General features: G+C 43.8%; 108 protein-coding genes and 1 pseudogene (2 of these 109 only partly in view). 53 read left to right on the top strand and 56 right to left on the bottom strand.

Translation table 11 applies throughout. The annotated features are described in order from the left end of the window. A protein-coding gene (trxB, locus tag LEP1GSC058_RS02880; RefSeq protein ID WP_016548042.1) for a thioredoxin-disulfide reductase crosses the window boundary here: on the bottom strand, window positions 1-270 show its start. It extends 678 nt beyond the left edge of the window; 270 of the gene's 948 nt are visible here — the first part of the coding sequence; its start codon is at window positions 268-270; its stop codon lies off the left edge, out of view. A 170-nt stretch (window positions 271-440) separates the two neighbouring features. Here trxB and LEP1GSC058_RS02875 point away from each other — a divergent pair, with 170 nt between their 5' ends. Next, window positions 441-1718: an LA_2490 family SGNH/GDSL-type esterase gene (locus tag LEP1GSC058_RS02875; RefSeq protein WP_016548214.1), complete on the top strand. Its 1278-nt coding sequence runs from the start codon at window positions 441-443 to the stop codon at window positions 1716-1718. Beyond that, window positions 1708-3138 carry an MBOAT family O-acyltransferase gene (locus LEP1GSC058_RS02870; RefSeq protein WP_016548258.1) on the top strand — a complete coding sequence of 477 codons (1431 nt, stop codon included), beginning with the start codon at window positions 1708-1710 and terminating at the stop codon, window positions 3136-3138. Before LEP1GSC058_RS02875 ends, LEP1GSC058_RS02870 begins: the two co-directional genes overlap by 11 nt. Here LEP1GSC058_RS02870 and LEP1GSC058_RS02865 read toward each other — a convergent pair. Both LEP1GSC058_RS02865 and LEP1GSC058_RS02860 read right to left on the bottom strand, forming a co-directional pair. Then, window positions 3135-4142, bottom strand: a complete 1008-nt coding sequence (locus LEP1GSC058_RS02865) for an LA_2486 family SGNH/GDSL-type esterase (RefSeq protein WP_016548211.1) — start codon at window positions 4140-4142, stop codon at window positions 3135-3137. The genes LEP1GSC058_RS02870 and LEP1GSC058_RS02865 overlap by 4 nt on opposite strands. A 12-nt stretch (window positions 4143-4154) precedes the next feature. Beyond that, window positions 4155-4751 (bottom strand): tetratricopeptide repeat protein, encoded by a 597-nt coding sequence (locus LEP1GSC058_RS02860; RefSeq protein ID WP_016547798.1) that lies wholly within the window; start codon window positions 4749-4751, stop codon window positions 4155-4157. A gap of 126 nt (window positions 4752-4877) precedes the next feature. Between LEP1GSC058_RS02860 and xerD the strand changes: the two genes are divergently transcribed. The 3 genes from xerD (at window position 4878) to LEP1GSC058_RS02845 (ending at window position 6708) form a co-directional block, all read left to right on the top strand. Beyond that, the gene (gene xerD / locus LEP1GSC058_RS02855; RefSeq protein ID WP_039935053.1) at window positions 4878-5774 is read left to right on the top strand and encodes a site-specific tyrosine recombinase XerD; all 897 of its coding nucleotides are present in this window, start codon (window positions 4878-4880) and stop codon (window positions 5772-5774) included. A gap of 37 nt (window positions 5775-5811) precedes the next feature. After that, window positions 5812-6237 (top strand): ATP-binding protein, encoded by a 426-nt coding sequence (locus LEP1GSC058_RS02850; RefSeq protein ID WP_016547960.1) that lies wholly within the window; start codon window positions 5812-5814, stop codon window positions 6235-6237. Between the two features lie 75 nt (window positions 6238-6312). Then, window positions 6313-6708: an LA_2478/LA_2722/LA_4182 family protein gene (locus LEP1GSC058_RS02845; RefSeq protein WP_039947983.1), complete on the top strand. Its 396-nt coding sequence runs from the start codon at window positions 6313-6315 to the stop codon at window positions 6706-6708. 62 nt (window positions 6709-6770) lie between these two features. Here LEP1GSC058_RS02845 and LEP1GSC058_RS02840 read toward each other — a convergent pair whose 3' ends face one another. The 10 genes from LEP1GSC058_RS02840 to ccoN form a co-directional block, all read right to left on the bottom strand. Continuing rightward, window positions 6771-8486: a DUF342 domain-containing protein gene (locus LEP1GSC058_RS02840; protein ID WP_016548007.1), complete on the bottom strand. Its 1716-nt coding sequence runs from the start codon at window positions 8484-8486 to the stop codon at window positions 6771-6773. A 183-nt stretch (window positions 8487-8669) separates the two neighbouring features. Continuing rightward, window positions 8670-9422, bottom strand: coding sequence for a sulfite exporter TauE/SafE family protein (locus LEP1GSC058_RS02835; RefSeq protein WP_016548232.1), 753 nt, complete (start codon window positions 9420-9422; stop codon window positions 8670-8672). Then, window positions 9419-9601 carry a cbb3-type cytochrome oxidase assembly protein CcoS gene (gene ccoS, locus LEP1GSC058_RS02830; protein ID WP_016547799.1) on the bottom strand — a complete coding sequence of 61 codons (183 nt, stop codon included), beginning with the start codon at window positions 9599-9601 and terminating at the stop codon, window positions 9419-9421. The genes LEP1GSC058_RS02835 and ccoS overlap by 4 nt, the downstream gene beginning before the upstream one ends. Then, window positions 9598-12030 (bottom strand): heavy metal translocating P-type ATPase, encoded by a 2433-nt coding sequence (locus LEP1GSC058_RS02825; RefSeq protein WP_016548048.1) that lies wholly within the window; start codon window positions 12028-12030, stop codon window positions 9598-9600. The genes ccoS and LEP1GSC058_RS02825 overlap by 4 nt, the downstream gene beginning before the upstream one ends. Beyond that, window positions 12027-12512: a FixH family protein gene (locus LEP1GSC058_RS02820; protein WP_016548179.1), complete on the bottom strand. Its 486-nt coding sequence runs from the start codon at window positions 12510-12512 to the stop codon at window positions 12027-12029. The genes LEP1GSC058_RS02825 and LEP1GSC058_RS02820 overlap by 4 nt, the downstream gene beginning before the upstream one ends. Continuing rightward, the gene (ccoG, locus tag LEP1GSC058_RS02815) at window positions 12496-13869 is read right to left on the bottom strand and encodes a cytochrome c oxidase accessory protein CcoG (RefSeq protein ID WP_016547920.1); all 1374 of its coding nucleotides are present in this window, start codon (window positions 13867-13869) and stop codon (window positions 12496-12498) included. Before ccoG ends, LEP1GSC058_RS02820 begins: the two co-directional genes overlap by 17 nt. Window positions 13870-13922: 53 nt before the next feature. Then, entirely contained in the window at window positions 13923-14456 is a 534-nt protein-coding gene (locus LEP1GSC058_RS02810; RefSeq protein ID WP_016547965.1) for a cbb3-type cytochrome c oxidase N-terminal domain-containing protein, read from the bottom strand. A 3-nt stretch (window positions 14457-14459) separates the two neighbouring features. Then, a complete protein-coding gene (locus tag LEP1GSC058_RS02805; RefSeq protein WP_016547786.1) occupies window positions 14460-14606 on the bottom strand; it encodes a hypothetical protein in 147 nt (48 codons plus the stop codon). A 9-nt stretch (window positions 14607-14615) separates the two neighbouring features. Further along, on the bottom strand, window positions 14616-15305 hold the full coding sequence (locus tag LEP1GSC058_RS02800; protein ID WP_016548246.1) for a cbb3-type cytochrome c oxidase subunit II: 690 nt from the start codon (window positions 15303-15305) through the stop codon (window positions 14616-14618). Next, the gene (gene ccoN, locus LEP1GSC058_RS02795; protein WP_039947982.1) at window positions 15302-16732 is read right to left on the bottom strand and encodes a cytochrome-c oxidase, cbb3-type subunit I; all 1431 of its coding nucleotides are present in this window, start codon (window positions 16730-16732) and stop codon (window positions 15302-15304) included. The genes LEP1GSC058_RS02800 and ccoN overlap by 4 nt, the downstream gene beginning before the upstream one ends. Window positions 16733-17198: 466 nt before the next feature. Between ccoN and LEP1GSC058_RS02790 the strand changes: the two genes are divergently transcribed. Next, window positions 17199-17807, top strand: a complete 609-nt coding sequence (locus tag LEP1GSC058_RS02790) for an LIC_11485 family protein (RefSeq protein ID WP_016548040.1) — start codon at window positions 17199-17201, stop codon at window positions 17805-17807. Further along, window positions 17804-18802 (top strand): tetratricopeptide repeat protein, encoded by a 999-nt coding sequence (locus LEP1GSC058_RS02785; RefSeq protein WP_016547966.1) that lies wholly within the window; start codon window positions 17804-17806, stop codon window positions 18800-18802. The genes LEP1GSC058_RS02790 and LEP1GSC058_RS02785 overlap by 4 nt, the downstream gene beginning before the upstream one ends. Window positions 18803-18882: 80 nt before the next feature. On the opposite strand, the gene LEP1GSC058_RS02780 is transcribed toward LEP1GSC058_RS02785, so the two are convergent. Together LEP1GSC058_RS02780 and LEP1GSC058_RS02775 are read right to left on the bottom strand one after the other, a co-directional pair. After that, entirely contained in the window at window positions 18883-19347 is a 465-nt protein-coding gene (locus LEP1GSC058_RS02780; protein WP_016548142.1) for a chemotaxis protein CheX, read from the bottom strand. After that, entirely contained in the window at window positions 19347-20561 is a 1215-nt protein-coding gene (locus LEP1GSC058_RS02775) for a hypothetical protein (RefSeq protein ID WP_016547806.1), read from the bottom strand. Before LEP1GSC058_RS02775 ends, LEP1GSC058_RS02780 begins: the two co-directional genes overlap by 1 nt. A 106-nt stretch (window positions 20562-20667) precedes the next feature. Here LEP1GSC058_RS02775 and LEP1GSC058_RS02770 point away from each other — a divergent pair, with 106 nt between their 5' ends. Then, window positions 20668-21390 (top strand): LIC_11490 family protein, encoded by a 723-nt coding sequence (locus LEP1GSC058_RS02770; protein ID WP_016548025.1) that lies wholly within the window; start codon window positions 20668-20670, stop codon window positions 21388-21390. Between the two features lie 70 nt (window positions 21391-21460). Here the strand turns inward: LEP1GSC058_RS02770 and lmtA are convergent, their stop codons facing one another. The 7 genes from lmtA to LEP1GSC058_RS02735 form a co-directional block, all read right to left on the bottom strand. Further along, the gene (gene lmtA, locus LEP1GSC058_RS02765) at window positions 21461-22219 is read right to left on the bottom strand and encodes a lipid A Kdo2 1-phosphate O-methyltransferase (RefSeq protein WP_016547833.1); all 759 of its coding nucleotides are present in this window, start codon (window positions 22217-22219) and stop codon (window positions 21461-21463) included. A gap of 80 nt (window positions 22220-22299) precedes the next feature. Then, window positions 22300-23325: a DUF4340 domain-containing protein gene (locus LEP1GSC058_RS02760; protein ID WP_016548116.1), complete on the bottom strand. Its 1026-nt coding sequence runs from the start codon at window positions 23323-23325 to the stop codon at window positions 22300-22302. Then, window positions 23322-25016 (bottom strand): GldG family protein, encoded by a 1695-nt coding sequence (locus tag LEP1GSC058_RS02755; protein WP_016548175.1) that lies wholly within the window; start codon window positions 25014-25016, stop codon window positions 23322-23324. The genes LEP1GSC058_RS02760 and LEP1GSC058_RS02755 overlap by 4 nt, the downstream gene beginning before the upstream one ends. Then, complete coding sequence (locus LEP1GSC058_RS02750; RefSeq protein ID WP_016548299.1) at window positions 25013-25771, bottom strand: ABC transporter permease; 759 nt, start codon at window positions 25769-25771, stop codon at window positions 25013-25015. The genes LEP1GSC058_RS02755 and LEP1GSC058_RS02750 overlap by 4 nt, the downstream gene beginning before the upstream one ends. Next, window positions 25768-26682, bottom strand: a complete 915-nt coding sequence (locus tag LEP1GSC058_RS02745; RefSeq protein ID WP_016548167.1) for an ATP-binding cassette domain-containing protein — start codon at window positions 26680-26682, stop codon at window positions 25768-25770. The genes LEP1GSC058_RS02750 and LEP1GSC058_RS02745 overlap by 4 nt, the downstream gene beginning before the upstream one ends. A 51-nt stretch (window positions 26683-26733) precedes the next feature. Continuing rightward, window positions 26734-27036: an STAS domain-containing protein gene (locus tag LEP1GSC058_RS02740; protein ID WP_016547894.1), complete on the bottom strand. Its 303-nt coding sequence runs from the start codon at window positions 27034-27036 to the stop codon at window positions 26734-26736. A 70-nt stretch (window positions 27037-27106) separates the two neighbouring features. Continuing rightward, window positions 27107-27892, bottom strand: a complete 786-nt coding sequence (locus LEP1GSC058_RS02735) for a class I SAM-dependent DNA methyltransferase (RefSeq protein ID WP_016547813.1) — start codon at window positions 27890-27892, stop codon at window positions 27107-27109. A gap of 62 nt (window positions 27893-27954) precedes the next feature. On the opposite strand from LEP1GSC058_RS02735, the pseudogene LEP1GSC058_RS20610 reads away from it, so the two are divergent. From LEP1GSC058_RS20610 to LEP1GSC058_RS02715, 5 genes and pseudogenes are all read left to right on the top strand, one after another. Continuing rightward, window positions 27955-29289: pseudogene (locus LEP1GSC058_RS20610) on the top strand (SpiroCoCo family coiled-coil protein); the annotation flags it as partial. 231 nt (window positions 29290-29520) lie between these two features. Further along, window positions 29521-31536: a SpiroCoCo family coiled-coil protein gene (locus LEP1GSC058_RS20605; RefSeq protein ID WP_408605689.1), complete on the top strand. Its 2016-nt coding sequence runs from the start codon at window positions 29521-29523 to the stop codon at window positions 31534-31536. 233 nt (window positions 31537-31769) lie between these two features. Further along, window positions 31770-32003: a hypothetical protein gene (locus LEP1GSC058_RS02725; RefSeq protein WP_010419029.1), complete on the top strand. Its 234-nt coding sequence runs from the start codon at window positions 31770-31772 to the stop codon at window positions 32001-32003. A 6-nt stretch (window positions 32004-32009) separates the two neighbouring features. Further along, entirely contained in the window at window positions 32010-32765 is a 756-nt protein-coding gene (gene map / locus LEP1GSC058_RS02720; RefSeq protein ID WP_016548107.1) for a type I methionyl aminopeptidase, read from the top strand. A gap of 13 nt (window positions 32766-32778) precedes the next feature. Further along, the gene (locus tag LEP1GSC058_RS02715; protein ID WP_016548298.1) at window positions 32779-33702 is read left to right on the top strand and encodes a DUF350 domain-containing protein; all 924 of its coding nucleotides are present in this window, start codon (window positions 32779-32781) and stop codon (window positions 33700-33702) included. Window positions 33703-33710: 8 nt separating this feature from the next. On the opposite strand, the gene LEP1GSC058_RS02710 is transcribed toward LEP1GSC058_RS02715, so the two are convergent. Continuing rightward, window positions 33711-34085, bottom strand: a complete 375-nt coding sequence (locus tag LEP1GSC058_RS02710; protein WP_016548161.1) for an LIC_11502 family protein — start codon at window positions 34083-34085, stop codon at window positions 33711-33713. Window positions 34086-34102: 17 nt separating this feature from the next. On the opposite strand from LEP1GSC058_RS02710, the gene queG reads away from it, so the two are divergent. Then, the gene (gene queG / locus LEP1GSC058_RS02705; RefSeq protein ID WP_016548236.1) at window positions 34103-35041 is read left to right on the top strand and encodes a tRNA epoxyqueuosine(34) reductase QueG; all 939 of its coding nucleotides are present in this window, start codon (window positions 34103-34105) and stop codon (window positions 35039-35041) included. Between the two features lie 36 nt (window positions 35042-35077). On the opposite strand, the gene LEP1GSC058_RS02700 is transcribed toward queG, so the two are convergent. Continuing rightward, complete coding sequence (locus tag LEP1GSC058_RS02700; protein ID WP_016547904.1) at window positions 35078-36790, bottom strand: methyl-accepting chemotaxis protein; 1713 nt, start codon at window positions 36788-36790, stop codon at window positions 35078-35080. A 155-nt stretch (window positions 36791-36945) separates the two neighbouring features. On the opposite strand from LEP1GSC058_RS02700, the gene mutY reads away from it, so the two are divergent. The 3 genes from mutY to rfaD are packed head-to-tail and all read left to right on the top strand — an operon-like array spanning window position 36946 to window position 40851. After that, window positions 36946-38115 (top strand): A/G-specific adenine glycosylase, encoded by a 1170-nt coding sequence (gene mutY, locus LEP1GSC058_RS02695; protein ID WP_016548189.1) that lies wholly within the window; start codon window positions 36946-36948, stop codon window positions 38113-38115. Continuing rightward, window positions 38112-39869, top strand: a complete 1758-nt coding sequence (locus tag LEP1GSC058_RS02690) for a UbiD family decarboxylase (protein ID WP_016548123.1) — start codon at window positions 38112-38114, stop codon at window positions 39867-39869. The genes mutY and LEP1GSC058_RS02690 overlap by 4 nt, the downstream gene beginning before the upstream one ends. A 13-nt stretch (window positions 39870-39882) precedes the next feature. Further along, window positions 39883-40851 (top strand): ADP-glyceromanno-heptose 6-epimerase, encoded by a 969-nt coding sequence (gene rfaD, locus LEP1GSC058_RS02685; protein ID WP_016548020.1) that lies wholly within the window; start codon window positions 39883-39885, stop codon window positions 40849-40851. 33 nt (window positions 40852-40884) lie between these two features. Here the strand turns inward: rfaD and LEP1GSC058_RS02680 are convergent, their stop codons facing one another. The 3 genes from LEP1GSC058_RS02680 to LEP1GSC058_RS02670 form a co-directional block, all read right to left on the bottom strand. Beyond that, entirely contained in the window at window positions 40885-41187 is a 303-nt protein-coding gene (locus tag LEP1GSC058_RS02680) for an ArsR/SmtB family transcription factor (RefSeq protein WP_010419051.1), read from the bottom strand. Between the two features lie 369 nt (window positions 41188-41556). After that, a complete protein-coding gene (locus LEP1GSC058_RS02675; RefSeq protein WP_016547847.1) occupies window positions 41557-42327 on the bottom strand; it encodes an SDR family NAD(P)-dependent oxidoreductase in 771 nt (256 codons plus the stop codon). Beyond that, a complete protein-coding gene (locus LEP1GSC058_RS02670; RefSeq protein ID WP_016547787.1) occupies window positions 42311-43015 on the bottom strand; it encodes a hypothetical protein in 705 nt (234 codons plus the stop codon). The genes LEP1GSC058_RS02675 and LEP1GSC058_RS02670 overlap by 17 nt, the downstream gene beginning before the upstream one ends. A 439-nt stretch (window positions 43016-43454) precedes the next feature. On the opposite strand from LEP1GSC058_RS02670, the gene recN reads away from it, so the two are divergent. The 8 genes from recN (at window position 43455) to LEP1GSC058_RS02625 (ending at window position 54137) form a co-directional block, all read left to right on the top strand. Next, the gene (gene recN, locus LEP1GSC058_RS02660; protein WP_016548265.1) at window positions 43455-45161 is read left to right on the top strand and encodes a DNA repair protein RecN; all 1707 of its coding nucleotides are present in this window, start codon (window positions 43455-43457) and stop codon (window positions 45159-45161) included. A 128-nt stretch (window positions 45162-45289) separates the two neighbouring features. Then, window positions 45290-45895: a MotA/TolQ/ExbB proton channel family protein gene (locus LEP1GSC058_RS02655; RefSeq protein ID WP_016548196.1), complete on the top strand. Its 606-nt coding sequence runs from the start codon at window positions 45290-45292 to the stop codon at window positions 45893-45895. 2 nt (window positions 45896-45897) lie between these two features. Continuing rightward, complete coding sequence (locus tag LEP1GSC058_RS02650) at window positions 45898-46353, top strand: ExbD/TolR family protein (protein WP_016547890.1); 456 nt, start codon at window positions 45898-45900, stop codon at window positions 46351-46353. Window positions 46354-46447: 94 nt separating this feature from the next. Then, on the top strand, window positions 46448-49339 hold the full coding sequence (locus LEP1GSC058_RS02645; RefSeq protein ID WP_016547855.1) for a BamA/OMP85 family outer membrane protein: 2892 nt from the start codon (window positions 46448-46450) through the stop codon (window positions 49337-49339). A 17-nt stretch (window positions 49340-49356) separates the two neighbouring features. Continuing rightward, the gene (locus LEP1GSC058_RS02640; protein ID WP_016548221.1) at window positions 49357-51564 is read left to right on the top strand and encodes an ATP-dependent helicase; all 2208 of its coding nucleotides are present in this window, start codon (window positions 49357-49359) and stop codon (window positions 51562-51564) included. A gap of 61 nt (window positions 51565-51625) precedes the next feature. Beyond that, window positions 51626-52072: an LIC11625 family surface-exposed protein gene (locus LEP1GSC058_RS02635; protein WP_016548125.1), complete on the top strand. Its 447-nt coding sequence runs from the start codon at window positions 51626-51628 to the stop codon at window positions 52070-52072. Window positions 52073-52081: 9 nt separating this feature from the next. Further along, window positions 52082-52939, top strand: a complete 858-nt coding sequence (locus LEP1GSC058_RS02630) for a 3'(2'),5'-bisphosphate nucleotidase CysQ (protein ID WP_016548004.1) — start codon at window positions 52082-52084, stop codon at window positions 52937-52939. Window positions 52940-52967: 28 nt separating this feature from the next. After that, window positions 52968-54137 (top strand): glycosyltransferase family 4 protein, encoded by a 1170-nt coding sequence (locus LEP1GSC058_RS02625; RefSeq protein WP_016548213.1) that lies wholly within the window; start codon window positions 52968-52970, stop codon window positions 54135-54137. On the opposite strand, the gene LEP1GSC058_RS02620 is transcribed toward LEP1GSC058_RS02625, so the two are convergent. After that, window positions 54134-54544, bottom strand: coding sequence for a hypothetical protein (locus LEP1GSC058_RS02620; protein ID WP_016548081.1), 411 nt, complete (start codon window positions 54542-54544; stop codon window positions 54134-54136). The two genes, LEP1GSC058_RS02625 and LEP1GSC058_RS02620, sit on opposite strands and share 4 nt — an antisense overlap. Before the next feature lie 121 nt (window positions 54545-54665). Here LEP1GSC058_RS02620 and LEP1GSC058_RS02615 point away from each other — a divergent pair, with 121 nt between their 5' ends. From LEP1GSC058_RS02615 to LEP1GSC058_RS02605, 3 genes are all read left to right on the top strand, one after another. Further along, window positions 54666-55172, top strand: a complete 507-nt coding sequence (locus LEP1GSC058_RS02615; RefSeq protein WP_039947934.1) for a TlpA family protein disulfide reductase — start codon at window positions 54666-54668, stop codon at window positions 55170-55172. 170 nt (window positions 55173-55342) lie between these two features. Then, window positions 55343-57382: an AMP-dependent synthetase/ligase gene (locus LEP1GSC058_RS02610; RefSeq protein ID WP_016548164.1), complete on the top strand. Its 2040-nt coding sequence runs from the start codon at window positions 55343-55345 to the stop codon at window positions 57380-57382. Between the two features lie 96 nt (window positions 57383-57478). Beyond that, the gene (locus tag LEP1GSC058_RS02605) at window positions 57479-58156 is read left to right on the top strand and encodes an LIC11631 family protein (protein WP_039947933.1); all 678 of its coding nucleotides are present in this window, start codon (window positions 57479-57481) and stop codon (window positions 58154-58156) included. 45 nt (window positions 58157-58201) lie between these two features. On the opposite strand, the gene ptsP is transcribed toward LEP1GSC058_RS02605, so the two are convergent. The 3 genes from ptsP to LEP1GSC058_RS02585 form a co-directional block, all read right to left on the bottom strand. Next, on the bottom strand, window positions 58202-59947 hold the full coding sequence (ptsP, locus tag LEP1GSC058_RS02600) for a phosphoenolpyruvate--protein phosphotransferase (RefSeq protein WP_016547969.1): 1746 nt from the start codon (window positions 59945-59947) through the stop codon (window positions 58202-58204). A gap of 199 nt (window positions 59948-60146) precedes the next feature. Next, window positions 60147-61052: a UDP-3-O-acyl-N-acetylglucosamine deacetylase gene (lpxC, locus tag LEP1GSC058_RS02595; protein WP_016548053.1), complete on the bottom strand. Its 906-nt coding sequence runs from the start codon at window positions 61050-61052 to the stop codon at window positions 60147-60149. Between the two features lie 386 nt (window positions 61053-61438). After that, the gene (locus tag LEP1GSC058_RS02585; RefSeq protein WP_039947977.1) at window positions 61439-62098 is read right to left on the bottom strand and encodes an SDR family oxidoreductase; all 660 of its coding nucleotides are present in this window, start codon (window positions 62096-62098) and stop codon (window positions 61439-61441) included. Between the two features lie 103 nt (window positions 62099-62201). Here LEP1GSC058_RS02585 and LEP1GSC058_RS02580 point away from each other — a divergent pair, with 103 nt between their 5' ends. From LEP1GSC058_RS02580 to LEP1GSC058_RS02570, 3 genes are read left to right on the top strand one after another with little or no spacing between them, the layout of a single operon-like run. After that, on the top strand, window positions 62202-62867 hold the full coding sequence (locus tag LEP1GSC058_RS02580) for a TIGR00266 family protein (RefSeq protein ID WP_039947931.1): 666 nt from the start codon (window positions 62202-62204) through the stop codon (window positions 62865-62867). Between the two features lie 28 nt (window positions 62868-62895). Next, window positions 62896-63567, top strand: a complete 672-nt coding sequence (locus LEP1GSC058_RS02575; RefSeq protein ID WP_016547836.1) for a TIGR00266 family protein — start codon at window positions 62896-62898, stop codon at window positions 63565-63567. Between the two features lie 16 nt (window positions 63568-63583). Further along, on the top strand, window positions 63584-64267 hold the full coding sequence (locus LEP1GSC058_RS02570) for a TIGR00266 family protein (protein WP_016547931.1): 684 nt from the start codon (window positions 63584-63586) through the stop codon (window positions 64265-64267). 275 nt (window positions 64268-64542) lie between these two features. Here LEP1GSC058_RS02570 and LEP1GSC058_RS02565 read toward each other — a convergent pair whose 3' ends face one another. Beyond that, complete coding sequence (locus tag LEP1GSC058_RS02565) at window positions 64543-65877, bottom strand: radical SAM protein (protein ID WP_039947930.1); 1335 nt, start codon at window positions 65875-65877, stop codon at window positions 64543-64545. Window positions 65878-65970: 93 nt separating this feature from the next. On the opposite strand from LEP1GSC058_RS02565, the gene LEP1GSC058_RS02560 reads away from it, so the two are divergent. From LEP1GSC058_RS02560 to ompL47, 3 genes are all read left to right on the top strand, one after another. Further along, window positions 65971-67170 (top strand): PQQ-dependent sugar dehydrogenase, encoded by a 1200-nt coding sequence (locus LEP1GSC058_RS02560; RefSeq protein ID WP_016547930.1) that lies wholly within the window; start codon window positions 65971-65973, stop codon window positions 67168-67170. Window positions 67171-67264: 94 nt separating this feature from the next. Further along, the gene (locus LEP1GSC058_RS02555) at window positions 67265-68440 is read left to right on the top strand and encodes a lipoprotein LipL45 (protein ID WP_016548068.1); all 1176 of its coding nucleotides are present in this window, start codon (window positions 67265-67267) and stop codon (window positions 68438-68440) included. 319 nt (window positions 68441-68759) lie between these two features. Further along, window positions 68760-69845: a multi-beta-barrel domain surface protein OmpL47 gene (gene ompL47 / locus LEP1GSC058_RS02550; RefSeq protein ID WP_016548282.1), complete on the top strand. Its 1086-nt coding sequence runs from the start codon at window positions 68760-68762 to the stop codon at window positions 69843-69845. 93 nt (window positions 69846-69938) lie between these two features. Here ompL47 and LEP1GSC058_RS02545 read toward each other — a convergent pair whose 3' ends face one another. Both LEP1GSC058_RS02545 and lipA read right to left on the bottom strand, forming a co-directional pair. After that, window positions 69939-70274: a hypothetical protein gene (locus tag LEP1GSC058_RS02545; RefSeq protein ID WP_016548195.1), complete on the bottom strand. Its 336-nt coding sequence runs from the start codon at window positions 70272-70274 to the stop codon at window positions 69939-69941. Beyond that, window positions 70259-71164 carry a lipoyl synthase gene (lipA, locus tag LEP1GSC058_RS02540; protein WP_016547885.1) on the bottom strand — a complete coding sequence of 302 codons (906 nt, stop codon included), beginning with the start codon at window positions 71162-71164 and terminating at the stop codon, window positions 70259-70261. The genes LEP1GSC058_RS02545 and lipA overlap by 16 nt, the downstream gene beginning before the upstream one ends. A 117-nt stretch (window positions 71165-71281) precedes the next feature. Between lipA and LEP1GSC058_RS02535 the strand changes: the two genes are divergently transcribed. Genes LEP1GSC058_RS02535 through LEP1GSC058_RS02525 form a run of 3 tightly spaced genes read left to right on the top strand, consistent with a single transcriptional unit; the run spans window position 71282 to window position 74493 of the window. Continuing rightward, window positions 71282-72040 (top strand): pseudouridine synthase, encoded by a 759-nt coding sequence (locus LEP1GSC058_RS02535; protein ID WP_016547794.1) that lies wholly within the window; start codon window positions 71282-71284, stop codon window positions 72038-72040. Then, window positions 72037-73446: an MBOAT family O-acyltransferase gene (locus tag LEP1GSC058_RS02530; RefSeq protein WP_016548052.1), complete on the top strand. Its 1410-nt coding sequence runs from the start codon at window positions 72037-72039 to the stop codon at window positions 73444-73446. The genes LEP1GSC058_RS02535 and LEP1GSC058_RS02530 overlap by 4 nt, the downstream gene beginning before the upstream one ends. A gap of 9 nt (window positions 73447-73455) precedes the next feature. Beyond that, complete coding sequence (locus tag LEP1GSC058_RS02525) at window positions 73456-74493, top strand: DUF1574 domain-containing protein (protein ID WP_016547939.1); 1038 nt, start codon at window positions 73456-73458, stop codon at window positions 74491-74493. Window positions 74494-74602: 109 nt separating this feature from the next. Here the strand turns inward: LEP1GSC058_RS02525 and fsa are convergent, their stop codons facing one another. From fsa to purN, 5 genes are all read right to left on the bottom strand, one after another. Continuing rightward, the gene (gene fsa, locus LEP1GSC058_RS02520) at window positions 74603-75247 is read right to left on the bottom strand and encodes a fructose-6-phosphate aldolase (protein WP_016547927.1); all 645 of its coding nucleotides are present in this window, start codon (window positions 75245-75247) and stop codon (window positions 74603-74605) included. 138 nt (window positions 75248-75385) lie between these two features. Next, a complete protein-coding gene (locus tag LEP1GSC058_RS02515) occupies window positions 75386-76105 on the bottom strand; it encodes a hypothetical protein (RefSeq protein ID WP_016547867.1) in 720 nt (239 codons plus the stop codon). A 32-nt stretch (window positions 76106-76137) separates the two neighbouring features. Further along, window positions 76138-76767, bottom strand: a complete 630-nt coding sequence (locus tag LEP1GSC058_RS02510) for a hypothetical protein (protein ID WP_016548263.1) — start codon at window positions 76765-76767, stop codon at window positions 76138-76140. A gap of 1 nt (window position 76768) precedes the next feature. Continuing rightward, on the bottom strand, window positions 76769-78310 hold the full coding sequence (gene purH / locus LEP1GSC058_RS02505; protein WP_016548225.1) for a bifunctional phosphoribosylaminoimidazolecarboxamide formyltransferase/IMP cyclohydrolase: 1542 nt from the start codon (window positions 78308-78310) through the stop codon (window positions 76769-76771). 1 nt (window position 78311) lies between these two features. Continuing rightward, window positions 78312-78938, bottom strand: a complete 627-nt coding sequence (gene purN / locus LEP1GSC058_RS02500) for a phosphoribosylglycinamide formyltransferase (protein ID WP_016548222.1) — start codon at window positions 78936-78938, stop codon at window positions 78312-78314. Between the two features lie 87 nt (window positions 78939-79025). On the opposite strand from purN, the gene fliS reads away from it, so the two are divergent. Genes fliS through LEP1GSC058_RS02485 form a run of 3 tightly spaced genes read left to right on the top strand, consistent with a single transcriptional unit; the run spans window position 79026 to window position 80426 of the window. After that, complete coding sequence (gene fliS / locus LEP1GSC058_RS02495) at window positions 79026-79475, top strand: flagellar export chaperone FliS (RefSeq protein ID WP_016548144.1); 450 nt, start codon at window positions 79026-79028, stop codon at window positions 79473-79475. 40 nt (window positions 79476-79515) lie between these two features. Beyond that, on the top strand, window positions 79516-79953 hold the full coding sequence (locus LEP1GSC058_RS02490) for a hypothetical protein (protein WP_016548093.1): 438 nt from the start codon (window positions 79516-79518) through the stop codon (window positions 79951-79953). Beyond that, entirely contained in the window at window positions 79932-80426 is a 495-nt protein-coding gene (locus LEP1GSC058_RS02485) for a DnaJ domain protein (protein WP_016547908.1), read from the top strand. The genes LEP1GSC058_RS02490 and LEP1GSC058_RS02485 overlap by 22 nt, the downstream gene beginning before the upstream one ends. A gap of 5 nt (window positions 80427-80431) precedes the next feature. Here LEP1GSC058_RS02485 and LEP1GSC058_RS02480 read toward each other — a convergent pair whose 3' ends face one another. From LEP1GSC058_RS02480 to LEP1GSC058_RS02470, 3 genes are read right to left on the bottom strand one after another with little or no spacing between them, the layout of a single operon-like run. Further along, window positions 80432-80956: an LIC11661 family lipoprotein gene (locus LEP1GSC058_RS02480; protein ID WP_016548105.1), complete on the bottom strand. Its 525-nt coding sequence runs from the start codon at window positions 80954-80956 to the stop codon at window positions 80432-80434. Further along, window positions 80956-81507, bottom strand: coding sequence for an HNH endonuclease (locus tag LEP1GSC058_RS02475; RefSeq protein WP_016548286.1), 552 nt, complete (start codon window positions 81505-81507; stop codon window positions 80956-80958). Before LEP1GSC058_RS02475 ends, LEP1GSC058_RS02480 begins: the two co-directional genes overlap by 1 nt. 44 nt (window positions 81508-81551) lie before the next feature. Next, on the bottom strand, window positions 81552-82178 hold the full coding sequence (locus tag LEP1GSC058_RS02470; RefSeq protein WP_016548156.1) for a DedA family protein: 627 nt from the start codon (window positions 82176-82178) through the stop codon (window positions 81552-81554). A gap of 187 nt (window positions 82179-82365) precedes the next feature. Here LEP1GSC058_RS02470 and LEP1GSC058_RS02465 point away from each other — a divergent pair, with 187 nt between their 5' ends. After that, window positions 82366-83490, top strand: a complete 1125-nt coding sequence (locus LEP1GSC058_RS02465) for a deoxyguanosinetriphosphate triphosphohydrolase (RefSeq protein ID WP_039947974.1) — start codon at window positions 82366-82368, stop codon at window positions 83488-83490. Between the two features lie 69 nt (window positions 83491-83559). Here the strand turns inward: LEP1GSC058_RS02465 and LEP1GSC058_RS02460 are convergent, their stop codons facing one another. The 4 genes from LEP1GSC058_RS02460 to LEP1GSC058_RS02440 form a co-directional block, all read right to left on the bottom strand. Beyond that, a complete protein-coding gene (locus tag LEP1GSC058_RS02460; RefSeq protein WP_016548050.1) occupies window positions 83560-84795 on the bottom strand; it encodes an acetyl-CoA C-acetyltransferase in 1236 nt (411 codons plus the stop codon). Window positions 84796-84847: 52 nt separating this feature from the next. After that, complete coding sequence (locus LEP1GSC058_RS02455) at window positions 84848-85423, bottom strand: TetR/AcrR family transcriptional regulator (RefSeq protein WP_016547990.1); 576 nt, start codon at window positions 85421-85423, stop codon at window positions 84848-84850. Window positions 85424-85654: 231 nt separating this feature from the next. After that, entirely contained in the window at window positions 85655-86764 is a 1110-nt protein-coding gene (locus LEP1GSC058_RS02445) for a cysteine desulfurase family protein (protein ID WP_016547937.1), read from the bottom strand. Continuing rightward, window positions 86751-88193, bottom strand: coding sequence for a hypothetical protein (locus tag LEP1GSC058_RS02440; protein ID WP_016547906.1), 1443 nt, complete (start codon window positions 88191-88193; stop codon window positions 86751-86753). The genes LEP1GSC058_RS02445 and LEP1GSC058_RS02440 overlap by 14 nt, the downstream gene beginning before the upstream one ends. Window positions 88194-88306: 113 nt before the next feature. On the opposite strand from LEP1GSC058_RS02440, the gene LEP1GSC058_RS02435 reads away from it, so the two are divergent. From LEP1GSC058_RS02435 to LEP1GSC058_RS02425, 3 genes are read left to right on the top strand one after another with little or no spacing between them, the layout of a single operon-like run. Further along, window positions 88307-90322, top strand: coding sequence for a tetratricopeptide repeat protein (locus LEP1GSC058_RS02435; RefSeq protein WP_039947973.1), 2016 nt, complete (start codon window positions 88307-88309; stop codon window positions 90320-90322). Between the two features lie 47 nt (window positions 90323-90369). After that, window positions 90370-91161, top strand: a complete 792-nt coding sequence (locus LEP1GSC058_RS02430) for a hypothetical protein (RefSeq protein ID WP_039947972.1) — start codon at window positions 90370-90372, stop codon at window positions 91159-91161. Between the two features lie 20 nt (window positions 91162-91181). Beyond that, window positions 91182-91946, top strand: coding sequence for an enoyl-CoA hydratase/isomerase family protein (locus tag LEP1GSC058_RS02425; protein ID WP_039947929.1), 765 nt, complete (start codon window positions 91182-91184; stop codon window positions 91944-91946). Window positions 91947-92022: 76 nt separating this feature from the next. On the opposite strand, the gene LEP1GSC058_RS02420 is transcribed toward LEP1GSC058_RS02425, so the two are convergent. Together LEP1GSC058_RS02420 and LEP1GSC058_RS02415 are read right to left on the bottom strand one after the other, a co-directional pair. After that, complete coding sequence (locus LEP1GSC058_RS02420; protein ID WP_016548115.1) at window positions 92023-93717, bottom strand: FAD-binding oxidoreductase; 1695 nt, start codon at window positions 93715-93717, stop codon at window positions 92023-92025. Between the two features lie 158 nt (window positions 93718-93875). Then, window positions 93876-95903 (bottom strand): SpoIIE family protein phosphatase, encoded by a 2028-nt coding sequence (locus LEP1GSC058_RS02415; protein ID WP_016548174.1) that lies wholly within the window; start codon window positions 95901-95903, stop codon window positions 93876-93878. A 164-nt stretch (window positions 95904-96067) separates the two neighbouring features. Here LEP1GSC058_RS02415 and LEP1GSC058_RS02410 point away from each other — a divergent pair, with 164 nt between their 5' ends. Beyond that, window positions 96068-97711: a glycerol-3-phosphate dehydrogenase/oxidase gene (locus LEP1GSC058_RS02410; protein WP_016548028.1), complete on the top strand. Its 1644-nt coding sequence runs from the start codon at window positions 96068-96070 to the stop codon at window positions 97709-97711. Between the two features lie 101 nt (window positions 97712-97812). Here the strand turns inward: LEP1GSC058_RS02410 and LEP1GSC058_RS02405 are convergent, their stop codons facing one another. The 3 genes from LEP1GSC058_RS02405 to LEP1GSC058_RS02395 form a co-directional block, all read right to left on the bottom strand. Then, window positions 97813-98391 (bottom strand): TetR/AcrR family transcriptional regulator, encoded by a 579-nt coding sequence (locus LEP1GSC058_RS02405; RefSeq protein ID WP_010569624.1) that lies wholly within the window; start codon window positions 98389-98391, stop codon window positions 97813-97815. Between the two features lie 122 nt (window positions 98392-98513). Next, window positions 98514-98984 (bottom strand): Mpo1 family 2-hydroxy fatty acid dioxygenase, encoded by a 471-nt coding sequence (locus tag LEP1GSC058_RS02400; RefSeq protein WP_016548240.1) that lies wholly within the window; start codon window positions 98982-98984, stop codon window positions 98514-98516. A 23-nt stretch (window positions 98985-99007) separates the two neighbouring features. Then, complete coding sequence (locus LEP1GSC058_RS02395) at window positions 99008-100009, bottom strand: patatin-like phospholipase family protein (protein WP_016548170.1); 1002 nt, start codon at window positions 100007-100009, stop codon at window positions 99008-99010. Between the two features lie 157 nt (window positions 100010-100166). Here LEP1GSC058_RS02395 and LEP1GSC058_RS02390 point away from each other — a divergent pair, with 157 nt between their 5' ends. Next, a complete protein-coding gene (locus tag LEP1GSC058_RS02390) occupies window positions 100167-100634 on the top strand; it encodes a PaaI family thioesterase (RefSeq protein WP_016547848.1) in 468 nt (155 codons plus the stop codon). Between the two features lie 21 nt (window positions 100635-100655). Here LEP1GSC058_RS02390 and LEP1GSC058_RS02385 read toward each other — a convergent pair whose 3' ends face one another. After that, a complete protein-coding gene (locus LEP1GSC058_RS02385) occupies window positions 100656-101498 on the bottom strand; it encodes a hypothetical protein (protein WP_016547816.1) in 843 nt (280 codons plus the stop codon). Between the two features lie 74 nt (window positions 101499-101572). On the opposite strand from LEP1GSC058_RS02385, the gene LEP1GSC058_RS02380 reads away from it, so the two are divergent. From LEP1GSC058_RS02380 to LEP1GSC058_RS02370, 3 genes are read left to right on the top strand one after another with little or no spacing between them, the layout of a single operon-like run. Further along, window positions 101573-102064 carry an NYN domain-containing protein gene (locus LEP1GSC058_RS02380; protein ID WP_039947970.1) on the top strand — a complete coding sequence of 164 codons (492 nt, stop codon included), beginning with the start codon at window positions 101573-101575 and terminating at the stop codon, window positions 102062-102064. A 3-nt stretch (window positions 102065-102067) separates the two neighbouring features. Next, window positions 102068-103567 carry an MBOAT family O-acyltransferase gene (locus tag LEP1GSC058_RS02375; RefSeq protein WP_016547782.1) on the top strand — a complete coding sequence of 500 codons (1500 nt, stop codon included), beginning with the start codon at window positions 102068-102070 and terminating at the stop codon, window positions 103565-103567. A gap of 18 nt (window positions 103568-103585) precedes the next feature. Continuing rightward, complete coding sequence (locus tag LEP1GSC058_RS02370) at window positions 103586-104671, top strand: DUF1574 domain-containing protein (protein WP_016547861.1); 1086 nt, start codon at window positions 103586-103588, stop codon at window positions 104669-104671. A gap of 151 nt (window positions 104672-104822) precedes the next feature. Here LEP1GSC058_RS02370 and LEP1GSC058_RS02365 read toward each other — a convergent pair whose 3' ends face one another. From LEP1GSC058_RS02365 to LEP1GSC058_RS02355, 3 genes are all read right to left on the bottom strand, one after another. After that, window positions 104823-105368, bottom strand: coding sequence for a DJ-1 family glyoxalase III (locus LEP1GSC058_RS02365; protein ID WP_016548181.1), 546 nt, complete (start codon window positions 105366-105368; stop codon window positions 104823-104825). A 56-nt stretch (window positions 105369-105424) separates the two neighbouring features. Beyond that, the gene (locus LEP1GSC058_RS02360) at window positions 105425-106579 is read right to left on the bottom strand and encodes a glycosyltransferase family 2 protein (protein WP_016548245.1); all 1155 of its coding nucleotides are present in this window, start codon (window positions 106577-106579) and stop codon (window positions 105425-105427) included. Between the two features lie 333 nt (window positions 106580-106912). Then, on the bottom strand, window positions 106913-108814 hold the full coding sequence (locus LEP1GSC058_RS02355) for a glycoside hydrolase family 5 protein (RefSeq protein WP_016548089.1): 1902 nt from the start codon (window positions 108812-108814) through the stop codon (window positions 106913-106915). A 426-nt stretch (window positions 108815-109240) separates the two neighbouring features. On the opposite strand from LEP1GSC058_RS02355, the gene LEP1GSC058_RS02350 reads away from it, so the two are divergent. Next, a complete protein-coding gene (locus LEP1GSC058_RS02350) occupies window positions 109241-109720 on the top strand; it encodes a DoxX family protein (RefSeq protein WP_016547866.1) in 480 nt (159 codons plus the stop codon). A 610-nt stretch (window positions 109721-110330) separates the two neighbouring features. Here LEP1GSC058_RS02350 and LEP1GSC058_RS19860 read toward each other — a convergent pair. After that, window positions 110331-110567 carry a hypothetical protein gene (locus tag LEP1GSC058_RS19860; RefSeq protein ID WP_016547796.1) on the bottom strand — a complete coding sequence of 79 codons (237 nt, stop codon included), beginning with the start codon at window positions 110565-110567 and terminating at the stop codon, window positions 110331-110333. A 288-nt stretch (window positions 110568-110855) separates the two neighbouring features. Here LEP1GSC058_RS19860 and LEP1GSC058_RS02335 point away from each other — a divergent pair, with 288 nt between their 5' ends. The 3 genes from LEP1GSC058_RS02335 to LEP1GSC058_RS02325 form a co-directional block, all read left to right on the top strand. Then, a complete protein-coding gene (locus LEP1GSC058_RS02335) occupies window positions 110856-111797 on the top strand; it encodes a LysM peptidoglycan-binding domain-containing protein (RefSeq protein WP_016548066.1) in 942 nt (313 codons plus the stop codon). A 30-nt stretch (window positions 111798-111827) separates the two neighbouring features. Further along, window positions 111828-113153 (top strand): hypothetical protein, encoded by a 1326-nt coding sequence (locus LEP1GSC058_RS02330; protein WP_016547802.1) that lies wholly within the window; start codon window positions 111828-111830, stop codon window positions 113151-113153. Window positions 113154-113363: 210 nt separating this feature from the next. After that, window positions 113364-113878 carry the 5' end (the start) of an IS481 family transposase gene (locus LEP1GSC058_RS02325; RefSeq protein WP_016547907.1) on the top strand. The gene runs 637 nt beyond the window's last position, so only the first 515 of its 1152 coding nucleotides appear in the window; its start codon is at window positions 113364-113366; the stop codon falls past the right edge of the window.

Raw genomic sequence — 113878 nt, 5'->3', positions numbered from 1 at the left:
ATCCACCTTCGTAATATTTTGAGTGTGAATAGTGGTACCGTATTTTTCCGATTGGGCGCGAAAAAGCTGGGTTAGGTGAGTTCCATCGATTCCTTCCGGAAAGCCGGGAAAATTTTCAACTTCGGTCGTCGTCGTTAATTGACCTCCGGCCGCAATTCCTCCAGCCATGAAACCTTCATACATTACTGGGCGAAGATTGGCTCTCGCTGTATAGATTGCTGCCGTATGCCCGGCAGGACCGGAACCAATAATTACGACTTTATGAGACATATCTGAAAACCTCTATCAATTTAGAACGATTCTAAATTGATTGTATTGTTTAGACTGGTTTCTTGTAAAGTAGATCTTTTTTTTGAGAACCGAATCCTTCCATTGAAACTGACCTATCGGAATCGAATTGGCTTGCCAGTCTGACCCCTTCGCCGATGCTTCCCGTATCCATGAATTTTGCGAAAAAGGCAGGATGGATCCTCTTTTTAGTAGGAATTGCATTCCTGGGGACGGAAGTCGGACTTCGCTTCCTCAGATCCCCTTCTCTCCAATACTATAGAGATCTAAAAGTTCTTCACCAGTACCACCCGGATTACTACGTGGGCTTAGAGCCTAATCAGTCTCTCTTTGTACGGCATTTTGCCGGGAAATGGGAGGGTCAAATTTCCACCAATTCCTTAGGTTTGCGTGGAACAAAAGATCCGATTTCCGAGAAACCGAAACTTTTATGTCTGGGCGATAGCCTTGTGATGGGTTTCGGAGTGGGGGATCCTGATACCTTCTGCGCTTTGCTGGATGGTCTGGAGCTAAAGGGAGGCGCCCGGCAATCTCTGAATTTGGGAGTGGATGCCTATGGTTCTTCGGGTTCGTATTTGAGGCTGAAAGATATCGCAGCCCGACTGGATCATGTTTCCGAAGTTCTTTTTTTCATTTCACCGAATGATTTTGATATGCCCGAGGCGCTGGCCGCTAAAGGAATCTTGCCTGACGATCAGACGGATGCGGTAAGGGAAACGGATCCGAACTATAAAAGAAATTTTAGAATCCAATTCGAACTTACGAAATGGTCTTACGCTTTGCAGGCTATGAAATTGGCCTGGGAGCAATTATCCGTCACCGCGGCAGTGACCAAAATGAATGTCGCGAACGAAATAAAATCCGCCGGAATGTCCAAGAATTCGCAACCGGGGGAAAACTTGGGATCTTATATTAAGAATTCCTTCTATCGTCCTCCGACGCGGCCGGATTGCTCTCCCTTAGCGCCGGTAATAAAGGACGCCGTATTAGGACCGGTCTGTCCGGAACCGATTCCTGCCGACGTTCATTGTACGGATACTGTTCCGAATATTACCGAGTTGGAATCTTTACCGGAGTTAACGCAACGCAGCTATGATGGAATGATCGCTCTTGCAAAAGAGAAGGGGTTTCGATTGATTCCCGTGATTGTTCCCATTCAAGTGGAAGAGATATACTGCTATAATAACGGGAAATATCATAAGCTGGAAAATTACGCGATTCGGTCGGCCTCCTATTTCGAAAAGAAAGGAATCCCGGTCATGAAACTGAAAAAAGATACGGTAAGCATGTGCAAGATCGGAACGGATGGTCGGCGCATCGGTATACTAGATCATTTTATTCCGGAAGACGGACATTTTACGAAAATCGGAAACCAATGGTTGGCGGAAGCGATTGCCAAACATTTAAAGGAGAGCCCATTTGCTCTTTAATTCGGTTCAATATTTAATTTTTGCGCCCGTCGTCATCGCGGTTTATTTTCTACTTCCCGCTAGGTTTCAGAAGTGGTGGCTACTTTTAACGAGCCTTTACTTTTATGCGGTTTTCAGGGTTCCGTTCGTAGCGCTATTAATTTATTCGATAGTCCTGACTTACTATTGCGTAGTGTGGATGGATAAGGCAGTCACTAAATCCGGAAAATTATTTTTTTTGAATTTAGTCGTATGGGGAAATTTACTTCTTCTCTATTTTTTCAAATATCTGGATTTTTCCTTTATCGCTTGGAATACGATTCTTGGATTGCAGCCGTGCGAATCTTGCTACGCTTATCCCTCGGGGGTTCTCCTTCCGATGGGAATCTCTTTCTTTACTTTGCAAGCGATCGCTTATGCGGTGGACGTATATCGCGGCCATGTGGGGCGAGCCAAGAATCTTTTTCAGTTCGGTCTGTTTTTGAGTTTCTTCCCGCAATTAGTGGCTGGGCCGATCATTCGGGCTCAGGATATGCTCCATCAGTTTTTGGAAGAGTATCGGTTCCGGAACGAGAATCTGCTTCCGGGTATTCGTCAAATCGCGTGGGGATTATTTAAGAAAACCTTTGTCGCGGATCCCATTGCCTTAATCATCGATCCCGTCTACGGAAATCCTTCGGTTTTCGGGTGGGAGGCATTGTCAATTTCTGCCGTCTTATTCTCCTTTCAAGTTTACTGTGATTTTTCCGGGTATTCGGATGTCGCGATCGGAACAGGGCGGATTATGGGATACCATATCCCGGCGAATTTTCGAGAACCGTTTTTATCCCAGTCGATTACCGAATTGTGGAGGCGTTGGCATATCTCGTTCAGTTCTTGGCTGAGAGAATACGTGTATATTCCTCTCGGTGGTAACAAGAAAGGCATTCCTAGAATGTATCTAAACCTGTTTCTTACTACGTTTGTGAGCGGGATTTGGCACGGCGCCGATTGGAATTTTATCATTTGGGGAGCGATTCACGCTTTCTTAATGGTAATAGAACGTTTTATTCTATCGTTTAACAGGATCTCTCAAGCTTGGGAAAAGGTTCCGCAGATTATTAAAATTGCATATACTTTCTTTTTCTTTGCAGTATCGATGTTTTTCTTCCGGGCAAAAGCGGCACCCGGGTATGAAGGCAGCATCGACGTCGCATGGACCATGACTGTGCGAGCTTTTACGGCGGCGAAAGGATTACCCTTGGACGTTCCTCTTCCGTTATTCGTTGCGGTTATTGCTCTCATGGCGGGAGATTATATCGTGGATAGAAAGATTCCGATATTGGAGAAACTTACGGATAAACCCATCTGGGTTTATTCGATTTCGGCGGTTTTGCTTTCCATTTGTTTTATTCTTTATAGTGTTACAGTGAGCCAACCGTTTCTCTATTTCCAGTTCTAACGACGAGCTAAATCTTCGCTAAGGCGATCGGCAATGAGTCCGTAGGCGTACGGATTCGGATGTCCGTCTCGGGCCAGAAAAAACGGTTCATGCTTTTCTTTCCAAATCGTTTGCAATGTAGGTCTTAAATCCAAGACCGACATTCGATTTTCAAGCGCAAGAGATCCGGCCTTGTTTAAGATAGTCGATTGAAAGATCGGTTGATTTGCAGGATTCGGTTCGGGAAGAAATACGATTACCAAGGGAATCTCCCTCTCCTTGCAAAAAACAAATAGGCTTTTCAACGCTTTTAAATGCGGATGGTCTTGCGCCAACGATTCTCTTGCGATTTCTTCCTGCGAAGAAATTTGATTTTCAGCAAGTTCGGGACGATATTGTTCGCGCAGTGTCTTCCATCCGTTAAAGACGGCGCTATACCGGGATAAATAAAAGGAGATTCTGGTCAAGAGTCGTTTCACTTTCGATTTGGAAAGAGCTTCTTCTCTAAAAGAATCTGCGACATCCGATATATGATAAATCCAATAAGCGACCTTCGGAGGATCGGACCGGTTCAATACTTCCCGAAGTATTTCTTGAATTCCTAAAGTCCCGACGGCATCCACACCTAGATTCCGGACTCGACCGGCAAAACCTATCCTTTCGGCCAATTGCCAGGAAATCGATTCGCGATCTTCCACTAAATACCCCATTGCTACGGAATCTCCCAAGATCCAGATTTCCTTTCGAGCGTGAAGCGGTTCAGTTCCGGGTTCGTAACTGATTCGTTCCCCGTTTTGATCCGTACGAATATTATACGTGTATTGCTTTGCAGGCTGAAAAAGGGTCAATTGCCGATTCGGGCAAAGGCGTATCCAAGGCAAAGGACCATCGGAGAGACAATGCAGTTTTTTATCGGATAATCTGAATCGAACGGACTGGAAGTACGGAAGTCTAAGCGATAATTCTAATATAATAAAAATAAATGATAGGGAAATTACGATTTTAAGATAAACTAACGACTTCAACGGATTCGGTTTTTACGATTTTGTCGGATTTTCCGGATATAATTTTTCTCCGCATTCCCGAAACATTCTCTTGGAAGCGGGATTTGCTTCCGGAATTCGATTTTCCAGAAAGCGTTTTCTTTCATTTGGATTTTTTTTCTCATCCAATAAACATTCTTTCAGAAACTTAGCCAAGCTTTCCCTATCCTTATCCCATCCATCGGCGAAAGATTTTAAAACCCGATCCGATTCGCTTTTCGAGCCCGCTTTTAAATAAATCTCCAATAAGTAGAGAAGAATATCCGGATTCTTCGGATCCTTTATATGCGCTTTTTCTAAATAAAATGCCGCCGATCCCGGGGCCTCATGACTTTCCGCTAAAAGAATTCCTAAATTTCTATTCGCAACGACGTTGTCAGGATTTTTTCTAAGCGCTAAATCATAATAGTAAAGCGCTTCCGCAATATTACCTTGGGAGTGTTTTTCACGAGCGAGGTTTACCCATTCCTGCGAGGAATCGCAGGAAACGAGGATTAGGGACATAAGAATCGAAAATGCGTATCGGAACTTCTGTCTCATTTCCGTAGGTTTTTTCCGGTGGGGGGATAAAATTTGACTAAAAAAAGTCATTTTCTTCCGTCGAATTTGTACAATTTACGGGCCTTCCCATACCGCAATCTTAAAAAAGTTTCAATCTAGTGGGAGAATTTGTCCGAAGGAATTAGTACTGTAATACGTAGAAGCGGGACTAAGAAAGTGACATCTTCTCATAAGAATTTACTCCAAAATTTCCAGGAATACCTTTCGGTAGAGAAGGGTCTGAGCGACAATTCGATTTACTCGTACGGGTACGATTTAAACAAGTTTAAGAACTTCCTGGAAAAGGAACATATCGACTTCTTAGAAGTTCAGGCAAACGATATAGTTCGTTTCCTGAACGAGGAAAGAAATCGAAAAATCTCCGCTAAGACGATCGCGCGTGAAGTCGTCGCAATTCGGCAGTTTTATAAGTTTCTTAAAGACGAGAAGAAATTGGATTCGAATCCGACGGAGAAAATCGAAACTCCGGAAGTGATGCGCTCCATTCCCGACTATCTGACTCAGGAAGAAATCGAAGAGCTTTTCAGTGCGATTCGCGAGGATCATCTTTACGAACTAAGAGATAAGTGCATTTTCGAACTTCTGTATTCTTCCGGTCTTCGAATTTCAGAGGCATGCAATCTTCGTTTAACGGATATGGATATGGCCGGGATGACTTTGACGGTGGAAGGGAAAGGCGGACGCCAAAGACTGGTTCCGTTCGGGGAGAAATCCTTGGACATTCTCAATAGATATCTTAAACAAAGCAGACCTTATATTCTAAAGAACCGTAATTGCGATTATTTGTTCGTGTCCAAGAAAGGGTCGTTTATCAATCGTAAGTCGGTCTGGAGACTTTTGAATCATTATATCAAAAGAACGAGTATCAAAAAGAAAGTCACACCGCATACGTTGAGACATTCGTTTGCGACTCATCTTTTGGAAAATCACGCGGACCTCAAATCGGTTCAGGAACTATTGGGACATATCGACATATCCACGACTCAGATATATACCCACATGGCTAATAAAACCCTGAAGGAAGTTCATAAGAAATTCCATCCGAGAGGATAATTTCAGGAAATGATCCGAAGCCATTGAGGAGTTTAGGTTGACAGATCCTAAACAGACGAACTATTCAAACCAGTTTCGAATCCAGATCCCGTCTCATCCGCGCTACGTATCCGTGGCGCGGAATTTCGTTTATAATTTAGCAAGAGAATCCGGCTTCACGTTATACGATTCCGCAGATTTGAAATTGGCAGTCGGTGAATGTCTTCTCAACGTGATCAAACACGCTTATTTGGGTAAACACGGATATCCGATTTTTCTGGAAGTCCTGGTCTTTGATAATCGAATGGAAGTAAGGATTCGCGACTTCGGAGTACAGAAAAATTTATCGGAAATGCGAGGATACGATCTCGGCGATTATCGAGAGGAAGGAATCGGACTATTTCTAGTACGTAAGCTCACCGATCACTTTTATGTGGATCAATCCGGGAAGGGGAATCGTCTCATTCTCACCAAAATGAAATAGCGGTTTTTGCCTAGATTTTTAGGCAAAATCTTGTTTCCTAATACTCGCAATCGTTTCAAAAAGGTCATCGAGCCGATGAATTCCAAGATTATCGTATTCTTTCTAATTTTTCCGTTATGTGTTTTATCCTGTCGCAAAGGGCCGTCCCTTTCTCGAGAAGAGGTTAAGAATTTAAGTTCTTCTTATATTCGAGAATTATGCCGTAAAAATTTGGAATGCTCCGCAATGTATTTGGAATCATTATCCGTATCGGAACAGGAAGAAGCGAGGTCCGAATTCTATTCTTTAGAGCAATGCATGGAGAACCAGAAGGACCAAAGCATTCTCCCGGACGAGTATGAAAAAGTAACCGACGATCAAATAGCGAAAGTTCGGCGTTGTATGGATGATTTATTGAAGACACCTTGCGCTTCGATGGAGGAATCCGGAGGGATTCCTTCCTGTCAGGATCTGTTCCGTTCAGTCGAATGAAAGCATCGCGGGCTAAGACCTTTAGAATTAAAATCAGGCTCTGTCGATGCGATTAGGTCGAATTAGGGACCGGATTCGGAACTCTGAGAATCTTCCTGTAGAATTCCTAATCGTTTCGGACGCACTTTGGAATGAACTACTTGTCCGTCCGCTCCGAGAAATAAAAATGAGGGTCCAGGAATTTCCTTCAACTTAACCTTGAAGCTCCGATTTCGGCCTAAGTTCGCATCGACGCCCGGAAAAATTTCCCGTTCAACTTCGATATAAGCGTTTTTGTCCGGATCGAAGGAAAGTATTACGGATTGCTCTTGAGCCAATAAGTTTTCGAGAATGGATTGGTATTTTTGCTTAATCGCCTGGAGCTTAGGTAGACTTTCCTTCTCATCATCTGAAAGTGCTCTTCGTTGCGAATCGTCGTTTAATTTTACGATGCTCGCTTCCACTTTCTTTAAAACGTCGTGATTTTTTCGAACTTCCGCTTTTAAATCTTCGAGTTCGGATAACAATTCGGGCGGCATTCCGCAACTCAATACGGTTTTAGTTTCCACGATAGCACCGAGTTTAGAACAGGTGATATTCTTTCCTGCGACGCATTGTCCGCCTATCAACTCACCTCGTCCCCCGCGAACCAGGATCGATTCGCCTGCGATCAATTCGGAATGCATCGAAGCTTCTTCGATAAAGATGGAATTTTTTGCGATCATTTTGCCTTGCTCGACGAACTTGGCATAGATGTCGGCGCCGGATTCTATTAAGCCTCCGTTTCGACCCATGAAGCCGCCTGAAAGTACGATATCGCCGCCCGCTTTTAAAAAGACTTTTCCCACCGACTTTTTCACGACGATGGAACCTTCCGTCTCGAGAACAAACCCGTCGGCGATCGATTCTTCTACGATGATCGTGCCGGGAAAGTTGATATTGCCGGTCGAAAAATCCACGTGATCGAGATGACAAACTTCGTCTACGCGAATGACTCCGTAACGATCTACGATCGGCCGTCCGTCTATAAGCGCAAAAATCTGATTTTTATCTTCCGAGATTTTTACGTTGGAGCCTAATTTCCATTCGGCAGGTTTTCCTTCTTCAAACGGAAGGAGGTCCCCCATAACGTTCTTGCCCGGTTTGCCCGGAGAAGGAGAGATTTTCTCGGCTAATTTCTGATTTTTTTTCACGCTCTGGATGATTTGAATGTTTTTGAAATCGACTCTACCGAATTCGTCTTCTTCCAATTTTGGAATACTAGGATGTTGGAATAAAATCCGTAAATCTCCGTCGCTTCCGGGAACGGGAGCCTCGCCGACCGCGATTAAAACCCTCTTGCCGTATTCTTCCGCTTTCGCAAGGCGAGCGATCTCTTCGGCTTTAACTCCGAATTCGATCCCTTCTTTTTTTAGTTCGAAAAGGATTTCTCCTTCCGAAAGAACTTTCCCGCCGTATTTGGGAGGTTGCAATATCGCGTGTGCGGTCATTTTATCTTCGGAGATTTTTAATTCTATATGACTGGCTTCCGGTTTCCCGGGCCATTTCCCGATAAAATGCGGTTCGCCGTCTCTATCTTTTACGACTCGCTTAACCTCCTCTTCTGAGCTCTCGGAAATTTTAAAGACATCTAGACGCTTAAAAACTTCCCTGAGTTCTACGCTTTTGCCTTTCTTTCCGGATGGAAAAACCGTTAAATAAGCTAACCCATCCAGATTCTCGATCTTAAAAAAACCTCCCTCGTTTTCCTCCAAATCTCGGAGAAGGGAATCTGTATAATTGCGAATCGAGTCAGTCATTCGATAGTTCCGATATTGGAAAGTAACGCCCATCTTATATTTTACAATCGAAATCCTATGAAAAGACTTTATATCGAACATGGAAAAACGGAAGAGATGGATGGGAAATAATGGAAAAGAAAATTCTTCTTAGAGCGAAAAAGGCGATTTTTTTACGATCTTATCCCGTCTGTCGGGAGTCTATCAATGCTCGTGGTGTTGATGCGATTCGGATTGAGTCGGTTTGTGTCCGATATGGTTGGAATGATCATGACCGAAGCGAAAGAAGATCCATCCGATTCCGATCAATACGACCAATGTTCCTGCAAATCTTGCGGTATTCCCTTTTAATCTTAAGGCAAGAGACCGGAAGCCGTAACCGAAGGCAAAAAGCAGCGGAAAAGTACCTATAAAGAAACTAGCCATTACCGCGCCTCCAGTCCAGGGGGAACCGGTGGCGAATGCAAGTGCAAAGGCAGGGTAGAGTACGCCGCAGGGTAGAAGACCGGTCACTAAACCGAAATTAAATCCGATAAGACCGAGTCGAAACGGCTTGTCGCTATTCTTTCGTAATGATTCCAAGATCGGTCCTGCAACCTTTCCCAGAATTCTGACGGCAAAAGCGGAAGTAAGCGATATTCCTCCTCCTAGTAAGAGAGAGAGTCCGAATACGATTACAAAAACTCCTGAAATCCATGCAGCGATTTCTCGAATGAACCCGAGTTCGGTTGAAACTAAATTCGCTCCCTGGCCTAGGAACCCAAGCAATATACCGATCAAAGAATAAGAGCCGAATCGTCCGAGATTATAGCAAAGTTGCAAAAACGCATTTTCCTTTCCGGAACGTTTTCCGGAAGCGAGAGATAATGTTCCGGCAAACGGTCCGCACATTCCCACGCAGTGAAGAGAACTCGTTAATCCATGCAAGAACGCCGCGCCTAAAATCGGAAGGATCATTTTTTCGGCGCCTTCTTTTCCGCCTGATCGGGTACGGTCGGTTCGTCGTCGAAGAGCATTCGATATTTCGGTCCTTCTATATCTTCGTATTGACCCGATTTGTAGCTCCAAAGAAAGACAAAGAAGGAACCGAATGCGATTATTAGCGCGAGTGGAATCGTCATGTATAGAGCGTTCAAAGCGACACTCTCCTTCTCAATGATATCGAATTTAATACGACCGTTATCGAACTTAGCGTCATAAATCCCGCGCAGATAACGGGTAGCATATACCCGAATGCGGCTATCGGAATCATAATAGAATTATAAGTTAATGATAGCATAATATTCTGAAGAATGATTCTTCGAGTGGATTTGGAAATGGAAACGGCCTTCGGGAGCGCAGCAAGCCGATTTTGGACTAAAATCAAGTCGGAACGATCTAGACTTAAATCGGATCCGATTCCCATTGATATTCCGAGATTCGCTTGGGCGATACAGGCGGAATCGTTGATTCCGTCGCCGACCATCACTACCGTTTCTCCGTTTTGCTGCGCCTCGATAATTCGTTGTCTTTTATCGCTTGGTGAAAGGTTTCCGGTGTATTCCAGGATTCCTAATTCGGCGGCAAGGGCCTGGACTTTTTCGGGTGAATCGCCGGATAAAAGTTCGAGATTCGGAACTGTCGATTTCAATAATGAAATGCTTGCTCTCGCATCGGGTCTGGGCGTATCTCCGAATTTCCAGGCCGCCATCGGATGTCGGTCCTTACTCAAATAGATCCATCCGTCGTTGACTGCACCTATTTCAGAAGTAAATCCTTTGCTTCCAATCCGGTAAACAGTTCCGTTTTCGCCGGCTCGTTTTGCTTCGATTCCGCCACCCGATACTTCCTTTAAATCCTTCCAGAAATATTCGTTTTGTAACGAAGTTTCTTTCGTCTTTATGGAAGTTTCGGTTCCTAAAGCGCGCACAAGCGATCGAGCTAATGGGTGAGAGGAGTTCTCCTCCAATGCATAAGCCAAATTCCTATATTCGAGAGGTTTTTCGTTACCGAGAATTTTTTCTTCTACCAACTCCAACTTTCCCGTAGTTAGAGTCCCTGTCTTATCAAAGAAAATCCTATCGGCTTTCGCTAACGTTTCCACGGATTCCGGATTTTTGACTAAAATTCCGGCCTGGGATTGAAGCAAATGACTTACAACCAAGGCAGCGGGAACGCTTAAACCCAAAGCGCAGGGGCAAGCCACAATTAAAACGCTGATCGTATTTAAGATAGCGGTCTCTAACGAAACGGCATACCACCAATAAGCAAAGGTGATCATTGCAACGCATAAGACTATCTTTACGAATATGGACGCTAAGGTATCGGTCGTTCGCTGTAGTTTCGGCTTAGTCAAAAGGGATTCTTCTAAAAGCCTACCGATCTGAGCTAACGTGCTTTGTGAAGCTGTCCCGGTTGCGTAGAAAAAGATTCCGCTCGAAAGACAAAGTGAACCCGCGCGAATCGAATCCCCTTTAGTTTTGTGAACCGGTTGACTTTCGCCCGTGATTACGGATTCGTCGAAGTAAGCATCCGTCGAATCTAATTTTCCGTCCACCGGAACTTTGCTGCCGGATACCAATTTGACTTTATCTCCGGTATCGATAACCGAAGTCGGAACTTTCTTCCATGTAGAGTTTCTCTCCACCTCGTATTCTTCGGGCAAAAGGGAAAGCAGCTCTCCCACTTTCGCGCCGGCTCTATATCGAATATGCGCTTCTAGATACTTTCCTAGCAGTATAAAAAAGTAGATCGTACACACGGAATCGAAATAGACCTCTCCTCTATCGGCGATCGTTACATATACGCTATAAAAGTAAGCCAGACTTACCCCTAAAAAAAGAAGAGTGTCCATGGACAAAAATCTTCTTTTCCACGATTCCAACGCGCCTTTCCAAAACGGATAACCGGAAAAAACGTATACCGGCGTGGCTAATATCCAAGAAACATAATGAAATAGTTTTTTGATTCCTAAATCCATTCCTTCGAAATATCCGGCGTATAATCCGGCGGAGAAGAGCATAATGTTTCCCCAACAGAAACCGGCGACGGCCATTCGGAGGGCTAAGTCCTTAAACGGCTTTTCGACTTTTGCTTCCGATTTGTAGGGAGAATATAAGTTAGGAGTATATCCTAGTTTTCTAATGGATAAGAATAAATTCGTAAGATTGAGTTGGCTGCGATCGAATTCCACACTCAGCCTGGAGGTGGCAAAATTCATTCTCGCGGAAAATACGCCCTGGATTTTAGAAAGCGCCGTTTCGATCAGCCAAACACAGGCGCTACAATGAATTCCTCCTACGCTGATCCTAACGACCGATTTGCCCGGTTCCGGAGTTTCTACATATTCTTTATAGACTGATTCGGTTTCTAACCGAGTATCACCCGCTATTTCGGGAGTTTCACGCACCGGATCGAGTTTCTGCCCGCCTCGAATATCATAAAACTGCCCGAGCTCGCTTTCCAGCAATAGGGAAGAAAGTTCGGCGCATCCGTTGCAGCAGTAATTTCTATCGATTCCTAGGATTTTCTTTTCTATCAGGTCCTTCCCGATCGGGGAATTGCAATGATAGCAAAGTTTCGTCACCGTACGACACTCAACTGTTTAGTTCGTTCAAACGCTCCTTCGTCCGTTTTTGCAAAAACCGTAGCGGACCAAGGACCGGACATCGGAATCTCCAATTCCGCTTCGTATAGTCCGGGTTTCAGCTCTTTGAATTCCGCTTGTCTATTATAAGCGTCAGTAGCGCTTTTTTCGAACCGAATTTTCAGCCTAGCGCCGACGATCGGAGAGTCGTGCTTCAGGAGGTTTAACTCTAATTTTTGTTTTCCGACCGTTAAAGGAACTTTTCCCTCAAGCCAAGCTCCTTGGAGTTCGTATCCTTTCGAAATCATACTTCGCTGCTCGGCAATCGCTGCTTCGTATTTCAGCCCCTTCTCATAGTAATCTTTTTCAACGGGCTGAGTATGGCTCGATGTCGCAACATTTACCGTCCAAACGGTCGCGGAAATCAGTCCTGCAAAACAAAGACCGATTAGAATGAATGCACGTTTAAGGCTGGGATGCAAGATTAGTTCCTCCTATTTGCTTGGACGCGATTCCCACTGGTAGTAGGAAAGGAATTGTATTAGTTTTGGCAAAGACAGGTTTATCAAGATCGAATACTTTCAGAACAATTTCGTGACTCCTTTTAGAAGCATCTTGCCCTTGAAGATTCTTTAACTCTAAGATCAATCGATAATGCATATTTGAATTAGAAGGAAGATTTACGACTGCTTCTTCTGTTCCCCCCACCAAAATATGCAATTCTCCGTCAATATCCGTTTTTTCGATTTGGAATCGAAGCTTCCTTTCTTCAAAGGTTAAATTTTGTATTTGAACTTCGTAGAAATTGCGGATCGTTCCACCCGGAAGAGCCATCGGTTGTATATTTCTATCGGGCAGAACCGAAAGATACATAGGGACTCGATTCCAAAGAAGCAGACTGGCGACGGCAAGGACTAAGGTCAGCAATCCTCCGTAAACTAAAGTTCTAGAACGGATCCATTTAATCTTAGGATCGCGCGAAGCGATTTCGTTTTCCGACCAATATCCGATGAGAGTTTTCTTTCCTTCTTTTGCCATCTGATGAGTGCACGCGTCGGAACATTTTCCGCAGGCGATGCAACCGACATTGGTTCCTTCACGGATATCGATCCCGGTAGGGCATACGACGAGACACATATTACACGCGGTGCAATCTCCGATTTTAACGGTACCTTTTCGACGAGGTTCTCCTCTTTTATAATCGTATGTTATATTAACAGAATCTCCATCCATCATAACGGTCTGGAAGCGAGCATAAGGGCACGCATATTTGCAGAACTGTTCGCGAATGAAGGCCATATCGGCATACATAGCAATCGTGAAGAATCCCGCGAAGTACGCCCAGGTCGGAATTAAATGAGTTTCGGAAATCAAACGAATATCCGCGATCATCAAATAAGGATCTGAAAAATAGGAAATCCATGCTAATGATGCCAGTAAACTTACAAGAATCCAGACCAGATGGGTGCCGATTTTTCCGGCGATAGGAGCATCCTTCTTACCGTATTTCGATCCTAGTATGAATCTTCCCACGACATCGAATAAATCCGTGTAGATCGTTTGAGGACAAGCCCACCCGCACCAAACCCTCCCGATCAATGAAGTGAAAAGGAAGAGGGAAAGTCCCATTCCCAACAGAAATAAATGTAAAAAATAACCTTCTTGGGGAGTGAAGATACTGCCTAAGAGAAAGAATTTTCTCTCAGGGATGTCCAACCGAATGAGAGGGAGTTGACCCCAACGCAGCCAAGGCGTTCCGAAGAATAATAGGATTAGAAAAGATTGAACTACGGTTCTGGCACTTCTGATCCTTCCTGACATCGGGCGAGAAATAACCATTTAGATTCCTCCGAATCGGCCCGCCGCGAAGCGGCGGGCTCGAGTATCAAATTTCACTTGGAGGCTTTTAAACTCGGATTCCTGGAAGCTAACCAAGCGATGACTTGGTAGACTTTTTCGGAACCTAAGGAATTTTCATGCGGAGGCATCGGCCCCCGACCCAACTTAGCCTTGTCCGGGCCAATTCCTTTCATAATCTCTTCATAAAGTTCTGCGTCGGTATTTCCGTGCAGCCATTCTTTATCCATTAAATTCGGTCCGACTAAGCCTTCGCCGGTCGGTCCGTGACAAGCGACGCAGTACGTCTGAAAGGTTATTTGGCCGGCGGCGATAGCTTTTGCATCGCCGCGAAACGGGTCCGCACCTCCGCTTGATACTATCACCTTATTTTTATCCGGAAATTCTTTTTCGTAATCACGTACCTGCGTTTCGTACTGTTCTTTCGTTTCCCAGGACGAGAAACCGTGAAAGTATATTGCGTAGGCGATTGCAAATATGATCGATCCGAACCAAACCCAAACCCACCATGCAGGAAGAGGATTGTTGGATTGTTTGATTCCGTCGAATTCCTTATTTGGATCACTCATAGATCAATCCTCCTCTAACATGCGGTACTTCGGTTTTTCCATGCGATCTTTGCGTTTCCGACCATAAACGTACGCAAAGATGATCGCGATTGCTATAACTAAGACCGGAAGTCTTAGCGCTTTGTAGATTTGTAACGTATCTAAATCCATCTATGCTTCCTATTTTAAACTTTTAGCAAGTTCGGCGCTGTCCCGACCCATTTTTAATAGGTAAGCGATTAGCGCATCGCCTTCCGTTTTACCGGAAAGTTCTGTGATTCCGGCTTGAATTTCCTCATCAGTGTAAGGAACACCTACGCTGCGTAATCCTCGCAAATGGGCTGCGATCTTCTCCGGATCGAGTTTAGCGCTGTCTTCGAATAGCCACGGGTATCCGGGCATGATCGATCCTTTTGCGGTGTCTCTCGGGTTGATGAGATGCGTTTTGTGCCATTCTGCCGAAGGCTGTATTTGAGATTCGTGAGCTAGGTCCGGTCCTGTCCGTTTCGATCCCCATAGAAACGGATGATCGTAAACGAATTCACCCGCTTTGGAATATCCGTCTCGACCGAATGCCTTTTGAGGATCGAATCGATCGACTTCCCACTTGAACGGACGGATCATTTGGGTATGGCAATTATTGCAGCCTTCCTTCTGGTAAACGTCTCGCCCCGCCAATTCTAAGGCGGTATAGGGTTTTACGTTCGCTATCGGTTCTGCAGTCTTCGAAAGAAAGAACGGAGGAATTAATTCGAAGATACCGCCGCATAAAACTGCGATCGTCGTATAGATCGTGAATTTAACTCCGTTCTGCTCCCATTTTTCGGTGAGATTCGAAAAGCGATCTAAAAGTTTATCAAACCAACTCATGCTTTTGCCTCCTTGAGGCCCACGCGTAGATCAATTTCTGTCCATCCGCTTCCGGCAGTACCGATCGTTTTAATCACGTTGTAGATCATAATGAATAATCCGCTAACGTAAAGAACCCCCGCAATGCCTCTAAAAAGACGGAACGGTTTTAGGACTTCGGTGATTTGTACCCAATTAGGATATTTTAATGCTCCAGTTTCGTCTACGGCTCTCCACATCGAACCTTCCGTAACTCCCGACACCCACATCGAAACGATATAGAGTAAAATTCCGAGAGTGGCGACCCAGAAATGAATATTGGCCAACCTTTCCGAATACAGATTCGTGTTCCAAAGTCTAGGAACCAGATAGTAAATAGCTGCGAAGGAAAGCATTCCTACCCAGCCTAGCGTTCCTCCATGTACGTGACCGATAATCCAATCAGTATTATGCCCTAATGCGCTCACGGATCGAATCGATAATAAAGGGCCTTCGAATGTGGACATCCCGTAGAAAGTAATTCCTACTAACAACATTTTAAGGGTGGCATCCGTTTTGATCTTTTCTTTGGCTTGAGTCAGCGTTAAGAATCCGTTTAGCATACCTCCCCAGGACGGCATCCATAGCATGATACTGAATACCATGCCCGTGGTTTGTAACCAATCGGGCAGGGGAGTATAAAGCAGGTGATGTGGACCGGCCCAAATATAAATGAAGATTAGGGACCAGAAATGAATGATCGATAGTCTATGACTATAGATAGGCTGCTTAATATGCTTAGGAAGATAATAATACATCAATCCTAAGAATGGAGTAGTCAATACGAATGCGACCGCATTATGCCCGTACCACCACTGGATGTTGGCGTCGTAAACTCCCGAAAATAAGGAGTATGATTTGGTTAATCCGACCGGAACTACTAGATTATTTACGATGAATAGGGTCGGAATCGTAACGAACGAGGCTATGTAGAACCAAATGGCCGCATAGAGCTGTTTTTCTTCCCGAGTGAAAATCGTTCCGAAGAAATTCACAATGAAGATCACAAACCAGACCACGATTAACAGATCTAATGGCCATTCAAGTTCCGCATATTCTTTGGATTGATTTAGTCCTAAAGGAAGAGTCACAGCCGCTAATGCAATCGTCAAATTGTATAATACAAAATGAATATTCGCTAACTGATCGCTCCAAATTCTAACTCGGCACAATCTTTGGACGGTGTGGTAAGCCGTCGCAAAAATAATACTGAGCGCAAAACCAAATATGGCTGCGTTCGTATGAAGCGGGCGCAATCGTCCAAAAGTGAAGTACGGACCGAAATTTAATTCGGGAAATACCATCTGGAAAGCGATCCAGGTTCCGATTAGCATCGAAGCCACGCCCCATACCAATGCAGAGATAATAAATCCTTTTACGATTTGATCGTTGTATTTTTGGGAATTCATCTTTTCTCCGTTCCCATGGAAAGGGATACTTCCAACGATTCGATACTCGAATAAAAAGCCAAGCAAGGAAGTGAATCCGAGCGGATATAATTCGGTGATAATTGTCAACGCTATGGACACATTCTGATTATTGAATTTACTGGAATAATTCTAAAATGTAATGATCTAAATTGCGTTAGTCGTTTTGCTTTTGAGAATCTTTCTTAATAGAAAAACGGAAGGGAGCAGGAAGTTGGATTTGTCCTTTGGAAATAAATTATTAATCAGTTTGTTGGAACCGCAATTTTGGGACGACTTTTTTCGAAACGTTTTTGGATGAAACCGAACGTTTGGGATCGTCGTCGGCTTAGTTTAAGATTTAGGACGGTAAATTACCGAATCTCGATGCATAAATAGGGTCGTTTTCCGGTAATTATGTCCTTGAAAAAAACCGCAAAAAAACCGATGATTCTTATAGGAATTCTCAATGGCCTTTAATCCGTTTTCATTTCTTACAAGTATTCGGGAATCTATCGATGGAATTCTAGGTGGATTACCGCCGCAAACCGTTAAGATGATCGGAAAGGCCGGTTTGGCCCTCGCAGTGCTGATTGCATTAGCATTGGGCTGGCTGAGCTTTCAAAAAGGTCTGGAGATGGCAGGAGAAGAAGATAGGGCCAAGGTTTTGGACCGAAAGGCGCTCTTTTTAGAAGATATCGAGCGGGAATACAATCGTAAGAGAAAAGAGATCCATTGGAGTGATCCGGGCCTCGGCGATTCGAAAACGAGTTCACTGGATATTGAAAGATATTCCCAGGATCGACCTAAGACAGATCCTTCTACACCGAAAGCCACCCTAGAAGAGGGAAATACATTATCGAATTCTAGGAGGAACGAGGGGGATTCCCGAGTATTTTTTCCGAACGAAAATGAACGACCTCCCCGCGAAGATTCGGCTCCAAGTAATAGTTCCGACAACGCTCCAAAGTTAGAACCGAAATCCCAATCCGGCCAAAACTCTCCCTCAAAGACGGACGGTTCGTCCAGGTTAGAAAAACCGCCTAAGAAGATTAACGGACCTCAATTGAGAGAATGAATTTGAAATCGTCTTATTTTGCCGTTCTTATTCTATATATAGCTTTACCGACTTGGCTCCGGGCGGATTTACCTTTACCTTTTCCCGAAGATCGATCCGGCATGGAAGAATCGGAATCTCCGCTAACTTCTACCGGTGAACCTTTAAAATCCCTTGAAGGAGTTACGGGGGAAGCGTCGGTTTCCGCGCCGGAAGTAAATACCGAAACAAGCAAATCCGCCGAGACCGTCATCGGAAACGATTCGAATCTTAAATCTGCGGAAGAAGATTCCGTTGCGCTTCAAACTTCTCCTGCCAAACCGAAGTCGACTCAATTGCCTAATCTAAATGGGAAAAAAACTCGGAAAGCGAAAAAGAAGGACGATCAAGATCCGAGTCAGGCCGCCTACGAAAGAGGATTATTAAGACTTCGTAATGGAGAAAAGAATGCGGCTCAAGAGGAATTTACGAAGGCTGCGGGAAGCCAAGGAGAAGCTTCCGGGAAGGCAAAACTGGAATTATCCAAACTTGCCGACACTCAAACGAATTCAACCTCGCCGGAGAGCCAAGACGAGGAAATGAAATGGAAAACTCTACTCGAATCGGCGCGCTCATTACGCTCCCAGGGAAAAAATTCGGAGGCTCAGACCGCACTTTTGCAAGTCGCTACCGAAGCTCCTCCAGAATACCGCGCACAAGCTTTATTACAATTAGGTGATTCTCTTTTTCGGCAGGGACGATTTGCGGATTCCCGCGCTTATCTGATCGATTTCTGGAACCGTTTCGGCCGCAAATACCCGATTTCCGCCGACCCGAATTCGGCTGAATTTAGGAGACAACTGGAAGAACGAGATTTAGGCGCTTATCTTCTATTTAAGTCCAGCTACAAGGCAGGTGAAGCAGAGTGGGCCAGAAAATTTCTAATAAAGTATCTTGAAAAAAGTTCTGACGATTCTAAGGGAAGGTTTGCCCCATTACGCGCCGAATTGGAAAATCTTTCAAAGCGAGATCTATAATCGTTGATTTAAACGGTTCCGAAGATCGGTCTTTCATCGATTTTTAATCGAACGTCGAACGCTTACCTTCTAAAGTTCCCCTACGAAAGAGAAACGTTGACTTCTAACTTTCCGAATTTGGAAAATAGGTTAATGGCAAGTGCTTGTTTTTTCGGAATCTTAATCGTCTCGTTTTTGGCGTCCACGATATTCGGAGCCGTGATCTCGATAGATTGACCGGCCGTCGCAAAAATATTCATGGCATTTCCGGTGGTCATGTTTGCAATTTCGCCCAAGATATCCTTGTACTCGTTTTTGATATCCTGTTCGCTCATTCCCGGCATCAGCTTATTCGCGATCTTGTATGCGGCGTCGTAATTCAATCCGTAAACGACTTCCCCGTTAAAAGTTCCCAATACGCCTATGATGATTGCGAGTTCCAATGTCGTTTCAGGAGTATCTTTAACTCCGATTTTTCCACGAATCAAATCGGTTTGTAGTACGTCTCGGAAGACGATAGTCGCCGCTTCCAGGAATGGATTTACGAGTTCGGCACGGATTTGCATTATTCCTCCGCTGATTTAGCTAACCTTTCTACGCTCATTTCTTCCGCGACACTTTGAGGGATTTCTGCCAGAAATCCGTTTAAGATTACGGATGAGTCTCTAATTCTAAGTACCGTGGAAGTTTCCGGTTTTCCGAAACGAACGGCTACAAATTCAACGAGCGCATATTTATCCGCATCCTTGTAGGGGCCGGCGCTCTTCTTTTGGCCGAAGGCTTGTGAAGTTAGATCCTGGAAAAATCGCTTATCCGACAGGAGAGAAAAATTTCCTTTCGAAGAAGCGACGGATTTTAGATCCGCAAAGGCCTTGTCTTTAATCGTTACTGTTCCGGTTCCGAACAGAGCCGCCACTTTATGAAGTCCATCCGGTTCGCTTTGTAAGGTTTTAATTTTTGCTTTTAGGTTTTCGACAGCGGATTTACGGGCTTCGATGAGGAATTTCCCGCGCAGAATGGACTTTCTTTCTTCGAAAGCGGCGATTTTCCCGTCTTTGCCTTTCGGAGCATTGGACTCGGTAATTTCTTTCTGATAGAGTTCCCGGAGTTGCAGATCTGTCGGCTCTACATTTTGATTGGCCAGTTTTGTCAGATCTTCTTCCGTATAAACGAGCGCGTTTAAATCGACTCTTGCCGTGGATGCTTCGGATTGTACCAGTAGTTCGTCGTCGGTTTTTCGTAGATCCGATTGGAGTAGATTTGCCTGAACAGAACCTTGCACTGCAGCCTCGATACGGAAACGCATCGGCGCTTCCTTTAAGAACTGACGATATACTTGGTCCGGTTTCTCTACTTCGTCGTCGGAATATCCGGCGCCTCGATAAGAAAGTTTCACCCTTTTTTGAGCTTCTTCCCAGAGATTTTGCCGAATTAATTCTTCGGAAACGGTATAGCCTAACGAATTTGCGATCGTATTCGCGACAAACATTCCTTTCAGAATCATAAATGCGCATTCGCCAAGCTGGTTATCAGGAATTTGACCTTGATAGATTTGGTAGCAGTACCGACGGCCCGCATTAAAGGAATCCATAGGCACATCTTTTCCGCCGATTTTTCCGGCTTTGATGTTTGCTTTGCCGGTCAACATATCCATTCCGGCTTGTTCCACGTCGGAACGGAGAAGAGTAAAAATCAGCATTAAAACCAGGACTCCCAGAAAAAGGGCAGACCCGACTTTGAAAAAAATGTCTTTAAAGGATGTTCCTTCAGTATTTGTCATAAAAATCCGTATGATAGGAAGGGTGAGAGGCGGGTAGAATCTGTAAAGGAGAAAAACCGACGAAAAACGCTTCAGAAAGGCGATCGGATGGTAGATACATATACTGATGCTTTATATTGCACTCGCACTCATTTTGGTCGGACTCCTTTGTTTCATTTACGTATCCTTCCAGCCTAGTTTGAAGAATCGTACGGTTCAGTCCGGTTCGGCAAGAATGCCGACTTCAATCTCAAGGGACAGAAAAATTGTCACCGAAGCGATGGCAGCGGCCAAGAGGCCTCCTCGCACCGAGTCATATTCTCATTTAGACAGGGTATTTGCGGAAGAGCGAAAGATTCGACCTTCGAGACCTGCCTCTGAACATAGAGAAGAAGCGAACATGATTCCGGAAGAAGAAGTTTGGGAAGAAGAAATTAGGACGGAGCCGATTCCCCATGAGGAACCGTTTCGACAAAGAGAGCAACCTCCGGAGGAAACAGTGGAAATTGGCACAGAATCTCGCGAGGAAGAATGGTCTATGGAAGGAATTTTATTTCTGGATCTTTCCGGAAAATTGCCGTACGAAGGATTGAAGCAAAAAATTAGGCCGGAACAACTCAAAGGATTCAGAAGAATCGGCAAAGGCAGAGTCCGGGAAATTCCGGGCGGATTTGCATTTCACGCGTTAAATTCCGAGTTCAGTTATAAACTGGACGAGGTGGAAAAAGTAATCTTTTACGATGAAGGCTTTGCACTCTTACCGGCTAAACGAGAGTTTCCGACTCCGATTTTTTTGACGAAAGAAACCGAGCGGTTCAAAGCCTATTTGGAACATACCTCAAAAGCGTAGTACCTGCTCGGAGAGAATTCATCCCCGTAATTCTTATCGAGTAAAAACAACGGGGAAAAAATCCTTAAATTTATCTTCCTTCTACTTGCAGCCAGCGAGTCGTTTTTACGACTAATCTGGTAATGATATAAAAACCGGCTCCGATTCCAAAAACCCAAATTTGGGGTTCGGTGATGGCTTCCCATGGCGCAGTCCATAAGATGAAATTATTCACGAAACTTGCTCCGAAATCGAACAAAACAAAAATAACGACGATTCCAAAAAGGCTAGGATACTCTCTCTTTAAGACATTTTTAATGGAAAAGGAAAGCTGAGGTTTTACGTAACCCTTCAATTTCGGTATGAAAGCGGGAACATTGTCCGCCCAATCAAGATATTCGCGGCCGAATTTCTCCCTTAGGAATTTTTCCTCCGTGAACATAATTCTTTCGTAATAGAATCCGAAAAAGAGAGCAAATACAAGGAGTAGCGGGAGATCCCGTAAGTAAAGCACCGGTCCGAGATATAGTAGGAAGTTTCCCAAATACAATGGATGGCGAACCAAAGAATAGATTCCCTCCCGATTTACCATATCTGCAATCTGCTCTTTCGTATTTCGACCGGAGGTACGTGCGGGAGCGTATCCGATCACAAAGCAGCGAACGAATAAACCCGATAAGCTTACAAAAAAGCATGCCGCTGCATAAAACAAATTGGTCTCATAGGATCCGTTTAGAAATTGATAATCTTTTAGAGAGTACAAACTAAGGAGGAGGATAAAGCCGGGAATATAGGATCTCCAGCGAAATAGGAAAATCCCTTGTTTATCTAGTTCTTCGATCAGAGCCATTTAGTTTCCTTCGTACTGGAGGTTTTTTGGAAGGAAACCTAGGTTCTCGATAGTTGTCAATCAATGATTCCTCGATGCCGCTACTGGAAGGAATGCGCTCCCTTATAGGAAGTAAAGTCCGCCAAGTCTTTTCGTAAGATAGGCTCGAGAGTCCAGGGATCTAAAATCAACTTATAGTTCAGGTCTTTACGTCGGAATATCCAGCTACCTTGCTTTGTTTTGCCGATCGGGGAAAGAAGTTCGGTTTCGGATGCGGATTTCAGTTCTATTTGAAAGTTTTCATCGCTTCGTACCGGAACAATTTCCTCTTTGTTCTCGAATAGAATTTCATCCGCTTTCAGTCGGAATAGAGCTTCAATAAAAACATTTACTTCTTCCACAGCGGCAGGTTTGGAGAATTCCGCAGCGGATAAATTCCATTCACCCGCCGAATTGACCAAGGAAAAATTCTTTTCAGGATGTCCCGAGAATGTTAAGCGAACCGACTGAATCGGAGTCCCGGATATGGCTTCCGAAATCAAACTTCTGGAGAAAAAATAATCCGGTTTACTATTACCCGATAATAGTTTCAGATTTTCCCGCACGAGCCAGATTTTCCCAGACTTCGGTTCGAGCACGTACATACCTGCATGTCGAGTCGCTAACGAGCCTAAATACAGAATTCCCAGACTAGATTCGGAAGCATCGAATACTTCCACGCTAGGTTCGTCGCCGTCCAATCCGAACTCCGGCGCAAAAGATCGGGGCGCATTTCCTTGAGACAAAAGAGTATATTTTCGTAATGCAAGAATTCCTTTTAAGAAAGTTTCTATTCTTTCATTATCCCCTTGGCCTTCCGTGCCGTTCGGGAGAGAGACTTCCCATGAATCGATGGTTCGGGCTAGAACGACCGCTTCTCCTTTTCTTCCAATTATGACTTTCGCTATATCCGATTCCGTCACGGGAAAAAACGGATCGGCGTGTGCGTACGTATCTTTAAATGCCTCCCAGGGGTCCCTCGCCAATAATAGGATTAAGGCTAAAAATAGGTTGGTTAGAAAAAGGGAGATTCCCGGATTCGACTTGAGGTATCCCCAAGTCTTAAAAAAGAATTCGGGTAATTTCATCTTGGCCTGTTCCTTCTTCTTCTGCGAAGGCGCAAGAATGCGTAAAGACTTACAAACAAGGGAATCCCCAATACGTTCATTAAACTTGCGAAGATTTCCATTTTAGGAGAAACCGGGCTCATTTTGAGGATCAAGGATTGTTTGCTTCTGGCCGCCAGTAGATCGGTTTCTCCGCTTAGTATATCGATAGAATTTAAAAGAAACGGAATATTCGTATCTCGGAATATCTCTCGGTAGTCCGGAAATGCCAAAATATCGGAGACAAGATACGGTGTGCCTATTACGAGAATTCTTCCGATTCTATCGTTCGGAGATTTGGAAAGAAATCCGTTTTTGCCGACTCCTTTCGGGAGAGGTTTATCCGCAAAATAGGATTCGATAGGGCCTTCAACAATCGCACCGAGCAGAAAAGGACCTCCGTTAGGCCGGATCGGCGTCTGCTGAAGCTGCTTCTCGCCCAACATGACCCGGTCCGAACGAATTTCCGCGTCAGGACCGCTGAAAATCAACGGAGTCCCCGGGGCACTTTTCTGTTTTCCCGGAATCAGTTCTATGCTAGAACTCCAAGGGAGAAGTAAATTTTCCTGATCCTTAGTAAATGGACTTTCGTTGTTAAGAGTATTATTTTTGTGACTGGCGACAATCCAAGGAGGATAGGGATATTTACCGAGAACACCGGGTTCGACTTCTATAAGTTGACCCATCGGCAGGGAATTATCGGGATCTAAGACGATATTCGATAGAATTCGAATTCCATAATGTTCTAAGAATGAACTTAAATCTTGGGCAAACGAATCCGTTTGAGCCATTCCGGCCCCTGTTTCTCCCGTTAAGATTCCCATTCTATTGCCGGACGATTCCATTCGGAAGTCCATAGTTTTTGAAAGGAGGATCAAGCTTCCACCGCTCACTAAAAATTGATCGATCTTATATCTCTCCAATTGCGATAGCGAGCCGGACCCGATCCAGAGTAGAGCGCTAGTTCCTTCCGGAATTTCGTCCGATTCCAAATTCAATTCGGGAATCATTCCGATTTCGGTTTCTAAAACCTGGTGTACAAAAACCCCGACAGTGTCTTTACCGGAACCCGGACCGGGATTTTGCGGGTTTAAACTTCCATTCGTTTTTAGAAGAACTAATCCGCTGTCTTGGTTTTTTCTCCGTATTTTTCGAATTCCGGATAAGATTTGGTATTCGATCTGCTCGGCGAAAAATGCCACAGGTAGAATTTCGGTTTCGGAACCTATAGTGAGCGTCAGCCCCAAATACGCTTGCTTAACCGAAGCTGAATCACGGTCGGATTTTTGCAGAATTTGGGGTTCGACTCCCGATTCGGAAGCTTTCTGAGCTTCTTCTTGAGAGGAATCGGGATCAAAAAAACGGAGCACGACTTTCTTTCCTCCGACCGCCGCGATTTCGCTTAACATTTCCTTTGTCAGATCCAATCTAGCCTTATATTCTCCCGGCACCTTGGAGGAATAGAATGCGTCGATGTACAGGGTTGATTCCAAATTCTCCAACAGCTTTCGGGTGCTGACGGTAAGTTCGAAACGCTCGGATCTTGATAGATCTTTACGACAACTTCCGGAAGAAACGATTCCATTCATTAAAAGGAAAAAAAGAAAAAGATTCCCAAGAAGAAACCATCGATGTTTGGAGATTTCCAGGAAAGGCTTCAGCAAATCCGTCATCTTTTCTTTCCTAACAGTACGATTACGTTAGCGACCAATGCCGTTATCGTGAAGCTTACGGTATAAAAGATTTCTTTGCCGTCTAAAATTCCCAATCGAAACGGCTCGAAATGTCTGGATAAAGAAATAAAGGATGCGAGGGAAGCTGCGGCTCCGCCTAAAAAGCGTAGGACGGGCTGATATCCGAGTAAAAAGAAAAACAAACAGGCCAACATCGTTAATAAGTATGCGCTGATCTGATCTTTCGTCAGAGCCGAAATCAATAGACCTATCGATATATAACAACTTCCTAATAAATAACAGCCGAAATATCCTGCAAAAGTAGCGCCCAAATCCAAGTCGCCCAAGGCCCAAACGGTAAACGGAATCGAAAAAGTCGTTAAGAGAACTAACCCTAGGAAAAGCCAAGCCGCTAAAAATTTAGCGAACACGATTTCATATTCTCTTAAAGGAAGCGTAAACAATATCTCCCTCGTTCCGGTTCGTTCCTCTTCGGACCAAAGCCGCATCGTGATTGCCGGAATAAATACGATATAAAGGAGAGGGATCCAGAGAAAAAATTGCTCCATGCTTGCGACGTTTCTATCCCAGAACGAGTCTTCTCCTAATCCGAAGAAAAATAAAAAAGATGCGAGTAGAAGAAATAGAATCGCGAAGATATATCCGATCGGAGTGTTTAAATAGCCGATCCATTCCTTGGAAAAAACGGCCTTTACATTGGCATGGAATTCGAAAATTCGCGGAGAACGGTTCATGAAATCGCCGTCAATTCCTGAAAGACCGATTCGAGGGTACGTCTAACGGGACGAAATTCCAAAACGGGGAAGGTAGCCGAGCGAATTCTTTCGAATAGAAACTCGGAAGAATGCGTGTTTGATCGAAGATGAAACTCCGTGGCTTCTCCGATATTTTTCGATTCCAAAATCTCGATATCGGTATTTTTAAAACAATGTCCCAGAGTTTCTAAGTCCGTTTTAGCGATGAGCAAAATCGAATCGCCTCGATTGATGTCTTTCACGCTCACATCCGCTATTAATCTCCCTTTGTGGAGAATCAAAACGTGATCGCAAATCTCCTCCACTTCTTGGAGTATGTGAGTGGAAAGTACGAGAACTTTTTCTTTTCCAAAGGAACGAATGATCGATCGGATTTGACCGATTTGTATCGGATCCAAGCCGGAACTCGGTTCGTCCAAAATTATATATTCCGGATCGTGGATTAACGTGCCCGCTAATGCGACGCGCTGTTTAAATCCTTTAGAAAGGGTTCCTATCTCCGAAAAAAAATGATCTCCTAAATCGCATAATTCTCTCATTTCCCGGATTCGATGCTGTAGAATTCCGCCTTGTAACCCTCTTGCTCTCCCTATGAATTCGAGATATTCTTGTGCCGTTAAGTCCTGATAGATGGGCGCCCATTCGGGTAAATAACCAAGGTTCCGTTTTATTTGAATCGGATCTTCGGATAGTGAGATATCTCCATAAGAGACGGTTCCGGTATCGGGTTCCAGGAATCCGGTAAGTAGGCGCATCGTGGTGGTTTTTCCGGCTCCATTCGGACCTAAGAGACCGGTTATTCGCCCTTTAGGGATAGAAAAACCTACCTCGATAAGGGCCGACTGATTGGAGAATGATTTTGTGAGTCGATTCGCCTTAAGGGAACCCATTCGAGTACGGTCTATTCATGTCCCGTCGCTCGCAACCGTTTTTCCCGATGTTTAGGAACGGATCTTTAACATTAAGTCGACTTTGAATTTCTTGAGAACGTCGAGTAGGGGTGGGTGTAGGTTTACGACTTCCAACTTAATTCCGAAATGATCCATAAGATTTTTAAGAGTGAGAAGTTTTGCAACTCCACTCGAGGTAATCTTTCTAGTGGAAGTTAAATCCAAAATCAAACTCTGAAATTGAGCTCGCGATGCATGGTCTGAAATTTCATCGAAAACTTTTTCATACCCGTCCAAAAGCTGGTTATCAAACCGAACCGTGCCCTGCTTTCCTTGGAGTTCTAGTTTTGCCATAATTGAGTCGTTTGTTCAAATAGACTGAGAAACCTTAAATATTCTACAAGAATTTCTGAAGAAATTACATTTATGCAGTTCTACATACGAAATTTAGATATTCAGCCTTGGGGGAGATTTTCCAAGAACGATAATCGGAGCCGATTTTCAAAATCTCCAATCCTGAAGATTCCAATAAAAATTTCCAGACATCGGTCGGATATGCTTTATGAAGGTGTACTTCTTCGATTTCCGTTCCCTTTTCCTTAAATTTTAGCCTTGTAGTCAGAATCATGTCTTTCTTAGAATACTCGTTTTCCCAAAGGAGGCGAATATCGTCATGAGTTTCTTCTAAAATCGCGCCGTCGAAATTCTTTTCGAAGTTTCTTTCGGTGCTCACATCGAAGAAAAAGATTCCCTTTTCTCCTAAAAGACCGGAAATTTCCCGAAAGATTTTGCGTAACTGCCCCTCATCCAGGAAGTAATTGAACGTATCATGCACTGACAGGATTAAATCAAAGGGAGCCGGCAAGGGAGGAAGAGATAGTAAATTTGCTTGCAGTCGATTCCCGGGAATTTGACGCTTTTCGGCTACGGAAAGCATTTCTCGGGAGGCATCGATCCCCCAAATTTCCGATCGAGATGGGAGTTCCTTCCAGAGCGCGCAGGTTCCGCAGCCTAAATCCAGGATTTTTAATGGAATTGAATTTCCGGTTGCAGTGGAGTAGGCGCCCAAAGCTACTTGAGCCCAGAGTCGATACGCGGCTCCCCTCATGACCTGGTCATAAACGCCGGAAAAAGCGGTATAAGGCTTTTTTTGCGCGGTATGAGAAATAATTCTTGATCTTTTAGCTTGGTTACCAGTATTTCTATCCATTTGATGCGACATAATTCTCAGGAAGCGCTTTTTCGAAGCTTTACCCGGAAGCTCTAAAAACTATGGGCCTAGAACTCCTTTTTCCCTTTTTAGCTAGCGTTGGCATAACTATCCTACTTCGTAGGATGGACAAGTCGAATTATAAGCTGAGCCAAATCAAACGTTATACAGGAAAGCTGCAGGAAGAATTGCAAGAAATCGCAATGGAGAAAATCCAGTCCGTTAAAGATTCGGGCATAGAATTGGAGATTTCTCTTAAACAGACTCGCAAGCTGGCCGAAGAAGTTCGCACTTTAAACGACGAATCGCGGCAATTATTGGAAACCATTCGTTCCAATAGGGAATTTTTAAGCGCAGTAACATTGGATTTAAAGGAAGTAGTCCATCTTTCCGGAGATATTCGAAAAGAATCCGAATCCATCCAAGACGGCCTCGGCCGTTTAGAAAGCGGTAAAAAGGATTTAAACGGAGTCACGATCAGAATTCAGGAACTTCGCTCCGAGGCGGAATCTCTATTAGGCGCGTTCCAGGAAAAAATTAATCTTAGATCGGATGATATCCTGCAATCATTAGCCTCTAAAATCGTAGAGCTGGAAGGGTTGTTAGAAGCGAAGGCCGATCGAGTCGAAATCGGATTAGATTCATTAAGCGAATCCTATCGTCAGAAATTGGAAGCTCAGACTAAAGCTATCATGGGCGATACCGTCGGCAAAGTGGAATTAGCTCGGGAAGAAGTGTCGAATCTTTTGGATTCCATGAAAGCGAAAGAAGAGGATTTGGACGCTCAAACGGATCGAATTCAAACCGCTTTCTTAACCGTAACCGAAAAAATCGATCGAATGGATTCGAGAGTGGATGAGAAAGGAGAGCTTGCGGCTCGAAAGCTGGAAGATCTGTTTGTAAAATCCGAATCCGTCCTTCGGCAAAAATTCGATCAAATTTTAGAGCAGGTCATACATTCTAAAGAAGCGTATCTTAACGGAGTTAAGATCGAAATCGATGCGATTCGTAGAGAAATCGAAGGTATGAGTCTGGAAACTCTGACTCGACGGGATGAAATTTTAAATGAGACCCGCAGGCAAGCAGAAGGCATTAACGATTCCATTAATATCTTCCAAGAAAAATATTTGGAAGCTGAGAATAAGCTGCTAAAGCAAGCCGATTCGCGTAAATCGGATCTGACGCGGCAAATCGATTCCTTTGAAGAGGAATTTAATCGAATCAGTTCCTCGCTTCGAAGCGAGGCAGACGATTTACGGAAGGAAATTCTTTTCGGTTTGAAAGAGTTTCATTCCTCCTTGGAAGTCGCTCGCGGAGACGAGGAAAAGAAGGCACGTACGCGTATCGAAGACGTTCGAGATTCCTTGGAGGAAGAGCTGGGCTCTCTTCGAGAGGAATCGGAAGAACTTCGCAAGAAAGTCTTTGCTTCGGCCCAAGAATTTCATTCCACATTGGAAATCGTTAGAAACGAAGAGGAAAGAAAATCCCGTTCCAAAATAGAAGAGATCCGCGGCACCTTGGAAGATGAAGTTCATGCCTTGCATGCTTCTCATTCCGAAAGATTCCGCTTAGAATGGGATCAAATTCGCGAAAACCTAAAATCCTTCGATGTCCAGGTTTCCACCCGCATGAGGGAAATGGACGCTTACGTAAAAGATATTCGTTCCGCTATGGAAAGTAGTGCCGGCGACATTCTTGGAGATGCTGAGGAAAAAATTTCCCAACTTAACGGAACCATAGATGAAGAATTCCGCAAAATGGATCGTAGATTGGAGCATTTCGGTCGTTCTTGGGAAGACGAAGTAGTTTCGCTCAAGAACCATACTCAAGAAGCCATCCAAGGATTGGAAGAAAGGCTAGGCCAAATCCATCTTCGCGGCACGGAACTTCTGGAAGAGTTCGGTAAGGTCTACGCTTCCCAAAGGGATAAGATCGAGGAATTTGTTTCCAAATATAAAACCAATTTCCGCAAGGAAGGGGAAGACGTTCGCGAAGAGCTGACTCAAAGATTTAGGGAAATCAAAACGGAAGGACAAAATCTCGTTTCTTCCTTAAAAGAAGATTATTCCGAAATCGGAGATAAATTCGAAAATTTAATCAAAAAGAATGAAAAGCTCCTGGAAGCACAGGCCGAAAGAATTCGGACTTCGACCGAAGCGGAATTGGATCACGCCGCCGAAGAGGCCGCATTCGTTTTGGATCGGCTACGCGAATCTGCCGAAGAATTCTTCGAAAGACAAGAAGAAAAAATCGGTCGTTTGAACGGAACCATAGACTCAAAAATTAATAAGCAATTGTCCGCTCTTCTTGATAAGGGGCATGTTCAATTAGGCCAACTGGAAGAACGGATCTCCAAACATTTACAGGATGTAAAACGGAATTTAGAAGAAGCATTGAAAGCCGGCAAACGGGAAAGCGAAGACCAGATGAAGGGCTTCCAGGGCCAAGTTCGCAATTTGCTGCGGGAGACCGAAGCATCCTCCGAAGAATTTCTACGTTCCGGCCGGGAAGAATTTCGAGTCGCACAGGAAGAATATCGCAGGCTGCAGATAGAATTAAAATCCGATCTTCATGAAATCCAAGAGGCCAAAAATTCCCTTTTCAGCGAACTCGAGGTCGAAGCCGAGGCGCTTCGAAGCTCCGTTCAAGAAATTTCCGATAAGATGCAAGAGGCGGAGTCCAAATCGGTCTTATTCATAGATGTAAAAGAAATGATCGATCGTTCCGAGGAGTTCGTAGAACGGATGAGGGCGGCTGTAGAGGAAGCGAATCATTCGGAAGCCTTAACTATCGAACTAGATAAGAATCTTCATAGACTCAAGCAATACCAGGAAGAACTGGAAGCTCGCCTGGAGAAAGCCGAAGAGCGCGAAAGTGAAATTTTGGACGTTGCCGGAAAGGCGGAGAGTCTGAAAGAGGAATTTTCTAAAATGCTTCAGGAATCTTCTCATTGGGAAGAAACGATCCAAAAGTTGGAAGAGGCCGGGAGTCGTGCGTCCGACATGGAGTCGAAATTCGTGGATCTTGAAAGTAGATTGGGTCATTTGGACGAGGTTCGAGAAGAATTGCATAGTCTAACGGATGAAACTAGAGAACAGAAAGATTCTTCCTCCAAGGTTGCTCAAAGAATTCGCGAGCTGGAAAAAGAAATTTCCGTGATGGAAGCGAGAGAGAAAGAAGTAGCCAATACGCTGCGTAAAACCGATGAGCGATTGGAATTTTTGGCCGGTAGAAAGGAAGAGATTCTTTCCGTCGAAGCAAAGTTCGATAAGGTCGAAGATCTGATGGCCGAGCTATCGGAGCGGCATAAACAAACTAGCACGCTGCTACAACGGGTCGAGGATCTTCGCGAAGGTGCAAGCTCGGTTAAAGACGAGTTGGAAAGTCTCCTTGCCGAAGCGGATGACACGTTCGAAAAATTATCATCATTTTTAGATGTAGTTCAGACGACCGCTCAAAAGCCGGTCACAGGCAAAACAGGAAAGTCCTCGGAGCAGAATCCGATGGTAAGTAGAAAAAAAGCCACAGTCTTGAATTTATTTCATAACTTTCATTGGGAGCCGGAAACCATCGCCGAAAAACTCGGTTTGGAAACTTCCTTAGTTCAAACAATTATTCAGAGCGAGGCGGCAAAAAGGGGATGATTTTGTTCTTGACCCTAATCTTTCGGCCTAATATGTCTCGTTCCTACTTGTATCATATTATGCGTTTACGATCAAAGGAGACTGCTTTTTTAAATAAAGGTAACTTTAAATAATCAAGGAGCTTTAGCGAAAGTAGTTCCTTTTTTGAAGGCTTTTGGAAACGTATCTAAGTATAACCGATACGTTCCGGAAAATCCGGATGAGAAAGGAGAAAGCTCTCAAAGCACGTTGATATGGTACAAAAAAAGAAAACTACAGTTAAGAGGAAGAATTCCATGGCTCAAAGCGCTGAAAAGGATACCCTCATCGTCGCAAGCAAGGTGAAAGCCTATATCAAATCGAAAGGTTTCATGACCTCCGGTGATGCTGTCGACGGTTTGAATGAGAAGCTATACGCTCTGATCGACGATGCTCTGAAACGGACCGAGGCGAACAAACGTACGACGGTTCGACCCACCGACTTCTAAGCTTTCTTGATCTACATCAAGAACAAGACCGAAATCGAGAAAATGAGGGCGGCAGGGAAACTAGCCGCCAGACTTTTGGACTATATTTCCGGGTATATCAAACCCGGAGTTAGTACATTAGAACTCAATGATCTTTGCGAAGAGTTCACTAAAAAGAACGGAGGCAAGTCGGCTCCCTTGGGATACAAGGGATTTCCGAAATCGGTCTGTACATCCATCAACGAGGTTGTCTGTCATGGGATTCCCAAGGCAACCGACGTTTTAAAATCCGGAGATATCGTTAATATCGATGTCACTCCGATCGTGGATGGATATCACGGCGATTCCTCTCGAACATTTATCGTCGGCGGTAAAAGTACTCCCGAAGTGGAGCATTTAGTTCAGGATGCGGAAAAGGCGATGTGGGTGGGAATCGAGCAGGTCAAACCCGGCAATCGTATTAGTGATATTGCGAATGCAATCGATGATTATCTGACACCAAAAGGTTATGGGATCGTTAGAGATCTTATGGGCCACGGTATCGGTCGCGGATTTCATGAAGAACCACAGGTCCCTCATTTCCGATCCAACCGGAAATTGACTAAACTCGAACCCGGAATGACTTTTACTATCGAACCCATGGTGAATTTGGGTACTTGGGAAGTTATTTTTTCCAAGAAAGACGGTTGGACGGTCACGACAAAAGACGGAAAATGGTCCGCTCAGTTCGAGCATACGATACTTGTCACCGAAAAAGGCTATGAAATTTTAACCCTCCCGTAGTATCTTGGAGGGCATGGATTTTGTCTGGAAATATCTTTCCTTATTAGGAAAGGACTTAGTTTTCTTTTTACTCGGCTTTCTTGTCTTTTATATCGGAAAAAAAGTCAAAGATTGGCTTGAACCTAGAAAATTGGATGAAGAACTTGTCCGTTCAGATAATGGCGCTTTGGCTTTAAGTCTTTCCGGATATTATCTCGGAATCATCATACTATTCATCACGATTGTATCCCATCCTGGCGATGGGACGGGGCTGATAGGCGACGTAATTCAAGTTTCGGCATATTCACTTTTAGGCGTAGTCCTGCTCCTCGTGTCCCAATGGTTAAACGACGCATTCATCCTTCGGGGAATCGACGCTCAAGAAGAAGTTTACGAAAACAAAAATTTGGCCGTAGGCACGGTACTGTTCGGGGGAACGATCGCTAGTTCCTTTTTTATCGCCGCCGCTTTAAACGGAGACATAGGATCGAAAGTTTTTCCCGGGGGATTAGGGTTGTCGATTTCCCCTATCTGGGAACGAACCTTAATCGGTGCCATATTATCCGTAGTTTTCTTTTTGATCGGTCAATTGGGGATGATTCTTTTTACGTTCTACTATCAACTCTGGATTCCGTATAAGTTAAAGGACGAGTTAGAATCCAAACAAAATTTAGCCGCTGGAATTGCATTTGCAGGAGCGCTTCTCGCGATCGGAATTCTTTTGACGAGAGCCTTATTTCGAGAATTCGATTCAATTATGCAAACTGGCATTCTGCTTCTGCTAGATTTATGCTTTGCGTTTTTGGTCATCCCTGTCCTCCATTTTTTTGCGGGAAGAGTTATCTTATCCGGATCGACCTTAAAGCATGAGATAGCCGAAGATCAGAATTTCGGGGCAGGTTTATTGGAAGCGGTCGTACTAGTTTCGTTTTCCGCGATTATCTTCTTTGCGGTTTAGAAATTAGGTTAAAATAATTCTTGGGAGGAATACAATTTCCACTCGAGATGATAGACTTTTTTGGTTCCGTATTCGAAGGATTCCCGTAACCAGCTTGGTCCGTCCGATTCATCGATAGCAAGGCTGGAAAAAATTTCGGTAAGTTCATTCTTAATTTCGGGAAAAATGATTTTATGCGTCGGAAGGAACGGAGAAAGTTCGCGTTCCGAGAATCCTTTCAAGGCGCCGACTAATCCTGCCAATAAGCAACGGTTCAAGAGGGAGCTGTTGTTCATTTGCGCGGGAATTCCCGCTTCCTTTGCTGCGGTAAGGAGATCCTGTATCGGGATCCCGCCGCTTAAAACGGAGAGAGGAAGATCTAATTCGTTTTCTCCGGTATCCATATTGGTTTTATAAAGCTATGTTCATGGAAAGTAAAGAACTTCTACCCGAATTGGAATCAATCGCTCATAAAAACGGCTTTCAATTATTCGGAGCCGCAAAAGCGATCGTGCCGGATGTGGATAAACGAAATATTCTAGAATGGGTTCAGGACGGCAGACACGGGAAGATGGACTGGTTTCCGCGGAATATGAAACTCAGATTAGAATTGGAAGGGTTAGGATTTCAGGCCGAGACCGTATTCGTTTTAGGGGCACTTTATTCGGATCCGGACTACGAAGAGATTACTTCCAAGCTGCCGTTTCGTTTTTCCAGATATGCGACCGGTACCGACTATCATACCGTACTAAAAAAATCCGCTCGGGATGTGATGGATATTCTCAGAAACAGGTTTCCGAATAACGTTTTTAGACAGGGAGTGGATTCTTTGCCGGTTCCTGAAAAAATTTTAGCGAGAGAAGCCGGCCTGGGGTGGATCGGAAAAAATACAAATTTGTTAAACGAACAGATCGGTTCCTACTTTTTTTTAACGGTAATCTTTACGGACCTTCCTCTCCGAATTGCCTCCCTCTCTGCCAAGGATCGATGTGGAACCTGCGATGAATGCATTCGGGCTTGTCCAACCGGAGCGCTCGCACCGTACCAAATAGACGCACGTAAATGTATTTCTTATAAGACGATCGAAGATCGTTCTCCCACCGTTGAAGGGTTACACGGGTGGGTATACGGCTGCGATATCTGCCAAGAAGTATGCCCCTGGAATCGGGTAAAAGCGAAGAGAAGAGGGGCGGCTACTGAAATCGAAGAGTTCAGAGTTCGCGATTTCTTTAGGTCACCCGGACCGATCATACTTGCTCTTACCGAGGAGGAATTTCAGCGGCAATTCTCGGATGCCGCTGTCAATCGCATCTCTTACGCGCAATTTCGTCGTAATCTCATCTCTGCGAGTTCAGAATAAACGTATGCGGAGATAAATTTAGGAGTAGCTCGGCGCTTAAATTTGAAACCGGGATAAATTAGAATCCAGTTGCTCGGTTCTCGCTTTTAAACCCTGAGCCTGGCTTGCTAATTTCTGTGAAATGGAAGCTAATCTTTGCGCCTCCGCCGTGGAATTCTGCATAGATTCGCTGATTTCCGCAACGGCAGCTTTTTGTTCCTTAGTGGCCTCTGCAACCTCGGACGAAAGTTCGGAAACTTCGCGAATCGTAGCGGAGATGCCTTCCGCAGAACGAAGTTGTTCGCCCAATGCAGTGATTACCGATTCGGAAGCGGCATGGATACTCCGAATGTCTTCGGATACGGATTCGATCGAAAGTATCACTTCTCCTACGTTTTGCGTCCCCAGCTCGACGATTCCATCAGTGCTGGAAATCAAATCTTGGATACCCTTAACGCTTTCATTCGTCCTTGTCGATAACTTCGAGATTTCGGAAGCAACGACTGCGAATCCTTTTCCGGCTTCTCCCGCTCGCGCCGCTTCGATAGACGCATTCAGAGAAAGTAAATTAGTTTGTTCTGAAATTTCAGTGATTATATCGACAATGCCTCGAATTTGCTGGGAAATTCCACGTATATCTTCCATGGCTTTCGTCGCTTTTAAGACCGTTGCCTTTCCTTTTTCGGCGGAGATTTCGGCGGCTTGCGAGGTTTTTACCAAATCGGATAGAGAGATTTCCACTTCGCGCAATTGCTTTACGAAATTTTGCGACCTTGAGTCGATTTGTCCTGCGAGCTTCGCTTCACGTTCGACTGCCGAGGCTACGTTTTGAAAAGAAGACGATAACTCTTCTAACGACGCCGAAGATTCTTCCGAACCGGCTGCAATCTGTTGAGACGTATTATTTACGCTTTCAACTTGAGCTTCTATTTCGAACGAGCTTTCTTTCGCAATTTGCGAGGTATCTCTTACGACGGTAATCAGAGATTTCAAATTACCTACCATAATATCCATCGAAGAGAGCAATTTTCCCGTTTCATCTTTTCGATTCGTATCTAAGATTATATTTAAATTTCCGGAGGCGACGGTTTCCGAGGCAGATAAGGCGTGGTTTAACGGTAACGTAATACTTCGAACGATGACCCAGGACAATCCCATTGCACCGATTAGGGCAAAAGCGGATAGGATTAGATCCGACCAAAAACTGATTTTCTGAATTCTTTGCAGCTCGTTCGTCTCTAATTCCAATATTTCCGCCTGAAAGGAATAAATTTCATCCAGCAAATGAGTAAGTTTTTTTTGAGAGGGGTCCACTTCCGAATGAAAGAATGATGTGACTTCGGTCAGCCCGGCTTTCGAGCTTTGTAAAACCAAAATTTTTTCTAGAATGCTTAGATAATGTTCTCGTTCTTTTTTGAATTCTTTTAATAATTTAATACCTTTGGGCCTTTTTATAAGCGGCTCCAGAGTTCGAAGATCGCGATCGGTTTTTTCTCGGAATTCGGTTAGAAACTTTCCCGGGCTTTCCTGAATTTCATTCGCTTTATCGAGCCTGAAAGCTTTGACTTGCCTAAATTCCATTTCGATCGTACTTCTAAGGAGTTTAGAGGCCAAATCTTTTTTGAGAATCGCCTCACGCATCGGCCCATTGATCGCTTCGAAGACTCGATCCAAGGAAACAATTCCCACGCTGGCAATAACCAGTAAAATTAGAACGATTAGGAAAAAGGATCCGCGCAACCGGTTGGCTATACTCATATTTGCAAACATTTTACCAGTAGTTCTCCTAAATTAAGTCGGTGTGTTCCCTTTAACAGGCCCGCAATCATCGATCTTCTCCACGAATTCTCCCGAACAAAATCAATTCCGGAAGGAACGAAAACTCCTTTCCCTAGTCGAACAAGATCATCAAATGGAAAGAAGCGATGGTGTTTTCCAGTTCTCTTAATTCTCTGCACAAATTCGACGAAGAAAATTTTCTAAATTCGGCTCGGACTAAATTACGCACTTGGTTTTTGAGGGAAAAAAGAGATCTTCCGTTTCGAAAGAACCGAACGCCGTATTCGACCTGGGTAAGCGAAGTAATGCTTCAGCAAACCAGAGTTACTACGATGATTCCGCTTTACGAATCTTTTTTGCGACGATTTCCCGAACCGAATGATTTGGCGGAGGCGGACGAAGAGGAGGTCCTTCGGCATTGGAAAGGATTAGGTTATTACTCAAGGGCGAAGAATCTGCACAAAGGAGTTCGAAAGTTAGTTTCCGAATTTTCCGGGATCTTCCCGCGGACTCTTGAGGAAGCGCTTTCTTTACCGGGAGTCGGACAGTATACTGCAAGTGCGATTCTTTCGATTTCTTATAATGTTCCTTTGGCAGTTTTGGATGGAAACGCTAAAAGAGTCCTCTCGCGCCTTTTTTTATTTAGGGGAAGTTCTACAAAATCAAATTCGATTTTACAGGAGTTAGCGGATCAATTTCTGGATAGGGAATATCCCGGAGATCATAATGAATCCGTTATGGAATTGGGAGCTAGGATTTGCCTACCGACGAATCCTCTTTGCAAAGAATGTCCTGTGCAAAAAGAATGTAAAGCCTACCAAGAAGGGGTTCAGCAGGAAATTCCGATCGCTGAGAAGAAATACAAAGAAATTGAGCTGGGCATTCGATTTCTGATCATCAGAGCGCCGGCGGGTATTCTTTTACTTCGATATTCTAAAAGAAGATTTTTCAAGACTATTTTCACATTACCTTTTTCATGGGAGGGAAAATCTCCCTATATTGCGGATCCGGTTACGAACCTTGATCTTACCTTTCAGGATACCGGAATGAAATTTAGACATACGATCACGCATCATAAAATTATAGGCTCGATATGGGAAGCTTCGATTTCTACCAAACAATCCGATGATCTCGTCGATTCGATTCGAAAAATACATGATGAAGTGGATTTTAAATGGTGTAATTGGGATGATCTGGAAACCGAGTTTCCTTCGTCGATCGCGGGAAAAATTAAATCCGCTTTTTCCGGGAAAACGCCGACTTTGCCCGGAATTCATGCCCTAACAAAGAAATCAAAAGGCGATAAACGCATATGAATATTAGATCAACGGGAGACTTTCTTCGGGAGCTTTCCAGACATAAGGAATTGTTGGAAATCACGGATCCGATTGATCCAATTTTAGAGCTTGCCGAATTGCAGAGAAGAGTCGTCGCTAAACGGGGACCTGCATTACTTTTCCGGAATGTAATTGGATCTAAAATACCGGTGGCTACGAATTTGTACGGATCCGAAAAAAGGATTCATATCGCTTTCGGTGAGGACCCGGAACGTTTCGTCCGACGGATTGCGTATTCTGCAAAACATCTTCTGCCGCCTACGTTCGGAAAAATTTGGGAGGCCCGATCCTTGGCATGGTCGGCTCTTAAAATCGGTCTCCGCAGAATTTCTTCTCCAGCCGTTTTAGAAACCGAAGAGGATAATTTGGATGTACTTCCTGCAATCAAATCCTGGCCAAAGGATGCCGGACGATTTATCACCCTGCCTCTGGTTTATACTGAGAGTCCTTCGACCGGAAAGGGAAATTTAGGGATGTATCGAATCCAGTTTCACGGACCGAAACAAACCGGAATGCATATTCAAATTCATCGCGGCGGGGGATTTCACTATCATGAGGCGGAAAAAAACGGTCAAGCGTTGCCTGCTCATATTTACGTAGGAGGTCCTCCGGCCCTTACCATTGCCGCGGTAGCGCCTCTTCCTGAAGAAATCAGTGAATTTCTTTTGGCGTCCCTATTATTAGGAGAGAGATTGAGAATTTCCCGCAAACCGGAATTAAGTCCTCTACCCATCGTTGCGGATGCCGATTTTGCCTTAATCGGAAAAATCCCTCCGAATATCAGAAAACCCGAAGGGCCGTTCGGTGATCATTACGGATACTATGCACTTAAGCACGATTATCCGGTATTCGAAGTGGATCGTATCTTTCGAAGAAAGGATGCAGTCTGGCCCGCCACCGTAGTTGGACGTCCTCCTCAGGAAGATCATTGGATTGCGGAATACTTACAAGATTTATTATCTCCTTTATTTCCTTTAGTTATGCCGCAAGTGAAAGGGGTTTGGGCATACGAAGAATCCGGCGTTCATTCCCTTGCTGCGGCGATCGTAAAGGAACGATATAGGAAAGAAGCATTCATGGGCGCCTTGCGGATATTAGGGGAAGGCCAGCTCTCCCTTACGAAAGTTCTGATGGTAACGGATCAGGAAGTCGAACTTAAGGATTTCAAAAAAGTATTTTCGACGATTCTTGAAAGGTTCGATCCGGAAACAGACCTACATATTTTCTCGAATATCGCACAGGATACGTTGGACTATACCGGACCGAAGGTGAACGAAGGGAGTAAGGCGATCTTTTTAGGAGTAGGAAGTAAACTTCGAAAATTAAAATCCAAAATCGATACCTCCTTTAAAAATTCTAAATTTAAAAAGCCGAAGGTCTATTGCCCGGGGGCACTCGTCGTTTCCGGAACTCCTTACAAACGCGGAGATAAGCTTGCGGAACTTCTGCTAAAGGAATCGGCAATTCGGGGGTTTACATTCGTATTTTTGGTGGATGATTCGGAAGGAGCAACCGCATCGGATCACGATTTCATCTGGAATGTATTTACTCGATTTGAACCTGCTGCGGACATCCATGGAAATTTCCAAGTTCGAAGGAATCATCTATCTTTTTCTTCGCCGGTAGTCATCGACGCTCGTCTTAAAGATTGGTATCCTGCCGTTCTCGAACCGGATCCTAAGATAGCAAAACGAGTCGAAGATAGATTTGGTAGACTTTTAAATTCCCTTTGATCGTATGGAACGTATGTCTAAGATTCGAGTTATTATTACCGGCGGAGCGGGTTTAATCGGAAGCAACCTGGTGCGTCTTTTGAACGAGCGAGGCGTAGAAGATATTTTAATCGTGGATCACTTGGGAATCTTATCCAAATGGAAAAATTTACGAGACCTATGTTATACCGATTACCTTGAGAAGGAAGACTTTCTATCGAGAGTGCTTTCCGGGCAATTACCGAAAGGCTATACTCATGTTTTACATATGGGTGCCTGTTCTTCTACGACGGAATCGGATGCATCCTATCTGATCAAAAACAATTTCGAATACACGAAAGTATTAGCGGAAGCTTGCTTAGACAAGCGCGTTCATTTTCTTTATGCTTCGTCGGCCGCTACTTACGGAGACGGAATTTTCGGATATGACGATAAAGCCCCGATTACCGATTTGCGCCCGCTGAACATGTACGGTTATTCCAAGCATATGTTCGATTTATATGCCCAAAAGAAGGGGTATCTCTCGAAGATCATCGGAGTAAAATTCTTCAACGTATTCGGCCTCGGAGAATCGCATAAGGGCGATATGCGGTCAGTCGTCTTGAAAGGATACGAGCAAATTCTTTCGGAAGGAAAGATCAAATTATTTAAATCTTATAAGCCTGAATATAAAGACGGGGAACAGAAGCGCGACTTTTTATACGTGAAAGATGCCGCTAAAATTGCAATCCATCTATTCTCCGGAAATCATTTCGGCCTATTCAACGTAGGGCGGGGCGCGGCTGAGACTTGGATGGATTTAGCGAACGGCTTATTCAACGCTCTGAATCGGAAGAGTCAGATAGAATTCGTGGATATGCCCGAGAGTCTCCGTGCAAAGTATCAATATTATACGAAGGCCTCTACCGACAAATTACTGTCAACGGGATATGTCGAGGGCTTTACGGATCTTAAAACTGCGATTGCAGATTATGTAAAACTTCTGCAAACCCAATCAGATTAAGGGGGCCGGAAGGCCCCCGGGAGTGGTAAGTTCTTACTTCGAGAAAATTTGAAGTAAAGACTTGGCGAAACTTTTGAATTTCTGGTCTTTAATGGAGTAGAAAACTTGATTGGACACTTTCTTGCTTCCAAGATATCCGGCTTCCTTCATCTTGCTCAGATGTTGGGAAGCAGCAGATTGGCTAATTCCTAACGCGTCGACTAACTCGCCTACGCTGTGTTCTTTTTTAGATAAATACAGTAGAATTTTTAATCTGTCAGGATGAGCTACTGCTTTTAATCCGCGGATGGTCGAGTCCAGGTGGGCTTTCTTGATTTCTAACTTTTGGGCTGCCATTTTTTTCCTTCAATAGAGTTTGAATCCATAATATAGGAGAGTCGCATTTTTTCAAGGATTTACGCTTTAATTAAGGGTTTTTTATCGTTATGTCTAATTGTGTAAATTATGATATTTTTATGATATTATAAAGGTAAAAGATTACATTAATATTCTATTTGAATGTACGGCTTGGAAAAATTCGAATATTATGTAATTCTACAGGTCCTTCGGGTTTGAGCCGAAGAGGGGATACGTAGGATTGCATACTTCGGTATAAAATTAGTATATTCTGAAGAATTAAGAGAGAAATTTTAAAATGGACATTGTTGTAGAAGTAAAAAGCGGATTCATTGAAGTTCCTCCGCTCGGAGTTAGTTAGGCGAAGGCTTAAATTTTCACTCCGCCGGAAATTTCAAGGACGACTCCGTCGACAAGCTCGTTCGTCGCTATAAAGGCTGCAGTCTCAGCTATTTCAGTCGGGTGGCCGAGTCTCCCTATCGGAATTTGAGTTTCCCACTTTTTTAATGCTTCAGGATTCATATCCTTCATGACCATCTCAGTGGCGATAAAGCCCGGAGCGATTCCCGCTACGCGAATTCCGTAACGGCTTAGTTCTTTCGCCCAAAGCCTAGTCATTGCGGCAACTCCGGCTTTTGCGGCCGAGTAATTAGTCTGGCCTGGATTTCCATGCATTGCAACAGACGCTATTGGAATGATGATTCCTTTAGAGCCGGTATTGATCATCTGTACGGCTGCTTCTCTTCCAGTTAAAAAAACTCCAGTTAAATTGACGTCTATTACGGATTGCCAATTGGATAAGGAAAGTTTGGATGCAACTTTGCCGGTCTGTTTATCGGTTTTTACTAGTAATCCGTCTCGCAGAATTCCTGCATTCAATACTGCGATATCCAGGCTTCCGAATTTTGAAACGGCCTTTTCCATGAGCGCTTCTGCATCCGCTTCCTTGGAAACGTCCGTTTTAACTGCGATCGCCTTCACGCCTATCGCCTCTATATCCCGTAAAGCTTCCGCCAATTTTTCTTCCGAGATATCGGAGAGAACGATGTTAGCGCCTAGTTTTGCAAAATGTTCGGCCATCGCTTTGCCTAGGCCTCCGGCCGAACCGGTAATTACTGCGGTTTTACCTGTGATTTCCAACTTGGTTGATTTCCTTACTTCTTATTGTTATGTATTTGTCGGTGAAGGGAATTTCGACACGAGCAACCGTTTCGGAAGCCTGCGTCTGGATCCGGAAAAGGTTCGGGTCTATATTTTCGCTTTTTAATAAAATCATAATTAAAGCGATTCCGAGTCCCGCTCCTTCCGTATTATCCATATTATCCATATAGAACTCGGCGATATCGTTATATTCCATCGCCTTTTTCATTTTCTCCCGCATCCGAACTTCTTCGATCTCGATGACAGGAGTATTATTGGCTACCTCAACGACCAAACCGTCCGGGCTATAAACTACGTTGATTTTTACGTAAACTCCACGAGCTAGACATCGTTTCCCAAACTCATCCGCCATTTTTTCCGAGAAATTTTCCTTAAATTTAGAAAGGGCTTGGTCATAATGTTCAGGATTTTGAATATCCACGCCTAAGTCCTCGAAAAAGACCCGCTTTTGGTTTGCTTTGACTCCATTGATTGCCATTTCCTTAGTAATGGTATAAAGCATTTCAATGTATCTAGATTGTCCGACCTTCTCTAAAACTTCAGTAAGGATACGTAAAACGTACTTTTCTAGTTTAGAATTCATTCGGGAGGATTGAACGGAAATACGGGAACGGCTTTTGATATAGTCAGTGAGCTGGGCGTCTAAATGTTTAAAGTTTTTTGCCATGCTCGTCCTTCGAGGAGTGAGGATCGAGGTCCAGTCTTTCGATTTCCCGGATTCATGCAATCAAAAATCCGAACTGTCCAGCCTTTGGAATTCTTACAAAAAGGTAATTTATTCTAAAGTAATCGGGAACCTTCTCAGGATTGAAATTGATTTTTGTCTTATATTCGATTTTTGCTAAAAAGGGTAAATTAGTCGAAACTTAGTCGAATTCCATCCTTTTGTAAATTCTTCACCTTACAAATTCGGAATACTTTTGTATTTTTGGGAAAAATAATCCTTTCGGGGGATTCATTTTCAACCTCCCTAGGTTCGTTCCGTCAGTTTGGGTCTATTTTCAGGTTCAAGAACGGAGACTTTTTAGAAATACTATACAAAAAAATAGTTGTCAAAAATCTATAGCTATACTAATAAATAGTAATTAATTGAGTAGGTTATTGATATGCTTCAGATGTTATTGGTCCGGGATTTCGCCTTACTTGAATCGGCTCAGATTGAATTTAGGACCGGGTTAACTGCAATTACCGGCGAAACTGGCTCGGGAAAGTCACTATTATTAGATGCGGTTTCGTCATTGTTAGGAGGAAAAAGCAGTGCGATTGACATTCGAACCGGAGCCGACAAATATATTTTAGAGGCTGTTTGGGATATCAGCGCAAATGTGCCTGCTAAAGAGTGGCTGCAGGAAAAAGGAATCCCTTTTGAAGGAAAGGAACTTATTTTGCGAAAGGAATTTTCAAGAGATGGAAAATCCAAGATTCAAATTAATCATACCTTATCATCGGCCCAAGTATTACGCGGCCTAGGAGAATTGCTTGCCGAGGTTCATAACCAAAACGACCAGATTCTCCTTTTAGACAAAACGCAGCAGATCGATATCTTAGACACCTATGCAGGTTTATATCCCCTTCGCTCGGAAGTGAAAGAATCATTTTTAACCTATAGGAGTTTGCGGAAGCGTTTGGAGGAGATTGAGGCGAATTACGGCGATAAGAATCGGAAAAAGGAGATTCTTCAGTACCAAATCGATGAAATTCAAGCAGCAGGTTTAAAGGAAGGAGAGGAAGACGATTTATTGAAAGAAGAAAAGCTTCTTTCTCATGGAGAGCGTCTATCCGAGAACTTAGAGATAATCGCCGGACTACTGTCGGAAAGTGAAAATGCGGTTTTGAGCGTTTTTCCTCGCATTTTGGTGGCAGCGGAGAAGATGAAGGCGATTCATTCAGATTACTCCGAATTGGAATCTTCTATTCGAGAAGCATACGTTACTCTCCGTGAAATTAACACAACAGCGCAAGACCAGAAGGATGAAGTCTTTTTTTCGCCGGACAGATTGGCACATGTACAGAGTCGATTGGATTTGATACAAAAGTTGAAGAAGAAGTATGGAGCGAGTATTCAAGAAATTTTACTTTCGAAAAAAAATGCGGAAAACGAGCTCGAAGCGTTAGCGCAAAATATGGATTCGAAGCAATCCCTTGAGAGAGAGAAGAAAAAGGCAACGGAGAAGCTGGCTCAATTATGTATGCAATTGTCCAAGGCAAGGCGGGAATCCTTGAACCGTTTCGAAACTAGACTTAAATCCGAATTGGATGTCCTCGGTATGTCTGGGGCAGGGATTCAGGTCGTATTGCGTTGGGAATCCAGTGCGGAAGGGGAAGTCGAGGCCCAAGGAAAATCGTACGTAGTCAACGAATACGGACTCGACCAAGCGGAATTTTATTTCAGTCCGAATCCCGGAGAAAAGCCGCGACCTCTACGCAAAATCGCTTCAGGAGGAGAAATTTCCAGAGTAATGCTAGCCATTAAAAGTGTATTAGGCTCGAATCATGATGGAAAAGTCTTGGTGCTGGATGAAATCGATTCCGGTCTAGGCGGGGAGATTGCGATGGATGTTGCAAAGAAATTACGAACTTTAGCGAAGACTCATCAGATTCTTCTTGTCACTCACTTGCAACAAATTGCCGCCGCAGCCGATCATCATCTCAAAGTGAGTAAGCAGGTGAAAGAAGGTAGAACTCTATCTGACACTGAATTTTTAGGGATGGAAGAGAGAACCTTGGAACTTGCTAGAATGATCTCGGGTCAGAATGTTTCGCGGGGTGCTCTTGACCACGCGAAAGAGTTGCTGAAAAAAAAGGCGGTATGATTAGACACTCTTCCAATGAATTATACTGGGGACGATAGTCTCCGGTAAAAAGGAAGCATTCTTTCTAAAAATCGTTTGGCAGCTACAGCCGAGTCAGAAACTCTACTCCTTGGAGAACCTCGACCGACATGATTCTTGCCAAAACAGATTCTTTGGTTTCCATCATTCCTCCGGAAACGATCCCGATTTTAATTCTTCTAGTTTCGATTATTGGGTTCACAATCATAATTGAAAGACTGATATTTTTTTCGCGTTGGAAAGCTCTTTCGCCCGACGAATGGAGACGAGTAAAAGACCTATTGAACGAGAAGAATTTTGATTCCGCTTCGGATCTCCTTCGTAGCTTAAGTCAAGGGCCTACATCCCAAGTTATTCAGGCCGGTATTGCTCAGTTTAAGAGAAAGACTTCGGCAGTGGAAGATGAAATTTTAAGCCAAGGTTTAAGCCAGATCCAACGGATGGATAAATTTCTTTCCGCTTTGGCTACCATCGCGACAATTGCACCTCTGCTTGGAGTATTGGGAACCGTCGTCGGAATTATCCGTTCGTTTGCGGAAGGTTCCGGAACAAAAGGCGCGGAAGTCGGAATTAGTGAAGCCTTGATTACTACCGCAATGGGGTTGGCCGTTGCCATTCCAGCATATATTTTTAATAACTTTTTTCAAAAGAAGAAAGATGACGCGATTTCCGAAATGGAAACCCTTTCCGAGCAAGCCTTAAGGTATTTGAAATAACGATGAGATTCAAGAAGTGGAGAAGTCAAAGCAACGGATATCGAGCCGGACAGATCGAGCTTGCGCCTATGATCGACGTTATCTGCTTTATCGTTATTTATTTCTTGATGAACGCGACCTTGGAAAAATCGACCGTAATTAAAATTGAATTACCGCGTTCTTCCAGCACCGCACAGGAAAAGAAGAAAGATGAGTTAGTTATTACCATCAATAAGGATGGAAAGATTTTCTTGGATAAAGATACGGATCCTGTCGCTCTGGAAAAATTGACGGATAAAATCAAGGTTTTCATGGGTCCTGAAGACAAGGACAAAAAGGAAGCCAGTAAAAATAGAGTTATCATCAGAGGTGACGGCGGGGCGAATTACCAAACCATCGTTAAAGTCATAGATAAAGTAAATGAGGCGGGCGTTACTAGATTCAATTTATCGATGGTACGTCAGCCCGGCGGTAAATGAACGAACTATAGATGGGGAGACGATGGATCTTCCAAAGAAGTTTTTCCTGTATTTTGGAGGAATTTAGAACCTACTAAAAAGGTTGATAAGCGACTTGAAACGAAAGCCTCCAGTAAATAAATTTATAGTCGTCTTTTTCTTGACGAGCTTCCTTTTCTATTCGGCCGATATAACCGAGTTACTTTCGAAGAGGAGCGATTATTTCGGTAAAACGATTAAGGAAGTCGTGTTCAAAGGAAACCGGAATACTTCGGATTCCGATATCGACTCGATGCTCGAATTGAAGCGCGGAAGGCAATTGACAAAAGGTATGGTCGATCGAGACCTGAAAACCTTATTCGCTTCCGGTTTCTTCTATTTTATAGATATACAGGCCGAAGATGTAGACGGCGGCGTTAAGATTATCGTCGAACTAAAAGAACGTCCTCGCGTTAAGGAAATCGAATTTGTGGGTGCGGACGAAGTCTTTCCCGCCGACCTGCGTGAAAAAATGCCGTTGAAGGATAACGAGGTAATTACGCCTCAGAAGGTTTCCAAATCGAGGGACGTCATTCTTCAGAAATATAGGGATGAGGGTTTCTTTTTAGCCTATGTAAAGGCGGAGTTAGGCAAACCGGATCCCAAGACGAATCTAGTTAAAGTAAGATTCGTGATCGACGAAGGCGAGGAGATCCCTGTTGCTAAGATCAACGTTTACGGAAATGAAACCATCGAAACATCCGAGCTTCTGGGGTTAATGGATCTAAAAGAAGAGGGTCTTTTCGAAGGCGGGTCTTTTAAGGAAAGCTCCTTTGAAAAAGACAAGGAAGTCCTTCAGGCTTATATGCGGAGTAAAGGGTATCTGGACTCCGAATTGCTTCGAGAAGGTACGAATTGGGAAATCCACTGGGAAAATCCCGAAAAGAAAGACAGGCGAGTCATTATCGTTAATATAAAACTGTACGAAGGGCAGGTTTATTATTTTAACGGATACTCGGTCGCTCACGACATGACCTTGGATAACGAAGGTCGCCCCGTCTTCCTGAATAAGGAAAAAAATCCACCCGATACGCCGAGAGATAAGTTAAGCCCGCTTTTTACGTTAGATGAAATAGAGAAAGTGATGGATTATAGCGTAAAGGACGTGGGTGAAATATTCGACGAGACCGTATTCATGCGCGATAGATCCTCCGTAAACGAACTCTACGGAGCAAAGGGCCATATCTTCGCTCAAGTCATCCCTCGAAGGAAGATTATTTCGTTGGATGAGGAGAGTCTTCAGTATTATGAGAACTGCTATTCAAGGAAAACCGATTTAGAACGCAAAATTTGTGAAGACGAATATAAACAATTAAACGTGCGCAAACTGCGGGAATTGTTCGCAAGAAAACCTGCGCTGCGCGGTAGAAAATTCGTACATGTAGACTTTACCGTTCGAGAAAATAATCTAGCTAAAATAGAGAACGTAATCATCAAGGGGAACAAAAAGACTCAAGATAAGGTAATCCGACGGGAATTGTTATTTAAGCCGGGCGATCTTTTCGATTCCACTAAGGTTAATCGTTCCAGAGAGCGCATTCATAATTTAGGATATTTCAAAGAAGTAAACTTTAATATGCGACCCGGCTCCGACGATTCCAAAATGAATATCGTGATCGAAGTATTGGAGCAGCCGACGGGAACCGTGTCGATGGGCGGTGGATACGGAACGATTACTGGATTTACGATTTTTACGGAAGTCGGCGAAAATAACCTGAATGGAACCGGACAAAAGATATCCGGAAGAATTGAATTCGGTCCTTATAGACGATCCTTTCAGATTTCGTGGACGGAACCTTGGCTAAACGATACTCCTTGGTCGCTTTCTCTTTCCTTATTTTATTTTTCGCGAACGATCTTCTTAGGATCCACTTCCACGATTTCAATCTCGGATAGTACGACCGCTCCTGTTACCGAAAACGCAACTTACGATAACAACGGATTAGGCGTTACAATGGGGATTGCACATAGGGTATTCACGAACTGGACGCATTTTCATAGATATACGCCTGCGTTCTATTCTTACTCTAACCCGACAGCGTTGGTATCGGATGCGGTTTTGGCAAACGTTCGGCAGGGCTGGCAATTTCGTTCCCAGATATCGAACGGTATTTCCTTCGATATTCGAGATAACGTATTCGCCCCTACGCGTGGTTACGATATACTTTTACAAGTGGACAATGTCGGTCAGTATCTGGGCGGATCTTCGCACTTCGATCAGTATAGGATAACCGCCGAATACTATCACACTTGGTTCGATTTTACTTTCGGCGGTTTGATTCGAAATAACGCACTTCGTCGTTGGCGGGTGGTGCAGGAGTTTCGTACATCGGATATGTTCACTTTGCAGAGATCCCCTAAATACGGTCATCAGGATCCGGTTCAAGACCCGTATATCCGTCCCCAGGATTTATTGATCATAGGAGGATACGAGTCCTTACGAGGATGGTACTATAACGATCCGAAATTCCCGACAGACTGGAGAAGCGGGGCGCAGCATCGTATCTTATTCGATTCGGAGATCCGTATTCCGATAGAACCGAGTCTTCTTTGGTTGGTTGTGTTCCTGGATGGTGGAGCATTATACGAACAAGTGAATCGATTTACCGGAGTTAAAAAGGATTACGTTACAAATTACGATAAGAATAAAGAGGCAAGGATTGTCGCCGACCCCGTGGGCTGGTATCTCCAAAATAATTTTAACTTAACGAACGGCAAGAAAGCCGACGTTACATATGATGATTTGAATAATCCGGCCAGATTGGTATTATCTTCCCAAAACGTCGCGATGGATCGTATGAGATATTCCTGGGGAATCGGTTTACGGATTCAGATTCCGGTCCTTCCTCTCCGTATCTATTTCGCCCAGAAAATTCGTCCTACGGGAAACTTTTGGGCGCCTTTTGAAAGATACGAGGATGATCGCGCATTCCAATTCGTATTCGGAATCGGGGATTACCGTTTCTAAAAGGACGGGGATTTTGCGTGATCGATTTACTTACCGGCTTAAATGATCCGCAGAAAGCGGCCGTAGAACGATTGGACGGTCCCGTTTTGATTCTTGCCGGAGCCGGATCCGGCAAGACGAGAGTCATTACTCATCGAATTGCCAACTTAATCCTGAATCGAAAAACTGATTCTATATGCGCTTTAACGTTCACAAATAAGGCTGCGTCGGAAATGGCGGAACGAGTGCGCAATTTGGTACCGGATCTGCCGTTCAATGTGCAAATTAAAACCTTCCATTCACTTTGCCTATTTATACTGCGGAGAGAAGCAACTGCGCTCGGAATTGATTCCGGTTTTACCGTCTACGATACAACGCTTCAGGAATCTCTAATTAAGCAAGTAGTAAAGGATTTGCACGAAGATCCTAAGCAATACAAGCCGTCCACACTGACGGGCATCTTCTCATCCTTAAAGGATTCGATGCTCGACCCCGATCAATACGTTAGAAAAGAGGATTTTTCCCATCGATCACAAGTCGTCGCGAAGATCTATGCGGAATACGAATTTAGAAAACAAAAAAACCAGGCCTTCGATTTCGGAGATTTGATATTGAGAGTCGTTCGATTGTTCGAAGAGCAGCCTTCGATATTATCGAAGTATCAGGAACGTTGGAGATACGTCATGGTGGACGAATATCAGGATACGAATAAGGTTCAATACCGTCTGGTTCGATTGCTCGCCGGAGATCGCGGCAATTTATGCGTGGTGGGTGACGACGATCAATCCATATATTCCTGGAGAGGCGCTGATATTTCGAATATTCTAAATTTCGAACATGATTATCCGAATTCGTTCGTGGTTAAATTGGAAGAGAATTATCGTTCCTCCGGGCGAATTATAAGAGCTGCCTCGAAGGTGATTTCCAATAATCCTGATCGTAAAGAGAAAGAGCTCTTTACCAACAATCCGGAAGGCGAGCCGGTAACTCTTTCCGAGTTCGAAAACGAAAACGAAGAGGCGTATGACGCGGTAAAAAAAATTCGCTCGGAAGCGGCCAGAGGAGCCGATTATAAGGATTTTGCCATATTTTATAGAACGAACGCCCAGTCGAGATATTACGAGGAAAGTCTCAGATCCGCTGGTATACCGTACAAGATCTTCGGAGGATTTCGATTTTTCGATCGGGCTGAGATCAAAGATATGGTAGCGTATTTGAATGTGGTTGCCAATCCTCTGGATTCGACATCTCTCCTGAGAATCGTGAATAATCCGCCAAGGGGAATCGGGGACGCCTCTATCGAGAAAATGAGGGAGTTTTCCATAGATCGAGGATTTTCCTTTTTAGAGGCGCTGGGACATCCGGATCTACCGTTAAAAAAAGCCGGCATCGCGAAAGCGAAAGAACTTTATCATCTATTCGAAGACCTGATTGAAATGAAAGAGAAAGGAGAGCTTCCTTCTAAGATTGCGTTACAGGTCATTGAACGATCGGGTTGGGTGGAATACACTGAGCGAAACTCTCAAGATGAAGAGGCCGTTTCTAGAGTCGAAAACGTTCGAGAATTCGTGAACTCCATTGCCGAATATGAAGAGCGTGAAGATTCTCCGAATTTAGAGGAATACCTTAATCAGATTAGCCTTCTTACGTCCGAGGAGGACACTGCTCAACTTACCGATTACGTTCATCTGATGACGGTACATAATGCAAAAGGATTGGAGTTCCCGACGGTCTTTCTGACCGGCTTAGAAGAAGGGACCTTTCCGCATTCGATGAGTCTTGACGAACCGAAAGGCGAGCAGGAAGAGCGTAGGCTGTTCTACGTAGCCCTGACTCGAGCTAGAAAAAAACTATATCTAAGTTATTGTAGATATTCTCGAAAGTTCGGAAAAGTAGAACCGCGAATTCCCTCTCGCTTTTTACCGGAAATTCCTCAGGAATGTTTCGGGCAAGACGCCGTATTTACAAGAAGGGGGGTCAGGATGCCGGAAGGCCCCCCTGTGGCTTGGGAGGGCGCGGGAGATTCTTCGTTAAAAAAGGGTCGGAACTCGGAAGATTCGGGTACAGCCAGTCCCTTAGGTGAAGAAGCCGAAATCGGAGAGGGAGATCGTGTTAGGCATGCGCAGTTTGGCGTGGGAATCGTTGCCGGAGTCTCCGGGAACGGGAAGAACCGAAAAGTCAAAATCAGGTTTGGGGGGGTGGAAAAGAACTTTTTCCTTGCCTATACCCCCTTAGAGAAATTATAACGGAAGGAAAAGTTCCTCCTTCTAAAAACCGATAATTATCCTAAGGAACACAGGAAAACCAATGAAACGGATCTTAGTAGCAGCTCTTGCCTTAGGCTTGGCAAGCCCCCTCCTAGCAGGAAAAGTAACCGGTCTAGTGGAAGAATTCAACAAGGTAGAAGAATTTAATAAGAACCGAAAAATCTCGGAGGCAGCTAAAAAGGCCACTCTGGAAAAGAATCTTCTTTCGGCTCTTAAATACAGTCTTCACCGAAAGTATCTGGATTACAAAGAATATACGAAAGGTCTAACGGCCGATTCGCTCCAGTACGAGCAGCAAAAAGGTACGTTTTCAGTATACGTTAAGTATAAAACTTATATCGTATTTTATACGTATCTAATGGATCCGGAATTATATCTTCAGACACCTACGAACGAAGTCTTCTACGTTCGTCCTGATAATTTAGAAGAAGAGACACACAAGGAAGACAAACAGCAACCTGCGTCTCCTTCGAGCCAGGCAAAATAATCTTCAGGAATGCGATTTCCGGAAGAAGCTCATATCGTATCAAGACTCGTGCTCGAGGCTGCGGATGAGATTCTCCGGATATATCGTAGTGAATTCTCGGTTCGAGAAAAAACCAAGGGAGATCCCGTAACCGAAGCCGATCTGGCTGCAAACAGAATTTTAGTCGAAGGAATTCGTCAAAAATTCGGAGACCCCGTTTTTTCGGAGGAAGAGATTCTTCCCTTTGATCAAGAGACTCATCGTTTCGGACGAGTTTGGATTTTAGATCCGATTGACGGCACCCGCGAATTTGTCGCAAAGAATCCGGAATTCGCATTGAGTTTAGGTTTAGTTCGGGAAGGAAGACCGATTTTCGGCATCATCATGAACCCTGCTAGCGGCGAGTTTTTTTGGGGAAGGGAAAACCTCGGAGCGGGATACCAAGTTTTGGAACCTCCTTTTTCGAGCCGAGAGATCGACTGGAATCTTTCTCATAGGTTTTTAGAAGAAGCCGAAATTCCGCCTTTGAAAGAAATTCTAGTCTCGGTTTCAGAATCTAGAGCCGGACTGTTCGACAAGACGAGTTTCGGGACCCAATATAAAACTAAGTCCACGGGTTCTATCGCTTATAAATTAGCGTTAGTCGCCGTCGCCAAAACGCCATTGACTCTTTCTTTGCGACCTAAGAATGATTGGGACATTGCGGGAGGTGTCGCAATTCTCCGAGCGTCCGGCGGATCCGACATCGAAATAAAGACCGGATTGCCTTTTGATTTTCTAAAATCGAAATTAAGCGTGGGTCTTTTGGCCGGAAAAAGAGAGATAGTCCAAGAATTTTGGAAAGATAATGGAGCTAGACTACAAGGTTCCGTTCGTGAATATTGGTAAATATTTCAGATAAGGAAGTTCGCGCACTTTGAACGGAAAACGAAAGACCGATAATTTAAAGAAGTCGCTAAAACCTTTTGTAATAGGAGTGGATGCAAGGCCATTATCCACCCCTGTCTCAGGCGTCGGAAGATTAATCTCCGCCACCCTAAAAGGCTTCGAAGGAGATCCCCGTTTCAGCTTTCGCCTTTTTTCAAATCGTCCGTTACATGCAAGTCACTCTAGCCTGATAAAACTAGAGAATGTCCGGCTGGAGATAGGGCAAGGTTATCTCGCCAGAAAAGGGGGGCTGTACTTCGGCCTCGAGCTTCCTTGGCTTTTACGCCGGAACGGGATCGATCTCTTTTGGGGAACTCAGCAAGTTTTACCCCCTTTTTTTCCGGGCAATATTCCCGCGGTGGTTACCTGCGTCGATTTCGTGATTTATAAATTTCCGAATACGATGAGATGGCTCGCTCGGTTGCAGCAAGCTTTGTTAATTCGGTGGAGCGCAAAGCGAGCCGATAAAATTCTTCCGATTTCGAGAGCAGTCGGGGACGAGGCAAAATCGTATTTTAAAATTCCAGAAAGTAAAATTACGGTCGTATATCCCGGTTACGATCCCGAAGACATTCTACGAGCTCCAACCAAGCCTCCGACGAAACGCCTTGCAAATCTTCCATCCAAATTTTTTCTATCGGTATCTACGGTGGAACCTAGAAAGAATTACGGTTTTTTAAGACAGGCCTATCAGGAATACTTAACGATGGCCGGTCGTAAGCCTCGGCTTTGGGTACATGCAGGTAAAGCCGGATGGGAAACTCCGGAGTTAGTGGAAGCAATGCGAGCGGAAAGCAAATCGGGAAAAATGCTTTGGATCGAAGCGCCCTCCGATGAAGAATTGCATTATTTATATTCTAAGGCCGATTTATTCCTGTTTCCTTCTCTATATGAAGGATTCGGAATTCCCTTAGTGGAAGCATTGGCGCATGGAAAACAATGTATAGTTTCCGATTTGCAGGTTTTTCGCGAAATCGGGGGAAAATCGATCACTTACAAAAAAACGGATGACCCTCGAAAATGGGCTGAGGCGCTACAAAGCTTTTGCACCAAACCTTGGAAATTACCGAAGCCTAATTTAAAGAAATTTGAAATGCTTCATTCGGCAAAATTGACTCGAGACGTTTTTCTCGAGTTCCTAAAAGGCAAATCGAATTAGAAATTTCCGAATAGTTTCCGTAAGATTCCGGTTTTGACTCGTTCTAATGTTCCGGAAAAAACGATACCTCGATCCGACTTCCAAAGCATGTGCATTCTATTTCTATCCAGCGCTTGGAAGAATACTTCTTCCTTGTCGTTGGGAGTGAATCTGAATAAGTCCTCTTTCCTTTCCCAATCCGATTCGTTCCATCCCTCTCGATCGTGAACCGACGAGAATTCGGATGAGTTCACGTTCAAGGAGAATCCTTTTTTGGTCGACCATTCAAAATGGGCAGTCGGAATCGTTTGTCGCGAGTCGGAAAAAACGGGCATTGCGGTGATTCCTTTACCGGAAAACCGAGATCCTCCCAAATAACCTTCAAATTCTTGAAAGGATAGAAAGTAATTATAAATCGAACTGTACACGAGTGAAAACGATTCCCCTATTTTACTAGCTACAGTCGTCCTGGCAAGGAAGATCGGGACTCTTTGGGGAAAGATGCGGATTTAGCTTGAAGGTGTCTCGGGATTGAGCATTCTGGAGAGGATGAGCTTTAGACTTCTCGCCACTCTTTCTCTCGCAATCATTTTCAGTTTAACGGTATGTTCTTGCTCAAGAGGAGAAGACGCAGCGATTTATAAAATAGCGCTTGAAGATTGGGACGGTCGATCTCACCAGCTCTCCGAATACCAAGGGCAGCTTCTGATTTTGGATTTTTGGGCGAGTTGGTGCGAGCCTTGTAAAAAAGCCGTGCCGGTCGTAGAAAACCTCAAAAAAGACCTTCACGGTAAGAACGCTAAAATTTTGGGAGTAAATACGGAAAACGGATTAAGCATACAGGAGATTAAGAACGCAGCTAAGGAATTCGGAATGGATTACCCTAGTCTCCTGGATCCGGAGTGGAAATTAGTGAACCTTTTGAAGATAGAGGGTCAGCCCGCCCTTTTCGTATTTAGCAAATCCGGAAAACGCCTACATTTCCAATACGGGATCTCTGAAAAAGATCTCCCGGTTTTACGAGGGCGCCTGCGAAACTGGCTCGAATCTCCCTAAAACTCTCAATTATGCATAACGATCCACATAAATAACTCTTGATCTCTTCGACAAAGCATTAAAAAAAAGGATTTATCTCTAGGGTTCGCCTTTTATCCTGGGGACCGTAAATCGGGTTCCGCCGGAAACCTAAAAAAACCCCATAGTAAAAATCAGGAGAGTTATGATTCATGGCTGAGAATCTCGCCCAATTGTTCAGTGAGTCTGCGGAAAAATACAAGAACCAACCTGCCTTCTATTCCAAGGATGCTCACAAACATTACCATCCGGTCACCTACGGTCAGTTGTACGAATATGGTTTAAATCTAGCCGAAGCGTTGATCGACTTGGGAGTTAAGCCCCGTGAACATGTCGGACTCTTGGCTGATAATAGGATAGAATGGATTATCGCCGACTATGCAATCATTCTTTCCGGAGCGGCCGATGTACCGCGCGGTAGCGACATCACCGATTCCGAAATCGTTTATATCGTGAGTCATTCGGAATCGGAAGTCGTATTTATAGAAAACGATAAAATGCTCGAAAAATTTAATCGGAATAAATCGCAACTAGCAAAAGTAAAAACGATTATCATTATGGATAAGGATTCTAATTCTCCCGGAGTCCTGAAGTTGTATGATTTGATCGAAAAAGGCAAACAGCTTCGTGCTAGCGGATCTCGCAAAGTGGAAGAGAGAGTCGCAGGAATCAAACCCGAAGATCTATTCACTCTTATCTATACGTCCGGCACTACAGGTCTGCCCAAAGGGGTCCAGTTGATGCACTCGAATATGATGCATCAAGTATTGAATGTCACTCCGATGTTAAAGATTAACGCCGAAGCGAGATTACTTTCTATCCTTCCCGTTTGGCATGTATTCGAACGGGTAGTGGAATACGTATGCATTAGTATCGGTGCGGCGACTTATTATACTAACGTACGCGACCTTCGTCAGGATTTGGCGACAGTTAAACCTACTTTTATGGGATCGGCTCCTAGGCTTTGGGAGAATATTTACAACGGTATCTATACTCGCATCAACGATCCAAGTCAAACTCCGACGGTTCGTAGAACCCTATTTAAATTGGCATATTTCTTTTCGGATAAGAATAACGCCTCGACTCGCTTTCTTTCGGGCAATGAGGTAGATTATCACGGTCGTAATCCAATAAAATCTTTCTTTTACGGGATTCTAATGATCGTTCAGTATTTATTGACCGGTCCGTTTACCTTAAGTGTAATTACGGCAATTGCGGCCTATGTGCTCGCCCCCACTGAATTTGCTTATTTAAGTCTTCCGCTTTATATCGTTTCCGGTTTGGCTTTGTTTCTGAACAGCGCTACCTTGGATAAGGTAGTTCTCTCTAAGATTAGAACCGCGACCGGCGGGAATCTCAGAGCCTCCATCTCCGGCGGAGGAGCGCTGCCTCGACATGTGGATGAATTTTTCAACAATATCGGAATCAACGTGTTGGAAGGTTACGGAATGACCGAGACGTCTCCGGTTCTTTCGGTTCGTACTTTCCAAAAATTGATAATCGGTTCGGTCGGTAGTATCGTACCGAAAACAAGACTGCAGATCCGAAACGATAATAACGACGTATTAACCGAAGTAGACGAGGGCGGTCATATCACCCAAGGTAAGCTCGGTCGGAAAGGCGTCGTTTTCGTAAAAGGGCCTCAAGTTATGAAAGGTTATTTCAAAAACGACGAAGCCACTGCCAAGACTTTAGTCGACGGTTGGATGAATACCGGCGATATGGGAATGATCAACTTTAAGAGGACGTTAACTCTAACCGGCCGGGCAAAAGATACCGTTGTACTTCTCGGCGGAGAAAATGTGGAGCCGGTTCCGATCGAAAACAAATTGCAAGAATCGCCGTACATTAGTCAGTGTATGGTGATCGGCCAAGATCAGAAGAATTTGGGCGCCATTATTATACCTGACTTCGAGAAACTGGGCGAATGGGCCAAGGAAAACGGGATCGATGTTTCAGATCGGGAAAAATTAATCGAAAATCCTAAGATAATCGATTTTTACCGTAAAGAAATCAAGAACTTGAATAATGCAAAGAATGGGTTCAAATCTTTCGAGCAAGTTACGCCGTTCTTTCTCATTACCAAACCGTTTGAAGTAGGCGAAGAGTTAAATAATATGCTCAAGATGAAACGTCACGTGATTGCGGAAAAATACGCGGATAAGATCAAGAAGGTCTATACCGATAAATAGGCTTCACCTACCATATTTTCCGTAAGAATGCCCGAGGATTCCGCCTCGGGCATTTTTTTGCCGTCCCATTTTTTCCGTCTGTCCGATAGTTAAAGCATGATACAGTCTTTTATTCGGCAGCCTTCCGTATTTGAACCCTATGGACATTCGGACGTGTATGCGTTGGATAATTTGTATTTTTCACCGTTAAAAAGCGCCGAAGTTTGGGACTTTTCTAAACTCACCGAGTTTTCGCCCTTGAGTTTGGCGTTCTTACTGAGTCGGGGAGAGATGGCTTTGACAACTGCGGAGAAGCAGGTCCTGAAAGTTCAAGGACTCACTTCCGGTTTTAAAAAAGGACTCTGCCTCATCGCCGGAAAGGAAGAGATCAACGGCGTCGAATTCGATGCGTTTTTGCCGACCGTTTTAGGGAATTTACCTTCTCTAACATATTCTAGAACGGTCGATTGCGATACTGACAATCAAATAGTTCCGATCCTTCCGGGGGACGGATTTAATTTCACGGGAACCTGGAAGGGAAGGCAATATCTTTCGATGTTTCGCACCGGAGATTCTACTGCCAGAAATCTTCCAGCATTGCTAAAATGGGTTTCGGAACTTTCATTTAAATTCAATGCGAAAGGGAATTTTTTTCTTCGCACGGAAAAACAGTCTTATCTACATTTCATGAAACCGAATGAAGGACTGGGTGCGGTTTTTCTACAGGAGAAAGAGCAGATACATTCGCCATTTTTGTTTCTTTCTCTGGATTATCAGCAAGTTACGGAAGAATAAAATATTAGCGAGAAAGAATTAGTGGAGTGAATCGTTCTATATTTTTTACTCCAAATGTTTGCTAAAAAGGAAGGCTTCGATTGCTTCATAGTCTTCTAGTTCCGAAAGTTCCATGACTTTGCGCACTAGAAAAGTCGCTTGCTTGAGCCCGGTAGAGGCGAGAATATTCCTGATTCCTCCGACAAACGGGAGGGATACCGACAATTCGCGAAAACCTAATCCCAATAATAAAATCGTGAACGTCGTATCGGACGCAATCTCTCCGCAAATGCTTAACGGCTTTTCATATTTCCAAGCGGTTTCGACAATCTGCGTTAACGAACGTAGGAAAGAAATGTGAAATGGATTATAAAGATTCGAAACGTTCACATTATTACGATCAACGGCCATTAAATACTGAAGTAGATCATTCGTTCCGACCGAGAAAAAATCCACCTCTTGTGATAGGATATCCATTGCCGCGACGGCGGACGGGGTTTCTACCATCATTCCTAATTTAATTTTTCGATTGAACCGTTCCTTTTGGCCGGACAATTCTTTTTTACACTCTTCGATGAGTTCTTTTGTTTTCCGTATTTCCGAGAGGTTTGTGACCATCGGAAGTAAAATACTCAAATTTCCGAAAGCAGAAGCTCTTAAAATAGCAAGTAACTGTTCTTTAAACCATTCCGGATTTTGCAAACTGTATCGGATCCCTCGGTTTCCAAGGAAAGGATTCTCTTCGAATTCTCCCGTCGAAAATTTATCGGCGCCTATATCGAAGGTCCGTATGCATACCGGACTAGGATCCAAGCCCTCGGCTATTCTCTTATACGCTTGAAATTGTTCTTCACCCGAAACGTTTTTATCCTGGTATTTTAAGAATAAGGATTCGGATCGAAAGAGTCCCACTCCGTCGACTTCCAATTTCTTGGCTTGTTCCCAGTCGGTATCGGACTCAAGATTGCATTTTAGTCGGATTCGAATTCCGTCCTTAGTGATCGCTTTCTTTTGTTTTTGAGATTTACTTTCCGAAAGAAGAGGAGATGAAGCTCCGTAATATTTTACTTCTTCAATGGTAGGCGTCCGGACCATCTGACCGTTTTCACCATCCAGGAAAACATATTCATTGTCCTTTACGCTTCCATAAAATTGTTTTAAGCCGACGATTGTCGGTATACCGTAATTTCTCGCGAGTATCGCCATATGTCCGGTCTTTCCTCCGAGATCCGTCGCAATCCCACGTATTCTGCTTTTATTCATCAAGATCATTTGAGACGGAGTTAATTCGCGAGCGACGAGTATGACGTCTTCGGATAAATCCGTTAAGAAGGAAGCTTCTTCTTTTTTATCCAGAAGGTTTTCTAGAATCCTGTTAGAAATGTCCTGTAGATGGTCTACCCTTTCCCGAAAAAAATGGTCCTCTATTTTGTTAAACTTTTCCGCCCACTCTCGAATTGCATTTTCCACCGCGAGAAAGGCGTTTTCTCCCCGTTTTTGAATCCGATCTTTGAAGGAATTATTCAGCATAGGATCTTCAGTCAAAATGACTTGGGTTTCCAGAATCGCTTTCATTTCCTTAGCTTCCGCTTTCTGATTCAGCTTATTTACAATTTCCTTAAGTTCTTTGCGGGATAGTAGGATTGCTTTTTCTAAGCGTTCTAGCTCTGTGGGAATCTCCGATTCGTGAATATAGGCTCCATGGGCGAGATGCCGTTTCTTTGTTCCGATTTTTACGCAGCGGCCGTAAAAACGTCCAGGAAACGCGATGATTCCCGGATAAGTCGTACGTTTACTGCTGCTCATATTCATAAGGAGGAAATTCCGCGAAGATTAGGAATATATACGAATTCCTGTGAGGACAAGCTTTTTTAAAGGAGTTTTCCGGGGGTCAGGTATAGGGATATTTCCTCCAAAGGAAGCTCCGGAATTAAAAATCTCCGGTTTTCTGTCTGGTAGGGACGGAATTTATCCGTGAAAAAATCTCGACTGAGGTTCGAAACCTTCTTTTTTAAACGACCGCGGTCTTTCTTTTGAAAAGAGGAATACGACGGCTTTTGTATTTGCCCAGTTCGTTTCCTGTTTCGGAACTCATTACTAATTTGGCCATTGAGACATCCAGCGCATGACCTGCTTTAGAAGCTAAATAATGTCCGATGATCGGCCTTCCGGCAATCGATAAATCGCCGACCAGATCCAGGATTTTATGTCGAACACACTCATTTTCGTAACGTAATGATTCGTTTAAATAACCGTCTTGCGTGAGTACAATTGCGTTATCTAAGGATCCTCCCATAGCAAGCCCTTTCGCCTGTAGAGCTTCTACGTCTTTTAAGAATCCGAAGGTCCTTGCGGGAAGGATCTCCTTTTTGAGTATTTCGCGATTTAGATTGATTGTGATGTTTTGACCTTTAAGGAGAGGGTGGGGGAAATCAATCGTATAGGTTACTTTCCATTCCTTGCTCGGTAGGATGACGAGGTATTTGTCTCCGTCGACGACCCACATTGGGTTTTTGACGTAGATAGGCTCTTGCACTTCGTCAAATTCGGTGTATCCGGTAGCTTCAAATGCCTGTAAAAAAGGTAAAGCCGAACCGTCCATAATCGGGACTTCCACGGAGTCGATTTCTAGGATCATATCCGTTATCCCTAATGAGAAAACCGCAGCCATGAGATGCTCAACCGTTTGCACTCGGTGGAGTCCGTCTCCTAATGTGGTCGCGTTGCTTGTATCGACTACGTTACTTAGTTCTACCGGAATAGAGGCCTTATCTTCCCCTTTTCTATATTCAAATACTATTCCTGTTCCCGAAGGAGCAGGGTGGGCGACCAGATTAACTTCTTTTCCCGAATGTAATCCGATCCCTTTAATTCTAACTGTTTCTTTAATTGTTTTTCTATGTTCCGTGAAATTCATCGGTTTCCTATCCAGATCTTTCTTATCTGGGTCAGTTTCTCGCTTCAACGTGGGTCTTCTTTATTGCGATTTTCATCGCTGGTCGGATAAAAAATAGCCCTTTAGGATTAATAAAGCAACTTCCATGCCATGAAGGACCGAAAACTCTAGGAAAAAGGGGGCTTAGATCGCGGTTTAAAGCTTTACGAGACATAATTTGCAAGAAATTTCCGTATATTTGTCTCATTTTTACAACAGTGTTGTTTTAGAGAGACAGAATTCCGGGATCCCCTTTTTCGCATCTCGTGTTCAACTAGTTGCCATATTATGAAAGCAACGTATTGCGGGAATTCGGATTCGAACGTTAGATTTGCTTTTGAGTACTTTTTACGGATGATCTGGAATTGTTACCAGGGTAATTCCTCTCCATTTTGATGGAAAAATTTACCGCTGGAATACAGAGACCAGCTCTCTATTTGCCTAAATAAGCCTTCAGCGGCTTCTCGAGGGGGAATTCCCTGGCGTCCGGTCATTTCTGTAGCAACCATTCCGGGATGTAAAATTGCGACAGAGATTTTTCTAGGCTTCAAATCCTTGGATAAGGAAACGGCACCTGCATTTAAGGCAGCTTTCGACATTCTGTAACCGTAATACCCTCCGGAGTTATTTTCTCCGATGGAACCCAGCCGACTCGTAATAAACGCGATTTTTGCTCCATCCTTTATTTTAGGAAGCAGTGAATGAGTTAACCGGAGGGGGGCCAACGAATTCACTAAGAATTGGGTTTCTACTTCTTGAAAATCGATGCTGTCGAGGTTGTCCGGTATCAAAATTCCGGCATTATTGATTAATAAATCCAGGTGATTGCCGGAAAGGGCGTTTGAAAGGGAGTCGAAGTTCCTACAATCGGTTAAATCCAGGCCTTCGAAAATCGGGACACCTAATCTGCGCAAGGGTTCGGATGCCTTTCTGCAAGCCGCCAATACTTCATAACCCTGTTCCGAAAAAATTCGAGCTAACTCTAAGCCAATGCCGCGATTTGCTCCGGTTATCAATGCGTGTTTCATTTGAAAAAGACCGACTCTATGGAACCTTTCTAAAAGAGGAAAGATGAGGAGGAATTCCGAATCAGGTTGACGACTTAGGAAATAACTTTCAACCTGCTGCGATATGCAATACCAGATTACCCACAAACCATCGTTCTCTCTATTGAAGCTTCGATTGGGTCCCGGTCAATCTATTAAATCGGAAGCTGGTGCCATGGTTTATATGAGTTCCGGGATCGGAATTGAAACGAAAATGGGGAGCGGCTTCCTTTCCGCTCTTTCTCGGAAATTCCTAGGGGGAGAATCGTTTTTTTTCAATATCTATACTGCACCTAACGCCGGAGGGGAGATCGGGTTGGCCCCCGAATTACCCGGCGATATAGTGGAATTGGATATGAACGGGAAGAAGATTCTGATACAAGCGGGAGCTTACCTTGCATCGGATGAAGCTGTTCAAGTTGTTTCAAAATTTGGAGGCCTCCGCTCCCTTCTGGGAGGAGAAGGTCTCTTTCTCCTGGAACTTTCCGGAAGCGGTAAGGCGTTTTTGAGCGCATACGGATCCATTTTTCCGATTGAAGTGCAAGGCGGATATACCGTTGATACCGGGCATATCGTAGCATTTGATTCCTCCCTCCAGTTTACGGTTGGGAAAGCCGGCGGGAGTTGGAAATCCACTTTATTTAGCGGTGAAGGGTTAGTGGCGAACTTTACGGGAAACGGGACTCTTTGGATACAAAGTAGAGTACCGTCCGGTTTTATCGGCTGGCTCACGCGTCTCTTACCGGGGTAAGAAAGGCAAGTTTCGACAGGACTTAACAATGAATATTAATATCTTATATAAGCCATCTTATAGTATCGCGAAAGTAAATTTGGAAGCGGGAGAATCCATCAAGGCCGAATCGGGCGCCATGATGAGTATGAGCTCCCATATCGGGATCGAAACTCATAAGGCTCAGAAAGGCGGCTTTATGAAATCGCTAAAGGCCGCATTTTTAGGCGGGGAGTCATTTTGGATGAATACCTTCTCCGCATCCGAGCCGGGCGAGTTGCTTTTGGCCCCCACATTACCGGGAGATATCGAAAGTCTGGCTTTAGACGGCACCGTCTTCGTTCAATCCAGTTCTTTTTTAGCTTCTTCCCCAACAATCGATATGGATACTAAGTTCCAGGGAATGAAAGGATTCTTCAGCGGAGAATCTCTTTTCTTTTTGAAACTATCCGGCAAGGGAACCTTGTTGATAGCAAGCTACGGAGGGATTGAGTTGCTTGAAGTCGACGGCGACTTTATCGTTGATACCGGGCATATTGTAGCGTTTGAGGAAGGCTTAAATTATAAAATTACAAAGTTTGGCGGTTGGAAATCCTTCTTGTTCGGAGGAGAAGGGCTAGTGGCAAAATTCAGCGGTAAAGGAAAACTTTGGATCCAGACCAGAAATGTTCCGAGTTTGGGTTCTTGGTTCCGATCGGAACTTCCTCCTAAGAAAAGATAGAGCAAAGAGAAATACTATGAGACACGAAATACTAGCTAAACCTGATTTTCCATTATTAAAGATTACATTAGAAAATGGGGAATCAATTCGAGCCGAATCCGGAGCCATGGTGGCGATGGCTCCCAATGTTAAAATGGAAACGAAAGCCGAGGGAGGCATTTTTGCTTCCGCAAAACGGGCGTTGCTTAGCGGCGAATCTTTCTTCCAGAATACCTTTTTTGCTCAAGGAGGGGCAGGCGATTTATATCTTACTTCCGAAACCCAAGGCGATTTAGAATACCGCGTCTTAAAAAACGAAGAACTTATTCTTAGTAGAGGAGCGTACGTAGCCGGTTCAACCGAACTTACGATTGATAGCAAATGGGGCGGGTTTAAAGGTTTTTTCTCCGGAGAAGGTCTTTTCTTTCTGAAAGTAAGCGGAACCGGCGATCTTTATTTTTCAAGTTTCGGAGCCATTCACACGGTTGATGTAGACGGAACGTATATCGTTGACACAGGGCATATTGTAGGTTTTGAAACGACTCTAGACTATCAGATAGATCGAGTTGGTGGATTAAAATCTCTCTTCTTATCCGGTGAAGGATTGGTCGCTAAATTTTCCGGAAAGGGGAGATTATATGTGCAGTCGCGGAACCAAAATTCATTCGCATCTTGGGCAGACAGTTGGCGCCGTGTAGAAAAATCCTCGTCGAGTGATTGAAACAACGTTTACGATGAAGTCCCGGGTGGGGCCGGATCGGTGGTTAGCGAGACGTCTGTATCAGATTTATGATTTATTGAAAAGCCTTTTTTTGGCAGGGTTCCGTGTAGGAGCTCCTACAAAGAATGAATCCTATATTTGGTTGACAATTCGTTGAAATCGTGTTAGTAAATTTATTTCTCGAAAAGCCACCGCCATCCCCCACCCAGGAAGGGTGGGAAATAATCTCAACCGAATCTCCAAACTTCGCCGAATCGTTTCAATCTGAAGATCTACTACTTCCTTCCTGGATATCCGATTACGTCCATAAAAGCTGAGACGGAAAAAACCGCCTTACCCGGTCCGGGTTCCCCGTACCCTGGAGGAACAGGTAAATTATATTTTTCAAATGTAGTTTTCCAAACGGTCAATAGTTCGCAAAAATATTCGAGGGGAGGTCCCGGTTGAGTGCCTAACGTAGTATATGGTTCCGGACACCAGGCCGTAAAGCGCGGCATAATCCCTTTCGACATAAAGAAATCCAAACCTTCTCCAGTTGATGCAACCGCCTCTTGAACGGTCTCAAATCCCCAGGGTTGAGATAACTCCACTCCGCCTACAAAATTCGGAATCACATGAGCGGGGCCGAAAACCTCGGCAGAATCAACGATTCTACGAATCCAAGTATCGCGACCGATATAAGACTCTTTACCAGGACAGATTTTTTTAAAAAGTTCTTTGTCCCAAACTTCATAGTTAGGGTGGTAAACTTGAATGCCAGCGTCTTTAAATTTTTGACAATCTTCTTTCTCCCAAGCTTGAGAAACGATTTTTCCCATCCATCTTCCGGGAAACTTGTCCTCTATCGCTTTTGCATATTCCAGATAGAAATCGATCTCGTTTTTTTTCTTTAAGGATGTGATGACTGACCCGCCGGTAATCGTATAAACCTTTGCAATCTGATCTTCGGAATCGATCCAGGAAAGTACCTCTAAGAGGTCTTCGATTTCCTTGACGCCGGTATAGGGCCTGCCGGCATTTTTTTGCTGACGATAATTATGGTTTATATCGCAGTACGCGCATTCTTCCTCTTTTCCAAAATATTGACAATTTCGAAAAACGGTTAAATAGATTAGATAGCCCCATTCGATTACGGGTGCGATTTCTCCAGGTAACTTTCCTGATTTCGTTTTATGCCGGTACCATGCCGGTTTCGGCGGGTATTCTAGATGTCCCAAGAAAGTATCATTTAGAAAAAGTCCTGGCGTCCCTTCCTTGTCCTGTCCCGGTGCGATTCGTTTCACTTTATAGGGGGAGGTCGGATTATTCCGTGTAGAGATAACGGTAGGCAATAGATTAAAATGTCCACCCGCTAATTTTATTTCTTCAGGTGCCTTCGAATCCGCTCCTTCTTTTAGATCGGCTAAAGGAATGTGATCGAAAGAAAAGATGAAGTAATCTTTCGTCTTATACTCGTCCCTTACTAAAAAAGATTCTGGCAAAAAATGAATTCCCTGCCTAAGGATGTCCTGCTTCACGATAGCTTCCAAAGGGATTGTTCGATATTTTCGTTCCATCTCCTCCAGCAATGCGATTGAAGATTCGGGGCGTACGGTACTTCTAGCGTTCATCTTAACGACAGACTGTTTTCCTAGGGCGTTTTGGCATCTAGTTTTTCCGTTTTTTCACGTTGACCGGGGCCTATTTCGAACGAGGATTTTCTTATGTTCCGCCTTTATCCTTTATTTAGAGCCCTTTTAGTATTTTTGGTATTTACCTCCACTTTACATTCAGTTGAAACTAAGAAAAAAAAGAGAGAAATTCCTGCTAAGCCAACGAAAGCCGTAACTTGGGCCGACCTTACGTGGAAGACTGTCGCGAGCGGATTTAAGGAACCCACCGATATTCAATTTTTTCCAGGACAATCCCGGAATTTCGTCGTACTTGAAAAGAAAGGCAGAATCTGGTTGGTCGATCTTACTTCAGGAGAAAAGAGTCTCGCTGCGGACTTCACGGGGAACGTTGAAACAAGATCGGAAGAAGGACTCTTAGGCTTATCTTTCCATCCGGACTTTTCAGAAAACCGTCGTTTTTACATTAATGCAGTATCAAAGGAATCCGGTAAGGATCAGACCTTGATTCTTGAATTTGTTTGGGATTCGCAAAAAATTCTTTCCTGGAAAGACAGAAAGCGTGTTCTACTTCGAGTCGATCAACCTTATTCCAACCATAATGCGGGTCAGTTGGCCTTCGGCCATGATGGAAAGTTATATGTAGGATTTGGAGATGGAGGAGCGGCTAACGATCCATTTTTACACGGACAAAATCCAAATACCGTCCTCGGTACGCTGATTCGGATCGAGCCCAATCTTGAAAATTCCGGTCCGGCTTATAGGATTCCAAAAGACAATCCATTTCTTGGGAAATCGGGATTCCTTCCGGAGATCTGGGCCTATGGACTTCGCAACCCCTGGCGATTTTCTTTCGATTCCAAAACCGGAGAATTATATCTAGCGGATGTCGGACAAAACGAGTTCGAGGAAATTGATCGAATTGAAAAGGGAGGCAACTATGGATGGAATATTAAAGAAGGATATCATTGTTTTCGAAATCATTCGGAATGCAAAAAACCGGGTCTAATAGATCCCCTATTCGAGTATGACCACCAGGTCGGACAATCGATCACAGGCGGCTACGTATACCGGGGGAAACAATTACCTTTGTTAGAAGGTAAGTATGTTTTTGGTGATTTTGTAGCGGGCGTTATCTGGGCTTTATCCGTAGAAAATGACAAAAAAGCTTCCGCGCGTAGACTTTTCAAAGTTGGGTTCCCAATTAGCACCTTTGGCCAAGATTCTGCAGGTGAGATTTATTTTGCCGATTTTACCGGTGGAAATATTTATCAATTGGTAAAAAAAAATTGAAATAAATTGAAAAACCTATTCATTTGAATGTTAACCCATATAGATCGGACCGCCTCCACCGCGGATCCGGTTAATCTCGATCAAGGATAGGGGTATGAAGAACATCATTTCCGTTGCATCGGCCGTCCTACTGGTCGGTCTGTTAGCATCCGGAGCTTGCAAAAAGCCTGCCGAAAACGCAGAAGCTGCGAACGCAAAACAGAGCGAACCTACGGCAATCATTGTATTTAGCGTTGGAGAATCAAAAGTTCTACACGCTGATCTAACCGAAGAAAAAGCAGGCTTAGGGGCTTCTCTCAAATCCGGGGACAAGCTTGTCACCAAGGATAAAGCAAAAGTCGATATTCAGTTCGCGGACGGTTCTGCGATCAGAATTTCCGAAAATTCCCAGTTAGAATTCGCCGCTTTGGCGTTAAATGCTAAGGGAAATACTGATACTCGTCTCGCGCTCGTTTCGGGAAAAGTTTTTGCCAAAGTTAACAAAGCAAGCAAAGACGATCAGTTTTCGGTTATCACTCCGACCGCCATCGCTGGTGTGCGTGGAACGTCCTTCCTCGTAGATCGTACCAAACCTGATAGATCTGTTATTAAAGTTCTGGAAGGATCCGTTGCGGTTGCACCTCGCGTAAGAGCCTTAGAAGGCATGAGCGCGGAGGAAATCGAAGGAAATTCCGATCTTAAGAAAGTACAGAACTCTCTGGATAAAGCCGAGATCATTTTGGAAAAAAACGAGTCTTCTCTTGTGAAAGCGTCTGACAAAACGTTCGGAGCAAAGGATACTTCCAAAATTGCGAGTTTGGATAAAGAGATTCCAAAAGCTGTTACTAAACTTTCAGGATCCGGTATTTCAAAGTCCGAAGAGCAAGAAATCAACACTATCGTTACTGTTGATAAAGGAACGGCAGAAAAGATCGTAAAACTGAATGATGAATCTGCTTCCGGCAAGCTTGATGAGCAAGCTGCGGCAGTAAACGACTCGGAAAAGAAAAAGATCGAAGCTGACTTGGCTAAACGTCAAGAAGACGAGGTAAAACGTTTCAAAAACGTCCTAGTTTCCGCTCCAAAAGACCTGAAAACCAAGCAAGATTTGGTTAACTATTACGAAAAGCTTGAAAAGATCGTCATGGCTGACGGGACTTCATTTATCGGAGCGATCGTAGATCAGCAAGGAAGTACGATGATTGTTCATACTGAGCAAGGCATCAAAAGAATCAACCAAGCTGATGTGCAAGAGGTCGTTTACGATTTCCAAACCAAGACCAAACTCTAAACTGCAAGCTTAAAGAATGGTGGAAAAATCCCGGTGGTTCCCGTAAGGGCCTCCGGGTTTTTTCTTTAATAGCGCTATCGAGCATTCTATGAAAAATTTTCTCTAAATTCCCCCTAAAATGATGATGAATTCATTCTACCGAATTTGTGAATATTTGTGTTGTTTTTGACGGAATCTCGTTAGAAATTTCGATTATTTACCGTCCAAACCGAGAAAGGATCTTCGTGTATCAAAAGTGGAGAATTTTCTCATTCTGGAGATCCATTTTAACTTAATCCGATACCAAAAAAAGACCACCGGAATCCCAAGGAGATTTAGAATGATGGGTGCATCCCCAATCCGATTTATTGCCACTTGCTTACTTATCGTTTCAATTGCGGCCTCTGCTCAGAATGCGGAAGACGATCCCGAACCAAAGGCGGCACCTAAATCGCAAACCCAGCCTTCCACGAAATCCTCCGGTGGATCCGGTAAGAATTCGCCAAAATCCGAAGGAGCTACGTCCGGAAAAAGAAACGATACGGAAGAACGAACGGGTGCCACGCCCGATATTTACGTTAATTCGAAGATCAAATTCGAACTAACCTCTTCCGATGATGCGTCTAAAGTCGACTTCGTAGAATATCGAATCGGGGAGGAAGAATACGTCACTTACACTGCCCCCATATTCATCAACAAGGAAGGACTCGTAAAAGTAAGTTATAGAGCGGTTGATAAGGTAGGAAATAAGGAGAATCCTAAAACTTTACTCGTTCTAGTCGATAATACCCCTCCGAATCTTAAAGTAAATCCGAGTCATACCGTCTTTTCCGCTAGAGAACAAAGTTACGCTCCTAAGGATACGACATACACGATCGTTGCGACCGATAATCTTGCCGGTGTAAAGGAAGTTAAATTTTCCGTAAATGGTAGTGAGTTTAAGACATACGATAACCAACCGATACGCTTGGATAAATTGGGAGTTAACACCCTTAAATATTTCGCTACCGATAAATCCAATAATACTTCCCAAGAAGGAATTTACGCGGTCACGGTCGATTTTGAAAAACCGACCGTTGCGATTGCCGAAACGATTCCTTTGGTACCGGTTGAATCGAAGCTATATACTAGAAAAGGAAATACGTTTTCTTTGAAAGGGAACGATTCGTATTCCGGAATTAAACAGCTTATGATCAAGGTGGACGGCGCGACGGAATGGACGGTTTATAAGGATTCTTTTAGCGTAACGGCGCCGGGTCAGCACACTATCGAAGCAAAATCGGTGGATAACGTCGGCAATGAAAGCGAAGTGCAAAAACTGACGTTTATCCTGGATCTAACTCCCCCTGAAACGAAAATTCGCCAGGTGGATGCAAAATCGCCGGAATCGACGAATCCTTCCAATGCGAAACCTGCGGGAAAATAATATTTCTTTTAAGTCGGATCCGTTCTAAAAATAAAAGCCCCGGAAACTTTGGGGCTTTTATTTTAGGATTCGATTTTGAATTCTTAATTCGATCTAGCTGGGGTTTTTCTCTTTTGAGTCCAAATAATTTTCCCAGAGCTTTAAGATTGTGTTTATCGTATCTTCCATTTCGAGCACCATCATTTTGTGATGGTAGCTAACCAATAATTTTCCTTTACCGAATTTTCTGATTTCGGCCCATTCTACTCTAAATCCTTTTATTAGATTCAATGAATCTAATAAAAGGTCCTTAATTTCGGTCTTGGATAATGGACCCTCTTTTTTTGAGAGATAGGAAAGAAGGGAATGAAATATAATTTTTTTTATTTCCCCCGAATCGGGGGAGTCCGACGAGCTTAAATCCGAAACTCTATTTAATTTTCGTTCCACGGCACTTGCTCGTCAGCATGATAAGAACTCCTGACTAACGGACCTGAGAATACGGATAAAAAACCTAGACGCTTTCCATATTCCTTTAAATCCTTAAAAATATCGGGGTGAACATATTCCTTTACAGGATGATGAGATGCCGTAGGTTGCAGGTATTGCCCGAGAGTCACCATTTTAACACCGGAATCCCGCAGATCCCTGAGCGCTTCTTTGACTTCTTCCAAAGTTTCCCCTAATCCTAAAATCAATCCGCTCTTCGTAAGGAATCCTCTTTCGGAAGCGTGTCTTAAAACCTGCAGAGAACGATCGTATTTTTTTGCGGGCGCAATTTCGGGAAATAATCGTTTAACGGTTTCTAAATTATGATTAAAAATGTCCGGCTTACTGGAATAAACGATCGATAGGTTTTCTTCTTTGGCTTTAAAATCCGGCACTAGCAGTTCTATCTTGCAGTCGGGCAATTTCTGGCGGATTAGGTCCACCGTTTCCTTATAATGACGAGCTCCACCATCTTCCAAATCATCCCGATTTACGGAAGTAATTACTACATGTTTTAAACCGAGAGCTGCAGCCGACTCAGCGACTCTCAGAGGCTCTCCTGCATCAAGAGGAAGGGGTTTACCAAATGGAACATCACAATAGGCACAACGCCGAGTACATATATCTCCGGCGAGCATATATGTAGCGGTTTTTCTGGACCAGCAGTGATTTAAATTAGGACAGGAAGCGCTCTCGCAAACAGTATGCAAGTTACTTTCTTCTACTAGCTCCCGAACGATCGAAACGGAATTACCTGTTTCTCTAAACGGAAGGCGAACTTTTAGCCAATCCGGCTTTTCCGGAGCGGGAACGTTGGACGAAGTTCTAGGTTTTTTCTTGAGCGGGTTCACTGTCTATAGCCTGTCGAGTTCCCGCAGAAAGGTCAAGTGTTTTGGGTAGCCGGATTGTCCCCCTATCCTTAATCTGGAATGAATTCGGGTGAGAAACACCTATAGGACGGCCCCGTTTTGGGAGAAAAAGGTAAAGGGCGAGAATCGGAACTTTCCGGAGATAAAGATGGGATCAGAATCAATCGGTTCCTTGCCGATTGCGGTTTTGGTTCTCGACGCAAAGTGGAAGAATTGATTCAGAATAGAAAAGTATTCTTAAACGGAAAATTGGTCCAAGATTTAAGTACTCGAATTCGCCTAGGGAAGGACGAAGTCTTCGTCGGAAATAAAAAAGCGATTCCAAGGCAGGGAACGGTTTTCTTAGCTTTGAATAAACCGCCCGGCTACCTTTGTTCCCACGGGGATCGATTTCATAATCATACGGTCTTTGAATTATTACCGAGCAAGTACGGACAGCTTGCCATCGCCGGTCGCTTAGATTTGGATTCGAGAGGGCTCCTGTTACTTTCCGATGACGGCGAGTTAGTTCACCATGTAAGTCATCCTTCTCATTCTTCCGAAAAGGAATATGAAGTATCCTTGCAGGAATCCATTTCCGTTAGCGAAACAGTACGCAGATTTCGAGAAGGGATTATGGACGAAGGGGAAAATTTAAAGGCCGAATCCGTTGTTGCGGAATCAAAAGGTACCGAAGCCTCCCGATTCAGAATCATTCTCCGTCAAGGGAGAAAGAGACAGATTAGAAGAATGTTCTCGGCGTTAGGGGGAAGGGTGCTGGACCTCCAACGAGTGAGAATCGGAAACTTACGATTGAAAGAACTAGGGATTCGGGAGGGCGAATACACTCTCTTGGATCCGGATCAATGGAGACCATGAACTTTACAAGCTTAGAATTCTTATTTTTCTTCGGCTTCGTTTTCCTAATTTATTGGAATCTTCCCGACCGATTAAAGAGATATTTTCTTGTTTTAGCCTCTTCCTTATTTTACGCCTTCGGTTCTTGGCCGTTCTTGTTTCACCTCTGGGCCGTCATTCTTATTAATTGGATATTTATTCGCTTCTTTCTAAAGAAGAATTGGTTTTTGCCGATTTCTATCGGATTCAACGTTTTGAATCTAGCTTTCTTTAAATACTTCTACTTCTTAACCGATCTTGTCGGCGTTGCATTAGGAATACAGGAGTTACAGAATAAAGCAAGCTTGGATGCTATCGTTTCTAAAGCATTAGGATGGGCGGGCTTTGAAGTAATTTTACCTCTTACGATTAGTTATTACACATTTCAGTTAATTTCGCTTGCGGTGGATAAGAAAAAGGGATTGATTTCGGAGGAGATAACGATTTCCCAAATATCTTCTTACGTACTGCTATTTCCGGTAATGATCGCCGGACCCATTTTAAGATTTTCTGATGTTTCTGCGCAATTCAATTCGCCCAAGATGTCTCCCGGAGATATGGTCGACGGATTATGGTTGGTTTTATTTGGATTATTAAAGAAATCCGTTCTGTCTGTTTTAATGACAGGATCGATCTTTCCTGTTTTCGGAGAGCCGGCTATCTTTTCCGGTTGGGCATTACTTCGTACTATTTACTTTTTTGCCATTTACCTTTACTTGGATTTTTCCGGATTAACGGACCTTGCCAGGGGCCTCGGTCGTTTATTAGGTTTCCGGCTGCCACAAAACTTCAAGGCGCCATTTTTCATGAACGGTTTCGGTGACTTTTGGAGAAGATGGCATTTAACCTTTTCATTCTGGATCCGCGATTATTTATATATACCTCTCGGCGGATCCAGATTGGGAACCTTAAGAACCTGCATTAATTATCTGATCGCTTTCGGTATCGGCGGCTTATGGCATGGGGCCAACACAAACTATTTGCTTTGGGGATTATTCACCGGCGCGTATCTCTCTATCGAACGGGTCTTTAAGGATTCCGGAATAAAGCTTTTTCCGGATATTCCTTACGTGAAGAGAATCGTGACTTATCTTTTCGTTCTGCATATTTATTGCATTTCGTGGATCTTATTCTTCACTCCGACCGTGAGCGCAGCTTTTGACGCCGTTCGACGGATTCTTATATGGGCTCCCGGACAGGACTTTCCGAACGCGGAACCTTGCGTCTTCGCTTTGATCGTTGCGATTTTTTTTCACTGCACCGAAGAATGGCCGGAAAAATTCGAAATCCCGGACCGGATCAAAGCGTTAACTTTACCGCTGGCATGGATTCTGATTTTACTAGCCTTGCCGAACGGTAATGCGGACTTCTTCTACGGACAATTTTGAGAAAAGACTATGAAACGTATTTTTATCTATTATCCCTTTCTCTTTTTACTTTTTCTTTTTTGCGCGGATAAGATTTTCACTCTGGAATATTTTCGCGACTCATTTTATCAGGACGGAAATCCCGTTTACTATTCTCAAAGGAGATCCTTGTTTCAAAGAATGTTAAAGGATCCTAAAATTCAAGAGCGGAATCTGGCGATCGCTTTCGGGGATTCGCGGGCCTACCCGTATTCCGAAAAAGCGCTCGAAGAGAAGATGAAAAAAGATTGGGTTCTTTACAACTTTGCGGGACCGCAAGCCGTTCCGGCGTACGGACTATACTGGTTGAGAAAATCGATTCAGGCCGGAGTTAAGCCGAAAGTGGTCTTTTACGTGGTGAGTCCCGAAGCTTTTGACGATACAAAGGGTTTGATGTACGAACCGTTCTTGCGTCTTGGTGCGGACGAGGAGTTCATTCGCGCTTATTGGAACAATTTCACCTTAGCGGACAAATTGGATCTGCTCAAGGAAAGGATCTTCGCCTACAGAAAAGTGAAGCCAAGCTTCAAACTATTTTGGTCTAGATTGACCTCCGGAGATTTGGACGAGTACGATCCCGTATTTAACGACGAGAGAATCATCCTAGATATGACGAACGGAGAACAAATGGCGTATGCGACTGCGACCAATAATCCGAAGAAGCTCTCGAAGGATGCGATTCGTTTAAAGAGCATCTATCTTTCCGGCTTCGAGGTATCCGACACTCAATTTTTCTTCGTGGAAGAATTCTTAAAACTCAGTAAGGAAAACGGAATCGTCGCTTATATCGTATGGCCCCGCGTGTACGACGGCTATCGAAAAGGATATTACGAATTAGGTCTGGATAAAATTTGGTGGCCAAGAATTCGAGAACTTGCAAATAAATACGACGCGCGTTCCGTCGACATGAATGTCGCAAATTCCTGCGATAAGTATTATGATGCTTCTCATCAGGATATCTTCTGCATAGTCGATCAGATTCGGCTCTTAATGAACGATTATTACGGAAAAAGTAAGCTGCCTAGATAATTCGACCGACTTACTGCTTATCTGTGATATGATTTCGCAATCCGGCCCCGGACATAAAAAAGCCCGCAAATATTGCGGGCTTTAAAGGCTTAGATAGAAGCAGTAGGTTTCACCATTTCAGTTTTTTGGCGTCCTCTAAGAATTTTTCCAATCCGATATCTGTCAGAGGATGTTTGAAGAGTTGTTGATATGCGGAAATCGGCATAGTCGCACAATCGGCTCCACGCAGCGCGGATTCTTTCAAGTGCATAGGACCACGAATCGAGGCGGCTAATATTTTAGTCTCGTAACCGTAGTTATCGTAAATTTCCCGGATCTCCGAAATCAAATCCATTCCGTCCCAAGATGTATCATCAATTCTACCGATAAACGGGGAAATATAAGTTGCACCTGCTTTTGCGGCGAGAAGCGCTTGGGGCGCGGAAAAACATAATGTTACGTTAGTCGGAATTCCCTTTTCAGTCAATTTCACGACGGCTTTTAATCCTTCAGGGATCAAGGGAACTTTGATAACGACGTTTTTAGCGATGGCTATGAGTTCCTCGGCCTCCTTCAGCATTTCCTCGTGCTTAGTTGCAAGAACTTCCGCGCTTACGGGGCCGGGGACGATTGCGCAAATTTCCTTGATCACATCTTTAAAGTTGCGTCCGGATTTTGCGATAAGAGAAGGGTTGGTAGTAACGCCGTCGAGCAGGCCGTACGAGGCAATCTCTTTGATTTCTTCTACGTTTGCCGTATCTAAATATAATTCCACGGGGGGCTCCGATTTCGAAGGATGATCTACTAAGATAGTCGTTTCTATCCCGGCAGAGGGTCAATCCGATTTTAGATGCTGATTGAGGATCTCGGTTAATCGAGAGAATTAAATGCGTATGGAACCTTGCCCTCAGGATTAGGGAATCAAGTCTCTCAAAGTTTTAATTTCTTCGGCAGAGAAGAATTCCTTGTATTCTTTTTCGATCTGAGCCTTCAGTTTAGAACTGAAATAATCGACTCTGCGAGTAAAAGGCTGCTTTTTATAAGCTTCTTTCCATTGAACGACAAATCCGCCCCGCGGAGGAATTTCCTTTTCGTTCGTAAGTTCCCAGATTGCGGCTCCGCCGATTTTTTTTTCGTCCAGAGTTTCCTTCTTAGGTTTGCCGTACTTATTCTCTAGCTTATCTTGCACTTCCTTACCCGGAAGATATCGAAAAGAAACTCCGACGGAGAATAATTTACCCGGTTCATTATGACCTTCTTCCTCGTTTGCAGGGGGAGGAGTCGTTTGAACCTGTTTTTGTTTTGGACGGGAATCTAAGACGATTTTGGGCGTAGAGTAAAAGCGATACACATAAAAGATTCCGTTTCTTCGAATCAGCAGCGATTTCTCCTTATCCTCGTTGATAATCTCTACTTTTTCGCCGCTGTCCGGATTTGTGGCTAAGGAAAGAAATTTTTCCCTGACTTGAGCATAGGTTGATTCCCAAGCTACTTCCGCAAACCCGTCGAGGGTAGGTCGGTTGCCGCCTTGACGATTATTTCGAGACGTATCGTCCCCCGGAAACTGGGCAAATACCCCGAAAATCGGAACAAGAACGAAAACAAAAATCGCAGGTAGAGTAAGCCCTTTCATAATTACCCTATCGGCAAAAGGACCGATTTGTATTAGGAATCTTCCCCGAAATCATCGTCGCGCGCCTCTTGCCGGTCCAACCGAATGCCGCCGAATCGGACCTTTCCGTTCCATCTCAGAATCAGCAGAATTCCTAAAACTGCAATGTTAGGAAGTACGAATAGAAACGCGATTTCGTGATAGAGCCCGTAAACTGCCAAGTTCGAGGCGATTACGGAAACGAAGACTCCGGATAATAAAGGGACTTCTTGAGCCAGAAATCTGGCTAAGAAAGACTCGGGACGGGAATTCGAGGTCGATTTCAGAATTTCCGCGGCTAACGTAGGATAAAACGCCAATAATAAACCCGGCATTAAAAAGGACAAAAAGAAGTAGTTTCCGAACGAGTCCGCATAATGGGGAGCTCCGATAAGCCCGCCGGCCAATGTCCAGATATACGAGACAAATGCGGATAACCCGAAGGAAATCAATCCGAACTGAAGATTTCCTCCGGTTTCGAAAATTTGAAGGATTTTAGAAGGAAGAATTCTGACCCAATCCGTAAGTTCGCTTTTTGCAAACATATCCTTCCCACTTAGGAATAATAATCCGAAGTAATAATCCGCTAAGGATAAGAAAGACAGCGTAAACGCGAAAAAAATTAGATAGAGAAAAAATTCCATTTTAGTGCCGGAAATGCCTCATGCCGGTAAACACCATAATCAAGCCATGTTCATCTGCGGCTCGAATGACTTCTTCATCCCGAATCGAACCGCCCGGCTGAATGATCGCCTTTGCGCCGGCTTTTGCGATCGCATCGATTCCATCCCGGAACGGAAAAAAGGCGTCGCTTGCGACGTAAGATCCTACGACAGAGAGTCCTACATTTAACGCTTTGGTAGCTCCTAATTGGACCGAGTCAACTCTGGACATTTGACCGGCGCCGATTCCTAAAGTGGCATTTTCTTCCGTGTATACGATTGCATTAGACTTAATAAACTTAACCGTGGACCAAGCAAACATCAATCCGCGAATATCTTCCTCGGATGGCTGCTTTTTAGTGACTACTTTTAGATCTTTTTCCGAAATCGTCGCGTAGTCCCGATCTTGTAATAATAATCCATGATGAATCGGTCTCAGGTCCATTTCATCCAGCGCTTCCTGGAAGTTTTCAATCTCTATTAAACGAACATTCGGTTTTTTGGCGAAATAATCCAGAGCTTCCTTTTCGAATTTTTGCGCGATCACTCCTTCCACGAATAATTCGCCTATCAGAGCGGCTAATTCGCCCGTTACCTTTCCTTTGATACCGATGACTCCTCCAAATGCGGAAATCGGATCGGTCCTCTTCGCTAATCGAAATGCCTCCAAAGGATCGTCCGCGTAAGCGATACCGCAGGGATTCAAGTGCTTGATGATGCAAACGGTATTGTCGGGCAATAAAGCGGATATATGAAATGCGGAATCGAAATCCAGCATATTGTTAAAGGAAAGTTCCTTTCCTTGTAGGGGAGAAAATTCGCTCTTCGTAAAGAGGGGTTCATAAAACGCCGCTCCTTGGTGAGGATTTTCTCCGTAACGGAGCTTTTGTTTTTTAGTGAAGGAAAGGTTGAGTATGTCCGGGAATTTTTCTCCGGCGAGTTTATTGAACCAGGAAGAAATCGCGGTATCATACATGCTCGTATGTGAGAATGCCTTTCTCATCAAAAGAAAGGAAGTATCCGCATCAACGGAACCGTCGTTTACGACCATCGACTCTTCCACTGTTTTATAGTCGTTCGGGTCGGTGACAACGATAGTATGTCGATAATTTTTCGCAGCGGATCGAATCATGGACGGCCCGCCGATATCGATATTCTCGATGGCTTCGTCCAATTGTACGCCGGGCTTAGAGACGGTCTTTAAGAACGGATAAAGATTCACGACGACCAGATCGATTTTCGGGATACCAAGCTCTTCCATTTTTCTTTGGTGCTCCGGATTGGAAATTACACCTAAGAGTCCTCCATGCACTTTCGGATGAAGAGTCTTAACGCGACCGTCCAGAATTTCCGGAAAGCCCGTGTAGTCGTCGATTGCAACCGCTTTAATTCCGCTGTCCTGCAGTGCCTTTAGAGTTCCTCCCGTGGAGATGATTTCGACGCCTTTGGAATCGAGATACTTAGCGAAGCCGATGAGACCGGTTTTGTCGCTAACAGAGATGAGTGCGCGGCTTATTTTAATCATGCTAGAGGATGGAGACCTTCCTATTTTTAATGGAGAGCCTATCTTCGCAGAAGAGTTTCACTGCGAGAGGCAGGATTTTATGTTCCTCGTTGAGAATGGCTAGAGTCAATTCTCTTTCCGTCATCTTTGAGTCGATTTTCACGGATCCTTGGAGAATGATCGGTCCCGAATCCACGCCCTCGTCCACAAAATGCGCGGTACACCCGGCAATTTTGACGCCATATTCGAACGCCTGCTTTTGCGCGTTCAATCCTGGGAAAGAGGGTAATAGTGAAGGATGAATATTAATGATTCTGTTCTGAAATCTACGAATGATCTCAGGGCGTAGAATTCTCATATAACCGCAGGCCACGATCAGATCCGGGGAAGCTGAATCCAGGATTTCGAAAAGGGAGGCATGGTAATCTTCCTTTCGAGAAAAAGATTTAAATTCTAATATCTTACCTGGTAGGCCGTATTTTGCCGCAATGCCGATAGCGGGCGCATTTGGATCGTCGGAAAACAGAAACTGAGGAATTCCGGGAATTTTTCGCTTTTTGACCGCCGAAAGGACGGCTTCCAAGTTGGAACCGCGACCGGAGGCTAAAAAAACAAGCTTTTTTCTAGGTTTAGGAAACAGGCTTGCCAAGAATTTTCGCTCAAGATACGCTTAAGAATTATCCACCTACGTTAAGGCGGTCCCGGATTTTGTCGAAGAGTATTTCAGGAGAGACACATGTCACTTGCTAGAAAATCGACGGCCTCTGTCGAACAGTATAAATCGAATGAAATTTCTACTGTTAGTCAGGGACGGCTTATCGTAATGCTTTATGAAGGAGCGATTCGCTTCTTAAATGTGGCGATGGAAAACAATACGCCCCGCAAGTATGATGTGGTTAATAACAATATCCTAAAAGCCCAGGATATTGTTACGGAATTAATGCTAGCTTTGAATTTGGAAGACGGCGGAGAGGTCGCGAATAACCTTCTCGGCATTTACGTTTATGTAAAAAAACGTCTTTTAGAAGCCAATATGCGCAAAGATTCCGAGATTATGAAGGAAATTATCAAATACCTTGAGGATCTTAAAAACGCCTGGGACGAAGTAGAGAAAAAAGAAAAAGGTTCCGTTGTAGCGATGCCGGCTCCAGGTACTCGCAGTTCGGGACTCTCTCTCCAAGGTTAATTCCACAAATTTCCGAACCTAGAGGAAGAGGAAGTTCGCAGTGCCAAAACGGAAGGAAACTAAGCAATTCGATTCTCGAGAGGACTCCTTAACGGAGTTATACGGCCAAAAAATCAAACTGTTGGACGAAGTGATTTCCCTTCAGAAACGGCAGCTTGAGGTTTTAGGCCACGGCGACGGAGAAGCAGCTGCTAGAATCGAAGGGCAGAATGTAACGCTTGTCGAGAACATGTTTTCTCTCGACAGAAAGATAGAACTCTTGGAAGAATCTTCTCCCCAATCCCTGAATATGATTCAGTTAGCGGACGAACTTTTCCGCAAACTGGAAGAGTCTAGAGATCTAAACGAAAAAGTCGGTTCGCTAATGGAACGGATCCTATTCGAATACCAAAAAGAATTGAATCTCGTTCAAACCAATATCCAGTTAAAGAAATTTCTTGCCCAAAGGAAAAGCGGTTGGAAGACGGGGACCTGTTAAGTCGGGCGCTTGATTTTTACGGACTTCCCAAAAAATACAACGAAGACTTAGTCCGATCTAGGTTTAGAGAATTATCCAGAAAATACCATCCTGATTCCGGTGAATTCGAAAGCGATGTTCTGTTTAAGGAGCTCGTAAATTTGCGGGACGTCTTACTCGAGTCATTAGCTAAACAAGAGGAATCACATTCCTATTCCCGCAAAGAGGGCGGAAAAGAGGATATGGACGGTTTCCTAACGTATAAAGTCGCTAAACAAATAGCCGCCGACGCTTTGGAGGAATATTTTAAAAAGACGGAAGGAAATCCCGTTTTTTTAAATCCTGAGGAAAACTCCGAACTCAGAAAGTTAAGAATAAACTTAATGGAAGCGAAGACGGCGTTACAGGAGTTCATACGGAACTTTCCGACTAGCATCTGGAGGTCCGATGCGGAAGAAACACTAAAGCGTATAGGAGTTTGGTTTCGATCCTAATTCAATTAAGGAACGACGACCGTATTGGAAGGTAAAGAGAATACGAAAACGTCCTTAGCAGTTCCCCCCACCAAATTTAATGCAATTACGGAAGATCGCAGAGTTATATATTGTCCGCTCGAAATAGTCGTAACGATCTTGCAGACTCGATTCGCGTTTTGCGATGAACCACTTGGAACCGGAGCTAACGGTCCGGCGGTCGGACTAACTTCAATGGAATATTCGATCGGTTGGTTCGGAATCAAGTTGAGCGGTAGCTGGCAGGGAACTCCTTGGGAAAAATTCGACGGGTTCCTGGAAGAAAACGAAGTACTTCCGCTAAATAAGGTATATCCATTGAAGAGAAATTCGGCATTACCGGCACGTAAGCGAATTTCATACCCCGTGGCAATAGGAGTGATTGCGATAATCGTTGGGGGAGCGGTTACTATAGGGGTATTCGAATAATTTCTAGAACAATCCGTAATTGCGACGAAAAGGCAGAGGAGTGGAAGAATTGCCGACCGGATCGTTACGGTATTTTTGTTCATTATGTGCGGATATATTCCGCCCAACCGAATTTTTCGGCCAATTGGTCGGATACGGAAAACAGTGGGATACGCCTTCTGTTTGTCGACCGATTTTCGGGAAGTTCCCACTTCAATTCGTGAAGCAGCTTATTGCCTTTCTTGGTATTGCAATCCCGGCAAGCAGTCACTAGATTTTCCCAAGTATGATATTCGGCGGGTTTCCGCTCCTTAGCAATCTCTTCCCAACGACTTTTCGGTATCACATGATCTAACGTGAGTCTGGAAGTAGGGAGCTTCCTTCTACAATACACGCATTCGTAATTGTCTCGTAGAAAAATATTTTCTCTCGAGAGTTTGTGTCGTTTTCTCGGAACTTTATAATAATCCGTGAGAAGGATAATTCTAGGCGCTGATAGTTTTAATTTTTCGGAACGAATTAGAAGATTTTTTTCATCTTTGATTAATTCGGCTTTATTAAGAAGAAGAAGAACAATTGCATCCCTTACCGTACGAATGGCAACCGGAACGTAGGTTGCGTTCAGCACCAAGACCGGCTGACCGAGGACGTCCATATCTAACCAGACAATAGTAAAACAGGAAAGAATGTCGAGTAAAACTATTGCCTCGCGGCGAGTTTCTTTTTGATGTAAAAGATTGCCAGAGCGATAATCAGAACGGCTCCCACGATTCCGAAGACAGTAGCTTGCCCCTGATGCATCCAATGTCTTAGAGTGTCTAAATTACTTGCCCCGTAGTGCCCCAAATAAACCCATATCGGTACCGAAATGGCGGCTGCAATGAAGTCTAAAGTTAAAAAGCGAAAGAATGAAATTCGATCCGAAGTACCCGCGGTCAAATAAATCGGCATGCGAAGGCCCGGCATGAATCTACCCATAAAGACGACCCAATTGCCGTACTGAGAAAATTTTTCCTGAACTTTCTCGAATCGCTCGGGAGTAATGTATCGAGCGATGAACGGAATCTGTAAAACGCGAACCCCGTAAATTCTTCCCAGCAGGAACACTGTCCCGTCCCCGAATAAAACTCCAGCCATTCCGACTGCAAACATGATATGCTCATTTGCATATCCTAGACCGGCGATCACTCCGCCTGAAACTAGAGACACGTCTTCTGGAATAGGAAGACCGAATCCGCAGAGGAGTAGCGTGGCAAAAACGGCTATATAAGCGAAACCCTGGCCGAAGCCTGAGAAGAAATCTACTAAAATTGCGAGAAAATCCATGAGCGTATGTAAGACTTCCAGGTTGAGGGAATTCCAACCAATGAAATCCGCAGGGGGGAAAAGAGGACAGAAAAAAATAGAATTCCGGAATTCCGAATAGTTCGCCGGGCAATTGTTCAAATGTTTGGCTTGCTGCAGGCTTATCTATGTCAGATTTTGGCATGAAGTGCTTCGTGATCGACTCGCCATATCTGAGCTGGAAAATTCCTTGTTATGCGAATACGCCGTTCACCATGATCGAACGGGAGGAAGAGAATATCCTGAGGAAGAACATTCCTATCGACTCCCGTTTCAGCGTGATCGAGATAGGGTCGTGCATTCGAGTGCGTTTAAGAGACTTCAATATAAAACTCAGGTCTTCGTTTATTCTGTAGGAGAAAATTACAGGAATAGATTAACCCATACTCTTGAAGTTGCGGGAATTTCCCGTACGATCGCCGCGGCATTGGGTCTGAATTCTTTACTAGCGGAGACGATTGCTCTCGCGCACGACTTAGGTCACACTCCTTTCGGTCATGCTGGACAAGATATGCTCGCGGAACTAATGTCCGTCTCGGGCGGTTTTGAACATAATAAGCAATCGATACGGATCGTAAGATATCTGGAAACTCGATATCCTGAATTTCCCGGATTAAATCTTTCCATCGAAACTTTAAAGGGACTAATGAAACATGGAGCCGAATATTCCACTTCATCTCTCGGATTGGAAAGAAAACAGGAAGGCCCCAGTCTAGAAGCACAGTGCGCCGATCTCGCCGACGAAGTCGCCTATACAAATCATGATATCGAAGACGGCTTAGAGATGGACTATCTTCGTTTGCAAGAGTTGGAGGAGATTTCGCTTTGGAAGGAAACGAGTCGAAAAACTAAAGAGCATTATCCGAACGCAAACGAGAAAGTCCGGATTCGAACGACGATTCGAGAGCTGACCAACGGCATGGTTTCTCACATTATCGAAATCGTTCATCGTCGTCTTCTTGAGTATAAAATTAAAAACCGGAACGATTTAAATAGAGTTTACGCGGAAGGCAAAAAAATCATCGGATTCGATTTAGAGTTCGGAGAAAAAGTCAGAGAGCTGAAATCCTTTTTATATAGAACCTTATACAGGCACCCTTCAGTCATTAAGACGAGCGATCAAGGAAGGGATATGATAGCGGTGCTCTTTAAATACTTTCAGCAGCACCCGAAAGAAATTCCCGAGACTTACAGGATACGAATCGAATCCGAAGGATTGGATAGAAGTGTTTGCGACTTTGTGGCTGGAATGACGGATCGATACGCAGAGACGGTCTTTAAGGATCTTCGCTAGTAGAGAGACCTTAAGAAAATGTAGGTCTCGGTTTTACCCGTAATAAAATGCTCCGGCGGATATATACGCTTATACGCGCTCAATGATTGTCGCTACGGCTTGCCCACCCGCGATACAGAGCGTAATTAAGGCGGTGGAAAGATTCCTTCTCTCCAATTCATCTAACGCAGTTCCTAATAATATCGCTCCCGTCGCACCCAGCGGATGCCCTAGGGCGATCGATCCGCCATTTACATTGACTCGGTCAGGATCTATTTTTAAAGCTCGCATGATCTGTAATGGGACCGCGGCGAATGCCTCGTTGATTTCCCAAAGATCGATATTCGAAATCGACATTCCGGATGTCGATAGAACTTTTTTTATAGCCGGCGTAGGGGCGGTCAGCATGATCACCGGTTCGCTCCCAGCCGTCGCGATTGCGCGGATTCTTGCTCTCGGCTTTAATCCATGCGCTTTCGTAAATGTTTCCGAGGCCAATAAAACTGCCGCAGCGCCGTCAGACAATGCGCTTGAATTTCCGGCCGTATGAAGGTATTTGATTTCAGGTATTTCCGAATACTTGGACAAGGCGATTTGATCCCAAGTTTTTCCGATCGGTTCTTGTACTGTCTTGCCTACTTCCGTGAAAGACGGTGGAAGTGCGAGTAGACCCTCCAACGTGGTATCGGGTCTTAGAATTTCATCTTTATGTAATATGATTTCACCGGTTTCTGAATTCCTAACAGGGAATAAACTTTTTTCGAAATAACCTGCCGATTGTGCATTTGCGGCCTTTTTTTGACTCGCCAACGAGAAACTGTCCAGCTCTTCCCTCGAAAAATTCTCGATCGTAGCAATTAGGTCTGCGCTAATTCCTTGGGGAACTTGATAGATTCTTTTACGAAGATGCTGGTTCCATCCGTCGGTTCCGCCTCCATCGGCGTTTAAGGGATATCTAGACATGCTTTCAACGCCGCCGCCGATCATTACGTGCTGCATTCCCGACAAAATAGAAGCTGCAGCAAAATTGACCGCTTGCAAACCGGAACCGCAAAAACGATTTAAAGTAACCCCCGTTACCGTTTCGGGGAAGCCCGCGGAAAGAACCGCGTTTCGGGCAATATTGGCTCCCTGTTCTTCCACCTGAGAAACGCAGCCGACGATTACATCTTCGACTTCCGAATTTGGAATGCCCGACAATTCGGTAAGATGAGAGAGAGTTTGGGCCAATAATTCTTGCGGATGCAGTTTATTGAGAGCTCCTTTTCCTGCCTTTCCTTTTCCTCTAGGAGTCCTGATCGTATCTATGATAAACGTGTTTTCCATTTATGTTCTCCTCTATCTGCATTCCTAATCGTAGGCAAAAATTAAAATTTCATTAACTAAAGTTGAATTTTCTCAGAACGTTGAATATTCCATTTAGCTTATTCGTTTGATGGACGGACCTGACATATTGTAGGCTTCCTTGCAACGTAGAGTAAATGCATTCGGCCTGTTCCAGCGGAGTTCCGTAGGATCGGATCGATCCATCCGACCGTCCCTCCTTCAGAACTTTGGAAAGCCATTGAATTTTCTGATCCTGAAAATTCTCGTAACTCAGCTTAAGCGATTTAGGCAAGGAATCCAAATCAAGACCGAACGCGCCGCCGGGACAGATTCTATCTCCCTTTCCGGGTATTTTTGAGAACATTCTAAAGAATTCTTCAACCTTCTCTTTGGGCGTTAATTTCCTTTTTTCAAGCTGAGCGGCCCAGGATTCGAAATTTTCGGAATACGATTTTAGCAATTCTTTACCTAAATCGGCCTTCGAAGGGTAGTGATAATGAATACTCGCTTTCTTAAGCTTCAATTTATCCGAAATATCCTGATAGCTAAACGAATGAAATCCTTTCGTCTGCACTAGAGATTTTGATAATTTAAGAATTTCCTCTTTTGTGTCGGGTTGCGCGCTCATAGAGTAAATATACCTACTAGTAGGTAGGTAAGTCAAACAAAAAAACTCTGAAAGTCGGATTAAAGAAAGAATTTGCGATTGAATCAGGAGTTTTTAGCATCTCTGCAGAAAGGATAGAAATGCAGAATTTAATTCTAGAATATGAGGTCCAGTCCGCTTTGCTTAGTTCGAATCTTTTACTACCGGGATTTTCGGGAATAAGAATCGGGTGGAAATTTGTTAAATGCTGAATCAAAGTGATTTAAGGACTTCCAAGAAAGCTTTGATCAAATCATCCACTTCTTCTTCCGTCGTGAAACTTCCCGTTGAAATTCGTACGGCTCGAAGCGCTTCTTCTTTCGTATAACCCATTTCCAATAAGGAAGGCGCAGGCTCTCTTGATCTTGATTTGCAAGAGGATCCGGTAGAAAGAGCAAAACCTCGTTCTTCCATACCCATCATAAAGAAATCCAAATCTTCCGTGGGCAAAATGCAGAAGGTTGTGGAAGGAAGTCTCGGAGAAGATTCCGCGACAATTTCCACTCGCGCCTCTTTTAGAGCGGATTCGATTTTCGCTCTAAATTGCAGTAATCTAATATTTCGTTCTTCCATTAAGGAAAATTGAAGTTTTGCGGCTTCCGCGAGCGCGATAATAGAGGGTGAATTCTCGGTCCCTGCTCGGAATCCATTCTCTTGGTTTCCGCCTTTAAATAAGCCGGCCTTGGCGGATAGATTAGGATCGAACCAAAGTACGGACGTACCCAGGCCGCCGCCGATTTTGTGCCCGGAAAAAGTAAAGCCGCTTAGAACTTCGAACGGAACCGAGATCTTTCCGAAAGATTGCATCGTGTCCGAGAATAATCTCTCTCCGAATTTTTCGCATAATCGTCCGATTTCTTGGAGGGGCTGAACGACCCCGCTTTCATTTCCTGCATGTATAATGAAAACCGGACCCGGTTGTACCGTTAACTTTTCCTCAATTTCTCGCAGAGAAACGAGTCCAGATTTGTTGCCTGAAAATTTTTCATACCGGATTCCCGCGTTTTCCATCGCTTCATAAAAAGAGGAATGTTCGTATGGGGATAGATAAGCGACAGTCTTGACGAGCGACTTCGCCCGGATCGCGAGAAGATAGTTCGCCTCCGTTCCAGTGGAGCAGAATACGAAACCCTTCGTATCCTTTCCCGAGAGTTTTCCTAGAGTTTTTCGAGCTTCCTCTATCTTACCCTGCCTTCCGAGGGAAAAACGTGTCGGGCCGGAGGGATTAAAGAAATCTTCCTCGTACTCGTTTATGACGGTTACTAGTAAACCCGGATAGGGAGGATGGGTCGCATTATAATCGAAATATTTAATTCTTTTCATCGAACAGATCGTCCGCTTCTTCGTATCGCCCTTTTCTCCGAAGTACATACTGGAGTAACTTCTTCCGATCTTCTATCAAGTCGTCGTAGCCGGACCGGTCACTTCTATATTCCGGGTCGACCGTATACAATTCGGTCTGTAATCCGTCCAACTCCTTGAGCGATTGGTCCCAAGCATTTTGATAGAGCAAGCAACGAACTCTCATTAACTTAGACTGAAAGCGCATGCCTAGTTCGGTTTTCCGAGATTGATAAACGGATTCGAAAAGATCCCCGGCCCGTTTGCGATAAGAATCTTCACGTTCACCGAGTCGATAATAGAGTTCTGCAGTTCGATAGAGATTCGAAAAGAATATTTTTTGTCCTTCCTCGTCGGAAGGATCGCAAGGTATCACCGCGATTGCGGAAGGTCCCCAATATTTGGCTTCAGGCGGAATATTCCGTTTTGCACAGGAAAAATACAGCATACGCGTATGAAGCGAAATGGATTCTTCCGGAGAAAGGGAGGACCCAGGACGACCCGTTCTGCTCCGGAGTAATTCCAAGGTTCGTAAAAGTAATTTTTTATATTGATTTGCCGAAAGGGAGGTTCGCTCCGGATAATCCTCTGCGAAAACGATCGGAGACGAATTCGATTCCGTAATTGCCTGCCAAATTCGTATTTCTCTAGGAAGTTCCGGTTCGCTAACGCTGGTTTCATCGGCGGCGCAGCTGAATCGGAAGAAATTTAGGATTTTCTTCCACCATGGGATCGGATCTTTTTTCCTGATTTTGATCTTTTCGAAGACCATTTCCTCTATGCTCAATAGGGATTGAAAATGAGCTAGCAAGGCTTCTTCCGGTCGGCAAGCCGCGAATGCAGTAAGTCGAATCTTTTCGAGCAGACTTTTGCCCGATATTTGCGGCCTACTTGTACCGAAGGTTATCTGGTTCGGTGCAGTGTTGTACCCGTCAAACGGATTATAATTTAAAGCCCTTTTATAATAATCCAAAGATTCCAGAACTGTCGGCGAAAATTCTTTCCAATATTCGCTAGGATCGATTCTTCCCTGGCGCGGGCTTTTCGAATCGCTATCCGATAATTTTTGGAGAGTCCAACCTTTTTGTTCGGCTTCCATCCAGGATGGAATTCTAAAAATATCGTCTACGCCGAACTTTCCTAAATCCATGGCTCGGTAACAAGCCTCAGACATTTTATCAAGTTGCAGATAATGTTCGACTCCCCGAAACTCTTTCTTTTCGTTCAGGAATCCGTCCCCCTTTTCTTGCAATTTTAAAGAAAGACCGGGGTTCAAAACGGGGGGATCCAGCCAGAGTGAGATGTCCCGCAAAATTTCGTATCTGCGGGGAAAAACCCAGACCGCCACAATGGTCCAAATGAATAGTAGGGTAAGGAAAAGTTTTTTCTTTTCTCGCAGAATACTGAGCAATTTCTTTCCTTCAGTTCAGGGAAAATTCGTTCGACGCCGCCGATCCCCCGCGTAGACTGAGCGGGGAGGAAATGCTGCGTCCTTCTTCCCAAGCTTATACACGTCCGGGGATTATGAAACTAGCAAGCACTATTCCTATCTTACTCCTAACTGCAAATGCCTTCTTTTCCCTTCTCGGTGCACCGATCGATTCCGGGCAGAAACTTCTATGTCGAGACGTGGATTCATCCGGACGAACTAGGTCGGTATGGCCCTCCTTTTTTCTATCGATGGCATTAGATATCCTGAACGAATCTAGACGACTCGAAGGAAGGGAGAGAGGCGAGAGGACGCTCAAGGCGCTGGCAGAATTCGAAAAATACGTTCGTTGTTCCGAGGCAGTCGGTAATTCAGTTTCGGCGGTTGCAAGATGGAACAAAGCGATGGCACACTATTCCATCGGTCAGCTCAAGGAGGCATTGCAGGAAGCGGATCTTGCGGAAAAAAGCGATCCGAATTTTAAGGAAAGCTATATTTTAAAAGCGAGCATCTTTTACGAACAGGCGGAGTATCAGAAAACCAGCGATTATTTGGAGGAAAACCTAAGTCGCTTTCCGATGGACTCCTACGTTTATTATCTGCTCAGTTCATCCAATATCGCGATTCAAAATAACGCGAAGTCGATTTTATATCTAACCTCCTTGAACGATGCTATCGAGAAGAAAGAAGGGAATCCGAAATATAAGGAATTCGTATCCTTATCTCTCGGCAAGATCTACTTCGCTCAAGGGCAAAATTCCAAAGCCTATTTTTATCTATCTAGTTATTTGCAGCAGAAGCCGGAGGCTTGGGAGATTCGATTCCTTTTAGCCGGAGTTCTGAATCAATTAGGAAAGTTCTCCCAGGCAAAGAAAGAACTCTTGAGAATCCTTGCTCAAGTGAAGGGCAATTCCTCCGTTGAGATGATGTTGGGAGAAATGTATTTCGTAGAAAGCCGCTCTATGTCGTCGGCTTATTTCGAGGAACTTAAGAAAAACGGAAAGTTATATAAAGGATCCGTGCTCTACGGTTTGTATTGTGTGCTCACTTCCCGCTATGAAGAAGCGAAAAAAATTATTTATCCGATGCGGGAAAAATATCCGCGGAGACTTTGGGTCAGGCTTGCGGTTTTGGAGATTCTAAAGCATCAACCGGACTTAAAGGGAGAAGTCTATTCCAAGGAACTTGTGGAAACAGCCGAAATCGCATTACAGTCTCAGCTTTGGAATCTTTCCGAAACATTGATGCAAGAATCGATCGACATAGCGAGTAAGGACGGAAGTCCGAAATCGGTATTGGCAAGTCGTTACAATTTTCTCGCGACCATCTACGAACAGTCAGGCTCGGTATACCGGGCTATCGTTGCCATTCGCAAATCCATCGAACTATCCGAATCTTCCGATGAAGTTCGAAAATATCGCCTTCATCTAGCTTTTTTACTAAGAGGAAAACCTCCGGGAAAGGCAAAAGAGGCGGAACAGATAACGAAAGAGATTATAAAGGAAGATCCGAAGAATTCGTACGCGCATTATCTACTAGGCGTGATTCTTTCTCAGGCGGAAGATTTTTCGGGAAGCCAAGGCGCTTTTGAAGAAGCGATTCAATTGGATCCGAAGACTGCCATCTATTATTTCTATCGTGCGATTTCCCTCGAGAAACTCGGAAAGATACAGGAAATGGAACTGGATTTACGCAAGTCTATGGATTTGGATCCGGAGAATCCGATTGCTTATAATTATTTAGGATATTATCTATCCGAATCGGGAAATCGATTGGATGAGGCCTTTTCATTGATCAGAAAAGCGGTCGAGTTGGCGCCCGATAACGAAGCGTACCAAGATAGTCTTGGATGGATTTATTATAAACGCGGAATGTTAGACGACGCATTATTGCATTTGAATTTAGCCTATCAAATTCTTCAGGAAAAAAATGAAAGCGATCCGACGATCTGTGAACATTTAGGAGACTTACATTTCGAACGCGGAGAACTTGGAGACTCGAGAATCTATTGGGAAAAATCGGGTAAGCTGTTTCAAAAGAAAGACGACAGGGCAAGAATCCGGGAAAAACTGGAGAGGCTAAGAATGAAACCGGTTAAGATTAAACCCTAAAAACGGAATTCGAATCGTGAGGAAAAAGTTTGGAATCAAATAAAAAAATGACTCGCTCCGTTCAATCGTTTTGCTTATTCGTATTATTAAGTTTCGGTAGTTGTGTTAGCCCTGAAATCGAAGAAATCGCATTTCCTTTACGTGGAAAACTTACCTTTCTGAGCGCTAAGTCTAAGGAAGGTGCGAAGTTTCTGGACGAAGTTAGAAAGCTGGAAGATGCCGGTTCTTCTTACACCGGCGACTTCGAAATTCGAATTCAGAATTTCGTTCCTAAAAAGGATATTTTCTCATTAAACGGAAAGATCTATTATGATAAACCTTCCGGGAAGATGCAGATCGAATTAACGGATCGTCTTTTTGGAATCAGCGTTTCAAAAGTATATACCGATGGTGAATTGATTCGAATCAAAACCGCTACTCAGGACAAAATTCATGAGCAACCGATGGATGATATTATTATCGCCGACCCGAATGGCGGAAAACAAACGGTCGTTCCATTTCCCGTCATATATCATCTTTTATCAAATCGAAACGTAAAGCTATTCCAACCCGATAGAACGCTCGTCCATCCTAAGGAAGGAATCATCTTGGTTCGTAAATCGGGAGAAGAATGGACTTATTACGTAACGGATAAGGGAATTGCAACCGTTGAATGGAATTCAAGCCGTAAGAATGTGAAAGCGCTAACGAGCGTTCAAGGAACCGTCGAATTCCCGCCAAAATTGACTCTAACTCGAATCGTCTCTAGGGAAGACGGAAGCGATCAAAATCGAATTGAAATTAAGATGAAACGGACAAGCCGAACTGAAAATATCGCTAGTTCGTTGTTCGGATTTTAGAATAAGAAGGTCGGGTGAAAATGATCGAAGTCGAAAAAAACGGGCACATCCTCGAATTGTATATAAAAACTAACGACGCAAATTCGCTTGGAGTGGATTTCTTTCGAACGTTAAGCGAAACCATGCAGACGGTCGAAAGCGATCGAAGTGTAAAAGCGATTTTGCTTTCCGGACGGAACGATAAATTTTTCTCCAACGGTTTCAATCCGGAAATCTTTATCGGAAAAGAACTCCATGAAATTAAAGCCGTACTAAAAGAAGCGTTAGGAGCCTGTGGAAAGGTCTTATTTTCCAGTCGACCGGTCGTTTGCGCAATGAACGGGCATTCGATGGGTGTTGGCGCGGTTCTCGCGATTTTTTCCGACTACCGTATCCTTGTCGAAAAGAAGGGGAGAATCGGTTTTCCCGAAGCTCTTATCGGTCTAAATTTTCCATCCACTTCCGGATATATATTAAAAGAATTGGTCGGAATCAAAGCCGCTCGGGATCTTCTTTATTCCGGACGCGGACTAAAATCCGACGAGGCCGTAGCCATTGGCTTAGTGGAAGAATCGGCTACTTCCGAAGAATTGATTCCTAGGGCGAGAAAATGGTGCGATCAATTCGCAAATATGGCGATTGAATCCGTCATTGGAATCAAAGTATCCTTACGCGACTCGCAACGATTGGTGGCAGACCAACTGCAGTCTCGAGACATCGATTTGCTGGCAGGTGCCGTTCATGCAAAAAACGGGCAAGAAGGTATGAGATCCATTCTGGAAAAAAGGCGACCTGTCTTCACTTGATATACGAATCCGATTCGAGTTGATTCTCAATTCTTCGTTCGACTCGGATCCGTATTCATCGAAAATGAAACCGAATTTAGGAATGAAATACTTTTCCAGGATTCAGAATTTCCTTCTTATCCACCGATTTTTTTAACGCATTCAATCCTTCGAGTCCTACCGGTCCTAACGCCTTTTCATACCAAGGCTTATGATCTATTCCCACGCCGTGGTGATGACTGATCGGAGCATTATGAGCGGTAAATGCATCCGACACTTTCTTTTTCATGCGAATCCATTGTTCTTCGGGCTTTTTCTCATCCATCGGAAATAGAATCGTATAATATAGACATGCGCCTTCGTGGTAGCTGTGCGATAAATGGCACATTGCGATCGAACCCGGTATTGCAGTTTGCAACGCTTCGAGACCTCCGGTGTGTAAAGACTCTACCCGTTCATATGTGGTAGAGGTTTCCATCGTATCCACGCCTAATCCATACAACATAATATGGTTCCTAAGATACGGCATATTGTAGCGGCCATGAATCCAATTTTGTCCTAATTTTTCACCCGCGTATAAGGCTCCGAATTTCTTCCAAATATGCTTTAACCCAGAAAACGAATGATCTACTTCGGATTTAGAACCGTCTAACCCGACTAAAACCACACATTTGCTTTGGCCGAGCCCTTTGAATTCGAGCACTTTATTTTGGATCCAAGTCTTAATCAATCGATTCGGTGTTCGTTTTTTACCGATTTCCCCTAAAATCTCGTACAATCGAGTTTCATTCGCGTCAGAAAGTCGCAGCATAGAAGTCTTAATTTCTTCGTGATTGGTTGTCCGAATAAAACCTAACGCAGCTTTGATATTAGGGAATACTAAACCGAAATATTTTCGAGTCTCGGGAATTTTATGAATTTTGACGGTTGCTTCCGTGATGATTCCGAGTAGTCCTTCGCTTCCTGCAATTATATGATTCCAATCGGGCCCGGTAGAGTAGGCCGGCGCTCTCAGAGTCTCTACTATTCCCGAAGGAGTGACTAATTTTACAGAAGTTAATATCTCCTCGATTTTGCCGTACCGATTAGACTGTTGACCGGCGCTTCTTGCGGCAATCCATCCACCTAAGGTTGAATACTCGAAAGATTGAGGAAAATGACCTAATGTGTATCCTTTTAGATTCAAGGCATATTCTAGTTTCGGTCCGTAGATTCCGGATTGATAGGTTGCGGTCAGACTTTCGGGGTCAAGCGAGAGGAATTGGTCCATCCGTGTAGTGTCTAAGGAAATAACGGCTTTATGACCTTTCCCTTTAATGACTTCTACGCCACCGACAACCGATGAGCCGCCGCCGAACGGGATTACGGTGATTTTATTTCGAGAACAGAATTCTAAGATTTTGGCGACTTCGCTCTCTTTACTCGGATAAGCGACTCCATCCACGAATGTTCGAAGAGTATTGCGATGTAAGCGCAATACATCGTAAAAACTTTTTCCTGCAGAGTGAAAGATTCGTTCGTATCGATCGGTTCTAATATTATTTTTTCCCACAATGGCGGAAAGTTGCCTGATGTCTGCGGTCCCGAGCTTCGATGCCGAGAGCTTGATTTCTTCCAAAGTAGCCGAAGGCGTTTCCCGAATCCTGTCGATTCGAAACTCATTTTGCAACAGTTTGAGAATTTCCGGCATCTGCCCTTTTCGGAAGAAATCTTGGTCGTTTGCACCCCAGGCGTTCCACCTAAGATTGGTTCGAGAATAATCAATGTTTGCATTCAGTTCGTGATAAAACATTTTCCGGTCAGCTCCGACATGGAAGGAATTCCCATCCAGAAAATACCGGAAATGCGGAAGAGCAACGGAAAAATAAACTCGATATACGAAAACTCGCTCTTTAAAGAAAATTAATTGAAAAGGAATGATCCATAGAAGGAAGAATTCAGGGATTTATTTCAGGATTTACGTTGTTCTAATAATTGGCGAAGATTCTGGATTTTCGGATTGCCGGGCATAAGTTCTGAAGCTTCCGCCAACAATTTACCGGCTCTCATTCGATTTCCTAACAAGCGATACGTGTCGGCGAGATTGATTAGGTTGCGCACATGAGAAGGCATTCTGACGCGAAAGCGTTCTCCGTATTCGGATGCTCGTTCTAACGCGTCATTGTCTCGTGAAACGGCATAAACTTTTTTCCAAAGAAGAGAGGTTTGAAAAAAGAGCTCGGATTCCGAAGGATCCCAGTCCAAGGCAGTTTCGGCCCAAATTGCGGCTTCTCTGGTCCGCCCCAATTTATCGTACAAGCGAGAGAGTGCCTTGGCTATTTTCGGAGAAAGCCCCTGCCAAACGCCGGAATCTTTCGGTAGAGATTCCTCCAATATGTGAATGGCTTCGGCGTAATCTTGGTTTTTAAATGCCGCATCCGCTTTTAATAAAACCTGCGAATCGTCCGCTTTATACGGATCGCGGCTCGGACGATAGGCGAGGGATAATAAGCTAAGGTCGTCGGATAATTTTCCCTTGCTCGAAAGGGATCTGCGAATCCTTTCAAGGTCGCCTTGACTTTCCTCTACGCAATGAAGGAACTGTGTCTCGTCCTCGTTGATGGTTCGTTTACCGGAAAAATTCTCTTCGAGTATAAGATCGTCTTTTCCGTCCGAACCGCAAAAAACGATATCGTTCGGTCTTAATTTAAAGGTTTGCACCGAAATCTTCGAGTTTAGAATTTCCGAAATTCCTAATTTTCGCATATTCGAATCCGTTCCAAGAAAGGAGGCTTTTCCATCCCTGTAAAGGACCGGCCATGGGTGTTCCGCATTTACAAAGTAAAGAGTGCCGGTTCCAAGGTCGACAAGACCTAAAACCGCCGAAACTAACATAAATCCGTCGAAGGTCTCGAAGACATTCTGTAGATCTAAAAATCCTTCCTTTAGCCAACGCTCCGGCGATCTGGACTGGATTTCAGGAGAAAGGCGAGAACGACTGATAATCGAATTGAAGACGGATCCTAAAACGAGAGCCCCGCCTGCGCCTTGGACCGATTTTCCCATAGCATCGCCGTTGATAAACGCAGTGTATTTTTTTCCTCGTAACGGAATCTCATATGCGCTTATATAATCTCCGCCGATCTCATATTCCTTTCCTCGAAAGCTGAATTTCTTGTATTGATCGAATAGAAATTGAACGTTGAGAGGCGATTCTACTGTGATTTCTTTTTTCAAAAGGGGAGTGAGTAATAGAGCGGTGAGAAAATAATCGCCGTCCTGTCTTTCTTTTAGAGCCTGAATTTGATCCATCTTTTCGGAAATTTCGCGATTCTTTTCTACGATTTTAAAATTACCGACGAATGTAGCAAATCGGTACTTTTCCACGATAATCGAAAAGACAATCGCGACAGAATACGCGATGCCTAAGTTTTGCATGGAGTAGGCGGCTTGCGGAGTATTCAACGGCGGGGAATAAAGAATAACCGCGGCGACGAAAAGTAAGGCGGAAGCTCCGTACAATAGAAAAGATACTCTTCTCGGAATGGGTAAGAAGACGATGATCAGCACTGCAATCTGCAAACCCGAAACGTAGTTGGGATCGTCGGCGATTCTCCCCGTAAAGAAAGAGCATGAGAGTAAAAAATACGACGCGAATACGTACGCAAATTCTAAGCCGTACTTTCGAATCGGAATTTTAAATACAGATCCCAGAAGAAAGAGCGCGAGAGAAAGTAGGCTGACTAAAGAAAGTCCGATCCGAAAATAGACAAGCTCCGGAAATTCCGGATGCAGCTTTTGATCGGTTCCCAGGGCAAATCCTAACCAGACAAAAATTCCGAGAATCGCTCCCGGATATTGCAGAGTCATGACTTGTCGATTCAGGTCTTGTTTATATTCGCGCTCAAAGGTAGTTCGATCCGGATCGGGTTCGAAAATAGCAAGAAAGTCAACCCACAAGGCTCGGATTTTTCTGAGAAGATTCTGAGGAGATGTCATATGATATGATGAACCGTGTTCGGTTGTTATCCGAGCTTATCCTTACCTAGTTGCAAATCTTTCGGAGTGATTCAACATTTTAATTTAACTCGAAGCGTCTTGCATTTTAACAATTCCGTAAATCGTTGACCAATCCAATCAAAACCGCTAGTTTGGGGAAACCTATGGTCAATACCCGCGCTTCTCGTTCAAAATCCGCAAAAGCTGAGCTTTCTTCTCACGTTTATGACACTCTGATCATAGGAGGGGGAATTACCGGAGCGACATTGCTTTGGGATGCCACCCTTAGAGGACTAAGAGCGCTACTTGTGGAAAAAAATGACTTCGCGTCGGGAACTAGCCAGGCTACATCAAAGCTCATTCACGGCGGCTTGCGGTATTTGAAGAACGCGGAATTTGCTCTAGTTAGAGAATCACTTCGGGAAAGAAGAATTCTTGCAAAGATCAGTCCTCACGCGGTAAAAACCTTGGGCTTTCTCGTTCCAGTTTACTCTCTGGCCGAAAAACTAGTGTTAGCTGCCGGGATGCGGATGTATGACGCATTCTCATTCGATAGAAATAGGGAAATCTCCCCCGATCGATGGATTCCTAAATTTAGGTTCTTAAGTAAGGAAGAGACTCTTATCGAATCGCCTTCCTTACCGAAAGAGGGATTGAAAGGGGCATACTTATACTACGATTACCAAAATATAAATCCGGAACGTCATACTTGCGAGTTTATTTTCTCGGCGCAGCGAAACGGCGGCGAGGCTTATAATTACACCGAGCTTGTGGCGCTTAGCAAACAGCAAGAAGCGTATCAGGCTATTCTTTTGGATAAGCGAAGCGGTAAGAAATTACCGGTTTTTGCAAAGACGGTCGTCAATGCCGCCGGACCTTGGGCGGATTTTATAGAGTCGCTTGCCGGAGTCGGAATGGATAAGGTTCTAGTAAGGTCAAAAGGAATTCATATCGTGACTCGCGCCATTTCCGGTTCAAAAGCGCTAGTACTGAAAAAGAAAGATAAAACTCATATGTTCGTGCTCCCTTGGCGGGGGAAGACCATTATCGGAACGACTGATACGGTTTATCAGGATTCGCCGGATAAATTCAAGGTCACGAAGGATGATATCCGAGGTCTACTTGAGGAAATTAATTACGCTTACGGTTATACGGAATTAAAAGAAACCGATGTGGATTTTTTCTACGGAGGAATGCGGCCTCTCGTGGAAGACCCCGGAGAAACCTCGGATACATATAATGCCTCTCGGAAAACGGAAATTATCCATCATAGAGATCAGGGATTTCCCGGATTTTTTACGGCTCTCGGAGGAAAATATACGACCAGCCGAGGACTTGCGGAAAAGATCACGGACCAGTTATGCGATTATCTACCCGGAACCTATTTGCCTTGTGAGACGAATTTCGTTCCTTTGATTTCCGGCGAATTTTCCGATCTTGCTTCTCTGATTCACGGTTTAGCGAACAAGTTTCCAAAAATTAGCGGAGAAGTCTTGGAAACGGTTGCGAATCGTTACGGTAGTGTATCTTATGAAATTCTTCAAAATGCCAAGCCAGGAGAGCCGTTTGCAGTTTTAGCGAACGGGGAAAAATTATATATATCCGAAATTCGATACATTGCAAAGGGAGAATCGATCCGAAAGGCCAGCGATTTCTTCTTTCATCGGTCCGGGGCGGGAGTGCCTGGATTACCTTCTGCGGAAAATCTAGAATTCATTATAGACGAACTTGGAAAATCTTTGGGTTGGAGCCAGGCTCAGAAAAAATCCGAAAAAGCGGGGGTTGTCGGTAGATTTCAAGTAAATTAAAGGCGATTTACAAAACTAAGATTCACCGTCTTAAAGTCATAGATTGAATACGATTTCCCGAAGGTTCAATTATAATTGTTCTTTTAGAGATTTTAAGAAAGCTAGAAGGTGAAGGTATTTGCGAGCACTACCCCCATAAAGTCTTTCACGACTTCGGCAACATCTTCTAGTTTGATTGCATCTTGATCGACAATCCTTTGTCCGACCGTGCCTAAGATAATACTTATCAAAAGTCTATTTAAGTTCGGATTGGTAATCCCTAAATGCTTCGTGATGATCGTCACATATTCCTTCATCGCTTCCGCAATGAGTTGTTTTTCCTCTTCATGGTTCTTTAAACGAGAGACATCGCAAATGATATAAAGAAGATTTTGAAAATAACTTTCTCTATCCTTCACCATAGTAAAGAGGGCTTCTACGCGCTTTTCAATGGATTGGTTTTCCTCTCCCTTCGAATAAACTTGCAATTCTTGGATGTCCTTACTCAGAACAAATTTTACGAGTTCCTTAAAGATATCCTCTTTCGTAGAAAAGTAATGATACAACGTCCCGGTCGATACATCCAGTTCGGTGGCGATCTCCCGCATAGATACTGCCGAATATCCTCTCCGCGCGAGAATATCTACGCACTTGGAAAGAATTTCCGCTTTATATTTCTCGTGATTTACGATTTTCGGCATTCCGGTTTTCCTGAAACAGATTACTCTAAATTTTATAAAGTCGCTTTCTACGTCAACTCGACAAATTCAACGGTTTGAGAGATAAAATTAGATCTCTTAACGAATGAATTTCTAAGATCGATTCAGTAGGCAATGTTCAATTTTTTGTAGATGAAACCAAGCAACCAAATCGGCCCAATCAGCAGAAACTGCATATCCTTTAGAAAAGAAGGTTTTTTGCCTTCTATCTTATGACCGATGAACTGAAAGACCCATGCAATTGCAAAAATCCCGAGTGATATTTGCCAAACGGGGATTGGGGCGGTCGCCTCTAACTCCAAAATGATCGCATACATCGGCAAGGAAACTACAAGCATTCCTAACGCAAGTGTCAGGGAAAGTCTCAAATAGAATAGGATAACAAAAGCAATTGTCAGCGTCGCAAAGTTCAAATGCGGACTTATATTCGTGAAGAATGTGGGATTAGGAATCGCCCAGATCATCCCCAAAACGCTGAAGTAGATCGCGGGGACGCATATCCAGTGAATTGCCTTGTTGGTTTTATTCTGGTGGCTTTCTCCATACTCGCCGAACCAGGATTCGACAGATTTCATGCTCTTCCTCCCGAACAGGTTAATTATTTTATTTGTTCGAAAAAAGAAAGCAAGTGTTTTTTCCAAGTGGGGGCGAGGTGGGTTAGGATACGGCTCCGATTTCGTTCTGCATCCTCTTTCCCTTTTTCAAACGCATAACGGACTAAACTCGGATTCGTATAATCAAACCCTTGTTCTATAAAAGGGGCGTCCGGGGAGATCAAGAGAGTATTTGCGACAATTTCGGGCGCTTTTCCTACCAACGTAGTCTGCTCATAGAAAACCGCGATTTTTGGGATTTCGGAACTGAATTCTTCTAACAATAGATTATTCGTTAGCCCTCCATCTAAATAATAATTACCGCCAAGACTTTGCAAAGGAAGTACCGGAAACGCGGAACAGGAATTCATTACGATTTGAGTAACCGTTTCATGATCGGAAAATTCTTTTTCTGTAAAGATTCGTTCCCTCCATCCCCATTCCTTCATTTTATTCATAACGTGAAAGGGGAGTTCCCCCTTTCTTCTTAATTCTTCATCTCTAAAATAGGCGCGAATAATCCTAGCAGCTCTCGCTAAAAGCATACGTTTATTCGGTTTTCCGTTTTTATTTTTTTGAATTCGGTCTCCCGGAATTTCGACCGTATGAATTCGAATCTTTGCGGCTTTAGAGAGTAATTTAGGAAGTTTTAAACAATAACTGACCGTTCGACGAGCCATACCGTCGTGAGGAAAAGGAGGAAGAATTCTCAAGAGCCGATTCCAATAAAAATTTTTTGGGTTTCTTCGGGTTAATTCTTCGAAGTAGACGGAACTTTCTTCTTCGGTTTCGGATAAGGCGCTAATCGCCATTGCGGCGCCCGCACTTACTCCGGAGACCTCCCGAATCTGAATTCCCCAACTGCGAAGGGCAAAGGCAAAGCCTAATCCGTAAAAAGCCTTGATTCCTCCCCCAGCGATGGCTAAGGCGATTTCTTTTTTGGTTCCCAATTCCTTCCAAATGGATTCTAAAAACGGAATTGATGATTTGGTCGATTCAGACAGCATTCAGTCTTTCTATAGACAATGAACGCCGTTCGGGATCAAGAATAAATTTGGACTGTCATAGTTCCTACAGACCCCCAGATAATGATTTACTCCATTCATTTTAAAGCCAGACTCTACGAATAGAACCCGACAGACTACGGTCGAGGAGGCAATTGTAATGGGGCAAGAAAATCATCTGGAGGATATGCAAAAAGAATGGGAGAAGTTTTCTAAGGCTGTTCCTTCCTTGAAAGTTCCTCCTCCTGCGTTCGAAGAACTTTCGGGAGAATTTGTTTCGTACGTTCGCAAAAAAGAACTGACTTGTACTTTTTATATTGAACCTAGATTTTCCAACCCGATGGGAGTCTTTCAAGGCGGGTTTCTCGCTGCCGCGTTTGATAATACGTTCGGTCCTCTTTGTTATTTGGCTGCGGGGAAACCCACGACCACGCTAGAACTGAGCGTAAGTTACATCCGTATGGTCAAAGAAAACCAAAGGATTCGAATTACTGCCAGGGTCGTAGCGCGGGGCAATCAGCATATTTACCTAGAAGCCGAGGCTTTCGACGAGGAAGAAAAACTTCTCGCTAAGTCGACGACTCAAGTTTTGATTTTGAAAATTCCCGGGACCGGCAAACAAGAATAGAAGAATCTAGGCTGTTGCGGATTAAACCGGTGGAGTTTCGTGAGAGGTATTGGAAGAAGTTCCGGTAATTCTTTCTAACGGGAGTTTCCGAACGTGATCGGTCATTTCGCGGAGGATATTGGCCGTGATATCTTTCATAATTTCTCCCATTACCTCGGTCTCCAACACTTCCGCAATCATCTGTCCGATGTCTTCCCCTAATCTGCGAGAGACCTCCGACATGAACGGAAGTCGGGATAAATCCCCTAAAAGAAACTTGGATTGGAGCGACTCGTTCACCTTATTGTGAAATTGACGATTGTGTTTTGAAAATGCTTGCTTGGCAAGCTGGCTATAATCCAAACGAAGCATCACTTCTTCCACCCGCTCCAAAGAATGTAGGAATACGGCGTCTGCGATCGTATCTACGATCACATCTCGAAAACGAAATGTGATCTCTCTCGTTAAAGCTTCGCTAACATTCTGTCCGGACGTTCCGAATCTATAGAATGCGATCGCCAATTTTACGCCGCGGAGCAGCAAGAAAGGCCTTAGGAAAAAGAAGGGAATAATTCCGACTACTTCATACCAATTCGTCTTTAAATACTTTTTCGGATCCCCCTTTTGTCTCAGTTTTAAAATTAATTCCAATCCCCAAAGAACGAGAACTATTAGGTCGAAAACTAAAACATATGCTGAAATATCTCGATGAATGAATTCCTTGTAAGAATTTACGAATAGAAGCAGGAAGACGTCGATTGAAGCGAGTGTGAGAAGGAAATAATCGCGCCCAGTTCCCGGAAGGACGCTTCTCCAATATCGAATTGTACGGATGATTTTGCCGATTCGAGATACTCGAAGAGGTTTGATTGCAGTATCCGTCATGACTATTGGCTCGGTTCGGTAAGGTGTTTACAAGTTTTTCTAGAACCGCCAATCTGGTCACTAGATTTCGCGAGATGCACTTAGTAGTAGACGGTTTCAATTTGATTTACAAATTCCCCGAATTGGAAGCATTTATGTATTCCGATCGACTACGTGAAGCTAGGGTAGGGCTTCTTAGAATTTTAGAAGCGTATTCTTCGAAAATTAAGAATCCAAATATTCACGTTTTCTTTGATGGAAAGAAAGAAAAAGGAAGCGAAGTAAGAAAAGACGCTTACGGAAATATTCAAGTTTATTTCAGTCACGAATTAAAAGCGGATGATCTGATCAAGGATTATATCAAATACGCACCAAGGCCTTCCGAACTATTCGTTGTAAGCTCTGATCAGGAAATTTTACTTTTTGCGAAACGATTAGGTTCAAAAACTATCCCATCCGAGGATTTTGCAGCGAAGGTCGCCGATGCTTTCAGCGAAAAACCGCGAGCCGAAGAGAAAGATTCGGAAAGAAAACTTTCTCCGGGCGAAATTCTATATTGGAAAGAACTCTTCAAGAAGGGAAAATAAACCGTGCTCTTCAATTCCATCCTATTTCTTATCTTCTTTTCCGTCGTTTATATCATTTACTGGCTTTTACCGGGTAGGCGAAGACAAGATTTTTTACTATTTTCGAGCGCCTTATTTTACGTTATAAGCGCATCGACTATCTTCGGTGGATTAGGATTTCTCGCTCATTTTATAGCGATAATATTGACGAACTATTTCGCTTATTATCGGATCCGTACGTCGAATCACAAAAAGGGGTGGATGATATTCGCCGTCCTATTGAACGTCATCAATCTAGGATTCTTCAAGTATTTCTATTTCATCAATAGAATACTCGCCGATATCACAGGATATCCTTTCTTCGAAGAAGTTCCTAGAATCTTAAAAATATCTCTTCCATTAGCGGTCAGCTTTTACAGTTTTCAAATGATCGCGTCTGCTATCGACGCCTATCGAAAGCCTGAAGGCGAAGTCCTGACTTTAAAGCAATTTTTCTCTTTCGTTCTATTCTTCCCGATCCTGATAGTCGGCCCCATTTTGAGGATGAAAGATTTTTTTCCGAACTTGGAACAACTCTCTCCGAGTAAGGAAAAAATTATTCGAGCGGGCTATTTAATGATCTCCGGGTTGATTAAAAAAATCATGGTGGCAGATCCTGTTGCGAACGTCATCGCTCCCGTATTTGCGAATCCAGGGCAATACGATAATCTTTCTCTTGTGCTCGCCGGGTTCGGATATACGATTCAAGTTTATTGCGATTTCTCGGGTTTAACGGATATGGCGAGGTCGGTCGGTCTTATGCTCGGTTTCGAATTGCCAGAAAACTTTAAGGCTCCTTTGTTTTCACCGTCCGGAAGGGAACTTTGGCAACGATGGCATATGACCCTTTCATTCTGGCTGAGAGATTACGTTTACTTTTCTTTAGGGGGAAGCAAAACGGGGGAATGGAGAACTTATCTCAATCTAATCATCACAATGACGGTCGGAGGAATTTGGCACGGAGCGGATTACACCTTTATTGCTTGGGGCTTTTACTGGGGTGTTATCCTTGCTGCGGAAAGATTTTTCGTTAAGCGTTTCGGATGGGATGACGGAGAATCCTCAAATCGATTCTTAAACGTAATCAGAGTTCAAATTATATTCGTTCTTTTCTCTTTTAGCGCGATCTTATTCAGGTCGAATTCCGCGGGAAAAATGGTCCAGCATGTCGTGGGATTAATCGCGAATCTGCCTGGAAAACTTTCCGGAATTTTAATGGCCAACGGATCAAATTGGATCGATCAGGCGACTTCGTTGGTTTCCGGGCCCTCTCCATTAAGGTTAGAAAGAATGGAGAATATGGAGAAACTTGCGTACTCTTATCTCGCATTTTTGTTCTTTCATTTCGTACAATATAAACCGGAACGGATTCAAAAAATCGGAGAAAATCGAACCTGGATTTTTGTAATTTGTGCGATTCTTACCGTCTTTGCGATCACGTTGTATTCCGAAGATTCCAGCGTATGCATCTATTGCCAATTTTAGAGGTTCGAACGAATTGATATGAAAGATAAGAAGATTCTTTTAATTCCGTTTCTGATTCTCGCAATCTCGTTAATGATAGATCGGTTTTTGACGAATAACTATTTTGAAAGATACTACTCCAACACTCTATCGCACTTAAATTATTTAAGCAAACAGGACCTTTACGAAGATTTAAAAGGATATCTTAAAAAACCTCCTTCCGAAAGGAAAAAGGTATTAGTCTTCCTCGGAAATTCCAGATCGCTGCTTTTTCCTTACCATGAATTGCGTGAAAAATATCCGGATTGGATTCTATATAATTTTTCCGTTCCGGGGGGATCGCCGGATTACTTTTTGTATTGGGTGGAGAGAATCACAAAAGACGGATTGCATCCGGATTTTATCGTACTGGATGAATCATTAGAAATCTTTAATAAAACTCCGAATTTAGCTTTGGATGAAGTCTTGATTTACGGAGTTTCGCCCGGGTTCTTACTTCGTCATTGGAATCGATATTCGAAGGAACAATGGTCCATTTTTCTATCAAAGAGAATGTTTCATTCGTACCGCGATCGACCGAAGCTTTGGAGAGTTCGGGAACGTTTAAAAAACGATTCCTATTGGGCCAATAATTACGCCGCTGCCGTTGTGAATACGTTAGAGTCGTTAGCGGATCAAAAGGGTAGTACGTCTCGAGAGGCCAACGTAATCAAACTTCCGCAAGACCAACTGATTAAAAGATCGGAGTCCGATTTTCAGTCCTATTTGAGTCCTTATACGTTTCATTACGATATGTTGGAAATGCAAAGAGATTCCGTAGAATTATTAAAGAAAGCCGGAATTCCATACGCGACAATCTGGGTACGAGTGGCTAGACCGTATTTTAAGTTGTATGGAACTCGAAAAACGGATACACCCGATGGACCGCAAATTCCGTTGAACGTTTGGCTTGCAGAGATCCGGAAATTCAATCAAGAGACCGATACAAAATTCTGGGATATGAATAATGATCCCGAATATACCTGCGATGATTTCTCCGATCCGGGCCACATGTCGCCTAGCTGCTATCCCGCCTATGGAGATTACGTGTTTAGAAAACTCTCGGAAAATGTAGAACCTAATTAGATTCTATTTAAAAGCAATCGCTGCTTTTTTTGCAGAGAAGGCGACTTACCGGAACTCCTTTTTCGAAGAGTATCCTGAGCTTCGGTAAGTATTAAAATTTCTTAAATTTTGGAAACTCGCCTAAGTCGCAAAAATTCCTTCCTCTCGTCGGTCATCGATGTAAATAAAGTCCGGCTTCGACTTCCTTTTTCTTTGCGCTACCGGCTAAGATTTCTACGATTCGAAGCGCAAATTCAAATGCGGAACCTGGGCCGATACTAGTTATGATTTTTCCGGATTCTTCGAGTCGCGAGCCGGTGTATTCGCTCGTTTTTTCCACCGACCCCGGGAAGCCTGTAAATTTTTGCCCGGAATTTAATATACCGTGCTCCTTTAAAATACTAGGAGCCGCGCAGATGGCTGCGATCCATTTTCCTTGCTTTTTATAACGATTCAGTAATTCGATTAGATTCGAATCTTTCCCTAGATTTTGCGTTCCTAAATTTCCCCCCGGAAGAATGACCATATCAAAATCTTCGTGAGCAATTTCCGAAAGTACGGTGTCCGGGAGATGGCGGGTTCCGCGGGAAGCCTGAACCGGACCATCGGAGAGTCCTGCAGTAATGACTTGCACTCCCGCCCTACGGAGAACATCCACGATAACGACTGCCTCGATTTCTTCCATTCCGGTGGCAAAGGGTACGAGAACTTTGGCCATATCTTCCTCCGATCGGAACTTTGGAAGACTCTATCGCCACTTAGGTTAGAAGTAAATCATTTCCTATTCGTCTTCATCCAAGTAAGGTTGGAATTAAGAAAATAATTCGAGAGCATGGCGACTCCGATGGATATCAGATCGCATACTAGTTTGATTGGAATTCCAGTGGAAAAGGAGTAATTAGAAAAGACTCGATTATGCAATAATTGGTAAAACTCAATCTGCAATATAAGCCCGAATAGGCTTACCGCTTGAAAAATCGCAAATCCTTCAATGGCACGGAAACCCTCATATCTTCTTTCATAGAAAGTGAAGTAATTGTTCAACAGAAAGTTGGATATGATAGAAAGCTCGATTCCCAATAAGACAGAACTTGAGATGGGATCTAAAAACGAGATACCGGTACTGATATCGGGCAAGGAAAAGAATTCACCGATCAGAAAGCCGCCCAGGTTTACGATTACTCCGGTTGCCCCAACCATCGCATAAAGCAAAAAGGTCGGCGAAATCCATTCTCCAAAGCGAATGTCCAATAGAGCCAATAGAAAATTTCGAATTACGGAATTGTCCAGTTTTGTTTCTCCATGAACTCTTGTGCGGAATGTGTATGGAATTTCCTCGACCTTTAAATCTTCTTTTCCTCGGGCTAGAAATTCTAAGAGGATCTTAAACCCTCTCGGATTAATGCTATTTTTGACTTCGGAATATACGTCTTTTCGAATCCCGAAAAATCCACTCATAGGATCGGAAACATTTTGGCGGATTAATCGCCGCGCCAATGCGTTTCCGAATCGGCTGATTCCCACTCGAAATAGAGACCATTTTCCGGTTGAACCTCCATTTGTGTAACGCGTTCCCAGACAAAGATCATTTCCGCGATCATTCAGAGATCGAATCATTTCAGGAAGAATTCTTTCATCGTGCTGCAAGTCGGAATCCATTACGACGAAAAGATCCCCTTTAGCAATTCCCATTCCGGTCAAAACTGCCGAAGATAGACCTTTTCCGGTAAAGCGCCGAATGACTTTTAATTGAGGGAGATTTTTCTGCAGATCCTCGGCCACTTCCCATGTGCGGTCGGGACTATCGTCGTCGACAACGATAATCTCGTGCATGAATCCTGACAAAGATTCGGAGATACGCTCTGCAGCGATGGGTAAATTTTCGCTTTCATTGTATGTAGGAAGAATGACGGAAATAGTTGGATTCATCGTAAGTCCAAAGTCCGAAAAGGATCGGATTCGATCAATTCTAATAAGTAATTAATTGATTACATACTAAAAAATAGAAGGGATAAGGAAAAAAGGTCTTAGAGTTACTGAACCGCAGTCTACATCGATTCAGACGAATAGGTAGACGACCGACGTTCAAATGCTGCTTTGTGAAGGATGGAGACTTTCTTTAGACTGATCAATTTGGCTCTAGGATTCCACCTAGAACGTTTTTTATTTATATTTTTGAGATGAATGGAATTTAAAAAAGAAAAGCCGTAATCGAACTGAATATTCGATTACGGCATAAGAGGTTAGGAGTTTAACGGAAGTTTATAAGCAGCAGAGTAGGGCACTCGCCGAACCGTTTCGTTGGGCGATACCGCCTACATATTCGCCGTCATCGCATTGGCCCTTATAAGATCCGGATGCCCAGTCACCCCCGCGAGAGGAAGTTCGGTTGTCACCTCGATCGAACCAAACGGTTCTACAGCTATTTCCTAACGAACGATTGCCTTGAGCACATAGTATTCCGCTCGTTCCCCACCAACGTTTTGAAAAGCCGGAGACGTAAAAGTTCTGCGGACATTCGTATTTTGTAAAACCGCCGGCCCAATCTCCGGTTCCATGGTATCGGGTAGTCGTTTCGTTTACTGCTTGCACATTATAATTTCTATTTGAATTCCAAAGGACCCCGTAGGCAATATCCGTGCAAAGAGCGCGCTGATCTTGACTAAGTCCGTTCAGTCGATATCCGTCGGGACAATTACCTTTATTAGCCCCATTATCCCAATCGTTGTTTAAAGTCGAGGAGTTGTCATTTCCTCCTCCGATGGATAAATTTGCGAAATGGTTGGCGAAAACGCTCTGTCCTTGGTTACCGGAATACGTTAATAAGCGATTCAATTGAGCGAAACGCCAATCGTCTTTCAATGTTCTAGACCAATCACTCGAAACCAATCCCCATTCATCGTTTCCGTTTAAAGGCCAAAATGCAAAATCAAGATCCCGTTCGATTAGATAATCGACTAGGTTTTGTAACCATTGCTTATCTTGATCATTGGTCGTCGAAGGAGAAGCGCCGAATTCGCTTACCCAAACCGGCGCCGTATAGTAGAGTTCAGGATCAACTACATATCCCCATTCGGAATAGACGGTATTCCGAAATGTAGTCGGATCCATTTGGTTGTAGGTAATATTGCTTCCCGAAGTCTTTGGGTCCCCGTTATTATTCGGACCGATATAGCCGTAGTTATGGGCCGAGTAGACGAGTTTATTCGAGAGAGGCAAATGGACCGGTAGGCCTTTTATCGGTTTGAGATGAGGACGTTCGCCCGACCCAAGAATCGGAATCAAACCCCACCAATTTATGCCTTCAACGATGACGAGTAAATCTGGATTGTTCAGAGTGATTTGCCCGCCTAAATCCTGAGAAGCTTTATGCCAATCGTTTACATCTCCGGATCCCCAATTGGGACTATCGGGAATATATGTATCACCGCGTCTCTGCGTTCTAACTTCGTTTCTTAGATCCGCTGCCACCACCATTTTATTATTTTTATAGCGATTCACCATCATGAGCCAATCAGCCTGCCACATATCTGTGGATGAATTGTAGGCTAAACTCGAACCGGTATGGTACCAAAGGCCGTTATAATCGAACCCGCAGCACCATTCCGCCAGAGTCGTATGATTATTTAGAACTACGGCAATTCCCGCATCGGTTAGTGCCTGCACAGTTTGATCATAAACTTGCAAAGGAGTTAATCCGCTGAATTGCGGATTTGCACTAATATCCGCGTCGGACACTGCATTCGTATTGTGTAACATAACGTTGGAAAACGGTAATCTTACCGCATTGAATCCCCATTCTTTGATTAAGGACACGATAAATGAAATCGGCTGTTTATCCAGACCGGCGACTACAAAATGGGTGTCGCTTGCTCCGTACCAGTTGACCGCTTTCAGTTTAAACCGATTATTATTCGTATCGACGATATATCTCCCGTTGGTGCTCAAAGGAACCGAAGGAAGGGGAACTCCCGTGGGAGAATACAATTGCTCGCGGCTCGCATTCTGATTCAATCCGAGTCCCGGCAAATTTCCGGTTAAGGAGGAAAGGGCTCCCAATAAATTCGGACCGAATTTTGCACCATCCGGTGAACAAGAAATAATTGTTAAAAGGAAAAAAAGAATCGTGCAGATTCTTACGCCCTTATTTTGATTCATCGACATTTCAATTCTCTCCAAGAACCGCCAACAGCAAAGCTATTCCGTTAAAAACAGGTTCCTATTTTCTTTTGGTATATTAAATGGAATCTCCTTATAATCCGTTTCTATAGCGAGCGCTAAAGACTTATAAAGTGCTTATATTTAAAAAAAACGATCGTTCAGAAAATTTCTATTATCTCCGTTTTTTGGCAGGAATGGCTACTTACTCTGCTTGGGAAAGGGTGGCTCTTTAAGAAGCAATGAATCCATCGGAAAACCTTGCGGATGCAATTCAGTAATTTGTATCGTTCGTTCTGACAGGTTGCCGGGATTCCATACGATTAGGTCAAACCTGGGAGTAAATCGAATTGTTAGTCAAATTGCAATGAGGACCGAGTTCGTTCATTCTTTTACGCATTTCGTATAAAAGGAGCGGTGAAATACAAATACATGAAGGTACTAAATTTCTTTTTAAAAATAGAAGATACTGAACATCCATATAGAATGATCATTCGTTTTCTAGTAGGTGGAGTCTTTCTTTGGGAGGGCATTATTAAATTTCTCTACGCGAATCAGGGTGTAGGAAGATTTACAAAACTTGGATTTCCGGAACCGGGGATTGTTAGCGGTTTCATCGGGGGGTTGGAAATCGCCGGTGGACTTTTGCTTATTGCCGGATTTCTGACAAAACCGATTGGCTGCCTTTTTATAATCGAGATGATCGTAGCTATGCTCACGACGAAGGTGCCGCTATATTTTGGGACTTCGCCTTTGGCATCTCCACAAGCGCCGCCAATCGTCGGCATTTGGGCGGTTTTGCACGAAATTCGATCCGAATACGCCCAGTTATTAGGATCGCTTTATTTAGTCCTTTCCGGGCCTGGACGTAATTCTATCGACGCTATTCTGAAGCGAAGAGCCAAATTATAACTGCAAACGGAAAGTCTGAAAGAAACCGAGTAGAATTTTTTCCGAAGGAAAGAATTCGGACTGCGCGAAACTTAAACCGGACTCCTTTTTCAGAAAGATTTGGGAGTCCGGATAAGTATATTATTCTGCAAAGCGTTTCGGCATCGATCGGCATGTTAGGCTGGCTTATCGACTTTTTACAGGTGAAATCTGACATAAGAGACTACTTCCGATAATCAATATTATGTCGCATAAAACTATCTTCCAAATTTGAGTGGTTCCATGCTTACTTTACACTCTTAACTCAATACCATCCTTTACAGAAAGGCCTAAATAAATCATGAATCTTATGTTACTCAAATTGACAATGCCTATATATCGCGGAATGGCTTATTATTCGTTTACTTATTATTTGCGGCTTTGTCTTTTCCGGGCCAAAAGGATAAGAATTTATCCCCGGTACTGCTGCAAAAAAAAGGTATTTTGGATGATCGTCTGCGCTTGCTTTAACTACGATTAGAACCCATTTTAAAAGACTGAAAGAATTCGAGCTCGGTCGATTAACCGAAATGAAACGCTGTTCGAACGTTCATGGTTCGAGCCTTGGACAAGGAAAATTGTCTTCCCCGAGTCAGTATCCTTGCCATAAGGAGATCGTTACGATCGTCTTGCTATTATCAGACTTATTTAAGCACTCACATTTGACCTGAGCAGATTGGCTGTAGTAACCTTGTGAAGCGGAGAAACCTGGGGCCGGTTTACAGCTTTTATAAAGACCACCTTCAACGAGACGATTGCAAGCAGTTTGGATCGCCGCTTCAATATCTCCGCCTTGGGATTCAACCCGATCGGGAATAACGAAGAACATTGCGCTAATGAGAATCGTTGCGGAGATAAATAATAAGGATTTTTTCATAGGAATTCGCGTCAGTAAATGGGTAGAATGTTTAGGAAAGAAAAAATTTCAAACTAAATTTTCTAACATGCGATTATTTTGGTAAATTACGGCTAATTTCGTCGAAAATTATCGTCTCATTGATTTATCACGTTTAGTATTCTAAACGTTGGGTTATAATCTGATGACAGATTTCTGATTTATCGACGTAGTTTCGTCAAAATCTGCGAAGTTGGATGCAAAAAACATTGTGAGGATTTAATGCTGGAGATAACTCCGCGACCGATTGCAGGGTTCGCAATATTACCTATTTTTTTAGGAATGCTCTCTTATAGTGTGCTATCCATTTTCACGATTAGCATTGGCGGCAGTTATCCTCTTCAGGCGCAAGAAAAAGGGCCTCCTGACGATGTTTTCGAATATAAGGTTAAGAAGAACGATACACTATCCAAAATTTCCAAACAGTTTTTGGAAGAGCCTGGCCGCTGGAAAGAATTACTTAAATATAACGAGATTCCTAATCCGTCTTTGATTCGAGAAGGTATAACCTTAAAAATTCCCGGTTATCTCAGGAAAGATTCGATTCCTGCCGCACCGGCCCAAGCTCAAACTCCCGCGGCATCTGTCGCTGCGAATCCGGAAGCCATAGCGGAATTTACGATTGGCACAGTGGAATCCTCTAAGGATTTCAATCCGGTAACGAACGCGGGAAAATGGGCGAAAATAGCGAAAAACTCGATGTTTTTTACCGACGAATGGATTCGAACTAAAGATAAGTCTTCGTTGCGTTTCGCTTTCATTAAAACCGGGATTTCTTTCGAGATTAGACAAAATTCTGTTTTGCGAATACTTTCAAGTAAAACCCAATCCCTTGCGGAATATAAGAATGATACAGTGGAAAATGCGAAGGCAGTTTTGATATCTTCAGGATCACTGGAGTCTTCCGTGCGTGAGAAGGATAAAGGTAAGAAATATAAATTATTCGTGCTGACACCCGTTGCGACTGTTGGAGTTAGAGGAACTGAATTTTATGTGGATTCGATAGTTCCCGACAAAAGTCTGGTGGGGTGTTTTCAAGGAGAATTAGACGTCGCGGCCCAAGGCGTAGTAGTCAACGTTCCGGCTGGATTCGGAACATCCGTAGAGAAAGGCAAGAAACCTGCGACTCCGACCCCGCTTCCTGATAGAGTCGAGATCCAATAATAAATAATATTAGTGCTGATAATTGGCTAAATGGCGAAGATTGGTTTTTTATTTTCCAAATCGGTTATGTTGAATTTTTATAACGTTTTCACCATTACCATATTGGTCTTGGTACTCTTATTTTTCGGAGAGCATAATTCACTTATAGCTCAATCGAAAAAAAATTCTGCAACAGTACCGCTTTCATCAATTACACTTAGATGGGGACAGGTTCCTAGCATAAAAGGATATTTAGTAGAACTTTCAGAGCGATCGGATTTTGCTAACGTTCTCTCTGCTCAGACTGTCCTTGATTCGTCAGTAACATTTGGAGAAGAGAAACTTACATTATACGTGCGGATTACCGCTATCGGAATTTCAGGAGCAAAAGGGCCTCCTTCCAGCATAGTTTCCTTGAAAGAATATTCCGAGCGATTTCGGGAGGAAAGCTACGAGGCAGATAATTTTGTAAATCCTTCGGAACGTTTGGAGATTTTCTTCGGAGATTCCAATTCGAAGAAGGATGAATTTATTGCGGCAGGAGGTAATTCTGAACGTAATCCTAAAACTCACCTGCCTCTGAAAACTTTTTTTAGAATCGATAAAGGTGAATGGTTGGAATATAAGGGATCTATTCCGTTAGTAAAGGAAGGCTGGGCAGATGTAGAATTCTACTCGGAAGATATAGTCGGCAACCGAGAGCAGGTTCGAACAATTCGTGTCTTGAAGGATACGACTCCTCCGCAGGTTATCTGGAGTCCTAAAGAAATGGGAACTTCCGGCTTGCCGGAATACCGTTCCGGAGATGCGATAACTTTTGCAATTCAAGAGGACGGTTCAGGGATTCGCTACCTTGAAGCGGAAATAAAATCAGAGTCTCCTAGCGGACGGAAAGTCGGCGTAAAACGGATTCGAGAGTTCGAGAATTCTCCTCCATTTTTTAAAGGAGAATACAAGATACCTGAGTCGGTACCAGAAGGCGTTTGGATTTTACGCTGGGTTTCTGAAGACAAAGCCGGAAACAAGAAATCGGGTGAATTCCCCCTTATGGTCGATCAGAAAGGTCCGACTTGTGAAATTGTACTGCCAGGCCTTCGCAAGGAGGAAGATATATTTTTATTAAATAGTAAATCTGAAGTACATCTGTTTTGTTCCGACGAATACAGCGGTGTTAAGGAAATAAAAATTTCCATTCAAGGTGCGACGACTAAGGAATTTCAATATACTACCCCCTTTCACTTGCCGATTGGAAAATCGACGTTATCGGTTCGAGCAAAAGACCATGTCGGCAATCAGAGTGATTTTACCTATAAAATCGAAGTCCTAAATCCCAATTGGGAGAAAGATGGCGGCACGAAGCTTCAGCTAAAACAATAATCACCTGCCGTATATACTTGGGCAGTACGGAGAGACATTGGACTCTCCGTTATTTTTTTTGAGTTCCGCATTTCTGTGGTATTACAGTGTGTGTGAGCTCCCGCGGGGACTGCTTCGCCCCGCCCTGAAGGTACAAACCGGAGACATCGGTAACAGAATAGACCTGTGACATAGGTAACACTGAAATTTAGGCAAATGGAGGAAAATCCTTTGCCGTGGAAAGAGGTGTCCCCTATGGACGAGAAAGTAAAATTCATTGCCGCAGTATGCGACGGAACGGTTTCCATAAGTTCTCTTTGTGAAACATTTGGAATAAGTAGAAAGACGGGATACAAGTGGCTTGAACGGTATCGCAAGGAAGGCCCTGAAGGTCTTTTGGAGAGAAGTAGGGTACCGCACACAAACCCGAACCGAGTAGGTTTTGCGGAAGAGCGGTTGATTCTTGCAGTTCGTAAGCAACACCCTACTTGGGGACCTCGCAAATTGCTTGTAATACTTGAGGGAAGTCATCCGGAAATTATTTGGCCTGCAGCGAGCACGATCGGCAGTATTCTTAAGAAAAGAGGTTTAGTAAAGCCCCGTAAGAAGAGAGGAGGAATGGTTCGTTTTTCGGAACCTTTCCGAGGTTATGATCATCCGAATGCGGTTTGGTGTGCTGATTTCAAAGGTGATTTTAAAATGCGAGACGGAATCCGTTGCTATCCCTTAACAATATCCGACGGTTA

It is taken from the genome of Leptospira fainei serovar Hurstbridge str. BUT 6 (assembly GCF_000306235.2).
GTDB classification, from domain to species: Bacteria; Spirochaetota; Leptospiria; order Leptospirales; family Leptospiraceae; genus Leptospira_B; species Leptospira_B fainei.
Note: the sequence above shows the minus strand (reverse complement) of the source record. Positions and strands in the feature narration are given on the sequence as shown.

What these genes read in the sequence shown, in the direction of transcription:
- LEP1GSC058_RS02875 (WP_016548214.1), top strand. Translation starts at nt 441, where the DNA reads ATGAATTTTGCGAAAAAGGCAGGATGGATCCTCTTTTTAGTAGGAATT.
- LEP1GSC058_RS02860 (WP_016547798.1), bottom strand. Translation starts at nt 4,751, where the DNA reads ATGACTTTTTTTAGTCAAATTTTATCCCCCCACCGGAAAAAACCTACG.
- LEP1GSC058_RS02845 (WP_039947983.1), top strand. Translation starts at nt 6,313, where the DNA reads ATGAATTCCAAGATTATCGTATTCTTTCTAATTTTTCCGTTATGTGTT.
- LEP1GSC058_RS02840 (WP_016548007.1), bottom strand. Translation starts at nt 8,486, where the DNA reads ATGACTGACTCGATTCGCAATTATACAGATTCCCTTCTCCGAGATTTG.
- LEP1GSC058_RS02835 (WP_016548232.1), bottom strand. Translation starts at nt 9,422, where the DNA reads ATGATCCTTCCGATTTTAGGCGCGGCGTTCTTGCATGGATTAACGAGT.
- ccoG (WP_016547920.1), bottom strand. Translation starts at nt 13,869, where the DNA reads ATGGTTATTTCTCGCCCGATGTCAGGAAGGATCAGAAGTGCCAGAACC.
- LEP1GSC058_RS02810 (WP_016547965.1), bottom strand. Translation starts at nt 14,456, where the DNA reads ATGAGTGATCCAAATAAGGAATTCGACGGAATCAAACAATCCAACAAT.
- LEP1GSC058_RS02805 (WP_016547786.1), bottom strand. Translation starts at nt 14,606, where the DNA reads ATGGATTTAGATACGTTACAAATCTACAAAGCGCTAAGACTTCCGGTC.
- LEP1GSC058_RS02800 (WP_016548246.1), bottom strand. Translation starts at nt 15,305, where the DNA reads ATGAGTTGGTTTGATAAACTTTTAGATCGCTTTTCGAATCTCACCGAA.
- ccoN (WP_039947982.1), bottom strand. Translation starts at nt 16,732, where the DNA reads ATGAATTCCCAAAAATACAACGATCAAATCGTAAAAGGATTTATTATC.
- LEP1GSC058_RS02790 (WP_016548040.1), top strand. Translation starts at nt 17,199, where the DNA reads ATGGCCTTTAATCCGTTTTCATTTCTTACAAGTATTCGGGAATCTATC.
- LEP1GSC058_RS02785 (WP_016547966.1), top strand. Translation starts at nt 17,804, where the DNA reads ATGAATTTGAAATCGTCTTATTTTGCCGTTCTTATTCTATATATAGCT.
- LEP1GSC058_RS02780 (WP_016548142.1), bottom strand. Translation starts at nt 19,347, where the DNA reads ATGCAAATCCGTGCCGAACTCGTAAATCCATTCCTGGAAGCGGCGACT.
- LEP1GSC058_RS02775 (WP_016547806.1), bottom strand. Translation starts at nt 20,561, where the DNA reads ATGACAAATACTGAAGGAACATCCTTTAAAGACATTTTTTTCAAAGTC.
- LEP1GSC058_RS02770 (WP_016548025.1), top strand. Translation starts at nt 20,668, where the DNA reads ATGCTTTATATTGCACTCGCACTCATTTTGGTCGGACTCCTTTGTTTC.
- lmtA (WP_016547833.1), bottom strand. Translation starts at nt 22,219, where the DNA reads ATGGCTCTGATCGAAGAACTAGATAAACAAGGGATTTTCCTATTTCGC.
- LEP1GSC058_RS02760 (WP_016548116.1), bottom strand. Translation starts at nt 23,325, where the DNA reads ATGAAATTACCCGAATTCTTTTTTAAGACTTGGGGATACCTCAAGTCG.
- LEP1GSC058_RS02755 (WP_016548175.1), bottom strand. Translation starts at nt 25,016, where the DNA reads ATGACGGATTTGCTGAAGCCTTTCCTGGAAATCTCCAAACATCGATGG.
- LEP1GSC058_RS02750 (WP_016548299.1), bottom strand. Translation starts at nt 25,771, where the DNA reads ATGAACCGTTCTCCGCGAATTTTCGAATTCCATGCCAATGTAAAGGCC.
- LEP1GSC058_RS02745 (WP_016548167.1), bottom strand. Translation starts at nt 26,682, where the DNA reads ATGGGTTCCCTTAAGGCGAATCGACTCACAAAATCATTCTCCAATCAG.
- LEP1GSC058_RS02740 (WP_016547894.1), bottom strand. Translation starts at nt 27,036, where the DNA reads ATGGCAAAACTAGAACTCCAAGGAAAGCAGGGCACGGTTCGGTTTGAT.
- LEP1GSC058_RS02735 (WP_016547813.1), bottom strand. Translation starts at nt 27,892, where the DNA reads ATGGATAGAAATACTGGTAACCAAGCTAAAAGATCAAGAATTATTTCT.
- LEP1GSC058_RS20605 (WP_408605689.1), top strand. Translation starts at nt 29,521, where the DNA reads ATGAGGGAAATGGACGCTTACGTAAAAGATATTCGTTCCGCTATGGAA.
- LEP1GSC058_RS02725 (WP_010419029.1), top strand. Translation starts at nt 31,770, where the DNA reads ATGGTACAAAAAAAGAAAACTACAGTTAAGAGGAAGAATTCCATGGCT.
- LEP1GSC058_RS02715 (WP_016548298.1), top strand. Translation starts at nt 32,779, where the DNA reads ATGGATTTTGTCTGGAAATATCTTTCCTTATTAGGAAAGGACTTAGTT.
- LEP1GSC058_RS02710 (WP_016548161.1), bottom strand. Translation starts at nt 34,085, where the DNA reads ATGGATACCGGAGAAAACGAATTAGATCTTCCTCTCTCCGTTTTAAGC.
- queG (WP_016548236.1), top strand. Translation starts at nt 34,103, where the DNA reads ATGTTCATGGAAAGTAAAGAACTTCTACCCGAATTGGAATCAATCGCT.
- LEP1GSC058_RS02700 (WP_016547904.1), bottom strand. Translation starts at nt 36,790, where the DNA reads ATGTTTGCAAATATGAGTATAGCCAACCGGTTGCGCGGATCCTTTTTC.
- mutY (WP_016548189.1), top strand. Translation starts at nt 36,946, where the DNA reads ATGGTGTTTTCCAGTTCTCTTAATTCTCTGCACAAATTCGACGAAGAA.
- LEP1GSC058_RS02690 (WP_016548123.1), top strand. Translation starts at nt 38,112, where the DNA reads ATGAATATTAGATCAACGGGAGACTTTCTTCGGGAGCTTTCCAGACAT.
- rfaD (WP_016548020.1), top strand. Translation starts at nt 39,883, where the DNA reads ATGTCTAAGATTCGAGTTATTATTACCGGCGGAGCGGGTTTAATCGGA.
- LEP1GSC058_RS02680 (WP_010419051.1), bottom strand. Translation starts at nt 41,187, where the DNA reads ATGGCAGCCCAAAAGTTAGAAATCAAGAAAGCCCACCTGGACTCGACC.
- LEP1GSC058_RS02670 (WP_016547787.1), bottom strand. Translation starts at nt 43,015, where the DNA reads ATGGCAAAAAACTTTAAACATTTAGACGCCCAGCTCACTGACTATATC.
- recN (WP_016548265.1), top strand. Translation starts at nt 43,455, where the DNA reads ATGCTTCAGATGTTATTGGTCCGGGATTTCGCCTTACTTGAATCGGCT.
- LEP1GSC058_RS02655 (WP_016548196.1), top strand. Translation starts at nt 45,290, where the DNA reads ATGATTCTTGCCAAAACAGATTCTTTGGTTTCCATCATTCCTCCGGAA.
- LEP1GSC058_RS02650 (WP_016547890.1), top strand. Translation starts at nt 45,898, where the DNA reads ATGAGATTCAAGAAGTGGAGAAGTCAAAGCAACGGATATCGAGCCGGA.
- LEP1GSC058_RS02635 (WP_016548125.1), top strand. Translation starts at nt 51,626, where the DNA reads ATGAAACGGATCTTAGTAGCAGCTCTTGCCTTAGGCTTGGCAAGCCCC.
- LEP1GSC058_RS02630 (WP_016548004.1), top strand. Translation starts at nt 52,082, where the DNA reads ATGCGATTTCCGGAAGAAGCTCATATCGTATCAAGACTCGTGCTCGAG.
- LEP1GSC058_RS02615 (WP_039947934.1), top strand. Translation starts at nt 54,666, where the DNA reads ATGAGCTTTAGACTTCTCGCCACTCTTTCTCTCGCAATCATTTTCAGT.
- LEP1GSC058_RS02610 (WP_016548164.1), top strand. Translation starts at nt 55,343, where the DNA reads ATGGCTGAGAATCTCGCCCAATTGTTCAGTGAGTCTGCGGAAAAATAC.
- LEP1GSC058_RS02605 (WP_039947933.1), top strand. Translation starts at nt 57,479, where the DNA reads ATGATACAGTCTTTTATTCGGCAGCCTTCCGTATTTGAACCCTATGGA.
- ptsP (WP_016547969.1), bottom strand. Translation starts at nt 59,947, where the DNA reads ATGAATATGAGCAGCAGTAAACGTACGACTTATCCGGGAATCATCGCG.
- lpxC (WP_016548053.1), bottom strand. Translation starts at nt 61,052, where the DNA reads ATGAATTTCACGGAACATAGAAAAACAATTAAAGAAACAGTTAGAATT.
- LEP1GSC058_RS02585 (WP_039947977.1), bottom strand. Translation starts at nt 62,098, where the DNA reads ATGAAACACGCATTGATAACCGGAGCAAATCGCGGCATTGGCTTAGAG.
- LEP1GSC058_RS02580 (WP_039947931.1), top strand. Translation starts at nt 62,202, where the DNA reads ATGCAATACCAGATTACCCACAAACCATCGTTCTCTCTATTGAAGCTT.
- LEP1GSC058_RS02575 (WP_016547836.1), top strand. Translation starts at nt 62,896, where the DNA reads ATGAATATTAATATCTTATATAAGCCATCTTATAGTATCGCGAAAGTA.
- LEP1GSC058_RS02570 (WP_016547931.1), top strand. Translation starts at nt 63,584, where the DNA reads ATGAGACACGAAATACTAGCTAAACCTGATTTTCCATTATTAAAGATT.
- LEP1GSC058_RS02565 (WP_039947930.1), bottom strand. Translation starts at nt 65,877, where the DNA reads ATGAACGCTAGAAGTACCGTACGCCCCGAATCTTCAATCGCATTGCTG.
- LEP1GSC058_RS02560 (WP_016547930.1), top strand. Translation starts at nt 65,971, where the DNA reads ATGTTCCGCCTTTATCCTTTATTTAGAGCCCTTTTAGTATTTTTGGTA.
- LEP1GSC058_RS02555 (WP_016548068.1), top strand. Translation starts at nt 67,265, where the DNA reads ATGAAGAACATCATTTCCGTTGCATCGGCCGTCCTACTGGTCGGTCTG.
- ompL47 (WP_016548282.1), top strand. Translation starts at nt 68,760, where the DNA reads ATGATGGGTGCATCCCCAATCCGATTTATTGCCACTTGCTTACTTATC.
- LEP1GSC058_RS02530 (WP_016548052.1), top strand. Translation starts at nt 72,037, where the DNA reads ATGAACTTTACAAGCTTAGAATTCTTATTTTTCTTCGGCTTCGTTTTC.
- LEP1GSC058_RS02525 (WP_016547939.1), top strand. Translation starts at nt 73,456, where the DNA reads ATGAAACGTATTTTTATCTATTATCCCTTTCTCTTTTTACTTTTTCTT.
- LEP1GSC058_RS02515 (WP_016547867.1), bottom strand. Translation starts at nt 76,105, where the DNA reads ATGAAAGGGCTTACTCTACCTGCGATTTTTGTTTTCGTTCTTGTTCCG.
- LEP1GSC058_RS02510 (WP_016548263.1), bottom strand. Translation starts at nt 76,767, where the DNA reads ATGGAATTTTTTCTCTATCTAATTTTTTTCGCGTTTACGCTGTCTTTC.
- purH (WP_016548225.1), bottom strand. Translation starts at nt 78,310, where the DNA reads ATGATTAAAATAAGCCGCGCACTCATCTCTGTTAGCGACAAAACCGGT.
- fliS (WP_016548144.1), top strand. Translation starts at nt 79,026, where the DNA reads ATGTCACTTGCTAGAAAATCGACGGCCTCTGTCGAACAGTATAAATCG.
- LEP1GSC058_RS02480 (WP_016548105.1), bottom strand. Translation starts at nt 80,956, where the DNA reads ATGAACAAAAATACCGTAACGATCCGGTCGGCAATTCTTCCACTCCTC.
- LEP1GSC058_RS02475 (WP_016548286.1), bottom strand. Translation starts at nt 81,507, where the DNA reads ATGGACGTCCTCGGTCAGCCGGTCTTGGTGCTGAACGCAACCTACGTT.
- LEP1GSC058_RS02470 (WP_016548156.1), bottom strand. Translation starts at nt 82,178, where the DNA reads ATGGATTTTCTCGCAATTTTAGTAGATTTCTTCTCAGGCTTCGGCCAG.
- LEP1GSC058_RS02460 (WP_016548050.1), bottom strand. Translation starts at nt 84,795, where the DNA reads ATGGAAAACACGTTTATCATAGATACGATCAGGACTCCTAGAGGAAAA.
- LEP1GSC058_RS02455 (WP_016547990.1), bottom strand. Translation starts at nt 85,423, where the DNA reads ATGAGCGCGCAACCCGACACAAAAGAGGAAATTCTTAAATTATCAAAA.
- LEP1GSC058_RS02445 (WP_016547937.1), bottom strand. Translation starts at nt 86,764, where the DNA reads ATGAAAAGAATTAAATATTTCGATTATAATGCGACCCATCCTCCCTAT.
- LEP1GSC058_RS02435 (WP_039947973.1), top strand. Translation starts at nt 88,307, where the DNA reads ATGAAACTAGCAAGCACTATTCCTATCTTACTCCTAACTGCAAATGCC.
- LEP1GSC058_RS02430 (WP_039947972.1), top strand. Translation starts at nt 90,370, where the DNA reads ATGACTCGCTCCGTTCAATCGTTTTGCTTATTCGTATTATTAAGTTTC.
- LEP1GSC058_RS02425 (WP_039947929.1), top strand. Translation starts at nt 91,182, where the DNA reads ATGATCGAAGTCGAAAAAAACGGGCACATCCTCGAATTGTATATAAAA.
- LEP1GSC058_RS02420 (WP_016548115.1), bottom strand. Translation starts at nt 93,717, where the DNA reads ATGTTTTATCACGAACTGAATGCAAACATTGATTATTCTCGAACCAAT.
- LEP1GSC058_RS02415 (WP_016548174.1), bottom strand. Translation starts at nt 95,903, where the DNA reads ATGACATCTCCTCAGAATCTTCTCAGAAAAATCCGAGCCTTGTGGGTT.
- LEP1GSC058_RS02410 (WP_016548028.1), top strand. Translation starts at nt 96,068, where the DNA reads ATGGTCAATACCCGCGCTTCTCGTTCAAAATCCGCAAAAGCTGAGCTT.
- LEP1GSC058_RS02405 (WP_010569624.1), bottom strand. Translation starts at nt 98,391, where the DNA reads ATGCCGAAAATCGTAAATCACGAGAAATATAAAGCGGAAATTCTTTCC.
- LEP1GSC058_RS02400 (WP_016548240.1), bottom strand. Translation starts at nt 98,984, where the DNA reads ATGAAATCTGTCGAATCCTGGTTCGGCGAGTATGGAGAAAGCCACCAG.
- LEP1GSC058_RS02395 (WP_016548170.1), bottom strand. Translation starts at nt 100,009, where the DNA reads ATGCTGTCTGAATCGACCAAATCATCAATTCCGTTTTTAGAATCCATT.
- LEP1GSC058_RS02390 (WP_016547848.1), top strand. Translation starts at nt 100,167, where the DNA reads ATGGGGCAAGAAAATCATCTGGAGGATATGCAAAAAGAATGGGAGAAG.
- LEP1GSC058_RS02385 (WP_016547816.1), bottom strand. Translation starts at nt 101,498, where the DNA reads ATGACGGATACTGCAATCAAACCTCTTCGAGTATCTCGAATCGGCAAA.
- LEP1GSC058_RS02380 (WP_039947970.1), top strand. Translation starts at nt 101,573, where the DNA reads ATGCACTTAGTAGTAGACGGTTTCAATTTGATTTACAAATTCCCCGAA.
- LEP1GSC058_RS02370 (WP_016547861.1), top strand. Translation starts at nt 103,586, where the DNA reads ATGAAAGATAAGAAGATTCTTTTAATTCCGTTTCTGATTCTCGCAATC.
- LEP1GSC058_RS02365 (WP_016548181.1), bottom strand. Translation starts at nt 105,368, where the DNA reads ATGGCCAAAGTTCTCGTACCCTTTGCCACCGGAATGGAAGAAATCGAG.
- LEP1GSC058_RS02360 (WP_016548245.1), bottom strand. Translation starts at nt 106,579, where the DNA reads ATGAATCCAACTATTTCCGTCATTCTTCCTACATACAATGAAAGCGAA.
- LEP1GSC058_RS02355 (WP_016548089.1), bottom strand. Translation starts at nt 108,814, where the DNA reads ATGTCGATGAATCAAAATAAGGGCGTAAGAATCTGCACGATTCTTTTT.
- LEP1GSC058_RS02350 (WP_016547866.1), top strand. Translation starts at nt 109,241, where the DNA reads ATGAAGGTACTAAATTTCTTTTTAAAAATAGAAGATACTGAACATCCA.
- LEP1GSC058_RS19860 (WP_016547796.1), bottom strand. Translation starts at nt 110,567, where the DNA reads ATGTTCTTCGTTATTCCCGATCGGGTTGAATCCCAAGGCGGAGATATT.
- LEP1GSC058_RS02335 (WP_016548066.1), top strand. Translation starts at nt 110,856, where the DNA reads ATGCTGGAGATAACTCCGCGACCGATTGCAGGGTTCGCAATATTACCT.
- LEP1GSC058_RS02330 (WP_016547802.1), top strand. Translation starts at nt 111,828, where the DNA reads ATGGCGAAGATTGGTTTTTTATTTTCCAAATCGGTTATGTTGAATTTT.